This window comes from Pseudomonas putida, assembly GCF_050990305.1.
Classification (GTDB): domain Bacteria; phylum Pseudomonadota; class Gammaproteobacteria; order Pseudomonadales; family Pseudomonadaceae; genus Aquipseudomonas; species Aquipseudomonas putida_AH.
In genome coordinates this window covers 4861497-4974378 of the sequence record NZ_CP158817.1, presented here as the reverse complement: position 1 = coordinate 4974378, position 112882 = coordinate 4861497, and the positions used below count along the sequence as shown (strand labels likewise).

114 protein-coding genes (2 of these 114 only partly in view) are annotated in these 112882 nt (G+C 59.3%); 94 read left to right on the top strand and 20 right to left on the bottom strand.

The genetic code is table 11. From position 1 onward, the window contains the following. From flgJ to ABTV22_RS22230, 45 genes are all read left to right on the top strand, one after another. Nucleotides 1–758 carry the 3' portion of a flagellar assembly peptidoglycan hydrolase FlgJ gene (flgJ, locus tag ABTV22_RS22450; RefSeq protein ID WP_433736646.1) on the top strand. 538 nt of this gene lie to the left of the window's left edge, so 758 of the gene's 1296 nt are visible here — the last part of the coding sequence; the start codon falls outside the window, past its left edge; it ends in the stop codon at nt 756–758. 10 nt (nt 759–768) lie between these two features. Beyond that, nucleotides 769–2778 carry a flagellar hook-associated protein FlgK gene (gene flgK / locus ABTV22_RS22445; RefSeq protein ID WP_433736645.1) on the top strand — a complete coding sequence of 670 codons (2010 nt, stop codon included), beginning with the start codon at nt 769–771 and terminating at the stop codon, nt 2776–2778. Nucleotides 2779–2791: 13 nt separating this feature from the next. Beyond that, a complete protein-coding gene (locus tag ABTV22_RS22440; RefSeq protein WP_433736644.1) occupies nt 2792–4375 on the top strand; it encodes a flagellar hook-associated protein 3 in 1584 nt (527 codons plus the stop codon). Nucleotides 4376–4685: 310 nt separating this feature from the next. Next, nucleotides 4686–5615: a ketoacyl-ACP synthase III gene (locus ABTV22_RS22435; RefSeq protein ID WP_433736643.1), complete on the top strand. Its 930-nt coding sequence runs from the start codon at nt 4686–4688 to the stop codon at nt 5613–5615. 251 nt (nt 5616–5866) lie between these two features. Beyond that, nucleotides 5867–7324 carry a flagellin gene (locus ABTV22_RS22430; RefSeq protein WP_433736642.1) on the top strand — a complete coding sequence of 486 codons (1458 nt, stop codon included), beginning with the start codon at nt 5867–5869 and terminating at the stop codon, nt 7322–7324. A 73-nt stretch (nt 7325–7397) separates the two neighbouring features. Next, on the top strand, nt 7398–7748 hold the full coding sequence (locus tag ABTV22_RS22425) for a flagellar protein FlaG (RefSeq protein WP_433736641.1): 351 nt from the start codon (nt 7398–7400) through the stop codon (nt 7746–7748). An 81-nt stretch (nt 7749–7829) separates the two neighbouring features. Continuing rightward, nucleotides 7830–9212, top strand: a complete 1383-nt coding sequence (gene fliD / locus ABTV22_RS22420) for a flagellar filament capping protein FliD (RefSeq protein WP_433741478.1) — start codon at nt 7830–7832, stop codon at nt 9210–9212. Nucleotides 9213–9366: 154 nt separating this feature from the next. After that, entirely contained in the window at nt 9367–9756 is a 390-nt protein-coding gene (gene fliS / locus ABTV22_RS22415; RefSeq protein WP_433736640.1) for a flagellar export chaperone FliS, read from the top strand. Nucleotides 9757–9780: 24 nt separating this feature from the next. After that, complete coding sequence (fliT, locus tag ABTV22_RS22410; RefSeq protein ID WP_433736639.1) at nt 9781–10077, top strand: flagellar protein FliT; 297 nt, start codon at nt 9781–9783, stop codon at nt 10075–10077. A gap of 172 nt (nt 10078–10249) precedes the next feature. Further along, nucleotides 10250–11725 (top strand): sigma-54 dependent transcriptional regulator, encoded by a 1476-nt coding sequence (locus tag ABTV22_RS22405; protein ID WP_433736638.1) that lies wholly within the window; start codon nt 10250–10252, stop codon nt 11723–11725. A gap of 128 nt (nt 11726–11853) precedes the next feature. Then, complete coding sequence (locus ABTV22_RS22400; protein ID WP_433741476.1) at nt 11854–13080, top strand: sensor histidine kinase; 1227 nt, start codon at nt 11854–11856, stop codon at nt 13078–13080. Next, complete coding sequence (locus ABTV22_RS22395; protein ID WP_433736637.1) at nt 13077–14468, top strand: sigma-54-dependent transcriptional regulator; 1392 nt, start codon at nt 13077–13079, stop codon at nt 14466–14468. The genes ABTV22_RS22400 and ABTV22_RS22395 overlap by 4 nt, the downstream gene beginning before the upstream one ends. 239 nt (nt 14469–14707) lie before the next feature. After that, nucleotides 14708–15037, top strand: coding sequence for a flagellar hook-basal body complex protein FliE (fliE, locus tag ABTV22_RS22390; RefSeq protein ID WP_433736636.1), 330 nt, complete (start codon nt 14708–14710; stop codon nt 15035–15037). A 15-nt stretch (nt 15038–15052) separates the two neighbouring features. After that, on the top strand, nt 15053–16840 hold the full coding sequence (fliF, locus tag ABTV22_RS22385; protein WP_433736635.1) for a flagellar basal-body MS-ring/collar protein FliF: 1788 nt from the start codon (nt 15053–15055) through the stop codon (nt 16838–16840). After that, the gene (gene fliG, locus ABTV22_RS22380) at nt 16833–17852 is read left to right on the top strand and encodes a flagellar motor switch protein FliG (RefSeq protein WP_433736634.1); all 1020 of its coding nucleotides are present in this window, start codon (nt 16833–16835) and stop codon (nt 17850–17852) included. Before fliF ends, fliG begins: the two co-directional genes overlap by 8 nt. A 4-nt stretch (nt 17853–17856) precedes the next feature. Continuing rightward, nucleotides 17857–18645 (top strand): flagellar assembly protein FliH, encoded by a 789-nt coding sequence (fliH, locus tag ABTV22_RS22375; protein ID WP_433736633.1) that lies wholly within the window; start codon nt 17857–17859, stop codon nt 18643–18645. Next, nucleotides 18635–19993, top strand: a complete 1359-nt coding sequence (gene fliI / locus ABTV22_RS22370) for a flagellar protein export ATPase FliI (RefSeq protein ID WP_433736632.1) — start codon at nt 18635–18637, stop codon at nt 19991–19993. The genes fliH and fliI overlap by 11 nt, the downstream gene beginning before the upstream one ends. Before the next feature lie 6 nt (nt 19994–19999). Beyond that, nucleotides 20000–20449, top strand: coding sequence for a flagellar export protein FliJ (gene fliJ, locus ABTV22_RS22365; RefSeq protein WP_433736631.1), 450 nt, complete (start codon nt 20000–20002; stop codon nt 20447–20449). Nucleotides 20450–20872: 423 nt separating this feature from the next. Beyond that, nucleotides 20873–21169: an STAS domain-containing protein gene (locus tag ABTV22_RS22360; protein ID WP_433736630.1), complete on the top strand. Its 297-nt coding sequence runs from the start codon at nt 20873–20875 to the stop codon at nt 21167–21169. 65 nt (nt 21170–21234) lie between these two features. Then, a complete protein-coding gene (locus ABTV22_RS22355; protein WP_433741474.1) occupies nt 21235–22881 on the top strand; it encodes an ATP-binding SpoIIE family protein phosphatase in 1647 nt (548 codons plus the stop codon). A gap of 30 nt (nt 22882–22911) precedes the next feature. Further along, entirely contained in the window at nt 22912–23280 is a 369-nt protein-coding gene (locus ABTV22_RS22350; RefSeq protein WP_433736629.1) for an Hpt domain-containing protein, read from the top strand. Between the two features lie 97 nt (nt 23281–23377). Beyond that, the gene (locus ABTV22_RS22345; protein ID WP_433736628.1) at nt 23378–24727 is read left to right on the top strand and encodes a flagellar hook-length control protein FliK; all 1350 of its coding nucleotides are present in this window, start codon (nt 23378–23380) and stop codon (nt 24725–24727) included. Between the two features lie 206 nt (nt 24728–24933). Beyond that, on the top strand, nt 24934–25434 hold the full coding sequence (gene fliL / locus ABTV22_RS22340; RefSeq protein ID WP_433736627.1) for a flagellar basal body-associated protein FliL: 501 nt from the start codon (nt 24934–24936) through the stop codon (nt 25432–25434). 9 nt (nt 25435–25443) lie between these two features. Beyond that, nucleotides 25444–26412, top strand: a complete 969-nt coding sequence (gene fliM / locus ABTV22_RS22335; protein WP_110964387.1) for a flagellar motor switch protein FliM — start codon at nt 25444–25446, stop codon at nt 26410–26412. A gap of 66 nt (nt 26413–26478) precedes the next feature. Then, nucleotides 26479–26937, top strand: coding sequence for a flagellar motor switch protein FliN (fliN, locus tag ABTV22_RS22330; RefSeq protein ID WP_433736626.1), 459 nt, complete (start codon nt 26479–26481; stop codon nt 26935–26937). Beyond that, complete coding sequence (fliO, locus tag ABTV22_RS22325) at nt 26938–27378, top strand: flagellar biosynthetic protein FliO (RefSeq protein WP_433736625.1); 441 nt, start codon at nt 26938–26940, stop codon at nt 27376–27378. Beyond that, on the top strand, nt 27378–28136 hold the full coding sequence (fliP, locus tag ABTV22_RS22320; RefSeq protein WP_433736624.1) for a flagellar type III secretion system pore protein FliP: 759 nt from the start codon (nt 27378–27380) through the stop codon (nt 28134–28136). The genes fliO and fliP overlap by 1 nt, the downstream gene beginning before the upstream one ends. After that, on the top strand, nt 28133–28402 hold the full coding sequence (fliQ, locus tag ABTV22_RS22315) for a flagellar biosynthesis protein FliQ (protein ID WP_007938648.1): 270 nt from the start codon (nt 28133–28135) through the stop codon (nt 28400–28402). The genes fliP and fliQ overlap by 4 nt, the downstream gene beginning before the upstream one ends. A gap of 3 nt (nt 28403–28405) precedes the next feature. Further along, nucleotides 28406–29191 carry a flagellar biosynthetic protein FliR gene (gene fliR, locus ABTV22_RS22310; protein ID WP_433736623.1) on the top strand — a complete coding sequence of 262 codons (786 nt, stop codon included), beginning with the start codon at nt 28406–28408 and terminating at the stop codon, nt 29189–29191. 3 nt (nt 29192–29194) lie between these two features. Further along, nucleotides 29195–30334, top strand: a complete 1140-nt coding sequence (gene flhB / locus ABTV22_RS22305) for a flagellar biosynthesis protein FlhB (protein WP_433736622.1) — start codon at nt 29195–29197, stop codon at nt 30332–30334. A 295-nt stretch (nt 30335–30629) separates the two neighbouring features. Next, the gene (gene flhA / locus ABTV22_RS22300) at nt 30630–32720 is read left to right on the top strand and encodes a flagellar biosynthesis protein FlhA (RefSeq protein WP_433736621.1); all 2091 of its coding nucleotides are present in this window, start codon (nt 30630–30632) and stop codon (nt 32718–32720) included. Nucleotides 32721–32731: 11 nt separating this feature from the next. Beyond that, nucleotides 32732–34057, top strand: a complete 1326-nt coding sequence (gene flhF, locus ABTV22_RS22295) for a flagellar biosynthesis protein FlhF (protein ID WP_433736620.1) — start codon at nt 32732–32734, stop codon at nt 34055–34057. A gap of 116 nt (nt 34058–34173) precedes the next feature. Next, entirely contained in the window at nt 34174–35004 is an 831-nt protein-coding gene (gene fleN, locus ABTV22_RS22290; RefSeq protein ID WP_008001746.1) for a flagellar synthesis regulator FleN, read from the top strand. Beyond that, on the top strand, nt 35001–35741 hold the full coding sequence (gene fliA, locus ABTV22_RS22285) for an RNA polymerase sigma factor FliA (protein WP_007894214.1): 741 nt from the start codon (nt 35001–35003) through the stop codon (nt 35739–35741). The genes fleN and fliA overlap by 4 nt, the downstream gene beginning before the upstream one ends. Nucleotides 35742–35907: 166 nt before the next feature. After that, complete coding sequence (locus tag ABTV22_RS22280; protein ID WP_003183998.1) at nt 35908–36279, top strand: chemotaxis response regulator CheY; 372 nt, start codon at nt 35908–35910, stop codon at nt 36277–36279. Nucleotides 36280–36298: 19 nt separating this feature from the next. Beyond that, a complete protein-coding gene (locus tag ABTV22_RS22275; RefSeq protein WP_433736619.1) occupies nt 36299–37087 on the top strand; it encodes a protein phosphatase CheZ in 789 nt (262 codons plus the stop codon). Between the two features lie 80 nt (nt 37088–37167). Continuing rightward, a complete protein-coding gene (locus ABTV22_RS22270) occupies nt 37168–39447 on the top strand; it encodes a chemotaxis protein CheA (RefSeq protein WP_433736618.1) in 2280 nt (759 codons plus the stop codon). A gap of 49 nt (nt 39448–39496) precedes the next feature. After that, entirely contained in the window at nt 39497–40633 is a 1137-nt protein-coding gene (locus ABTV22_RS22265; protein ID WP_433736616.1) for a protein-glutamate methylesterase/protein-glutamine glutaminase, read from the top strand. Further along, entirely contained in the window at nt 40633–41373 is a 741-nt protein-coding gene (locus ABTV22_RS22260) for a flagellar motor protein (RefSeq protein WP_433736615.1), read from the top strand. Before ABTV22_RS22265 ends, ABTV22_RS22260 begins: the two co-directional genes overlap by 1 nt. A gap of 6 nt (nt 41374–41379) precedes the next feature. Further along, nucleotides 41380–42270 carry a flagellar motor protein MotD gene (gene motD / locus ABTV22_RS22255; RefSeq protein ID WP_433736614.1) on the top strand — a complete coding sequence of 297 codons (891 nt, stop codon included), beginning with the start codon at nt 41380–41382 and terminating at the stop codon, nt 42268–42270. Nucleotides 42271–42309: 39 nt separating this feature from the next. Beyond that, nucleotides 42310–43098, top strand: a complete 789-nt coding sequence (locus ABTV22_RS22250) for a ParA family protein (RefSeq protein ID WP_433736613.1) — start codon at nt 42310–42312, stop codon at nt 43096–43098. A 118-nt stretch (nt 43099–43216) separates the two neighbouring features. Continuing rightward, nucleotides 43217–44149: a CheW domain-containing protein gene (locus tag ABTV22_RS22245; protein WP_433736612.1), complete on the top strand. Its 933-nt coding sequence runs from the start codon at nt 43217–43219 to the stop codon at nt 44147–44149. 85 nt (nt 44150–44234) lie between these two features. After that, nucleotides 44235–44720 carry a chemotaxis protein CheW gene (locus ABTV22_RS22240; RefSeq protein WP_007980742.1) on the top strand — a complete coding sequence of 162 codons (486 nt, stop codon included), beginning with the start codon at nt 44235–44237 and terminating at the stop codon, nt 44718–44720. Then, on the top strand, nt 44721–45113 hold the full coding sequence (locus ABTV22_RS22235) for a DUF2802 domain-containing protein (RefSeq protein ID WP_433736611.1): 393 nt from the start codon (nt 44721–44723) through the stop codon (nt 45111–45113). It begins immediately after the preceding gene. Between the two features lie 163 nt (nt 45114–45276). Continuing rightward, nucleotides 45277–46623 (top strand): hypothetical protein, encoded by a 1347-nt coding sequence (locus ABTV22_RS22230; RefSeq protein WP_433736610.1) that lies wholly within the window; start codon nt 45277–45279, stop codon nt 46621–46623. A 48-nt stretch (nt 46624–46671) separates the two neighbouring features. Here ABTV22_RS22230 and ABTV22_RS22225 read toward each other — a convergent pair whose 3' ends face one another. Further along, nucleotides 46672–47016 carry an EscU/YscU/HrcU family type III secretion system export apparatus switch protein gene (locus tag ABTV22_RS22225; protein ID WP_433741472.1) on the bottom strand — a complete coding sequence of 115 codons (345 nt, stop codon included), beginning with the start codon at nt 47014–47016 and terminating at the stop codon, nt 46672–46674. 265 nt (nt 47017–47281) lie between these two features. Between ABTV22_RS22225 and ABTV22_RS22220 the strand changes: the two genes are divergently transcribed. Beyond that, nucleotides 47282–47536, top strand: coding sequence for a hypothetical protein (locus tag ABTV22_RS22220; protein WP_433736609.1), 255 nt, complete (start codon nt 47282–47284; stop codon nt 47534–47536). 132 nt (nt 47537–47668) lie between these two features. On the opposite strand, the gene ABTV22_RS22215 is transcribed toward ABTV22_RS22220, so the two are convergent. Both ABTV22_RS22215 and ABTV22_RS22210 read right to left on the bottom strand, forming a co-directional pair. Further along, complete coding sequence (locus tag ABTV22_RS22215) at nt 47669–47998, bottom strand: EscU/YscU/HrcU family type III secretion system export apparatus switch protein (protein ID WP_433736608.1); 330 nt, start codon at nt 47996–47998, stop codon at nt 47669–47671. Then, nucleotides 47995–49566 (bottom strand): flagellar hook-length control protein FliK, encoded by a 1572-nt coding sequence (locus tag ABTV22_RS22210; protein WP_433736607.1) that lies wholly within the window; start codon nt 49564–49566, stop codon nt 47995–47997. Before ABTV22_RS22210 ends, ABTV22_RS22215 begins: the two co-directional genes overlap by 4 nt. A 198-nt stretch (nt 49567–49764) precedes the next feature. Here ABTV22_RS22210 and ccmA point away from each other — a divergent pair, with 198 nt between their 5' ends. The 23 genes from ccmA (at nt 49765) to phnP (ending at nt 68014) form a co-directional block, all read left to right on the top strand. After that, nucleotides 49765–50400, top strand: a complete 636-nt coding sequence (gene ccmA, locus ABTV22_RS22205) for a cytochrome c biogenesis heme-transporting ATPase CcmA (protein WP_433736606.1) — start codon at nt 49765–49767, stop codon at nt 50398–50400. Next, nucleotides 50397–51065: a heme exporter protein CcmB gene (ccmB, locus tag ABTV22_RS22200; RefSeq protein WP_007983326.1), complete on the top strand. Its 669-nt coding sequence runs from the start codon at nt 50397–50399 to the stop codon at nt 51063–51065. The genes ccmA and ccmB overlap by 4 nt, the downstream gene beginning before the upstream one ends. A 73-nt stretch (nt 51066–51138) precedes the next feature. After that, nucleotides 51139–51894, top strand: coding sequence for a heme ABC transporter permease (locus tag ABTV22_RS22195; protein WP_433736605.1), 756 nt, complete (start codon nt 51139–51141; stop codon nt 51892–51894). Next, complete coding sequence (gene ccmD / locus ABTV22_RS22190; protein ID WP_110964356.1) at nt 51891–52067, top strand: heme exporter protein CcmD; 177 nt, start codon at nt 51891–51893, stop codon at nt 52065–52067. The genes ABTV22_RS22195 and ccmD overlap by 4 nt, the downstream gene beginning before the upstream one ends. After that, nucleotides 52064–52519, top strand: coding sequence for a cytochrome c maturation protein CcmE (gene ccmE, locus ABTV22_RS22185; RefSeq protein ID WP_433736604.1), 456 nt, complete (start codon nt 52064–52066; stop codon nt 52517–52519). Before ccmD ends, ccmE begins: the two co-directional genes overlap by 4 nt. A 3-nt stretch (nt 52520–52522) precedes the next feature. Then, entirely contained in the window at nt 52523–54511 is a 1989-nt protein-coding gene (locus ABTV22_RS22180; protein ID WP_433736603.1) for a heme lyase CcmF/NrfE family subunit, read from the top strand. Continuing rightward, nucleotides 54508–55044 (top strand): DsbE family thiol:disulfide interchange protein, encoded by a 537-nt coding sequence (locus ABTV22_RS22175; RefSeq protein ID WP_433736602.1) that lies wholly within the window; start codon nt 54508–54510, stop codon nt 55042–55044. Before ABTV22_RS22180 ends, ABTV22_RS22175 begins: the two co-directional genes overlap by 4 nt. Beyond that, entirely contained in the window at nt 55041–55511 is a 471-nt protein-coding gene (locus ABTV22_RS22170; RefSeq protein ID WP_433736601.1) for a cytochrome c-type biogenesis protein, read from the top strand. Before ABTV22_RS22175 ends, ABTV22_RS22170 begins: the two co-directional genes overlap by 4 nt. Next, on the top strand, nt 55508–56722 hold the full coding sequence (gene ccmI, locus ABTV22_RS22165; RefSeq protein WP_433736600.1) for a c-type cytochrome biogenesis protein CcmI: 1215 nt from the start codon (nt 55508–55510) through the stop codon (nt 56720–56722). Before ABTV22_RS22170 ends, ccmI begins: the two co-directional genes overlap by 4 nt. Before the next feature lie 14 nt (nt 56723–56736). Then, a complete protein-coding gene (locus tag ABTV22_RS22160; RefSeq protein WP_433736599.1) occupies nt 56737–57141 on the top strand; it encodes a hypothetical protein in 405 nt (134 codons plus the stop codon). Nucleotides 57142–57501: 360 nt separating this feature from the next. After that, nucleotides 57502–58335, top strand: coding sequence for a phosphonate ABC transporter ATP-binding protein (gene phnC / locus ABTV22_RS22155; protein WP_433736598.1), 834 nt, complete (start codon nt 57502–57504; stop codon nt 58333–58335). A gap of 42 nt (nt 58336–58377) precedes the next feature. Next, complete coding sequence (gene phnD, locus ABTV22_RS22150) at nt 58378–59388, top strand: phosphonate ABC transporter substrate-binding protein (protein WP_433736597.1); 1011 nt, start codon at nt 58378–58380, stop codon at nt 59386–59388. Nucleotides 59389–59533: 145 nt separating this feature from the next. Beyond that, nucleotides 59534–60316, top strand: coding sequence for a phosphonate ABC transporter, permease protein PhnE (phnE, locus tag ABTV22_RS22145; RefSeq protein ID WP_110964344.1), 783 nt, complete (start codon nt 59534–59536; stop codon nt 60314–60316). Between the two features lie 38 nt (nt 60317–60354). Beyond that, nucleotides 60355–61059 (top strand): phosphonate metabolism transcriptional regulator PhnF, encoded by a 705-nt coding sequence (gene phnF / locus ABTV22_RS22140; protein ID WP_433736596.1) that lies wholly within the window; start codon nt 60355–60357, stop codon nt 61057–61059. Between the two features lie 14 nt (nt 61060–61073). After that, complete coding sequence (gene phnG, locus ABTV22_RS22135) at nt 61074–61520, top strand: phosphonate C-P lyase system protein PhnG (protein WP_433736595.1); 447 nt, start codon at nt 61074–61076, stop codon at nt 61518–61520. Then, nucleotides 61520–62110 carry a phosphonate C-P lyase system protein PhnH gene (gene phnH, locus ABTV22_RS22130; protein ID WP_433736594.1) on the top strand — a complete coding sequence of 197 codons (591 nt, stop codon included), beginning with the start codon at nt 61520–61522 and terminating at the stop codon, nt 62108–62110. Before phnG ends, phnH begins: the two co-directional genes overlap by 1 nt. Further along, the gene (locus ABTV22_RS22125; RefSeq protein ID WP_433736593.1) at nt 62110–63186 is read left to right on the top strand and encodes a carbon-phosphorus lyase complex subunit PhnI; all 1077 of its coding nucleotides are present in this window, start codon (nt 62110–62112) and stop codon (nt 63184–63186) included. Before phnH ends, ABTV22_RS22125 begins: the two co-directional genes overlap by 1 nt. Beyond that, on the top strand, nt 63179–64051 hold the full coding sequence (locus tag ABTV22_RS22120) for an alpha-D-ribose 1-methylphosphonate 5-phosphate C-P-lyase PhnJ (RefSeq protein WP_433736592.1): 873 nt from the start codon (nt 63179–63181) through the stop codon (nt 64049–64051). Before ABTV22_RS22125 ends, ABTV22_RS22120 begins: the two co-directional genes overlap by 8 nt. Further along, a complete protein-coding gene (gene phnK / locus ABTV22_RS22115; RefSeq protein WP_433736591.1) occupies nt 64048–64854 on the top strand; it encodes a phosphonate C-P lyase system protein PhnK in 807 nt (268 codons plus the stop codon). The genes ABTV22_RS22120 and phnK overlap by 4 nt, the downstream gene beginning before the upstream one ends. After that, nucleotides 64854–65573 carry a phosphonate C-P lyase system protein PhnL gene (gene phnL / locus ABTV22_RS22110; RefSeq protein ID WP_433741470.1) on the top strand — a complete coding sequence of 240 codons (720 nt, stop codon included), beginning with the start codon at nt 64854–64856 and terminating at the stop codon, nt 65571–65573. Before phnK ends, phnL begins: the two co-directional genes overlap by 1 nt. After that, nucleotides 65563–66708, top strand: coding sequence for an alpha-D-ribose 1-methylphosphonate 5-triphosphate diphosphatase (locus ABTV22_RS22105; protein WP_433736590.1), 1146 nt, complete (start codon nt 65563–65565; stop codon nt 66706–66708). Before phnL ends, ABTV22_RS22105 begins: the two co-directional genes overlap by 11 nt. Beyond that, on the top strand, nt 66708–67274 hold the full coding sequence (gene phnN / locus ABTV22_RS22100) for a phosphonate metabolism protein/1,5-bisphosphokinase (PRPP-forming) PhnN (RefSeq protein WP_433736589.1): 567 nt from the start codon (nt 66708–66710) through the stop codon (nt 67272–67274). The genes ABTV22_RS22105 and phnN overlap by 1 nt, the downstream gene beginning before the upstream one ends. Beyond that, on the top strand, nt 67265–68014 hold the full coding sequence (gene phnP / locus ABTV22_RS22095; protein ID WP_433736588.1) for a phosphonate metabolism protein PhnP: 750 nt from the start codon (nt 67265–67267) through the stop codon (nt 68012–68014). The genes phnN and phnP overlap by 10 nt, the downstream gene beginning before the upstream one ends. Nucleotides 68015–68116: 102 nt before the next feature. Here phnP and ABTV22_RS22090 read toward each other — a convergent pair whose 3' ends face one another. The 3 genes from ABTV22_RS22090 to ABTV22_RS22080 all read right to left on the bottom strand — a co-directional run bounded on the left by ABTV22_RS22090 (nt 68117) and on the right by ABTV22_RS22080 (nt 70679). Then, nucleotides 68117–69001 carry a LysR family transcriptional regulator gene (locus ABTV22_RS22090; RefSeq protein WP_433736587.1) on the bottom strand — a complete coding sequence of 295 codons (885 nt, stop codon included), beginning with the start codon at nt 68999–69001 and terminating at the stop codon, nt 68117–68119. 184 nt (nt 69002–69185) lie between these two features. Continuing rightward, nucleotides 69186–69308: a hypothetical protein gene (locus ABTV22_RS22085; protein ID WP_433736586.1), complete on the bottom strand. Its 123-nt coding sequence runs from the start codon at nt 69306–69308 to the stop codon at nt 69186–69188. 165 nt (nt 69309–69473) lie between these two features. Next, a complete protein-coding gene (locus tag ABTV22_RS22080; protein ID WP_433736585.1) occupies nt 69474–70679 on the bottom strand; it encodes an MFS transporter in 1206 nt (401 codons plus the stop codon). Between the two features lie 235 nt (nt 70680–70914). On the opposite strand from ABTV22_RS22080, the gene ABTV22_RS22075 reads away from it, so the two are divergent. Further along, nucleotides 70915–71544, top strand: a complete 630-nt coding sequence (locus tag ABTV22_RS22075) for a hypothetical protein (protein ID WP_433736584.1) — start codon at nt 70915–70917, stop codon at nt 71542–71544. Between the two features lie 197 nt (nt 71545–71741). Then, a complete protein-coding gene (locus ABTV22_RS22070) occupies nt 71742–72185 on the top strand; it encodes a hypothetical protein (protein ID WP_433736583.1) in 444 nt (147 codons plus the stop codon). A gap of 157 nt (nt 72186–72342) precedes the next feature. Here the strand turns inward: ABTV22_RS22070 and ABTV22_RS22065 are convergent, their stop codons facing one another. The 8 genes from ABTV22_RS22065 to gcl form a co-directional block, all read right to left on the bottom strand. Continuing rightward, on the bottom strand, nt 72343–73338 hold the full coding sequence (locus ABTV22_RS22065; protein WP_433736582.1) for a sulfate ABC transporter substrate-binding protein: 996 nt from the start codon (nt 73336–73338) through the stop codon (nt 72343–72345). Between the two features lie 244 nt (nt 73339–73582). Next, a complete protein-coding gene (locus ABTV22_RS22060; protein WP_433736581.1) occupies nt 73583–74407 on the bottom strand; it encodes an ion transporter in 825 nt (274 codons plus the stop codon). 21 nt (nt 74408–74428) lie between these two features. Further along, nucleotides 74429–75343 (bottom strand): urea transporter, encoded by a 915-nt coding sequence (locus ABTV22_RS22055; protein ID WP_433736580.1) that lies wholly within the window; start codon nt 75341–75343, stop codon nt 74429–74431. Between the two features lie 219 nt (nt 75344–75562). Continuing rightward, the gene (pyk, locus tag ABTV22_RS22050) at nt 75563–76978 is read right to left on the bottom strand and encodes a pyruvate kinase (protein WP_433736579.1); all 1416 of its coding nucleotides are present in this window, start codon (nt 76976–76978) and stop codon (nt 75563–75565) included. Then, nucleotides 76975–78249 carry a glycerate kinase type-2 family protein gene (locus ABTV22_RS22045; RefSeq protein WP_433736578.1) on the bottom strand — a complete coding sequence of 425 codons (1275 nt, stop codon included), beginning with the start codon at nt 78247–78249 and terminating at the stop codon, nt 76975–76977. Before ABTV22_RS22045 ends, pyk begins: the two co-directional genes overlap by 4 nt. Before the next feature lie 133 nt (nt 78250–78382). Beyond that, nucleotides 78383–79273, bottom strand: a complete 891-nt coding sequence (locus tag ABTV22_RS22040) for a 2-hydroxy-3-oxopropionate reductase (RefSeq protein ID WP_433736577.1) — start codon at nt 79271–79273, stop codon at nt 78383–78385. A 145-nt stretch (nt 79274–79418) separates the two neighbouring features. Then, nucleotides 79419–80201 (bottom strand): hydroxypyruvate isomerase, encoded by a 783-nt coding sequence (gene hyi, locus ABTV22_RS22035; RefSeq protein WP_433736576.1) that lies wholly within the window; start codon nt 80199–80201, stop codon nt 79419–79421. Between the two features lie 138 nt (nt 80202–80339). After that, on the bottom strand, nt 80340–82115 hold the full coding sequence (gcl, locus tag ABTV22_RS22030; RefSeq protein WP_433736575.1) for a glyoxylate carboligase: 1776 nt from the start codon (nt 82113–82115) through the stop codon (nt 80340–80342). A 268-nt stretch (nt 82116–82383) separates the two neighbouring features. Between gcl and ABTV22_RS22025 the strand changes: the two genes are divergently transcribed. Both ABTV22_RS22025 and ABTV22_RS22020 read left to right on the top strand, forming a co-directional pair. Beyond that, nucleotides 82384–82824 carry a GlcG/HbpS family heme-binding protein gene (locus tag ABTV22_RS22025; protein WP_110964324.1) on the top strand — a complete coding sequence of 147 codons (441 nt, stop codon included), beginning with the start codon at nt 82384–82386 and terminating at the stop codon, nt 82822–82824. Nucleotides 82825–83006: 182 nt separating this feature from the next. Next, entirely contained in the window at nt 83007–83465 is a 459-nt protein-coding gene (locus ABTV22_RS22020) for an REP-associated tyrosine transposase (RefSeq protein WP_433736574.1), read from the top strand. A gap of 97 nt (nt 83466–83562) precedes the next feature. On the opposite strand, the gene ABTV22_RS22015 is transcribed toward ABTV22_RS22020, so the two are convergent. Beyond that, nucleotides 83563–84168, bottom strand: coding sequence for a TetR/AcrR family transcriptional regulator (locus ABTV22_RS22015; protein WP_433736573.1), 606 nt, complete (start codon nt 84166–84168; stop codon nt 83563–83565). Between the two features lie 134 nt (nt 84169–84302). On the opposite strand from ABTV22_RS22015, the gene ABTV22_RS22010 reads away from it, so the two are divergent. Further along, complete coding sequence (locus ABTV22_RS22010; protein ID WP_433736572.1) at nt 84303–85217, top strand: DUF808 domain-containing protein; 915 nt, start codon at nt 84303–84305, stop codon at nt 85215–85217. Nucleotides 85218–85345: 128 nt separating this feature from the next. On the opposite strand, the gene ABTV22_RS22005 is transcribed toward ABTV22_RS22010, so the two are convergent. Both ABTV22_RS22005 and ABTV22_RS22000 read right to left on the bottom strand, forming a co-directional pair. Next, nucleotides 85346–86134 (bottom strand): MlaA family lipoprotein, encoded by a 789-nt coding sequence (locus ABTV22_RS22005; protein ID WP_433736571.1) that lies wholly within the window; start codon nt 86132–86134, stop codon nt 85346–85348. Continuing rightward, nucleotides 86127–87425, bottom strand: coding sequence for a serine/threonine protein kinase (locus tag ABTV22_RS22000; protein WP_433736570.1), 1299 nt, complete (start codon nt 87423–87425; stop codon nt 86127–86129). The genes ABTV22_RS22005 and ABTV22_RS22000 overlap by 8 nt, the downstream gene beginning before the upstream one ends. A gap of 222 nt (nt 87426–87647) precedes the next feature. Here ABTV22_RS22000 and ABTV22_RS21995 point away from each other — a divergent pair, with 222 nt between their 5' ends. Continuing rightward, nucleotides 87648–88016, top strand: coding sequence for a hypothetical protein (locus tag ABTV22_RS21995; protein ID WP_433736569.1), 369 nt, complete (start codon nt 87648–87650; stop codon nt 88014–88016). A 101-nt stretch (nt 88017–88117) separates the two neighbouring features. Here the strand turns inward: ABTV22_RS21995 and ABTV22_RS21990 are convergent, their stop codons facing one another. Then, complete coding sequence (locus ABTV22_RS21990) at nt 88118–89713, bottom strand: beta (1-6) glucans synthase (protein WP_433736568.1); 1596 nt, start codon at nt 89711–89713, stop codon at nt 88118–88120. A 34-nt stretch (nt 89714–89747) separates the two neighbouring features. Between ABTV22_RS21990 and ABTV22_RS21985 the strand changes: the two genes are divergently transcribed. From ABTV22_RS21985 to ABTV22_RS21970, 4 genes are all read left to right on the top strand, one after another. Next, entirely contained in the window at nt 89748–89909 is a 162-nt protein-coding gene (locus ABTV22_RS21985) for a hypothetical protein (RefSeq protein ID WP_433736567.1), read from the top strand. Between the two features lie 105 nt (nt 89910–90014). Then, entirely contained in the window at nt 90015–90860 is an 846-nt protein-coding gene (locus ABTV22_RS21980; RefSeq protein ID WP_433736566.1) for a glycine betaine ABC transporter substrate-binding protein, read from the top strand. Between the two features lie 240 nt (nt 90861–91100). Next, nucleotides 91101–91412 carry a DUF485 domain-containing protein gene (locus tag ABTV22_RS21975; RefSeq protein ID WP_008052644.1) on the top strand — a complete coding sequence of 104 codons (312 nt, stop codon included), beginning with the start codon at nt 91101–91103 and terminating at the stop codon, nt 91410–91412. Further along, nucleotides 91409–93067, top strand: a complete 1659-nt coding sequence (locus ABTV22_RS21970; protein ID WP_433736565.1) for a cation acetate symporter — start codon at nt 91409–91411, stop codon at nt 93065–93067. The genes ABTV22_RS21975 and ABTV22_RS21970 overlap by 4 nt, the downstream gene beginning before the upstream one ends. A 300-nt stretch (nt 93068–93367) precedes the next feature. Here the strand turns inward: ABTV22_RS21970 and gltA are convergent, their stop codons facing one another. Further along, entirely contained in the window at nt 93368–94657 is a 1290-nt protein-coding gene (gltA, locus tag ABTV22_RS21965; RefSeq protein WP_007977501.1) for a citrate synthase, read from the bottom strand. Nucleotides 94658–95020: 363 nt separating this feature from the next. On the opposite strand from gltA, the gene sdhC reads away from it, so the two are divergent. From sdhC to ABTV22_RS21905, 12 genes are all read left to right on the top strand, one after another. Then, nucleotides 95021–95395, top strand: a complete 375-nt coding sequence (gene sdhC / locus ABTV22_RS21960; RefSeq protein WP_056852964.1) for a succinate dehydrogenase, cytochrome b556 subunit — start codon at nt 95021–95023, stop codon at nt 95393–95395. Beyond that, on the top strand, nt 95389–95757 hold the full coding sequence (gene sdhD / locus ABTV22_RS21955) for a succinate dehydrogenase, hydrophobic membrane anchor protein (protein ID WP_045057756.1): 369 nt from the start codon (nt 95389–95391) through the stop codon (nt 95755–95757). The genes sdhC and sdhD overlap by 7 nt, the downstream gene beginning before the upstream one ends. A 3-nt stretch (nt 95758–95760) precedes the next feature. Continuing rightward, a complete protein-coding gene (gene sdhA, locus ABTV22_RS21950) occupies nt 95761–97533 on the top strand; it encodes a succinate dehydrogenase flavoprotein subunit (RefSeq protein WP_433736564.1) in 1773 nt (590 codons plus the stop codon). An 11-nt stretch (nt 97534–97544) separates the two neighbouring features. Then, a complete protein-coding gene (locus ABTV22_RS21945; protein WP_007959035.1) occupies nt 97545–98249 on the top strand; it encodes a succinate dehydrogenase iron-sulfur subunit in 705 nt (234 codons plus the stop codon). 261 nt (nt 98250–98510) lie between these two features. Beyond that, entirely contained in the window at nt 98511–101342 is a 2832-nt protein-coding gene (locus tag ABTV22_RS21940) for a 2-oxoglutarate dehydrogenase E1 component (protein ID WP_433736563.1), read from the top strand. A 42-nt stretch (nt 101343–101384) separates the two neighbouring features. Further along, nucleotides 101385–102605 (top strand): 2-oxoglutarate dehydrogenase complex dihydrolipoyllysine-residue succinyltransferase, encoded by a 1221-nt coding sequence (odhB, locus tag ABTV22_RS21935; RefSeq protein ID WP_433736562.1) that lies wholly within the window; start codon nt 101385–101387, stop codon nt 102603–102605. A 97-nt stretch (nt 102606–102702) separates the two neighbouring features. After that, entirely contained in the window at nt 102703–104139 is a 1437-nt protein-coding gene (lpdA, locus tag ABTV22_RS21930) for a dihydrolipoyl dehydrogenase (RefSeq protein WP_433736561.1), read from the top strand. Nucleotides 104140–104336: 197 nt separating this feature from the next. Continuing rightward, complete coding sequence (gene sucC / locus ABTV22_RS21925) at nt 104337–105503, top strand: ADP-forming succinate--CoA ligase subunit beta (protein WP_433736560.1); 1167 nt, start codon at nt 104337–104339, stop codon at nt 105501–105503. Further along, complete coding sequence (gene sucD / locus ABTV22_RS21920; RefSeq protein WP_007931513.1) at nt 105503–106384, top strand: succinate--CoA ligase subunit alpha; 882 nt, start codon at nt 105503–105505, stop codon at nt 106382–106384. Before sucC ends, sucD begins: the two co-directional genes overlap by 1 nt. 415 nt (nt 106385–106799) lie before the next feature. After that, entirely contained in the window at nt 106800–108113 is a 1314-nt protein-coding gene (brnQ, locus tag ABTV22_RS21915; RefSeq protein ID WP_433736559.1) for a branched-chain amino acid transport system II carrier protein, read from the top strand. A 245-nt stretch (nt 108114–108358) separates the two neighbouring features. Beyond that, nucleotides 108359–109096 carry a DUF599 domain-containing protein gene (locus ABTV22_RS21910; protein WP_433736558.1) on the top strand — a complete coding sequence of 246 codons (738 nt, stop codon included), beginning with the start codon at nt 108359–108361 and terminating at the stop codon, nt 109094–109096. Next, complete coding sequence (locus ABTV22_RS21905; RefSeq protein WP_433736557.1) at nt 109096–109497, top strand: MAPEG family protein; 402 nt, start codon at nt 109096–109098, stop codon at nt 109495–109497. The genes ABTV22_RS21910 and ABTV22_RS21905 overlap by 1 nt, the downstream gene beginning before the upstream one ends. A 79-nt stretch (nt 109498–109576) precedes the next feature. Here the strand turns inward: ABTV22_RS21905 and ABTV22_RS21900 are convergent, their stop codons facing one another. Continuing rightward, the gene (locus tag ABTV22_RS21900) at nt 109577–109822 is read right to left on the bottom strand and encodes a hypothetical protein (RefSeq protein WP_433736556.1); all 246 of its coding nucleotides are present in this window, start codon (nt 109820–109822) and stop codon (nt 109577–109579) included. 160 nt (nt 109823–109982) lie between these two features. Here ABTV22_RS21900 and ABTV22_RS21895 point away from each other — a divergent pair, with 160 nt between their 5' ends. From ABTV22_RS21895 to htpG, 3 genes are all read left to right on the top strand, one after another. Continuing rightward, nucleotides 109983–110459 carry a PaaI family thioesterase gene (locus tag ABTV22_RS21895; RefSeq protein ID WP_433736555.1) on the top strand — a complete coding sequence of 159 codons (477 nt, stop codon included), beginning with the start codon at nt 109983–109985 and terminating at the stop codon, nt 110457–110459. Beyond that, entirely contained in the window at nt 110456–110908 is a 453-nt protein-coding gene (locus tag ABTV22_RS21890; RefSeq protein ID WP_433736554.1) for a PaaI family thioesterase, read from the top strand. The genes ABTV22_RS21895 and ABTV22_RS21890 overlap by 4 nt, the downstream gene beginning before the upstream one ends. 81 nt (nt 110909–110989) lie before the next feature. Next, nucleotides 110990–112882: the 5' portion of a molecular chaperone HtpG gene (gene htpG, locus ABTV22_RS21885; protein WP_433736553.1), read on the top strand. 12 nt of this gene lie beyond the right edge of the window; only the first 1893 of its 1905 coding nucleotides appear in the window; its start codon is at nt 110990–110992; the stop codon falls past the right edge of the window.

Genomic DNA, 112882 nt, shown 5'->3' with positions numbered 1-112882 from the left:
AGCGTCGGCTGGCGTTGCCGCCAAAACTGGCCGATCGCCTGCTGGCAGGCCTGGTGCCGTCCGCCACGACGACTAACGCGACCGCTGCCTTGGCCGCCAACAAAACTCAATTGCCAGAGCGCGCCACATCGGCCTCTACCGGTTCAGGCCCGCTGTTCAATGGCGACTGGCTGGCCAATGCACAGTCCTCTGGCAACGCAGGGCTGCAAATTCATGGCCGTGCCATCGCGCAGATTCCCCTGGCACCGGCGAAGAAGGCGTTCAGTTCCGCCGACGAATTCATCAACACCATGCTGCCGATGGCCAAGGAAGCCGCTGACCGCATCGGTGTCGACCCACGGTATCTGGTGGCCCAGGCGGCCCTGGAAACCGGATGGGGCAAATCGGTCATGCGCGCCCAGGATGGCAGCAGCAGTCACAACCTGTTCGGCATCAAGGCAGGCAGCACTTGGAAGGGCGATTCGGCGCGGGCGATCACCAGCGAATTCAGAAATGGCGAGATGGTCAAGGAGACGGCCGAGTTCCGTTCCTATGCCTCTTACAAGGACAGCTTCCACGATCTGGTGACGCTGCTGCAATCCAACGATCGCTATCAAGATGTCGTGAAGTCGGCCGATAACCCAGAACAGTTTGTACGTGAGTTGCAGAAGGCCGGTTACGCAACCGATCCGCACTACGCCAGCAAGATTTCGCAGATAGCCCGGCAGATGACGAGTTACCAAAACTACGCCGCGGCGGGCTCTACCACGAATATTTAAGGACTGAACCATGAGTTTGCTAAACATCGGAATGTCGGGATTGTCCGCCAGTCATGCGTCGTTGGTGACGACCGGTAATAACATTTCCAACGTCGATACCGCGGGATACTCGCGTCAGCAAACTGTGCAGAGCAGCAAAAACTCTATTCAGTACGGCAATGTGTTCATCGGCACCGGCACGACGCTGGCCGATGTGCGTCGGGTGTACAACAGCTACCTCGATGCGCAGTTGCAGACCACCACTTCGCTCAATAGCGATGCGCAGGCTTATCTGGGTCAGGCCACTCAGGTGGACAAGCTGTTGTCCGACAGCGGCACCGGTGTCACCAAGTCGCTGCAGGCATTTTTCTCGTCCCTGCAAACCCTGGCCGGCAACTCCAACGACAATGCCGCGCGTCAGGCGCTGCTGACCAATGCCCAGGGCTTGAGCAGCCGCTTCAATGCCATCTCCCAGCAGTTGACCCAGCAAAACACCTACATCAACGATCAGTTGGGTTCGATGGCCGATCAGGTCAACAAGCTGGCGTCGACTGTTGCTGCGTACAACAAGAAAATTTCCGAAGTCAGTGGTTCGGGTGGCACGCCCAACGAATTGCTGGACCAGCGCAATGAAGCCATTCGCCAGCTCAATGAGCTGGTTGGTACCCAAGTCACGGAAACTGACGGCCGTCTGGATATCTATCTGGGCAGCGGCCAGCCTCTGGTAGTCGGCGATGTCGTCAATAAGTTGCGCGTGGCCCCCGATCCATCCGACCCGACCCGTTCCTCGATCATCATGGATCGCAGCGGTTCGTCGATCGACATCACCAGCATGACGAGCGGTGGCGAGATGGGTGGTCTGCTACGTTATCGCAACGAGGTGCTGACGCCTGCGGTCAATGGCCTGGGGCGCATCGCCATGGTGGTGGCCGATCAGGTCAACAAGCAGTTGGGCCAGGGCCTGGACCAGAACGGCAACTTCGGCGCGGCGCTGTTCAACAACATCAACAGTGCGGCGGCCATCAGTCAGCGCAGTATCGCCAACGCCGGCAACAATCCCGCTTCCGGCAACCTGAACGTCACCATCAATGACACGAGCAAGCTGGCAGCCAGCGATTACCAAGTGACGTTCACTAGCGCCACCGGTTATAGCGTGAAGCGCCTGTCAGATAACACCGACATGGGCTCTTTCACTTTGGGCGCGTCACCGGCTCCGGTCATCGACGGCTTCAGCTTGAGCCTGAACGCTGGTCCGGTAAATGCGGGCGACACCTTCAAGATTACCCCGACCCGCAGTTCCGCCGCGGACATGGCCACGGTCATGACCGATACCAAGACCCTGGCGACCGCTGCGCCACTGACCTCGACTATCGCCTCAGGTAACGACGGCACCGGTGCGGTCAGTCAGCCGAACCTCAGCACGGCGCTAGATATCTACGATCCGGCCCAGCGTCTGGAATTGCAGACGGCGGTCAAGGCATCGATGCCGATTCGCATGGTGATGACCAGCGCCAACGCCTATGAAGTTTTCGATTCCAAGGGCACCAGCATCGGCACCGGCAGCATCGTGCCTGGCCAGAACAACGACCTGAACATTGCCGTGCCTTACACCGATGCCGGTGGCAACGCCAAAAGCTTCAGCGTTGCAATGACTGTCAGTGGCAGTCCAGCGTCGGGCGACAGCTTCAATATTTCCATGACATCGGCTGGCAGCACCGACAACCGCAACGCCCAGGCGCTGCTCGGTTTGCAATCCAAGGCCACGGTTGGCGCCACGGCCACCAGTCCGGGCGTGAGTTTTACCGATGCCTATGGCGGGCTGGTGACAACCGTCGGCTCCCTGACCAAGCAAGGCCAGTTGGATGCCACGGCGACCGACACCATCATGACCGGAGCACGAAACGCCCGTGACTCGCTGTCGGGTGTCGACCTCGATGAAGAGGCGGGCAACCTGACTAAGTACCAGCAGTACTACACGGCCTCTTCGCAGATCATCAAGACTGCGCAGGAAATTTTCAGCACCCTGATCAATGCCCTTTAAGGAGCCGTAGAACATGCGCATTTCTACAGCACAGTATTACGCCACGACGGCTGCCAACTATTCTCGCAACCTCAACAATGTGATGAAGACGGCTGAGCAGGCCAGTAGCAACCTTAAAGTCACGACCGCCGCGGATGATCCTGTTGGCGCGGCCCGGTTGCTGCAACTTGACCAGCAAAAAGCGATGTTGGGTCAGTACACCACCAACATCAACGCGTTGAACACCGCCCAGGCGCAGGAAGAAAGCGTGCTGGACAGCATCAACAATACGCTGCAGAAAGTCAGCGAATTGGCGGTGCGGGCGGGTGGCGGTTCGTTGAACGACGATGACCGAAAATCCATTGCAGCCGAGCTCAAACAATCGGAAGAACAACTACTGAGCTTGATGAACAGTAAGGATGCCAACGGCAAGTACATCTTTTCTGGCGCCAGCAACAACACCCAGCCTTTCGTGAAAAACAGCGATGGCACCTACAGCTATCAGGGTGATCAGACTCAGCTGCAACTGAAGATTGGCGACTCGATGTCGTTGGGGTTGAACGATACGGGTTGGGACGTTTTCCAGCAGGCTATCAATGCGGCCCGTAGTTCGAGCACCATGCTGACGCCGTCCGTCGATGATGGGCGCGTCAAGGTGTCGCCAGGGTTGGTGAGCTCCGGGCCGGACTTCGATTCGACGTTCCGCAGTGGTGAACCCTACAAATTGCAATTCATCAGTAGCACCCAATATGTGATCACCGATGCGGCCGGCAATGACAAGACCGCCGAGGCAGCAGGGGGAGGCGTGTTCGACCCTAATGCCAAGGGCGGTTCCGATATCACTTTCCGCGGTGTGACATTCAAGCTGGACATCACCCAGCAGGCTGGCGATGACCCTACCAACATCGATGCTCGTATCGCCACGCACAGTTTCGAGTTGTCGGCCAAGCCTGACAGCTTCGTCAGCAACCGTGCCCCAGGTAATACGTCGACAGCGGTCATCAGTCAGACTTCGGTGACCAACGCTGCCGATTACCAGAGCTTTTTCCCGGAAGGCGGGGCCGTCCTGAAGTTCACCGGTCCTGGGGCCTTCGAACTGTACGCCCGTCCGTTGACCGCCGGCAGCACGCCAGTCACCACCGGCACCGTGACAGCGGGTGTGGCAACGGCAGCCGGTGTCAGCTTTACCCTTGGCGGCACACCGCCGACTCCGGCGGCAGGTGATCAGTTCGATATCGCCGTCAATACACACCAGACCCAGAATGTGCTCGACACCATCAGCCAACTGCGTTCGGCGCTTGATGCACCGACCGATGGCAATCCGACTGCACAGCGTTTTCTGTCAGATACGATCGCTTCGTCCATTGCCAACCTGAACAACGCCAAGAACCAGGTCGACCTGGCGCGTGGTGCGATCGGCGCTCGGGGGAATGTGATGGATATGCAGAACGAGCAGAATACAAGCGCCGGCCTGATCAATGAGTCGACCACGAGCGGGATCAGGGATATCGATCCGGCGGAAGTGCTGACGCGCCTCACCCTGCAGCAGACCATGCTGCAGGCCGCGCAACTGGCCTTCGCCAAGGTTTCCCAATTGAGCCTGTTCAACAAGCTTTGAGCCGGTCCTGACCGCTCGAGGCCAGTTCCCTTCATCGGGAACTGGCTTTTTTTTGCCTTTTTTTTGTATTAAACAACGCAGGGCGGGGCGCAATCCGGAGCACAAAATCAAAGAAAGCGCCTCTCCCTGAGTGACCCGTCAGTCAAAACGCGCATCTTCACTGTATCCTGTCTGCGGGCGGTGAAGGTGGCGGGTTGTTCAAGGCATCTGCTTGAATCCCGACGTTGCTCTTCTGGGGCCTGGCCCCGACTGTAGACGCCCTCGATTCAGCGAGCGGCGATGTTCAGCTGTTTATTATTGGGAAGCCATAATGATTGGCATAAAAAATATAGCGAGTTACGTGCCGACAGCCGGGGTTGATAACTACGCCCAGGGTGCAAAGTTCGACAAGGATGAAACCTTTATTCTTGGCAAGATCGGTTCGGCGTTTCTGCCGCGCATGGGTGCCGATCAGGAAACGTCCGATCTGTGTGTCGAAGCCGCCAATGCGCTGTTCGCCGCCAGTCCTGAGCTCAAACGTGAATCCATCGACTGCCTGATCGTCGTCACCCAGAACGGTGATGAAGAAGGCTTGCCGCACACCGCTGCGATCGTGCAGGACAAGCTGGGCCTGTCGACCCATGTCGCGGCGTTCGATATTTCCCTGGGCTGTTCCGGTTTCGTCTACGGCCTCTATGCGATTAAAGGCTTCATGGAAGCGGCGGGGCTGAAAAACGGCCTGCTGATCACTGCCGATCCTTATTCGAAGATCGTCGATCCCGAAGACCGCAACACCACCATGCTGTTCGGCGACGCCGCCACCGCGACCTGGATGGGCGAAAACGCCGTCTGGCAGCTGGGCAAGTCGAAGTTCGGTACCGACGGTTCCGGCGCACCGCATTTGAAGGTCACCGACGGCGTGTTCTTCATGAACGGCCGCCAGGTCTTCAACTTTGCCCTGCTCAAAGTCCCGGCGCATTTGCATGAGCTGCTGGACGAATCGAATCTTCAGGCCAGCGATATCAATGCCTTCTGCATTCACCAGGGCAGCGCGGCCATCGTCGATGCCGTGGCGCGCCGCTTTGAAGAAGGCGAGCCGGAGAAGTTCGTCAAGGACATGCTCGAAACCGGCAACACAGTATCGTCGAGCATTCCGCTGCTGCTGGAGAAACATGTGTTCGATTCGAAGTGGACGCGTGTGGCCATCAGCGGCTTTGGCGTAGGCCTTTCGTGGGGATCGGCGATTCTTTATCGCGGCTGATTAACACGATCGCAGTAGCAAAAAAAACGCCCGGAAATTTAGATTTCCGGGCGTTTTGCATTTTTCTGGCGCCGATTTTCTGGCTCTAAACCCTTGAAAATAAAGGGCTGGCACCCTGCCACTAAAAATTTCGAAAAAACCCCTCAAGCAAACGGGTCCCACGACGATAACTATTACGTAGGTTCTCTAGGCCACACCCGGCGGTTGCCAGGGCCGGAAGCCGCAGTATCCATCCAACGAGGATTTTCGTCATGGCTTTAACCGTAAACACCAACCTTGCTTCCTTGACCGTTCAGAACAACCTGAACAAGGCTTCCGGCAATCTGCAAACTTCGATGCAGCGCCTGTCCTCCGGCCTGCGTATCAACAGCGCTAAAGACGACGCTGCTGGCCTGCAAATTTCCAACCGTCTGACCAGCCAGATCAACGGCCTGCAGACCGCTATCAAGAACGCCGGTGACGGTATCTCCATCGCGCAAACGGCTGAAGGCGCGATGCAAGAGTCCACCAACATCCTGCAAAAAATGCGTACCCTGGCTCTGGCTTCCGCGAACGGCTCGCCAAGCGCTGAAGACCGCAAGTCGAACAACGCTGAGTACTCGGCTCTGACTGCTGAGCTGACCCGTATCGCTACCACCACTACTTTCGGTGGTCGTAACCTGCTGGACGGTTCTTTCGGTACTACCGCTTTCCAAGTGGGTGCAAATGCCAACCAGACCATCAACATGACTCTGGGTGACGTATCGGCCAGCAAAATTGGTTCGCAACAGCTTAAGAGTGCTGCTAATGCCCCAAGTCTTACTGGTGGTGTTGTTACCGGCGTGATCGGTGTAACGGGTGGCGGTCAGACCAACGCTACTCCTATCAATGTCACTGCTGGTGATTCGGCTAAGCAAATTGCCGCTCAGTTGAACGGCGCTGTGGGTGGTTTGTCGGCCACTGCCAGCACTGAAGCAAAATTCACTGTTACTGCTACGGCCTTGGCTCCAGCTAAATTCGACTTGACGGTAGGTAGTGGTGCAGGGGCGCCAACGGTCAGCTTTGTTGGTATTACCAGCACTGCCGATCTGGCTGATCAGCTGAAATCCAACGCTGCCAAATTGGGTATCAGTGTTAACTATGACGCCACGACTCAAAACCTGCAGGTGAAATCCGATACCGGTGAAAACCTGACTTTCACTAACGGTGATGCTGGTGCACTCGCAGGTGTCAAGGTCGCAGTAAAAGATGGTAGCGGCACCTACAGCGGTGCTGTTGCTGTACCGTCGGGTACTACGCTTATCGCTACTGGCGCGATTTCGCTGAACTCCACCAACGGCTACTCCCTGAGCGAAGTTGGTGCTGGTGGCGCGGTAAACTCTTTGTTTGGTGCCGCTGCTAAGAGCTCGACAATTGCTACCGTAAGCAACAGTAACGTTTCCACCGCAGCCGCTGCACAAGACGCTGTTGACGTGATCACCCAGGCAATCGCCAACATCGACTCCCAGCGTGCTGACCTCGGTGCCGTACAAAACCGTTTCGACAGCACCGTGTCGAACCTGCGTTCCATCTCGGACAACTCCACCGCTGCTCGTGGTGTGATCCAGGACGTTGACTTCGCGGCAGAAACCGCTCAGCTGACCAAGCAGCAAACCCTGCAACAGGCATCCACCGCGATCCTGTCTCAGGCTAACCAGCTGCCATCGGCTGTGCTGAAGCTGCTGGGTTAATTCCGGCGCTTGGTAACTGACGGAAGGGCGCGTTTACGCGCCCTTTTGTTTTTTCATGATGAGGAGATCAGGCATGGACATGAGCGTGAAGTTGAACCAGTCCTATCCCGCCGTTGCCCCTCAGGGCGTAACGCCGAATGAAACTGGTAAACCGGAACAGCCCAAGGTTGAAGCGGTGAAGCCTTTGAGTTCCGAGCCAAAGCGCGACGAACTGGAAAAAGCGGTTACCGACATTCAGGAGTTTGTCCAGGCTGCACAGCGCAATCTGGACTTTTCCATTGATGATTCCACTGGTCGCGTCGTGGTCAAGGTCATCGCCACCGAAACGGGTCTGGTGATTCGTCAGATACCCTCGGAAGCTGCACTAAAACTGGCCCAGAGCCTGTCGGACGCCAGTAGTTTGTTGTTTGACGACAAAGTCTGAACTGGCATGAATTTTGTTGCTGTCGCTGTTTAAGATGTTTGCGGTCAAGAAAACGGCAGCCACTGGATAAGGAGAGAAATGATGGCGGGTACATCGGTTAGCGGTATTGGTTCGAACATCGATACCCAGGCGATTGTGAAGTCTTTGGTGGACTCCGAAAGAGCGCCAAAACAGACGCAAATCAACAGCCAGACGCTGAAAGCAACCACCTCGCTGTCGTCGATCGGTAAAATCCAGGCGGCACTGGATGCCTTCCGTGGCGCGTTGGATAACATGAAGACCACTGCTAGCTTCAGCGGGTTGAGCGGCATGTCCTCCGATGAAAAAGTCGCTAGCGTGACCACTGGTAACGGTGCAGCGGCAGGTAGCTTCTCGCTGCTGGTCAGTCAGTTGGCAACAGCATCGAAAATTTCCACCAAGGTCTTTGCCGGTGGCGCTTCTTCGGTGGTCAACGCTAGTGCAGCGCCGACCACGCTGAAAATCAAACAGGGTAGTGACACCTTCGACGTTAGCATTCCTGCTGGCGCGACGTTGCAGCAGGTTCGCGACTCGATCAACTCTCAGTACGCAAACCAGGGTTTGAGTGCCAACATCCTGACCGACGCCAACGGTTCGCGGATGGTGCTGACGTCCAACAAAACTGGCGTTGGTTCGGATTTGAGCCTGCTGGGCAGCTCTGGTCTGGAAGCCGGCACTTCGATCCTCGCTACGCCACAGAACGCCAAGTACACGCTCGATGGTGTGGCGATGGAATCCAAATCCAATACAATTGCTGATGCAGTGAGCGGTATCACCGTCAAACTGACAGGGGTTTCTCCGGTTCCTTCCAGTGGTACGGCGACGCCAACCACTATCACGGTTTCCGCCGACACAGCGGCGCTGAAGTCAGCGGTCAAAGGTTTTGTCGATACCTATAACGCACTGATCGGTGCTGCCAACACCGAGACTAAAGTCACTACTAATGCTGATGGTTCGTTGACGGCTGGCGCCTTGACGGGCGACGCGTCTTTGCGCTCACTGCTGTCGTCGGTGCGTACCGAGTTGAATGCCATGGGCGGTACCGGTCAGATGAAGTCCCTCGCTCAGTTCGGTGTCGAAACCGACCAGAAGACCGGTTTGCTGTCGATCGACGACAAGGTCTTCAGTGATGCTGCACTCACCAATGCTGCCGATATCAACGGGATCTTTTCGGGTGATAACGGTTTGTTGGCGCGCATGAAGACCGCTACCGACAGCTTTGCGCAAAAAAATACCGGTGTTTTTGCAGCGCGCTCGACGAGCTTGAGCGACAGCCTGAATGATCTGAAGAAGCAGCAGGATGCCCTCGATGCACGGATGGCCAGCCTGCAAACGAGCCTGAGCGCCAAGTACACCGCCATGGACTCATTGGTAGCCAAACTGCGTGCGCAGAGCGACAGCATCATGACCACGCTCAATGCACTGAACAATCCGAAGTCGGACTGATTCGGGTCGCTCATAAAAAACCCAGGCCGCCTGTCACGACGGTGCCTGGGTTTTTTCATTGGTGGGGTACCGGCGTTAAAGTTATGTGTCGACCAGTCGACATAATGATCAGAGTCCACTTAATTCCAGCAGTTGTCTGTCACGAGGTAGAAACATGAACCCCATGAGAGCCCTTCGCCAATACCAGAAGGTCAATTCCCATGCCCAGATCTCTGAAGCCAACCCCCATCGTCTGGTGCAGATGCTGATGGAGGGCGGGCTGGACCGTATGGCCCAGGCTAAGGGTGCGCTGGAGCGCGGCGATATCGCACTCAAGGGGCTGATGATGGGCAAGGCCGTGGACATCATCATTGGCCTGCGCGATGGCTTGAACCCCGAAAAGACTGATGATCCGGCCTCGCTACAGCAGCTCGACAATCTGTATGCCTACATGATGACGCGCCTGATGGAAGCCAATCGCGATAACAAAGTCGAAATCATCGACGAAGTAGCGGGCTTGCTGGAAACCCTGAAAAGCGGTTGGGATGCTATCGCCAATCAATAGGCCCGAGGGTCTGAGGAAGACGTCATGAGCCAAGCACTGCGACGCATAGAAGAAACCCGCGAAGCCCTTCTCGACGCCCTGGCGGCGCGCAATTGGGATGCGATTGGTGAGCTGGACACGACGTGCCGTGAGTGCGTCGATGAGGTGCTCAGTGAGGCGCCCATCGACGAAGAAGCGGTGCGCAGTAATCTGGAAGGGTTGCTGGCGGTTTACAAAGAGTTGCTGACCGCGACGATGGGCGAACGTCAGGCCATAGTCGACGAGATGTCGCAGATCAACCAAGCACAAAAGGCATCAAAGGTTTACCATCTGTTTGGTTAATTGACGCCAGTTAATCCAAACGTAGTGCGCCATAAATTTGACTGTGCACGGTTTTTTGACTTAACTAGTGGCTGTTTGCAGATTTCAGTCGTCTTCAGGCATATCCTGCCTGCAAGCGTATAGCTTGCCCCCGCATTTTGGGCATTGAGTTGACTAGGGAAGTTGCTATTGCATGTGGCGTGAAACCAAAATTCTGCTGATTGATGACGATAGCGTCCGCCGCCGCGACTTGGCGGTGATTTTAAATTTTCTCGGCGAAGAAAATTTACCCTGCGGTAGCCACGACTGGCAGCAGGCTGTCGGCTCTTTGTCGTCTAGTCGCGAAGTGATCTGTGTCCTCATCGGGACGGTCAATGCTCCTGGTGCGCTTCTGGGCTTGCTAAAGACACTGTCCACATGGGATGAGTTCCTTCCTGTTTTGCTAATGGGCGATAATTCTTCTATCGACCTGCCGGAAGACCAGCGTCGCCGGGTGCTTTCGACCCTGGAAATGCCGCCCAGCTACAGCAAATTGCTCGATTCGCTGCACCGTGCCCAGGTCTACCGCGAGATGTACGACCAGGCCCGCGAGCGCGGTCGTCATCGCGAACCCAATCTTTTCCGCAGTCTTGTCGGCACCAGTCGGGCGATTCAGCACGTCCGTCAGATGATGCAGCAGGTCGCCGACACCGACGCCAGTGTATTGATCCTCGGCGAGTCCGGTACTGGCAAGGAAGTGGTCGCGCGCAACCTGCATTACCACTCCAAGCGCCGTGAGGCGCCGTTTGTGCCGGTCAACTGCGGGGCGATCCCGGCGGAGTTGCTGGAAAGCGAATTGTTTGGCCATGAGAAGGGCGCGTTCACCGGGGCGATTACCAGTCGTGCCGGGCGTTTTGAGTTGGCCAATGGCGGCACCCTGTTCCTTGATGAAATCGGCGATATGCCGCTGCCGATGCAGGTCAAATTGCTGCGTGTGCTGCAAGAGCGCACCTTCGAGCGCGTGGGCAGCAACAAGACCCAGAGCGTCGACGTGCGCATCATCGCGGCGACCCACAAGAATCTCGAAAGCATGATCGAGATCGGCACGTTCCGCGAAGACCTGTACTACCGCCTGAACGTGTTCCCGATCGAGATGGCGCCGTTGCGCGAGCGCGTCGAAGACATTCCGTTGCTGATGAACGAGTTGATCTCGCGCATGGAGCACGAGAAGCGTGGATCGATCCGCTTCAACTCTGCGGCGATCATGTCCCTGTGCCGTCACGGCTGGCCGGGTAACGTCCGTGAGCTGGCGAACCTGGTGGAGCGCATGGCGATCATGCATCCGTACGGCGTGATTGGCGTGGTCGAGCTGCCGAAAAAATTCCGCTACGTCGATGATGAAGACGAGCAAATGGTCGACAGCCTGCGCAGCGATCTGGAAGAGCGCGTGGCCATCAATGGCCATGCCCCGGATTTCACCAGCGGCGCCTTGCTGCCGCCCGAAGGCCTCGACCTGAAGGACTACCTCGGTGGTCTGGAGCAGGGGTTGATCCAGCAGGCGCTGGACGATGCCAACGGCATTGTGGCGCGCGCTGCCGAACGGCTGCGTATCCGTCGCACCACGCTGGTGGAGAAGATGCGCAAGTACGGCATGAGCCGTCGTGACGGAGATGAACAGGCGGATGATTGACGCCTGTTTTTCAACTTCTTCATTTATAAGCAGTTTTTTTTAGGCACGGGTATTGCTACATCCCTCGCAACGTTCCGTTTCACTGACGGTCAGCCAAGCGAGAGAGCACGATGCCCCAAGCCGCCCAGATGTCTCCTGCTCCAGATACCTTCGGGGATGCCCTGGCGCAATCGTCGTCCGTAGAGCAGGCAAGCCGGCTTGGCCTCGAGCAGGCTTTCGCTCTGTTCAACCAGATGTCGAGTCAGTTGACCAGTTCCTACAGCATGCTCGAAGCCCGGGTCACTGAACTCAAGGGTGAGCTGGCCGTGGTCAGCGCCCAGCGCATGCAAGAGCTGGCGGAAAAAGAGCGCCTGGCCAACCGTCTGCAAAATCTCCTCGATCTGTTGCCCGGTGGCGTCATCGTCATCGACGCTCAAGGCATCGTGCGCGAAGCCAATCCAGCAGCCTGCGAGTTGCTGGGTCTGCCTCTCGAAGGCGAGTTGTGGCGTCACGTCATTACCCGCTGTTTTGCGCCTCGCGAAGACGACGGTCATGAAATCTCCCTCAAGGATGGTCGGCGCCTGTCGATTGCCACGCGTTCGCTGGATGCCGAGCCGGGTCAGCTTGTGCTGTTGAATGACCTGACTGAAACCCGTCACCTGCAAGATCAGTTGGCCCGTCACGAGCGTTTGTCGTCCCTTGGTCGCATGGTGGCCTCGCTGGCTCATCAGATTCGTACGCCCTTGTCCGCCGCGTTGCTCTACGCCAGTCATTTGACTGAGCAGCCATTGCCGGTCGAAACCCAGCAGCGTTTTGCCGGGCGCTTGAAGGAACGCTTGCACGAGCTGGAGCATCAGGTGCGCGACATGCTGGTGTTCGCCCGTGGCGAGTTGCCATTGACCGATCGTGTCACCCCTAAACAACTGATGCAGTCGCTGCAGGCGGCAGCGCTGACCCATGTGCAAGACCTGCCAATCCGCTGGCAGTGCGACAGCCATGTCGGCGAGCTGCTGTGCAGTCGCGACACCCTGGTCGGCGCCATCCTCAACCTCATCGAGAACGCCATTCAGGCCAGTGCCGGTGATGTGCGTTTGAAGGTGCATCTGTATACCCGTGACAGCCATTTGCGTGTGTGCGTCAGCGATAGCGGCAGCGGTATCGACGACGTCGTACTGGCACGCCTGGGCGAGCCGTTTTTCACCACCAAGGCCACCGGAACCGGGCTCGGTCTGACAGTGGTGAAGGCCGTTGCCCGTGCCCATCAGGGGGAATTGCAACTGCGCTCACGACTCGGGCGCGGTACCTGTGCGCAGGTGATTCTGCCGCTTTTTTCTGATGAAAAACGCAGCGCTCAGGGAGTGGAGTCAACGTCATGAACATCAAGGTTTTACTGGTCGAGGATGACCGCGCTTTACGCGAAGCACTGGCTGACACGTTGTTGCTCGCCGGTCATGACTACAAGGCCGTGGGGTCGGCAGAAGAGGCGCTGGCGCTGGTCGGTACCGAGGCGTTCAATCTGGTGGTCAGTGACGTCAACATGCCGGGCATGGATGGCCATCAATTGCTCGGTTTGCTACGGGCGCGACAGCCGCAATTGCCGGTGTTGCTGATGACAGCGCACGGTGCCGTGGAGCGGGCGGTGGATGCGATGCGCCAGGGTGCGGCGGATTATCTGGTCAAGCCGTTCGAGCCCAAGGCATTGCTCGATCTGGTGGCGCGACACGCCTTGGGCAGTCTCGGTGCCGCCGACAGCGAAGGGCCAGTGGCCGTCGAGCTGGCCAGCGCGCAATTGCTGGAGCTGGCCGCGCGGGTGGCTCGCAGTGATTCTACGGTGCTGATCTCCGGCGAATCCGGGACCGGCAAGGAGGTGCTGGCGCGCTACATTCACCAGCATTCCCATCGCGCGCGTCAGCCGTTCATCGCGATCAACTGTGCGGCAATCCCTGACAACATGCTGGAAGCCACGTTGTTCGGTCACGAAAAAGGCTCGTTCACCGGCGCCATTGCGGCACAGGCCGGCAAGTTCGAGCAGGCCGATGGCGGGACTCTCCTGCTCGACGAAATTTCCGAAATGCCCCTTGGTCTGCAAGCCAAGCTGCTGCGTGTGCTGCAAGAGCGCGAGGTTGAGCGGGTGGGTGCACGCAAGCCGATCAGCCTGGATATCCGCGTGATCGCAACCACCAACCGTGATCTGGCCGGGGAAGTGGCGGCGGGGCGTTTCCGTGAGGACCTCTACTATCGCCTGTCGGTGTTTCCGCTGGCGTGGCGTCCGCTGCGCGAGCGTACCGCCGATATCCTGCCGCTGGCCGAGCGCCTGCTGGCCAAACACGTCAATAAAATGAAGCATGCCACGGCGCGATTATCGCCCGAGGCCCAGGCGTGCCTGATTGGTTACCCCTGGCCAGGTAATGTGCGTGAGCTGGATAACGCGATTCAGCGTGCGTTGATTCTGCAGCAGGGTGGCCTGATACAGCCTCAGGACTTCTGTCTGGCCGGGCCGGTCGTCTGTGCGCCATTGCCGGTATCGGCGCCAGCAACCGCGCCCGTGCGAGCGGTGGAGGTCGATTCCGAATCCGCCGGGGCACTGGGCGATGACCTGCGTCGCCGCGAGTTCCAGATGATCATCGATACCCTGCGCACCGAGCGCGGCCGCCGCAAAGAGGCCGCCGAGCGCTTGGGCATCAGCCCGCGCACCCTGCGCTACAAGCTGGCGCAGATGCGCGATGCGGGCATGGACGTGGAAGCCTTTCTGTTCGCCACGTAATCCCCCCCCCTGTAGGAGCGAGCCCTGCTCGCGATGGTCGTCAACGATGACGCGGGGTTTCAGTATTAACGCGGTGTTCTTGAGTTCATCGCGAGCAGCGCTCGCTCCTACAGGGATCCAGATATAGCCATGGGAAGCTTTTGTAGGACGCAGCCACAGAGCTGGCACCCTTGTTGCTAACACCCCAGTACCCGCCGAGTGAGTGTCAAAAAATTGCGGGCCGCCAATGAGAGCAGAACATGAGCCAAGGTATTGAATTCAACCGGTTGATGCTGGACATGCGCGCCATGCAAATGGACGCCATGTCTGCGCCGAAATCGACTGCCGCCGTCCCTGAACTGAGTGGCAGCAGCTTTTCCGACATGCTCGGTCAGGCTGTCAATAAAGTGAACGATACCCAGCAGGCCTCCAATCAGTTGGCCAGCGCCTTCGAGATTGGCAAGAGCGGCGTCGACTTGACGGACGTAATGATTTCCTCACAGAAGGCCAGCGTGTCTTTCCAGGCATTGACCCAAGTGCGTAACAAGCTGGTTCAAGCCTACCAAGACATCATGCAGATGCCGGTTTAAGGACGAGATTGAGTCATGGCAGAAGCAGTCGCCAATAACGTTCCGGCCAAGGCCACTCCCGCAGACGGCAAGCCGCCGCTGTTCGGATTGTCCTTCCTGGAGAATCTTTCCGAGATGACCATGTTGCGTCAGGTGGGCCTGTTGGTCGGCCTGGCAGCGAGCGTGGCGATTGGTTTTGCCGTGGTGTTGTGGTCCCAGCAGCCGGACTACCGTCCGCTGTACGGCAGCCTTGCCGGCATGGACGCCAAGCAGGTCATGGATACCCTGGCCTCTGCCGATATTCCCTACAGTGTCGAGCCCAACTCCGGTGCCTTGCTGGTCAAGGCCGATGACCTGTCCCGTGCGCGCCTGAAACTGGCGGCCGCTGGTGTCACTCCCAGCGACGGCAACATCGGTTTCGAGATCCTCGACAAGGAACAAGGCCTGGGCACCAGCCAGTTCATGGAAGCCACCCGCTACCGCCGTGGCCTCGAAGGTGAGCTGGCCCGGACCATTTCCAGCCTGAACAACGTCAAGGGTGCCCGCGTGCACCTGGCCATTCCAAAGAGTTCGGTGTTCGTGCGCGATGAGCGCAAGCCAAGTGCCTCGGTTCTGGTCGAGCTGTATTCCGGTCGCTCGCTAGAGCCTGGCCAGGTCGTGGCCATCATCAACCTGGTGGCGACCAGCGTTCCTGAACTGAGCAAATCGCAAATCACCGTGGTTGACCAGAAGGGCAACCTGCTCTCCGATCAGGCGGAAAACTCCGAACTGACCATGGCCGGCAAGCAGTTTGACTACAGCCGTCGTATGGAAAGCATGCTCACCCAGCGTGTGCACAACATCCTGCAACCGGTGCTGGGCAACGATCGCTACAAGGCTGAAGTTTCGGCCGACGTCGACTTCAGTGCCGTCGAGTCGACCTCCGAACAATTCAACCCGGATCAACCGGCATTGCGCAGCGAACAGTCGGTCAACGAACAACGTACTGCCAGCAACGGCCCGCAAGGTGTGCCGGGTGCCTTGAGCAACCAGCCACCGACGCCAGCTTCGGCGCCGCAGACCACCGGCGGTTCCACCGCTTCGGCGGGCATGGTGCAGCCCGGCCAGCCATTGATCGATGCCAACGGCCAGCAAATCATGGACCCGGCCACCGGTCAGCCGATGCTGGCGCCATACCCGGCGGACAAGCGTCAACAATCGACCAAGAACTTCGAGCTTGACCGCTCTATCAGCCACACCAAACAGCAACAGGGTCGGCTCAATCGCCTGTCGGTGTCGGTGGTGGTGGACGATCAGGTCAAGGTCAACCCGGCCAATGGCGAAACCACCCGAGCGCCGTGGAGTGCCGATGAATTGGCGCGCTTTACCCGCCTGGTGCAGGACGCGGTCGGTTTCGACGCCAGCCGTGGCGACAGCGTCAGCGTGATCAACATGCCGTTCTCCACCGACCGTGGCGAAGTGATTGCCGACATTCCGTTCTACTCCCAGCCGTGGTTCTGGGACATCGTCAAGCAAGTGCTGGGTGTCTTGTTCATTCTGGTGCTGGTGTTCGGTGTGTTGCGTCCGGTGCTCAACAACATCACCGGTGGCGGCAAAGGCAAGGATCTGGCTGGCATCGGCAGCGACGTCGAGCTGGGTGGCATGGGCGGCCTGGACGGCGAACTGGGCAACGACCGCGTCAGCCTCGGTGGCCCGACCAGCATCCTGTTGCCGAGCCCGAGCGAAGGCTATGACGCACAGTTGAACGCAATCAAGAGTCTGGTGGCAGAAGACCCGGGTCGTGTGGCTCAGGTCGTGAAAGAGTGGATTAACGCAGATGAGTGATAACCGAGCCGTTGCCGCCAAACTGACCAAGGTCGACAAAGCCGCGATCCTGCTGCTGTCCCTGGGGTCCACCGATGCCGCCCAGGTACTGCGCCACATGGGACCCAAAGAGGTTCAGCGTGTCGGCGTGGCGATGGCCCAGATGGGCAACGTACACCGCGAGCAGGTCGAGCAGGTGATGAGCGAGTTCGTCGATATCGTCGGCGACCAGACCAGCCTGGGTGTCGGCTCCGATGACTACGTGCGCAAAATGCTCACCCAGGCCCTGGGTGAAGACAAGGCCAACGGCCTGATCGACCGCATCTTGCTGGGAGGCAACACAAGCGGCCTGGACAGCCTGAAGTGGATGGAGCCGCGCGCCGTCGCTGATGTGATCCGTTACGAGCACCCGCAGATCCAGGCGATCGTGGTGGCGTACCTCGACCCGGACCAGGCCGGCGAAGTACTGGGCAACTTCGACCACAAGGTGCGACTGGACATCATTCTGCGGGTTTCCTCGCTGAACACGGTGCAGCCAGCGGCCTTGAAAGAACTCAACCAGATTCTCGAGAAGCAGTTCTCCGGCAACTCCAATGCCTCGCGCACCAACTTGGGTGGCATCAAGCGCGCGGCGGATATCATGAACTTCCTCGACAGCTCGATCGAAGGCCAGCTCATGGACTCGATCCGCGAAGTCGACGAAGACCTGTCCGGTCAGATCGAAGACCTCATGTTCGTGTTCAACAACCTGGCCGATGTCGACGACCGCGGTATCCAGGCGCTGCTGCGCGAAGTGTCCTCCGACGTGCTGGTGCTGGCCCTCAAGGGTTCGGACGAAAACGTCAAAGAAAAAATCTTCAAGAACATGTCCAAGCGTGCCGCCGAACTGCTGCGCGACGACCTCGAAGCCAAGGGGCCGGTGCGCGTCAGCGACGTGGAAACCGCGCAGAAGGAAATCCTCACCATCGCCCGCCGCATGGCCGAAGCCGGAGAGATCGTGCTCGGTGGCAAGGGCGGCGAGGAAATGATCTAACACCATGGCCAAGCATGATGAGGAACACACTGACCTGATCCGGGCCGGGGAAGTCAGTGGTTTCGATACCTGGGCGCTGCCCAGTTTCGACCCGCCGGAACCTGAGCCTGAACCGGAGCCGGAACCTGAACCACCGGAAATGGAAGAAGTGCCGCTGGAGGAAGTCCAGCCACTGACCCTGGAAGAACTCGAAAGTATTCGCCAGGAGGCCTACAACGAAGGCTTCGCGGTGGGGGAGCGAGAGGGTTTCCACAGCACCACGCTCAAGGTTCGTCAGGAAGCGGAAGCGGCGCTGGCCCCCAAGATCGCCGGGCTGGAACAACTGATGACGCACCTGTTCGAGCCCATCGCCGAGCAGGACACGCTGATTGAAAAGTCCCTGGTCGACCTGGTGCAGCACATCACTCGCCAGGTGATCCAGCGCGAACTGACCATCGACTCGACGCAGATCGAGCACGTCATGCGTGATGCCCTCAAGCTGCTGCCGCTGGGCGTGAACAACGTGCGCCTGTACATCAACCCGCAGGATTTCGCCCAGGTCAAAGCCCTGCGCGAACGCCATGAAGAAGCCTGGCGCATCGTCGAGGACGAGTCGCTATTGCCGGGCGGTTGCCGGGTCGAGACAGAGCACAGTCGTATCGATGCCACGGTCGAAACCCGCGTCAAGCGGGTCATGGACAAGCTGCTCGATCAGCTCCACGAGCAAGCCTTGCACCCGGCTGCGCCGGACTTGAGCCTTGAGCTGCCGATCGAAGACAAACCCGCGATGGCGGATGTTCCCGATGCGCCTTGAACGCACCAGTTTCGCCAAGCGCCTGGGCAGCTATGCCGAGGCCACGAAGCTGGAAGGCGCGCCGATCCTCGAAGGCCGCCTGCTGCGCATGGTCGGCCTGACGCTCGAAGCCGAAGGTTTGCGCGCCGCCATGGGCAGCCGCTGCATGGTCATCAACGATGACAGCTATCACCCGGTACAGGTCGAAGCCGAAGTCATGGGCTTCTCCGGCAGCAAGGTTTTTCTCATGCCGGTCGGCAGCGTTGCCGGTATTGCGCCGGGCGCCCGCGTCGTTCCCCTGTCCGATTCCGGACGCTTGCCGATGGGCATGAGCATGCTCGGGCGGGTCCTCGATGGCGCCGGTCGCGCGCTGGATGGCAAGGGCGGCATGAAGGCCGAGGACTGGGTGCCGATGGACGGCCCGACCATCAACCCGCTCAAGCGCGAGCCGATCAGCGAGCCGCTGGACGTGGGCATTCGCAGCATCAACGGCATGTTGACGGTCGGTCGCGGCCAGCGGCTCGGGCTGTTTGCCGGCACCGGTGTGGGTAAATCCGTGTTGCTGGGCATGATGACCCGCTTCACCGAGGCCGACATCATCGTCGTCGGGCTGATCGGCGAGCGGGGTCGTGAAGTTAAGGAGTTCATTGAGCACATCCTCGGTGAAGAAGGGCTCAAGCGTTCCGTGGTGGTCGCATCGCCAGCGGACGACGCGCCACTGATGCGTCTGCGCGCGGCCATGTACTGCACGCGCATTGCCGAATATTTCCGTGACAAGGGCAAGAATGTCCTGTTGCTGATGGATTCGCTGACCCGCTTCGCTCAGGCCCAGCGGGAAATCGCCCTGGCCATTGGTGAGCCACCGGCCACCAAGGGTTATCCGCCGTCGGTGTTCGCCAAGTTGCCGAAGCTGGTGGAGCGGGCCGGTAACGCCGAGAAGGGCGGCGGTTCGATCACCGCGTTCTACACCGTGCTGTCCGAAGGCGATGACCAGCAGGATCCGATTGCCGACTCCGCGCGAGGCGTGCTCGACGGGCACATCGTGCTGTCGCGGCGACTGGCCGAGGAAGGTCACTACCCGGCCATCGATATCGAGGCGTCCATCAGCCGGGTCATGCCGGCGGTGGTATCGCCGGAGCACATGACCCGTGCGCAGTACTTCAAGCAGTTGTGGTCGCGCTATCAACAGAGCCGGGACCTGATCAGCGTCGGTGCCTACGTGGCCGGCGGCGATCGCGAAACCGACCTGGCGATTTCTCTGCAACCGCAGTTGGTCAAGTACCTGCGTCAGGGCCTCAATGACAGCATCAGCCTGGGCGAAAGCGAAGCGTACCTCGCGTCGATCTTCGCGCCTGCGGCGGGCGGCTAACCGATCATGGCGCAGAGTCGGGCAGGGCGCCTGGCCCCCGTGGTGGAAATGGCCGAGAAGGCCGAAAAGACCGCGGTCCAGCGCCTGGGGCATTTTCAGGGGCAGGTGCGGCTGGCACAGAGCAAGCTCGACGACCTCGAAGCCTTTCGTCTCGATTACCAGGAGCAGTGGATCGTGCGCGGCAGCGGTGGCGTGTCGGGCCAATGGTTGCTGGGTTATCAAGGCTTCCTGGCGCAATTGGGCACGGCCATCGATCAACAGCGGCAAAGCCTGGCCTGGCACCAGAACAACCTGAACAAGGCGCGGGACACCTGGCAGCAGGCGTTCGCCCGGGTCGAAGGTTTGCGCAAACTGGTGCAGCGTTATATGGATGAAGCGCGTGCGCTGGAGGACAAGCGCGAGCAGAAGCTATTGGATGAGTTGTCCCAGCGTTTGCCGCGGCAGGAACAATATTGAATCCGTTGAACCGCGTTATCGTGCTTCGCGGGCAAGCCTCGCTCCTACAGGATTGGCGTCGTTTGCGAAATCATGACCTACACGAAACCTGTAGGAGCGCGGCATGCCCGCGAAGGCGGTCTGTCAGACGCCACAAAGTCCAACCTTTGCCAAGTTTCCCGCGGGCAAGTCTCACTCCTACGGCTCACTCAATTTGTAGGAGCGCGGCATGCCCGCGAAGGCGGTCTGTCAGACGCCACAAAGTCCAACCTTTACCAAGCTTCCCGCGGGCAAGTCTTACTCCTACGGCTCACTCAATTTGTAGGAGCGAGGCTTGCCCGCGAAGGCGGTCTGTCAGGCACCACAATGTCCAACCTTGCCGCAACCTTTACCAAATGCTACACCTTGTACAAGCCGGCTCATCAATGACAAGGAAGCCATGAAATGTCAGTCCTCACCGAAGTCTCCCTCGATGGCCAAAAGCTGACAATCTCGGTCAAGGGACGATTCGATTTCGCCAAGCACCAGGAATTTCGCGAATCCTACGAGGGTAGAGACCTCAGTGAGGTGGTGATCGACCTCAAAGAGGCGACCTATCTCGACAGTTCCGCGTTGGGCATGCTGCTGTTGCGCGATCACGCCGGAGGCGACGACGCCGATATCCGCGTGGTCAACAGCAGTTGCGACGTGAGGAAAATCCTCGCCATCTCCAATTTCGACAAGCTGTTCGAAATCAGTTGAACGCCGTACAGGCTCCACTGGAATCACTGACGATCCTCATCGCCGAAGACAGCGCGGCCGATCGCATGCTGTTGTCCAGTATCGTCCGGCGCCAGGGGCATCAAGTGCTGACGGCGGCCAACGGTGCAGAAGCGGTTGAGGCGTTTCGCCTGGAACGGCCGCACTTGGTGCTGATGGACGCCATGATGCCGGTGATGGATGGTTTCGAGGCGGCCAGTCAGATCAAGGCGTTGGCCGGGGAAACCCTGGTCCCGATCATCTTCCTGACCTCCTTGTCTGAAAACGAAGCTTTGGCCCGCTGCCTGGAGGTCGGGGGTGACGATTTTCTGGCGAAACCCTACAACCAGGTGATCCTCGGCGCCAAGATCAAGGCGATGGACCGTTTGCGGCGGCTGCAGGCCACTGTGTTGCAGCAACGTGACCAGATCGCCCGGCATCACGACTATCTGCTCAACGAGCAGCGTGTGGCCAAGGCTGTTTTCGACAAGGTAGCCCATTCCGGCTGCCTGAATGCCCCCAACATCCGCTACCTGCAATCGCCTTACGCACTGTTCAACGGTGATTTGTTGCTGGCGGCGTTCACGCCCTCCGGCGACATGCACGTGCTACTCGGTGATTTCACCGGCCACGGGTTGCCGGCCGCAGTCGGGGCGATGCCACTGGCCGAAGTCTTCTACGGCATGACTGCCAAGGGCTATGGCCTGGCGGAAACCCTTCGGGAGATGAATGCCAAGCTCAAACGCATCCTCCCGGTCGACATGTTCTGTTGTGCGACGCTGCTGTGCCTGAGTTTTCAGCGTCGTTCGGTAGAGGTCTGGAACGGCGGCATGCCGGATGGCTACCTGCACAGCATGGCCACGGGGGAGCGCACACCGCTGACGGCCCGGCACTTGCCGCTCGGTGTGTTGAGTCCGACAACTTTCGATGACCGCACTGAAGTGTTTCCGATGGCGCTCGGGGATCGGGTGTTTCTGCTGTCTGACGGGGTGATCGATACCTGCGATGCCAACGAGCAACTGTTCGGTGTGCAACGATTGCAGCAGGTGTTCGCAGCCAATCGTCAGCCTGATGCATTGTTCGAGGAAATCGACCGGGCGTTGCGGGATTTTCGCGGCGAAGCCCGGGACGATGTCAGCATGGTCGAAATCAGCCTGCTGGACTCTGTTCAACTGAATCCACCCGCTCCGGTCTATTCCGACAGTGGCCAGTCCTGCCCGCTGGACTGGTCGGTGAGTTTCGAGTTTCGCGCCGCCACCCTCAAACGTTTCAATCCGCTGCCGTACCTGCTGCAGCTGCTGCTTGAGGTTCACGGCCTCAGGGCCCAGAGCGGGGCGCTATATAGCGTGCTGGCCGAGCTGTACTCCAATGCTCTGGAGCATGGCGTGCTGGGGCTCGATTCCAGCCTCAAGCGCGACGTCGCGGGATTTGCCCGGTATTACAAGCAGCGAAACAAGCGTCTGGACGAGCTGCAGGATGGCTACGTTCGAGTGCATTTGCAGGTCACGCCGCAAGGCGAGGGTGGTCGCCTGGTGATTCGCGTCGAGGACAGCGGCAAGGGTTTTGATGTTGAACGAGTAATGGAGCGCCCCCTCGATCCTGTCCGTTTGTCGGGTCGCGGCGTCAGTTTGATCCGCCAATTGGGGCGTAACGCCAATTGGAGCGACGATGGTCGCAGCGCCCGCGTGGAGTTTTTCTGGGAGGCTCTGGCATAATCCGCGCATTCTTGATCAAGGAGTGAGCAAGTGGCTGACATACATCTGGACCCGGACGTGCTCTGCGCATTGCGAGATGTCATGGAGGATGAATTTTCGACACTGATCGATACCTTCCTCGCAGACTCCGAAGAGCGGTTGCAGCAATTGTCCGTGGCTACCGACCCCACGGCGATTCTCGAGACCGCGCACAGTTTCAAGGGCAGTAGCAGCAACATGGGCGCGATTCGCCTGGCCGGGCTGTGTCATGACCTTGAGTTGCGCGCCAAAGAGCGAAACCTTTCAGGCATTGAATCGCTGGTGGCTGAAATCACCCGCGAATTCGCGTGTGTCCGGCCACTCTATGAAGAGGAGCGACAGCGCGCGCTCTCGACCATCGCCACCGCTCGCCGCTATTAATCACCGGCGGGTAATCACGATCGGGCAAAACTGGCGCGACCTTTGCAGTCAACTCTCCCAACTGTACCTACGATCCCAGTGCAGCGGAGACCGTGCAATGCCCGTTACCCCCAATACGCTTCTTCAAGCTGCCGCTCAGGCCAAGGCTCAAGCCGCCTCCGCCAAATCCACGGCGCTGACCGCTGAGCCCGGGGATAAGGCCGCGAGCTTCTCTCAGGTGTATGCCAAACAGGCGCAGAGCAAGCCTGCCGAGACGACCGATAGTTCTGTCAAGCCGTTGCGCGACAAGACTCAGGATGACGCCGGCAAGCAGGATGTCGCCGACGATCATTCTGCCACCCCGGAGCCGGCCGTTGCCGATAGCGGCAAATCCTTGCCCGCCGATCAACCGGCACCGGCTGATGACAAGGCCGCCAGCGACGATGCGGCGGATTGCGCGCAAACACCCGTCGCCGATACCGCGCCGGTCGATCCGACGCTCGATCCTGCCTTGCTGCAGGCCGTGCAACCGGCGGTCACTGTCCCCGTTCCGTCCACGCCACCCGTGACCGAGCCCGTCGAGGCGCCAGTGGCTGCCGCTGTCACGGCTGCAGCGGCAACAACCGTTACTACCGACACCGATTTCGATCCCGAAGCCGACCCGCTCGACGCACTGCCCGCCGTGCGCATGGCCATGGAGCAGAGCGGTCACATTTCGGCATCCAGCCAGGCACAACCTAAATCCGCGCCGACGCCAGCCCAGGCTCAGGCCGATGGTGAACAGACGTCGGCGCAGAATTTTGCCGCCGGCATGGCCAACATGCTTGATGTGCAAGCCAGCAAGGACAGCACCAGCCAGGGGGGCGACAAGGCGTTTAGCGGCCTGATCGATGAAGGACTAAAGGACATAAAGTCGGCCAGCAGTGACACCCGGGTCGACGATTTCGCCAACCGCCTGGCGGCACTGACGCAAGCGGCCACACCGAAAACCGCCAATGCCATACCGGTTAACCAGCCAATCGCCATGCACCAGAGCGGTTGGACCGAGGAGGTGGTGAATCGGGTCATGTACCTGTCCAGTGCCAATCTCAAGGCGGCTGACATTCAGCTGCAACCGGCTGAACTGGGGCGCCTGGACATCCGGGTAAACATGGTGCCGGACCAGCAGACCCAAGTGACGTTCATGAGTGCTCACCCCAGTGTTCGTGAGGCACTGGATGGGCAGATGCATCGCTTGCGTGACATGTTCGCGCAGCAGGGCATGGGGCAGGTGGATGTCAACGTGTCCGACCAGTCCCGGGGTTCGCAACAGGGGCAGGACCAGGCTCATCAGAGTCAGAGCGGGCGCACCCGTGCCAGTGGTGGTCGCGTCGATTCAATGGATGACGAACTCACCCCGGCCATTGCCGAAGTTGCCGCGCCGGTGACCAGCGTGATCGGCACAAGCGCCGTCGACTACTACGCCTGATCAAACACAAAACCCTTGTAGGAGCGAGGCTTACCCGCGAAAAACGATAACGTGGTTTTACTGATGGACCGCATTATCGTTTTTCGCGGGCAAGCCTCGCTCCTACGGTTGATCCCCGCCCATCTCCCTCCCAACACTTCTGGCATAACACTTGCTCTTGCCTATCCGTGCGACTGTGAAACCCCGAATAGTGACGGATTATTGGCATGGCGAAGAGCGACGCAGCAGTAAAAGACCCCGCAACCAAAGGCAAACTCAAGCTGATTATCCTGATCGTAGTGGCCCTGCTGCTGGCGATCGGATTGTCCGTGGGGGCGACCTGGTACTTCATGCACAGCGCTCAGAGCAAGCCTGCCCCGGCCGCCGAAGTGGCGCCGCTGGGCAAGCAACCGGCGATTTTCGAGTCGATGGCGCCGGCGTTTGTCGCCAACTACAACCAGAACGGCCGTCAGCGCTACATGCAGGTGAGCATCACCATGCTCGGGCGCAACCAGGCCGATCTGGATGCGCTCAAAATTCACATGCCGGTCATCCGCAATAACCTGGTCATGCTCTTCTCCGGGCAGGACTTCGCCACCCTCGCGTCGCCGGTTGGCCAGGAAATGTTGCGTCAGAAAGCCACGGCCAGCGTCCAGGAAGTGGCGCAGAAAGAGCTCGGCAAAGTGGTCGTCGAACAGTTGCTTTTCACTAATTTTGTACTGCAGTAGGAACACGACATGGCCGTGCAAGACCTGCTGTCCCAGGACGAGATCGACGCGCTGTTGCATGGCGTGGACGATGGTCTGGTACAGACCGATACCGTTGCCGAACCGGGCAGCGTCAAAAGCTACGACCTGACCAGCCAGGACCGCATCGTCCGCGGACGCATGCCGACCCTGGAGATGATCAACGAGCGTTTCGCCCGTTACACACGCATCAGTATGTTCAACATGCTGCGCCGTTCGGCGGACGTGGCGGTCGGCGGCGTGCAGGTGATGAAGTTCGGTGAGTACGTGCACTCGCTGTACGTGCCGACCAGTCTCAACCTGGTCAAGATCAAGCCGCTGCGCGGCACCGCGCTGTTCATTCTCGACGCCAAGCTGGTGTTCAAGCTGGTGGACAACTTCTTCGGCGGCGACGGCCGTCACGCGAAGATCGAAGGGCGCGAATTCACTCCCACCGAACTGCGCGTGGTGCGCATGGTGCTGGAGCAGGCCTTCATCGACTTGAAAGAAGCCTGGCAGGCGATCATGGAAGTGAACTTCGAGTACATCAACTCGGAAGTGAACCCGGCCATGGCCAACATCGTCGGCCCAAGCGAAGCCATTGTGGTGTCGACCTTCCACATCGAACTCGATGGCGGTGGCGGCGACCTGCACGTGACCATGCCTTACTCGATGATCGAACCGGTGCGCGAAATGCTCGACGCCGGTTTCCAGTCCGACCTCGACGACCAGGACGAGCGCTGGGTCAATGCCCTGCGCCAGGACGTCATGGATGTCGACGTGCCGATTGGCGCGACCGTCGCCCGTCGCCAGTTGAAATTGCGCGACATCCTGCACATGCAGCCGGGGGACATCATCCCGGTGGAAATGCCGGAAGACATGATCATGCGCGCCAACGGCGTGCCGGCCTTCAAGGTCAAGATGGGCTCGCACAAAGGCAACCTCGCGTTGCAAGTGATCGAGCCGATTGAGCGCCGCTGACCGGCGTTCCAACCCTATTTGAAATGACTGCTTCTGATCGAGCGGTTGCTCGCCGAGGACAAATTGATGGCTAACGATATGAATAACCAGGACGACCAGGCGCTGGCGGATGAGTGGGCTGCGGCCTTGGAAGAATCCGGCGATGGCGGACAGGCCGACATCGACGCGCTGCTGGCCGCCGATGCGGGTATTTCGGGTTCGAACCGGGTGCCCATGGAAGAATTCGGCAGCCAGCCGAGAAACAATGAACCCGTCAGCCTGGAAGGCCCGAACCTGGATGTGATCCTCGATATCCCAGTGTCGATTTCCATGGAAGTGGGCAGCACCGACATCAACATCCGCAACCTGCTGCAACTCAACCAGGGTTCGGTGATCGAGCTCGATCGCCTGGCCGGTGAGCCGCTGGACGTGCTGGTCAACGGTACGCTGATCGCCCATGGCGAGGTGGTGGTGGTCAACGAGAAGTTCGGCATCCGCCTGACCGACGTGATCAGCCCAAGCGAACGCATCAAGAAGTTGCGCTGAGTGAAAAAGCTTCTTTGGAGCCTGTTGGCGCTACCGTTCTGTGTGCTGGCGGCCGAGCCTGTTGCGACGACCGCCGGGGCACCGGTAGCCAGCAGCGGTGTGGCTGGGCAACTGACGCAATTGGTGCTGGGTTTGTTGCTGGTACTCGGGCTGATCTTCTTCCTCGCCTGGCTGTTGCGACGGGTGCAGCAGGCAGGTCCCGCCGGCAAGGGGCAGGTGATCGAGCTGATCGGTTCCCGCGCCCTCGGCCCGCGCGACCGCCTGATGCTGGTGCAGGTCGGCAACGAACAGATTCTGCTGGGTCTGAGCCCTGGCACGATCACCGCGTTGCATGTGCTCAAAGAGCCGGTTGAAGTGCCAACCACCGCCGAGAAAGCGACTCCGGAGTTTGCCCAGCAGCTGTTGAAGATGCTCGGCAAGGATCAGAAGGATAAGAAGTAATGGGTGCGTTTCGCATCGTCTTGACGCTGGCCCTGATGCTGGCCACGCCGCTGGCGTTCGCCGCCGATCCGTTATCGATCCCGGCGATCACTCTGGGTACCAATGCCCAGGGTGCCCAGGAATATTCGGTCAGCCTGCAAATCCTGCTGATCATGACCGCGCTGAGTTTCATCCCGGCGTTCGTCATGCTGATGACCAGTTTCACCCGGATCATCATCGTCTTCTCGATCCTGCGTCAGGCCCTGGGCCTGCAGCAGACCCCATCGAACCAGATCCTCACGGGCATGGCGCTGTTTCTCACAATGTTCATCATGGCCCCGGTGTTCGACCGGGTTAACCAGGATGCCTTGCAACCGTATCTGGCGGAAAAGATGACCGCTCAAGACGCAGTGGCCAAGGCCCAGGTGCCGATCAAGGACTTCATGCTCGCCCAGACCCGCACCAGCGATCTGGAGCTGTTCATGCGCCTGTCCAAGCGCACCGACATTGCCTCGCCGGATCAGGCGCCGCTGACCATTCTGGTGCCGGCGTTCGTGACTTCGGAGCTTAAGACCGCGTTCCAGATCGGCTTCATGATCTTCATTCCGTTCCTGATCATCGACCTGGTGGTGGCCAGTGTGCTGATGGCGATGGGGATGATGATGCTGTCGCCGTTGATCATTTCCCTGCCATTCAAAATCATGCTGTTCGTGCTGGTCGATGGCTGGGCGCTCATCATCGGCACCCTGGCCAGCAGTTTCGGCGGTGTATCGCCATGACCCCTGAAGTCGCCGTCGACATCTTCCGCGAAGCCCTGTGGCTGACCACCATGATGGTTGCGGTACTGGTGATCCCGAGTCTGCTGGTCGGCCTGTTGGTGGCGATGTTCCAGGCCGCGACCCAGATCAACGAACAGACCTTGAGCTTCTTGCCGCGTCTGCTGGTGATGCTGGTGACCCTGATCGTGGCCGGCCCGTGGCTGGTGCAGACGTTCATGGAGTACATCCTGCAGCTGTACCACAGCATTCCGCAGGTCATCGGCTAAGCCATGTCGTCGCTACTCCAGCTGACGGATACCCAGATCAGCACTTGGGTAGCGAGCTTCATGCTGCCGCTGTTTCGCGTCGGCGCCTTGCTGATGGTCATGCCGGTGTTCGGCACAACCCTGGTCCCCAAACGCATTCGCCTGTATTTCGCCTTGGCTATCACGGTGGCCATCGCCCCCAACCTACCCCCCATGCCGCCGGTCAATGCGTTGGACTTGAGTGGGCTGCTGCTGATTGCCGAGCAGATCCTCGTCGGCGCGATCCTGGGTTTCTCCCTGCAACTGTTTTTTCAGGCGTTCGTGGTAGCGGGGCAAATCATTTCTATTCAAATGGGCATGGGCTTCGCCTCGATGGTCGACCCTACCAATGGCGTGTCGGCGGCAGTGATCGGGCAGTTCTTCACCATGCTGGTGACGCTGATGTTCCTGGCCATGAACGGTCATCTGGTGGTGTTCGAAGTGCTGGCCGAGAGCTTCACCACGCTGCCGGTGGGCAACGCCTTGATGGTCAATCACTTCTGGGAGCTGGCCGGCAAGCTCGGCTGGGTGTTGGGCGCAGCGTTGATGCTGGTGTTGCCGGCGATCACTGCGCTGTTGGTGGTCAACATTGCGTTTGGCGTGATGACACGCGCGGCGCCGCAACTGAATATTTTCTCCATCGGCTTCCCGCTGACCCTGGTGCTCGGGATGTTCATCATGTGGGTCGGGCTGGCGGACATTCTCAATCAGTATCAACCGCTGGCCTCCGAGGCGTTGCAGTTTTTACGCGAACTGGCAAAGGCGCACTGAGTCATGGCTGAGAGTGAAAGCGGTCAGGACAAAACAGAAGACCCCACGGAGAAAAAGAAAAAGGACGCCCGGGAGAAGGGCGAGATTGCGCGATCCAAGGAGCTCAATACCCTGGCGATCATGCTCGCCGGTGCCGGTGCGCTGCTGATATTCGGTGGAGCCCTGGCTCAGGAACTGATGGAACTGATGCGTCTGAATTTTTCCCTGTCCCGGGACGTGGTGCTCGACCAGCGCTCGATGGGCATCTTTCTGCTGCACTCCGGGAAAATCGCTTTGCTGGCGATTCAGCCGGTAATGATCACCTTGTTGCTGGCCGCGCTGATCGGCCCGATTTCCCTCGGTGGCTGGTTGTTCTCCGCCGGCACCATGGCGCCCAAGTTCAGCCGCATGAACCCCGGCGCGGGCATCAAACGCATGTTTTCGGCCAAGTCCGTGGCGGAGTTGCTCAAGGCCCTGGCGAAATTCTTCATCATCCTGTTCGTGGCCCTGGTGGTGCTGATGTCGGACATCGACGACCTCCTGCGCATTGCCCATGAGCCGATGGATCGAGCCATCATCCACAGCCTGCAAGTGGTCGGTTGGAGCACCCTGTGGATGGCCTGTGGCCTGATCATCATCGCTGCCGTCGACGTGCCGATTCAGATCTGGGAAAGCATCCAGAAATTGAAAATGACCAAACAGGAAGTGCGCGACGAGCACAAGGACCAGGAAGGTCGACCGGAGGTCAAACAACGGATCCGTCAGGTCCAGCGCGAAATTTCCCAGCGGCGGATGATGGCGGCGGTGCCCGAGGCCGACGTGGTCATCACCAACCCGACCCACTACGCCGTGGCCCTCAAGTACGACCCCGACAAGAGCGGCGCGCCGATGCTCATCGCCAAGGGCAGCGACTTCCTCGCTCTGAAAATCCGTGAAATTGCGGCGGCTAACGAAATTCTGCTGCTCGAATCGCCGGCGTTGGCGAGGTCGATTTACTACTCCACGGAGCTGGAACAGGAAATTCCGGGCGGGTTGTATTTGGCGGTCGCGCAGGTGCTGGCGTATGTCTATCAGATTCGCCAGTACAAGGCGGGCAAGGGCAAGCGGCCGGATCCGTTGAAAGATGATTTGCCAATTCCGCCGGATCTGCGGCGCGATTCCTGATTTTTTGAGTGGGCAGTTCTGGCCCTTTCGCGGGCTTGCCCGCTCCCACAGGTTTTTTGTCGATCACAAAGTCAGCGGACAACCTCGATCACTGTGGGAGCGGGCTTGCCCGCGATGAGGCCGGTCCAGACAACGCAAATCCTTCTCTAACCCCCTCTATTTCAACCCCTCGCAAAAGTTGGAAAGCTTCTTGCAGTAGCCCCGCTGCGCCCGCTTCTGGCGTCAAAAGTTTGCTTTGAAAACACGGGGATTACCGGTGGATCGCTCTCAGTTACTCAACACGACACGCACGCACATGGCAGACCTCAGCCGAGGCAATCTGGGCGTGCCGCTGTTGCTGCTGGTCATGCTGGCGATGATGATGTTGCCGGTCCCGCCGTTTCTGCTGGACGTGTTTTTCACCTTCAACATCGCGCTGTCGATTGTCGTGCTGCTGGTCTGCGTGTATGCCTTGAGGCCGCTGGATTTTGCGGTGTTCCCGACCATCCTGCTGGTAGCGACGCTGTTGCGCCTTGCGCTGAACGTGGCGTCGACACGGGTGGTGATGCTCCATGGCCAGGACGGTCACGCCGCCGCCGGTAAGGTGATCCAGGCCTTCGGTGAAGTGGTGATTGGCGGTAACTACGTGGTCGGTATCGTGGTGTTCGCGATCCTGATGATCATCAACTTCGTTGTGGTGACCAAGGGTGCCGGGCGGATTTCCGAGGTGAGCGCGCGTTTCACCCTCGATGCGATGCCCGGCAAGCAAATGGCGATCGACGCCGACCTCAATGCCGGTCTGATCGATCAAAACCAAGCCAAGGCCCGCCGTGCGGAAGTCGCTCAGGAAGCCGAGTTCTACGGTTCCATGGACGGTGCCAGTAAGTTCGTGCGCGGTGACGCTATCGCCGGCCTGCTGATTCTGTTCATCAACCTGATCGGCGGCATGGCGGTCGGTATTTTCCAGCACAACATGAGCTTCGCCGATGCCGGTAAGGTTTACGCATTGCTGACCATCGGTGACGGTTTGGTGGCGCAATTGCCATCACTGTTGTTATCTACAGCCGCCGCCATCATGGTAACCCGTGCCTCTGGTTCGGAAGACATGGGCAAGCAGATCAATCGCCAGATGTTCGCCTCGCCCAAGGCCCTGGCCGTGTCGGCTGGCTTGATGGCAGTGATGGGCTTGGTGCCAGGCATGCCGCACTTTTCCTTTTTGAGCATGGCGGCCCTGGCGGCTGGCGGTGCTTATCTGTTCTGGAAGAAACAGAACGTTGCCAAGGTCCAGGCGCTGCAAGAGGTCAAGCGCCAGCAGGAGCTGCTGCCATCGCCGGCCCGCGCTCAGGAAACCAAGGAGCTGGGCTGGGATGACGTGACGCCGATCGACATGATCGGCCTGGAAGTGGGCTATCGCTTGATTCCGCTGGTGGACCGTAACCAGGGCGGTCAATTGCTTGCTCGGATCAAGGGCGTGCGCAAGAAGCTGTCCCAGGACTTGGGCTTCCTGATGCCGACCGTGCACATCCGCGACAACCTCGACTTGGCGCCGAGCGCCTATCGCCTGACCCTGATGGGGGTGATCTTGGCCGAAGCGGAGATTTACCCGGACCGCGAGCTGGCGATCAACCCAGGGCAGGTGTACGGCACGCTCAACGGCATCACCGCCAAAGATCCGGCTTTCGGCCTGGAGGCGGTGTGGATCGAAATCAGCCAGCGCGCCCAGGCGCAATCGCTTGGCTACACCGTTGTGGACGCCAGCACGGTGGTGGCGACCCACTTGAACCAGATTCTGTACAAGCACTCCAGCGAACTGATCGGTCACGAAGAAGTGCAGCAGCTGATGCAACTGCTGGCGAAAAACTCGCCGAAGCTCGCCGAAGAACTGGTGCCGGGTGTGCTGTCGCTGTCGCAGTTGCTCAAGGTGCTGCAAGCGTTGTTGGCCGAACAAGTTCCAGTACGCGACATCCGCAGCATTGCCGAGGCCATCGCGAACAACGCTTCCAAGAGTCAAGATACCGCCGCCTTGGTGGCCGCGGTGCGCGTCGGTGTATCCCGCGCCATCGTGCAAAGCATTGTAGGGACTGACTCGGAGCTGCCAGTTATCACGCTGGAGCCAAGGTTGGAACAAATATTGCTCAATAGTCTGCAGAAGGCAGGACAAGGCTCGGAAGAGGGCGTTCTGCTGGAGCCAAGCATGGCCGAGAAACTGCAACGTTCGTTGATCGAAGCGGCGCAGCGTCAGGAGATGCAAGGTCAACCGGTGATTCTGCTGGTGGCCGGTCCGGTTCGCGCGATGCTCTCGCGGTTTGGCCGACTGGCAGTACCGGGTTTGCACGTGTTGGCTTACCAGGAAATCCCTGACAACAAGCAAGTGACCATCGTTGCGACAGTAGGGCCCAACGGCTGAGGTAGTGGGTTATGCAAGTTAAGCGTTTTTTCGCCGCCGATATGCGTCAGGCCATGAAACTGGTTCGTGATGAGCTGGGCGCCGATGCCGCCATCATTGGCAACCGCCGGATCGCCGGTGGTGTCGAGCTGACGGCTGCCCTGGATTACAAGCTGTCGGCGCTGGCTCCGCGTGTTCCGAACATGGAGCTCGAAGACGAGCTGCGCAAGACCCAGTCGCGGATCGTCACCGCCCAGGCCGAATTGAGCCTGCGCAGCGAAGGCGAGAGCGACAATGCGACCAATCGCCAATTGTTCGCCGGCCTGCCGCTGACTGCTGCCGAGCCGCTGATCGAGCCGACCTACACCGAACCGCATCGCCCTGCGCCAGCGCCTGCCGCTGCGCCTGCCATCGACCAGCGTGTGTTCGACTCGATGCGTTTCGAGCTCAACGGCCTGCGTGAATTGCTCGAAGTGCAACTGGGTTCCCTGGCCTGGAATCAGCTGCAAGGCCGCCGTCCGGACCAGGCAAACCTGTGGCGTCGCCTGCAGCGCATCGGTCTGTCTGGCCCGTTGTCGCGAGATCTGCTGGCGCTGACTACCGAAATTGAAGAGCCCCGTCAGGCTTGGCGCATGTTGCTGGCCCACTTGGCGCGGATGATCGTTACGCCGGAACTCGAACCACTGGAAGAGGGCGGTGTGATTGCCATGGTCGGCCCTGCCGGCATGGGCAAAACCACCACCCTGGCCAAGCTGGCGGCGCGCTACGTGTTGAAATACGGCGCGCAAAACATCGCGCTGGTGAGCATGGACAGCTACCGTATTGGTGCCCAGGAACAACTCAAGACCCTCGGTCGGATTCTCAACGTGTCGGTGACCCACGTCGATCCGGGGCAATCGCTGGTGCAGGCGCTGGATCCACTGCTGCGCAAGCGTGTAGTGCTGGTCGATACCGCGGGCCTTCAGGCCAGCGATCCGGCGTTGCGCATGCAGCTTGAAAGCCTGGCCGGACGTGGCATCAAATCAAAAAATTACCTGGTCCTGGCAACCACCAGCCAGAAACAGGTTCTAACCGCCGCTTATCACAGTTACAAGCGTTGCGGCCTGGCTGGCTGCATCCTGACTAAACTGGATGAGACGGCAAGCCTGGGCGAAGTATTGAGCCTGGCCATCGGCCATGAATTGCCGGTGGCGTACCTGACCGACGGCCCGCGGATTCCGGATGATTTGCATCTGCCGCGTCGTCATCAACTGGTCAGTCGCGCCGTCAGCGTGCAAATGCAGGAAGAGCCCAGCGATGAAGCCATGGCCGACATGTTCGCTGACATCTACCACAGCCCCACCAAGCAGGTAGGTTGAGGTAATAATGAATCGTTTTTGTACCTACATCGATGGTCTGCCATGCATTGTTCCGTTTGCGAACGCGCAGCCAGTAATGTGGCCTCCGTCTATGCAAGACAAGGTAATGAAATAACATGGGCAGCATGCATCCCGTACAGGTGATCGCGGTGACCGGCGGCAAAGGTGGCGTCGGGAAAACTAACGTGTCAGTGAACTTGTCCCTGGCTTTGGCTGAGCTTGGCCGGCGCGTCATGTTGCTCGACGCCGACCTGGGGTTGGCGAACGTCGACGTTTTGCTGGGCCTGACACCCAAACGAACCCTGGCCGACGTGATCGAAGGCCGCTGTGAATTGCGCGACGTCCTGTTGCAGGGCCCTGGCGGCATCCGCATCGTTCCGGCTGCATCCGGCACCCAGAGCATGGTCCATCTGAGCCCGGCGCAACACGCCGGCCTGATCCAGGCATTCAGCGACATCGGCGACAACCTCGACGTACTGGTGATCGACACCGCTGCGGGCATTGGTGACTCGGTAGTCAGTTTCGTGCGCGCGGCGCAGGAAGTGTTGCTGGTGGTGTGCGATGAGCCCACCTCGATCACCGACGCCTACGCATTGATCAAACTGCTGAACCGCGATTACGGCATGAATCGCTTCCGCGTCCTGGCCAACATGGCACAAAGCCCACAGGAAGGTCGCAACCTGTTCGCCAAGTTGACCAAGGTCACCGATCGCTTCCTCGACGTTGCCCTGCAATACGTCGGTGCCGTGCCGTACGACGAAAGCGTGCGCAAGGCCGTGCAGAAGCAGCGCGCCGTCTACGAAGCCTTTCCGCGCTCCAAATGCTCGCTGGCGTTCAAGGCGATCGCACAGAAGGTCGACACTTGGCCACTGCCCGCCAACCCGCGCGGGCACCTGGAATTTTTTGTCGAGCGCCTTGTGCAACAAACGGCGGGACCTGTGCTATGACGGCCAGCGGCTACAACCTCTACAAGAAGTCGGCGCGTGACGCGCAGTACGAGCTGATCGAGCGTTACGCGCCACTGGTCAAACGCATTGCCTATCACTTACTGGCGCGTCTGCCGGCCAGCGTCCAGGTCGAAGACCTGATCCAGGCCGGGATGATCGGCCTGCTGGAAGTCTCCACCAAATACGATGCCAGCAAAGGTGCGAGTTTCGAGACCTACGCGGGCATTCGCATCCGCGGCGCGATGCTCGATGAAGTGCGCAAGGGGGACTGGGCGCCACGTTCGGTCCACCGCAATACCCGGATGGTCAGTGACGCCATTCGCTCGATTGAAGCTAAAACCGGCCGTGACGCTAAAGATCATGAGGTTGCGGCCGAACTCCAATTGAGTCTCGACGATTACTACGGGATTTTGAACGACACCCTGGGCAGCCGGTTATTCAGTTTCGACGATCTGTTGCAGGACGGCGAACACGAAGGGCTGCATGAGGATGGTGCCAGTGCTCATCTCGAACCGTCACGCGATCTGGAGGATGAACGCTTCCAGGCGGCGCTGGCGGACGCGATTGCCAATTTGCCGGAGCGCGAGCGACTGGTGTTGGCGCTGTACTACGACGAAGAGTTGAATCTCAAGGAAATCGGCGAGGTCCTGGGGGTCAGCGAATCTCGGGTCAGCCAGTTACACAGCCAGTGCGCGGCCCGTTTGCGGGGGCGTTTGGGAGAGTGGCGAGCGCGCTGAAGGCAGTGTGGGGACACTGCGATGTGGCTGGTGGGGTGATGAGCCTTGCCGGTCGCGATCCGCTGTACCTCGCACAGTCATCGAGTGCTTTGCCAAATTGATTGAAATGGCGCGTCCAGGTGCTGGGCGCGTTTTAGTCTGCTTGGAGGTCGAATTGGACAAGAACATGAAAATCCTCATCGTTGATGACTTCTCAACGATGCGGCGGATCATAAAAAACCTGTTGCGTGACCTTGGGTTCACCAACACGGTCGAGGCCGACGATGGCACCACCGCCATTCCGGTCCTCAACAGCGGGAGCATCGACTTTCTGGTGACGGACTGGAACATGCCTGGCATGACCGGTATCGATCTGCTGCGCCACGTGCGTGCCGATGAAAAGCTCAAGCACTTGCCAGTGCTGATGGTGACCGCCGAAGCCAAGCGCGAGCAGATCATCGAAGCGGCCCAGGCCGGTGTAAACGGTTATGTGGTCAAACCCTTCACGGCCCAGGCGTTGAAAGAAAAAATCGAAAAGATTTTCGAACGCATCGGTTGAACTGCGCCACGGGGGAGCTATGGGGCATAACGAATCTTCGCAGGGCGATTTTGAATCCACCCTGAAAAAACACGCCGTCGAACTGGTCGCAAGCCTTGAAAAGGGCAGGTTTGGCGATGCTGTGCAATTGATCCATGAGCTCAATCAGACCCGTGACCGCGGCCTGTATCAGGAAGTGGGCAAGCTCACCCGCGAGCTGCATAGCGCGATTGTCAATTTCCAGATTGACCCGCACATGCCACAAGCCGAGGAAGTGTCACAGATCACCGATGCCACCGAGCGTCTGGGGTATGTTGTGACGCTGACTGAGGCCGCCGCCAACCGCACCATGGACCTGGTGGAAAACGCCACGCCGCTGGTCAGCCGCCTGAGCGATGAGGCTCAGGCCCTGAGCACCGACTGGGGACGCTTCATGCGCCGCGAAGTCGGGGCTGAGGAGTTTCGCGAGCTGGCCCGGCGGGTTGACGGTTTCCTGGCGCGCAGCGCCGAAGACGGCCGCACGGTGTCGGGCAACCTCAACGACATCTTGCTGGCCCAGGATTATCAGGACCTCACAGGTCAAGTGATCAAGCGCGTGACCCAATTGGTCACCGAAGTTGAAAGCAACCTGCTCAAGCTCGTGCTCATGGCCAGCCAGGTAGACCGCTTTGCGGGTATCGAGCATGACCGTGCGGCGATGCTTGCCGAAAAAGATCCACAAAAACATCTCTCTCAGGGTGAAGGTCCGCAGATTCATGCCGATAAAAGAGAAGACGTTGTATCCGGTCAGGATGATGTGGACGACTTGTTATCCAGCCTAGGATTTTAGAGTTTTAGCTTTCTAGAATTTTCAGCATTTTGGAATTTTAGGTTTTTTGGGTTTTTAAACCTGTTAGGAGCACACCCTTAATGAGCTTCGGCGCCGATGAAGAGATCCTTCAGGATTTCCTGGTTGAGGCCGGCGAGATTCTAGAGCAACTGTCCGAGCAACTGGTCGAGCTGGAAAGCCGGCCGGATGATGCGGACTTGCTCAATGCAATTTTTCGCGGTTTTCACACTGTAAAAGGGGGCGCCGGCTTCCTCCAGCTCAACGAGCTGGTGGAGTGCTGTCACATCGCCGAGAACGTGTTCGACATCCTGCGCAAGGGTGAGCGTCGCGTCGACTCGGAACTGATGGACGTGGTTCTCGAAGCACTGGACGCGGTGAACAGCATGTTCAGCGAAGTCCGCGAGCGCAGCCCGATCACCGCTGCCACACCTGAACTGCTCGCGGCCCTGGCCCGTTTGGCCGAGCCGCAAACGGCTGACGAAGCCGCACCCGCCCCGGTCGCCGAAGTGGTTGAAGAGCCGGTTGCTGAAAGTGAATCGGGTGACATCACCGACAATGAATTCGAACAACTGCTGGACTCGCTGAACGCCGTCAAGGCCCAGGCTGAGGCACCGGCGGCTGCACAGGCTCCGGTCAGCGATGACGCAGCCAGTGATGAAATCACAGATGCCGAGTTCGAGTCTCTGCTCGATCAATTGCACGGTAAAGGCCAATTCGCCGTCGATGCGTTGGCCCAGACGCCCGCCGCACCTGAAGCGCCGAAAGCCGAGAGCGATAGCGCCGATATTACCGACGACGAATTCGAAGCGTTGCTCGACCAGTTGCACGGCAAGGGTAACTTTGCCGTGGAAGCGCTGGAGTCGGCCATTGCCTCGGCAACCCCGGCCGCGCCGGCTGCCGCGGCCGGTAGCGACCTGATCACCGATCACGAATTCGAATCGCTGCTCGACGAACTGCACGGTAAAGGCAAGTTCACCGACGTCGGTGCTGCAAAGGCATCGGCAACAGGCGTTGCAACGGCTAACGGCGCCAGCACCCCGCTTGCCGCCCCTGTGGCCAAGGCTGCCACGCCTGCACCTGCGGCCAAGGCACCGGAACCAAAGGCCGAAACTCCAGCTCCAGCCGCCGCAGCTGCACCCGCTCCGACCCGTGCCCCGGTTTCTGCACCTGTGGAAAAACCGGTCAGCGAAGCCGAGACCACTGTGCGGGTCGATACCGCGCGTCTCGACGAGATCATGAACATGGTCGGCGAGTTGGTGTTGGTACGTAACCGTCTGGTCCGCCTGGGCCTTAACAGCGGCGACGAAGCCATGTCCAAGGCCGTGTCGAACCTCGACGTGGTCACGGCCGACCTGCAGACCGCGGTCATGAAGACCCGGATGCAACCGATCAAGAAAGTTTTCGGCCGCTTCCCGCGTCTGGTTCGTGACCTGGCTCGCCAGCTCAAGAAAGAGATCAACCTGGAACTGGTCGGCGAAGACACCGACCTCGACAAGAACCTCGTCGAGGCCCTGGCCGATCCGTTGGTCCACTTGGTGCGCAACGCGGTCGACCACGGTATCGAATCGCCACAAGAGCGCGAAGACTCGGGCAAGGCCCGCAGCGGCAAGGTGATCCTGGCCGCAGAGCAGGAAGGTGATCACATCCTGTTGTCGATCTCCGATGACGGCAAAGGGATGGACCCTAACGTCCTGCGCTCCATTGCGGTGAAACGCGGTGTGATGGACAAGGATGCGGCCGATCGTCTGAGCGACACCGAGTGCTACAACCTGATTTTCGCCCCGGGTTTCTCGACCAAGACCGAGATCTCCGATGTGTCGGGTCGCGGCGTGGGCATGGACGTGGTGAAAACCAAGATTTCCCAGCTCAACGGCTCGATCAACATCTACTCGGCCAAAGGCCAGGGATCGAAGATCGTCATCAAGGTGCCGTTGACCCTGGCGATCATGCCGACGCTGATGGTCATGCTCGGCAACCAGGCGTTCGCGTTCCCGCTGGTGAACGTCAACGAGATCTTCCACCTCGACCTGTCGACCACCAACGTGGTGGATGGCCAGGAAGTGGTGATCGTGCGGGACAAGGCACTGCCATTGTTCTACCTCAAGCGCTGGCTGGTCAGCTCCGCTGCTCACGAAGAGCAGCGCGAAGGCCATGTGGTGATCCTTTCGGTGGGCACCCAGCGGATCGGCTTCGTTGTCGATCAGTTGGTGGGCCAGGAAGAAGTGGTCATCAAGCCATTGGGCAAAATGCTCCAGGGAACCCCGGGCATGTCGGGCGCCACCATCACCGGTGACGGTCGCATTGCGCTGATTCTCGATGTTCCGAGCATGCTCAAGCGTTACGCCGCACGGCGTATTTGATTCTGGTGGAGCGGGGCGACTGGGCCTGGCTCCATCTAACGGAGTGTTTATGGCAGTCAAAGTCCTGGTGGTGGACGATTCGGGGTTTTTCCGCCGCCGCGTCTCGGAAATTCTTTCAGCGGATTCGAATATCCAGGTCGTCGGGACGGCGACCAACGGAAAAGAGGCGATTGATCAGGCGCTGGCGCTCAAGCCGGACGTGATCACCATGGACTACGAGATGCCAATGATGGACGGCATCACGGCGGTGCGGCACATCATGCAGCGCTGCCCGACCCCGGTCTTGATGTTCTCCTCGCTGACCCACGAAGGCGCCCGGGTAACCCTCGATGCACTGGACGCCGGCGCGGTGGACTTTCTGCCGAAAAATTTCGAAGACATCTCGCGCAATCCCGAGAAGGTCAAGCAATTGCTGTGCGAGAAGATTCTCAGCATTTCGCGCAGCAATCGCCGGGTCAGCGCCTACAGTGCGCCGGCTCCCGCGGTCGCTCCTGCTCCGGCCCCCACACCTTCGAGCATCGGCAGCTACGGCAGCAGTGCGCCGGTGCGCCCGGCTCCAGCACCGATCCCGGCCCCGGTGCGTACACATGCCCCCGCTCCGTCGTCGCCCGCCCCAAAGCGCAAGGCGTACAAACTGGTGGCGATTGGTACTTCTACCGGTGGCCCGGTTGCGCTGCAGCGGGTCTTGACCCAGTTGCCGGCCAACTTCCCCGCGCCGATCGTGCTGGTCCAGCACATGCCGGCGGCCTTTACCAAGGCCTTTGCCGAACGCCTGGACAAACTTTGCCGTATCAGCGTCAAGGAAGCCGAGGATGGCGACATCCTGCGTCCGGGTCTGGCGTTATTGGCACCGGGTGGCAAGCAAATGATGATCGACGGCCGTGGCGCGGTGAAAATCCTGCCAGGTGACGAGCGCTTGAACTACAAGCCTTGCGTGGACATCACTTTCGGTTCGGCGGCCAAATCCTACGGTGACAAAGTTCTGGCGGTCGTATTGACCGGCATGGGCGCTGACGGTCGTGAAGGCGCGCGCCTGCTCAAGCAGGGGGGCAGTTCGATCTGGGCCCAGGATGAAGCCAGCTGCGTGATCTACGGCATGCCGATGGCCATCGTCAAAGCGGAACTCGCCGACGCGGTGTACAGCCTGGACGACATTGGCAAACACCTGGTCGAGGCGTGCATCTGATGGACGTTCTCAGCCTTATCGGCATCATCATGGCGTTCGTCGCCATCATCGGCGGCAATTTCCTCGAAGGTGGCCACCTCGGCGCGCTGGCCAATGGCCCGGCGGCGTTGATCGTACTCGGCGGGACCATCGGCGCGGCCTTGCTGCAATCGCCGATGAGCGCGTTCAAGCGGGCCATGCAGATACTGGCATGGATTCTGTTTCCGCCCCGTGTCGACCTGGCTGGCGGTATCGACCGCGTCGTCAACTGGAGCCTGACCGCGCGCAAGGAAGGCTTGCTCGGCCTGGAAGGCGTGGCCGATACCGAGCCGGACAGCTACTCGCGCAAAGGCTTGCAACTGCTGGTCGACGGCGCCGAACCCGAAGCCATCCGCAGCATCCTGGAAGTGGATTTCTACACTCAGGAAAGCCGTGACATCGAGGCGGCCAAGGTCTTTGAAAGCATGGGCGGCTACGCGCCGACCATCGGCATCATCGGCGCGGTGATGGGCCTGATTCACGTCATGGGCAATCTCGGCGATCCGTCGCAACTGGGCAATGGCATCGCCGTCGCTTTCGTTGCCACCATCTACGGTGTGGCCAGTGCCAACCTGGTGCTGCTGCCGATTGCTGCCAAACTCAAGTCCATCGCAATGCGTCAGTCACGTTATCGCGAAATGTTGCTGGAAGGCATCCTGTCGATCGCCGAAGGTGAAAACCCTCGTTCGATCGAGCTGAAGCTTCAAGGCTTCATGGAGTAATGGACTATGGCTCGCCGCCGACAGCATGACGAACACGTCAACCACGAACGCTGGCTGGTGTCCTACGCGGACTTCATCACCTTGCTGTTCGCGTTTTTCGTGGTGATGTACTCGATCTCTTCGGTCAACGAAGGTAAGTACAAGATCATTTCCGAAGCGCTGATTGGGGTCTTCAGCGACACCGAACGCGCCCTCAAGCCGATCCCCATCGGCGATGAGCGGCCCAAGACCGTGACCCCGGCCAAGCCGCTGGTCAAGGACAGCGATCAGGTCGATGCCGGGGTAGCCGGTGCGAGCGATCCGCTCAAAAGCATTGCCGATGACATCAGCGCAGCGTTTGGCGACTTGATCAGCTCCAACCAGATGACCGTGCGTGGCAACGAATTGTGGGTCGAGATCGAACTCAACTCCAGCCTGTTGTTCGGCAGCGGCGACGCCATGCCCAGCGACATCGCCTTCAACATCATCGACAAGGTCGCAGCGATTCTGAAACCGTTCGACAACCCGATTCACGTCGAAGGTTTCACCGACGATCAACCCATTCGCACCGCGCAGTACCCAACCAACTGGGAACTGTCGTCCGCCCGTTCGGCGAGTATCGTGCGCATGCTGGCCATGCAGGGCGTAAACCCCGGCCGATTGGCGTCGGTGGGGTACGGGGAGTTCCAGCCGGTGGCCAACAACGCCACGGCCGAGGGCCGGGCGCGCAACCGTCGCGTGGTGTTGGTGGTGTCGCGCAATCTTGACGTGCGACGCAGCCTCACCGGCACCGGAACCGCTCATGCCACGCCCGATGCGGCATTGAAGCGTGCTGGCACACAAACTGCACCGACCCCGGTCAAGTCGCCGGTACGAGAGAGCGCCGTCAATTCTCCGTCGCCCGCATTAACACGTTGAGCTATTTCCCGGTCGATCTGGCCGGGAGGAACAATCCGAATGAGAGTCTGGGCAGTCGCCAATCAAAAGGGTGGTGTCGGTAAAACCACTTCCTCCATCGCACTAGCCGGTTTGCTGGCTGAGGCGGGCAAGCGCGTGGTTGTCGTCGACTTAGACCCCCACGGCTCGATGACCAGCTATTTCGGCTACGACCCCGACAGCCTGGAACACAGCAACTACGACCTGTTTCTGCACAAGGGCAGCGTGCCCCAGGGCCTGCCCGGGCAGTTGCTGCTGTCCACCAGTGACGAACGTATTTCTTTGCTGCCGTCGAGCACCGCGCTGGCGACCCTTGAACGTCAATCGCCGGGCCAGAGCGGCCTGGGCCTGGTGATCGCCAAGAGCCTGGCGCAGCTGTGGCAGGACTTCGATTACGCGATTATCGACAGCCCGCCGTTGCTCGGCGTGCTGATGGTCAATGCCCTGGCGGCGAGCCAACAATTGGTGATCCCGGTGCAAACCGAGCACCTGGCGGTCAAGGGCCTGGAGCGCATGGTCAATACGTTGGCGATGATCAACCGATCCCGTAAGCAGTCACTGCCGTTCACCATCGTGCCGACCCTGTTCGATCGCCGCACACAGGCGTCCCTGGGCACGCTGCGTGTATTGCGCGACAAGTTTCCGCAAGACATCTGGCAAGGCTATATCCCAGTGGACACACGCTTGCGCGATGCCAGCCGCGCCGGGCTGACGCCATCGCAATTTGACGGCAAGAGCCGCGGTGTTCTTGCTTACCGCGCGCTGCTCAAGCACCTGCTGGCGGCACAACTCGTTGCGCAGGTGGCCTGAAGATGAACACCGTACCTGTAGGAGCGAGGCTTGCCCGCGAACCAGACGCCGCAGTTTTGGCAGGCATACCGCGTAATCGTTATTCGCGGGCAAGCCTCGCTCCTACGGGTGAGCACTCATGAACCGGCTGTTGAAGACCACCTCCCGTCCGCAACTGGCGCTGCAGTCTTACTTGGACAGCTTGCTGCAAGACATCACCGAGGAACTGGTGCCGGAAGTGGAAGCGCTTCCCGCATTTGCCGAGGTTGACGGCGCACTGGACGAATTCCAGGCCGCAGTGCTTGAAGAGCAGGCTCGCGATGCACAGAAAGTCGTAGTCGCAACGGCACCGGTGGTAGCGCCGATGGCGAAGCCTCCCGTTGCCGTGGTTGAAGCGCCAGCGCCCGTACTGGCGTCGGTCTCGACCATCGCACCGTTGCTGCAAGCCTTGGAGCCACCGGTCGTCGAAGAGCTGCAGACTGAGGTGCTGCCGGTACTCGAAACGCCGCAGGCCCTGGTGCCGCCAGTGGTCGAAGTCCACCTGCCGCCGAACAACACGCCACCCCCGGTAGAGACCGACGGGCGTCCGGCCTGGGCGGCCGAACCTTTCGAGTGTCTGTTGTTCGATGTCGCCGGGCTGACCCTGGCGGTTCCGTTGGTGTGCCTGGGGTCGATTTACCCCTTGGCCGGCCACGAGTTGACGCCTTTGTTCGGTCAACCGGAGTGGTTCCTCGGCATCCTGCCGAGCCAGGCCGGCAACTTGAAGGTGCTCGACACGGCGCGTTGGGTCATGCCTGACCGTTATCGCGACGACTTCAAGCAGGGCCTGCAATACGTGATTTCGGTTCAAGGCTACGAATGGGGGCTGGCGGTGCATCAGGTCAGCCGCTCGTTGCGCCTGGACCCGAACGAAATCAAATGGCGCAGCCACCGTGGTCAGCGGCCATGGCTGGCCGGCACCGTGATTGAACACATGTGTGCCTTGCTCGACGTGTCCGAACTGGCCGAATTGATCGCCAGTGGCGGGGCAAAGCACATGGGCGGCAGCAAGCCGGTCCAAAAGTTGAAATGAAATCTGCACAACACACACGCGACGGCATTCAAATTCCGCAGCACAGAACACACACCGCCACGGCGGTTTTTCGAGGGGTCAGGGTATGAATGATAAGGCGACGGCGGCAAAAGGGTCCGAAGATCCGATCCTGCAATGGGTGACCTTCAAGCTGGACAATGAAACCTACGGCATCAACGTGATGCGCGTTCAGGAAGTCCTGCGTTACACCGAAATCGCCCCGGTGCCGGGTGCCCCAAGCTACGTGCTGGGCATCATCAACCTGCGTGGCAACGTGGTCACCGTGATCGACACCCGCCAGCGCTTCGGCCTGATGAATGCCGAAATCAGCGACAATACCCGCATCGTCATCATCGAAGCCGACAAACAAGTTGTCGGGATCATGGTCGACAGCGTGGCCGAAGTGGTTTACCTGCGTCAGTCGGAAATCGAAACCGCGCCAAACGTCGGTAACGAAGAATCCGCCAAGTTCATCCAGGGCGTGTGCAACAAGAACAACGAACTGCTGATCCTCGTCGAGCTGGACAAGATGATGAGCGAAGAAGAATGGTCGGAACTGGAGAGTATCTGATTGATTCTTGAGGTGGCGGTCATTGTCCTGTTCCTGTTCTGGGCAGGCACACTGGCGATGTTTCTGGCGTACATTCGCGATCAACGCAAGATCGCCGCGCAACAGGCCCAAGGCGATGCGCTGCGTGACCAGCGCATCAAGGACCTGGCCAAAAGCGTCGAAGACTATCAGAACGGCAATGTGCGCATGGGTGAAGCGCTGCACGAATTACGTGCCATCGTAGCCCCCTTGCCAGACAAACTCGCCCAGCTGGAACAACGCGACCCTACCAGCCTGTCGTTTGCCCAGGCGGCGCGACTGGTGGGCATGGGCGCCAGCGTCGACGAACTGACCCAGTCCTGCGGCTTGACCCAGGCTGAGGCGGAATTGATGAGTAAGTTGCACAAGAACTGAAAGATCAAAAGATCGCAGCCTTCGGCAGCTCCTACAGGTGTACGTAGATCCATGTAGGAGCTGCCGAAGGCTGCGATCTTTTCGCTTGTCCTGAGCGCTTTCTGGAAGAGTGATTTTCCAGCATCGATATTCTGCAGAACACTGAACTCTCCGAGGGTGTTTTATGCCGACTGTCGTTCCCCATCAGACTGTTGCCGGGAGCTATACAAGCTCAAGACTCGACAGCGAAACCAAAAGCCCGGCGCTAAACGTTTACAGCAAAGTAAAAAGTGTATCGAACTCACCCTCTAGCCTGGGTAGCGTGGGTGCGAACAGTGAGGCACTGCATTCCAAGCCAGGCATCTTGGTTGGAAAGACGGGTGCAGGCATGGGGATAAATAAACATACGGCCAAATCGGTTTTGAGTGAGTTAGTTAAACTTCCATGCTCGGAAAATACTTACTCCGCTCGACTGGAATGCTTGAAGGCGGACCGTTCCATTCCGACCTGGCATGCACTGACTCGTCACCCTGAAAAGCTGAAGGAGCTTGAGCAGACAGATCTTCCCAAGCTGGAAGCATGTTTGAAGGAGGCAGGAACATGGCTGCCAGAAGTGGAGGCTATCAATGTCAACGTAATGATGAATTTGACGGCCAAACTGGCTGCTGAATATGAAGCGTCCTTTCAGTCCCTGATGTTGGAGGAAGGGATTGTCGAAAAAAAGGACGTTTTAATTGTTCGGGGGGCTCCAGGTGCTGGGAAAACGTCTTATTTGAGTGGTGGTTTTTCCCTCTGTACGGATGAAGTAAAAAACTATCTACAAAATCGAATGCCTGGCGTCACGATGCCGCAGCTCTATATGCACGCTTATACATTGCTGGGTCGATTCATGAGCGAAATGGAAAGCAAATTCGCACAAAGTTTGACGCAGGATGCGTTGTACCTATATCCAGAATTGATCGATAAAAAAATACAAGTAGTTGAGTTGCAAAGGGGGGAGCAAAAAGCCTTGCTTCACGACATACAAGTGGATCTGACGACGTTGTGTTGTCGAATGCTCAAACGTTCTACTTATGAGGCTTTGATGAGCTTTGATTTCTTGAGTCAGCGTTTCCGTTCCTCCTTGGATAGGAGGCAGGAAACAATTCAGTTGGTGATAGAAAAACCTGAAATCATCAGCGAGTACTCTCTCTCGGTCTGGGACGGCACCAAGAGCGTCAAAGTTGCAGAGCGTTCAGCTGATTCGCAGGACATCATCATTCATGACCAGGCTTTATTCGATCTGCAGGTGTCTCGAGATCCGGTTGCAATCGAAGCAGAAATAACCCGCGTTCGCGACACGGTTATCAATGAGGCATTTATCTCCAGCTTCACGGTGGGATTCGAACCTGCCATTGCAACAGTCTTTAAAGATGCATTGAGCAAGTACGACGGAAAAACCATGGCCGAGGCTCTTGAACTGCATCGCGATCGGGACCATGTAGCAACGTCGGTGGCTTCACGCGTTCTCGCCGACGTAATTCCCTCGTAAAGAAAAATATCAGGCGCGCCATAGTCGTAATGAGCATGGCGCACTGTTTCAGTAATCATCCCCGCGATCCGTCACGTCCTTCTCCAAAACCGCTACATCCGGATCCCGCCCCGCCGGATACTTTCCCTTCAAATTCCACGCAAACGCAATAATCTCCGCGATCGTCCGGTACAGCTCCTCGGGAATACTGTCCCCCAGCTCCATGCGCGCCAGCAGTCTCACCAGCTCGGGGTTTTCGTAGATCGGCACTTCGTAGTCGTGGGCAATCCGCAGGATTTCTTCGGCCAGTTCTTCGTCACCCTTGGCGGTGAGGGTAGGGGCGTGGGTGTCGTCGTACTTGAGGGCAATGTGTTGGGTTTTTTCATGTGTTTTCGTCGAGCCAGCGTTGTTCAAGACGGGTTTCGGACCTTGGGGCGGCTTGCTGCGAATACTCGTCACCTGCTCTTTCCCTCAGGATTATTTGGGGAACCCTGTGTTACGTTAATGTCCAGATGAATTTACAGAGTTTAATATTCAATTATGAGATAGTTTCTATGGGGTGGGTACTATCAGTTCTGATAGTTGAATTGGGTAGGGCTCGCATTTATGATTGTTTTTCTTCGAAATTTTGATGTTTGTGCACTTTTATTGTTTGTAAGTGGGTGATGGAGGAATTGGTATGGGTAGCGAATCTAACCAGACTACTGGAGTAATTGTTTCGGCTAAGCTGTACGATGATACCGATAGTTGGGACTGGCCATTGAGCCGAATAATAGGTGAGGTCAATGATGATCAGGGGTTTGGAATATTCAAATTTACTCACAGGAGTTTTGAAGGGTGGTTTGAGGCAAGGCCGCTAGTTGGCAAGCGAGTCCGTTTTCTTAGGTATAAAGGCCAGCAAGGTCAAACGGCCGAAGAAGTTGAGCTTGAATGATAGTCAGGCTGTTAAATTGGTTGAGGTAGTTGCTCTAAAGTCCGCTCTTAAGAATTGGCAGCTTTTAGACTTTTTATGTTTGCTGCTAAATCGCTTGAGAGCGAGCTTTTTCTCAATGGAAGTATCGATCTCTCAATAATCTTCTCCGCGTTCGCTAATATTCTTTTCGACTATCGGCGTATCCGGATCCCGCCCCGCCGGATACTTGCCCTTCAAATTCCACGCAAACGCAATAATCTCCGCAATCGTGCGGTACAGCTCCTCGGGAATACTGTCCCCCAGCTCCATCCGCGCCAGCAGTCTCACCAGCTCGGCGTTTTCGTAGATCGGCACTTCGTAGTCGCGGGCGATCCGCAGGATTTCTTCGGCCAGTTCTTCGTTACCCTTGGCGGTGAGGGTAGGGGCGTGGGTGCCGTCGTACTTGAGGGCGATGGCCTGGCGTGGGGCGTTGGGATTATTCATGCGGTTTCGTCGACCCAGCGTTGTTCGAGACGGGTTTGTGGGCCCTGGGGTGGTTTGCCCTGATGGCAATCGAGGTCGCCGACGTTCAGGCCCGAGGCCAGCAGGCGTTGGCGCAGGATGGCCAGATTGCTTTCGATCAGGTTGGCGGTGTAGGGGCGTTCGGCCCATAGCTGGCTGGACAGGCTGCCCTTGATCAGTTGCGCCTGAATTTGCATCGGGCCCAAGGGATCCATGTCGAAGGCCAGTTCGACACGCCACAATTGTTGTTTGGGCTCTCGTTCGTCACGGCGTTCATGTTGTTCTTTCTCTGGTGCTTCCTCACGCTGGAACTTGATCTGCAAGGGCACGATGTCCTGCAAATTGCGCATGGGCACTTCCAGCTGCCAGGTGCTCATCAGGCGACCGTCGCTGGTCACGCCGGTCTGCTCCAGGCTCGACAGCTGATGGCTTTGCAGGCGGGACACTGCGGCTGCAGCCAGGCGCAGCAGGTGTTCGAGATCGTCCTCACCTTCGGCGCTCTGTAACAGACGCTCGGGCAGAGGGAAGCCGATCGGCGACGGTTTGGCACTGACTTGCCCGAGCATGCCCAGGGCGTTGCGCACAAAGCTTGGCATGGCTTGGGCCAGGGTGTTGGCGGCGATGATTGCGCTGAGGTTGGTGCTTGCCGGCAACCCCGGCGTCAGTTGCGCGATCAGTTTGAGCAGGTCGGCTTTCATGTCGGGGGCGAGCGCGGGGTTCTGCCCGGTCAGCAGTTTCGATTCGAGGAACGCACCGCTGCTCGCCAATGCCAGGGCCAGACCTTTGGGGGTACTCAGTTGCTGCACGTCCGGCAGACCGGTGAGTAACTTGTCGACAGCGGCGCGCAGGTCGCTGGAGGTCTGATCAGAAGGCGGCAGGTTTTGCAGTAGCTTGAGCAGGCCGTCCAGCGAGCCCTGGCGGCTGGATTGGCTGACCAGTTGCTGCGTCACCGCCAGTTGCTCCTGGCGGGTATTGAGGGGCACGAACTTCAACGTCTGGGCGTCCTGCACCTGAGCGCTGAGCAAAGTGCCGATACGCAACGGCTGGGGGCTGTCGATGCTCAAGGTGCTGCCGGAAAGCGCCGTGTTGAGCAGGCTGACCATCGAGCGGAACACCGTCGGCTGCCCCGGCACTTGCGGCAACACCTGGGACGTCAGCACTTTACCTTGCAACAGAGTGCCGACCGGCAGTTGCGCGGTGTCGAGGCGAGTGAGGGTGGCGACGCTGGAAGCGATAGCCTGTTGCACGGTGATGGCCAGGTTGCCCGCCGAAGGTTGGGTGACGGCGATGCGGGTGCCCTGAGCCAAGGGTTGGTTGCTGGTGGCCTGAACCGTGGTCTGGCGTCCGCTGTCCAGAGTGACCTTAAGCAACAGCTCAAAGGTCTGATCCGCCTGCTTGAGCGACAGCACTTCAGCCTTGGCGGTTTGACCGGCGGTGATCAATCCTTCGATGGGCGTCAGCAGCTTGAGCAACTCGCCACTGACAGCCAGCGGACGCGTGGTCGCCGGGGCGAGCTGCGGTATCGGGAGGATGTTCATTTCGCCTGTCATACGCGGTCACAACCTTGGGAAAATGCGCTCTTTAGAGTAAGAAATGGCATGTATAATGCCGCCGCGTTGTATACAGAGTGCGGGAAACCTTGCAATTATTTGACGCAGCTCGCTAATGCGGGCCGCCAATACATCTATTCTGCATCTCTTTAACGGCCGCGCCAGAGCCGACTTGAACCGTATAAGGCCCGTGAACCCTTGACCAGTCCTGTCCTGCAAACCGTTGCCCTTGCCTGCGAGCGAGACCTTCGGCTGCTTTTCGAAAATCTCGATTTGAGACTGGCCAGTGGCGAAATGGTACAGATCAGCGGCCCCAACGGCAGTGGCAAGACCAGCCTGTTGCGCCTGCTGTCGGGGCTGATGCACCCGACGGCCGGTCAAGTGCTGCTCAACGGCCAACCGCTCGACGAGCAGCGTACGGAGCTGGCGCGCAACCTGCTGTGGATCGGCCATGCGGCGGGGATCAAGGATTTGCTGACCCCGCAAGAGAACCTGAGCTGGCTGTGCGCCCTGCATCAACCCGCTTCCCACGAAGCGATCTGGCACGCTCTGGAAGCTGTGGGATTGCGCGGTTTCGAAGATGTTCCCTGCCATACCCTGTCCGCCGGCCAGCAGCGTCGCGTTGCTTTGGCGCGCCTGTACCTGGACAGCCCGCCGCTGTGGATTCTCGACGAGCCTTTCACCGCACTCGACAAGCAGGGCGTGGCCCAGTTGGAAGAGCACTTGGCCGGCCACTGCGAACGGGGCGGCATGGTGGTGTTGACCACCCACCACACACTGAGCCGGATGCCGGCCGGTTATCGCGACATCGATCTGGGGAAATGGGCCGTATGAGTGTGTTTGGCCTGTTGGTCGCCCGTGAGGCCCGTCTGTTGTTCCGCCGTCCGGCAGAGCTGGCCAATCCGTTGGTGTTCTTTGCCATCGTCGTTTCGCTGTTCCCGCTGGCCGTCGGCCCCGAGTCTCAATTGTTGCAAACCTTGTCTCCAGGGCTGGTCTGGGTGGCAGCCCTTTTATCGGTTTTGCTCTCGCTGGACGGGCTTTTCCGCAGTGATTTCGAAGATGGATCGCTTGAACAGTGGGTCCTTTCGCCGCACCCCCTGCCTCTGTTGGTACTCGCCAAGGTGCTGGCACACTGGGCTTTTTCCGGCCTGGCACTGGTTTTGCTCGCACCCTTGCTGGCGTTGATGCTCGGCTTGCCTGCCGCCTGTCTGCCAGTGTTGCTGCTTTCCTTATTGCTGGGTACACCGGTGCTGAGCCTGCTCGGTGCGGTGGGCGCGGCGTTGACCGTCGGTTTGAAACGCGGTGGCCTATTGCTGGCGCTGCTGATTCTGCCGTTGTACATCCCGGTGTTGATTCTCGGCAGTGGCGCCTTGCAGGCCGCCTTGCAGGGCATGCCGGCGACCGGTTATCTGTTATGGCTGGGTAGTCTGACCGCCCTGGCGATAACCCTGACACCCTTTGCAATAGCCGCTGGCCTGAAGATCAGCGTCGGCGAATAATGAGGTCTGGTTAATTTTTAATCAGTAAAGACCCTGGCTCTTCACAGTAAAGAGCAACCGTGATGGAAACAGTATGAACTGGACGTGGTTTCACAAGCTCGGCTCACCTAAGTGGTTCTACGGCATCAGTGGCAAAATGCTGCCGTGGCTGAGCATCGCGGCGTTGCTGCTGATCGGCATTGGCGTGATCTGGGGCCTGGCCTTCGCGCCGCCCGACTATCAGCAGGGCAACAGCTTTCGCATCATCTACATTCACGTGCCCGCCGCCATGCTGGCCCAATCCATCTATGTGATGGCGGCCGTGTGCGGCATCGTCGGGCTGGTCTGGAAAATGAAACTGGCCGACGTCGCCTTGCAATGCGCGGCGCCCATCGGTGCCTGGATGACCGCCGTGGCGCTGGTCACCGGCGCGATTTGGGGCAAACCGACCTGGGGCTCGTGGTGGGTTTGGGATGCACGACTGACGTCGATGCTGATCCTGCTGTTCCTGTACTTCGGTCTTATTGCGCTGGGCAATGCCATCAGTAATCGTGACAGCGCGGCCAAGGCTTGCGCGGTCCTGGCGATTGTCGGCGTGATCAACATCCCGATCATCAAGTACTCGGTGGAGTGGTGGAACACCCTGCACCAGGGCGCGACCTTTACCCTCACCGAAAAACCGGCGATGCCCGCCGAGATGTGGCTGCCGCTGCTACTGACGGCGCTGGGGTTCTACTGTTTCTTCGGCGCGGTATTGTTGCTGCGCATGCGCCTCGAAGTGCTCAAGCGCGAGTCGCGGGCCAGTTGGGTGAAAGCCGAAGTGGAAAACAGCCTGGAGGCCGTTCGATGAGTTTTGCGTCATTCGGCGACTTCCTCGCCATGGGCCATCATGGCCTGTATGTCTGGTCGGCCTATGGCATTTGCCTGGTGGTGCTGGCCCTCAACGTGGCGGCGCCGATCCTGGCCCGCAAGCGGTATCTGCAACAAGAGGCGCGTCGTCTGCGCCGGGAGAACGGCAAGTGAATCCGCTGCGTAAAAAGCGTCTTATCATCATTCTGGCGATTCTGGTCGGGGTCGGCGCTGCTGTCGGCCTGGCCTTGAGCGCCCTGCAGCAAAACATCAACCTCTTCTACACACCGACCCAAATCGCCAACGGCGAAGCGCCCCATGACACACGCATTCGCGCAGGCGGCATGGTCGAGGCCGGTTCGTTACAGCGCTCCAGCGACTCGCTGGACGTGAAGTTCGTCGTCACCGACTTCAACAAATCCGTGACCATCACCTATCGCGGCATCCTTCCGGATCTGTTCCGCGAAGGGCAGGGCATTGTCGCCCTGGGCAAGATCAATGCCGATGGCGTGGTGGTGGCCGATGAAGTACTGGCCAAGCACGACGAGAAGTACATGCCGCCGGAAGTGACCAAGGCGTTGAAAGACAGTGGTCAATCCGCTCCAACACCCGCGAAGGAGGGTTGATCCATGACTGCCGGCATTTTCATTCCAGAGCTTGGCCACCTGGCCATGATCCTGGCGCTGTGCTTCGCCTTGGCGCAGGCCGTGGTGCCATTGCTCGGCGCCTGGCGCGGTGACCGTTTGTGGATGAGCCTGGCCCAGCCGGCCGCGTGGGGACAGTTCACCTTCCTGGTGTTCGCCTTCGGTTGCCTGACCTACGCGTTCATGACCGATGATTTCTCCGTGGCCTACGTGGCCAACAACTCCAACAGCGCCTTGCCGTGGTACTACAAATTCAGCGCCGTGTGGGGTGCCCACGAAGGTTCGCTGCTGTTGTGGGCCTTGATTCTCGGTGGCTGGACCTTCGCCGTATCGGTGTTCTCCCGGCAGTTGCCGCAGGTCATGCTGGCCCGCGTCCTAGCGGTGATGGGCATGATCAGCACCGGTTTCCTGCTGTTCCTGATCGTGACCTCGAACCCGTTCAAACGCATCCTGCCGCAGGTGCCCAGTGACGGCGCCGACCTCAACCCGTTGCTGCAAGACATCGGCCTGATCGTTCACCCGCCGATGCTGTACATGGGCTATGTCGGTTTCTCGGTAGCGTTTGCATTTGCCATCGCGGCGCTGATGGGCGGTCGTCTGGATGCCGCATGGGCCCGCTGGTCGCGCCCGTGGACCATCGTCGCCTGGGCCTTCCTCGGTATCGGCATCACCCTCGGTTCGTGGTGGGCCTACTACGAACTCGGCTGGGGTGGCTGGTGGTTCTGGGACCCGGTAGAAAACGCTTCCTTCATGCCTTGGCTGGTGGGCACTGCGCTGATTCACTCTTTGGCCGTCACGGAAAAACGTGGTGTGTTCAAGAGCTGGACCGTGTTGCTGGCCATTGCCGCGTTTTCCTTGAGCCTGCTGGGCACCTTCCTTGTGCGTTCCGGCGTGCTGACCTCGGTGCACGCGTTTGCCTCCGATCCTGAGCGCGGCGTGTTCATCCTGATGTTCCTGTTGTTCGTGGTCGGCGGTTCGCTGACGTTGTTCGCCTTGCGGGCGCCGGTGGTCAAGAGCCAGGTCGGCTTCAACCTCTGGTCCCGGGAAACCCTGCTGCTGGGCAACAACCTGGTGCTGGTGGTGGCGGCTTCGATGATCCTGCTCGGCACCTTGTACCCGCTGATTCTCGATGCGATGACCGGTGCCAAGCTGTCGGTCGGCCCGCCGTACTTCAACGCGTTGTTCATCCCGCTGATGGCGTTGCTGATGGTGGTGATGGCGGTCGGCGTGATCGTGCGCTGGAAGGACACCCCGGTGAAGTGGCTGATGAACATGCTGACCCCGGTATTGCTAGGCAGTGTCGCCATGGCGGTAGTGGCCGGCGTCGCTTACGGCGATTTCAATTGGGCTGTGCTCGCCACCTTCCTGCTCGCGGCCTGGGTGCTGCTGGCCGGCGTGCGTGACATCTTCGACAAGACCCGCCACAAAGGCCTGATCAAAGGCCTGCCGACCCTGACCCGCAGCTACTGGGGCATGCAGTTGGCGCATCTGGGCATCGCGGTCTGCGCCTTGGGCGTGGTGCTGTCGAGCCAGAACAGTGCCGAGCGCGACCTGCGCCTGGCGCCTGGCGAATCCATGGACTTGGGCGGTTACCAGTTCGTGTTTGAGGGCGCCAAGCACTTCGAAGGCCCGAACTTCACCTCCGACAAGGGCACCATCCGCGTGATCAAGGGCGGCAAGGAAGTCAGCGTGTTGCACCCGGAAAAACGCCTCTACACCGTGCAGAAATCGGTGATGACCGAAGCCGGGATCGACGCCGGTTTCACCCGTGACCTCTACGTCGCCCTGGGCGAGCCACTGGGCGATGGCGCCTGGGCCGTTCGGGTTCACGTCAAACCGTTCGTGCGCTGGATCTGGTTCGGTGGCTTGCTCACAGGTCTAGGTGGGATGCTGGCAGCGCTGGACCGGCGTTATCGGGTCAAGGTGAAAAGCCGTGTGCGCGAAGCACTGGGCATGAGTGGAGCCACTGCATGAAACGTTGGTTGATGCTGTTGCCACTGGCGATTTTTCTGGTGGTTGCTGTTTTCCTGTATCGCGGTCTGTACCTGGACCCGGCCGAGCTACCCTCGGCGATGATCGGCAAACCCTTCCCGGAGTTTTCCCTGCCAGCGGTGCAGGACGACAAGACCCTGACCCGCGCCGATATCCTCGGTAAACCGGCGCTGGTCAACGTCTGGGGTACCTGGTGCATTTCCTGCCGGGTCGAGCACCCGGTGCTGAATAAACTGGCCGAGAAAGGCGTGCTGATCTACGGCATCAACTACAAGGACGTCAACGCCGATGCCTTGAAGTGGCTGGCGGACTTCCACAATCCCTATCAACTGAACATCCGCGACGATCAAGGCACCCTGGGTCTGAACCTCGGTGTATACGGCGCGCCGGAAACCTTCTTCATCGACGCCAAGGGCATCATCCGCGACAAATTCGTCGGGGTGATCGACGAGCAAGTCTGGCGGGAAAAACTGGCGGCCAAGTATCAGGCGCTGGTCGACGAGGCCAAGCCATGAAGCGCTGGCTCGCTGCTGTCGTGCTGGGCTTGAGCATGACCGGGGTGGCCCACGCCGCCATCGACACCTATGAGTTTGCCAAAGAAGGGGATCGCGAGCGTTTTCGCGAGCTGACCAAAGAACTGCGTTGCCCCAAATGCCAGAACCAGGACATTGCCGACTCCAACGCCCCGATCGCCGCCGACTTGCGCAAAGAGATTTACCGCATGCTCGGCGAGGGCAAGGACAACCAGCAGATCATCGACTTCATGGTCGATCGCTACGGTGATTTCGTCCGCTACAAACCGGCCCTGAACGCCAAGACCGCGCTGCTCTGGTTCGGTCCTGCCGGGTTGCTGCTGGGCGGTGTTGTGATCATCGCAGTGATTGTCCGTCGTCGTCGCGTACAACGCGCCGAAACCCCGGGCTCGCTTTCTGCCGAGGAACGCAAGCGCCTCGACCAACTGTTGGATAAAAACCAAGAATGATTGATTTCTGGCTCGCTGCAGGTCTGCTGCTTCTGGTAGCCCTGAGTTTTCTGCTGATCCCCGTTCTGCGTAGCCGTCGCGCCCAGCTCGAAGAGGATCGTACCGCCTTGAACGTGGCGCTCTATGAAGAACGCGTGGCTGAGTTGCAGGTTCAGCGCGAAGAGGGCGTTCTCGATGCCGCGCAAATGGACGCCGGACGCGCCGAAGCCGCCCGTGAATTGCTTGCCGACACCGAAGGCGTTGCCGCGCCACGGGTGTCGCGCCTGGGCAAACCGGCGCCATTGCTGGCGGCCATCCTGGTACCGGTGCTGGGCCTTGGCTTGTACCTGCATTTCGGCGCCAGCGACAAAGTCGAGCTGACCCGGGAATTTTCTCACGCGCCGCAGTCGATGGAAGAGATGACCCAGCGTCTGGAACGTGCGGTCGCGGCCCAGCCGGATTCCGCCGAAGCCCTGTACTTCCTTGGTCGCACTTACATGACCCTGGATCGTCCGGGCGATGCCGCGAAGATTTTCGAGCGCACCGTTAACCTGGCCGGACGTCAGCCTGAACTCCTGGGGCAATGGGCCCAGGCTCAGTACTTCGCCGATGGCAAGAAGTGGTCGGACAAGATTCAGGCGCTGACGGACGAAGCTTTGAAGGCCGATCCGAAAGAAGTTACCAGCCTTGGTCTGTTGGGCATCGCGGCGTTTGAAGCCCAGCGTTATCAGGAGGCGATCGATTACTGGAACCGTCTGTTGGAGCAACTGCCACCGGAGGACAAATCCCGTGTGGCGCTGGAAGGCGGTATTGCCCGCGCCACCGAAAAACTTGAGGCAAGCGGTGGCAAGGTTGCTCCAGCCCCGACCCAGGTAGCAGCGGCCAAGGCTGGCGCGTTGCTCAAGGTCCAAGTGGATCTGGCCGCTGACCTCAAAGCCAAGGTGCAACCGGGTGACAGCGTGTTCATTTTCGCCCGCGCCACCTCCGGGCCACCGGCTCCGCTGGCGGCCAAACGCCTGACCGTGGCCGACCTGCCCGCGACCGTCGAGCTGGGCGATGCCGACGCGATGATGCCGCAGTTGAAACTGTCGAACTTCCCTGAAGTCCAACTGGTTGCGCGCATTTCCCGTGCCGGCAAACCAACGGCCGGGGAGTGGATCGGTCGTAGCCAGCCATTGGCCAGCAGCACCACCGCGCCACAAAAACTGACCATCGACAGCCCGGACAAATGACAGGAAACGCCACCATGACCGCCATCGCTCGTATGACCTTGCTCAGTGTTGTTTTGGGGCTGAGTGCTTGTGCGGTCCAACAACCGGAGTCGACGCACCTGCCGCCGATTCCGCCTTCACAGCCCAAACCCACGCCGTCTACCTCGCCCAGCCCGAGCAAGCCGAGCATTCCGGCCAAACCCGCCAAGCCGCTGCCGCGCACGTCTGCCAGCTTTGCGCCGCCGCCGGGAGGCAACAGCCACTGGGATCCGAAACTGGGTGTGTATGTGTTGGAGGATCAGCCCAATACCTTTTATCGCCAGCGCACTTACTACCGTTGGGATAACGGCTGGAGCCGGTCGATCAGTCCGAAGGGGCCCTGGGAAGAGACGGATATTCATGGGGTGCCTGGGGGACTTGGGCGGCAGTTTGGGCAGTAACGCTAAAGGCGACCTACGGGTCGCCTTTTTCTTGGCTGCAGAAATGATTTCGCCGAACCAGCGCTGAACCCTGTAGGAGCTGCCGAAGGCTGCGATCTTTTGATTTTGCTTTCAAAGATCAAGAGATCGCAGCCTCGTTGCACTCGACAGCTCCTACAAATCCAACAGATCTTGAGGTACACACATACCCTCGCTCCTACAGGTGTTCCATCGCGGCCACCCGCTCAACCTTTCACAAAACCTTCATCAAATAGTTAATCCAGCGACATGTGCGAGTCATAGGGCTGACATGCCCCGTGCCTAAAGTCTGTTGAACTCAAATACGGCCACGGACGGCCGTTCAACCAGACAGAGAAGCCCATGAACGCAGCTATCCATGTCGATCATCTGAACAAGACCTTTGCGCGTAAAACCGCGCTGGTCGACCTCGAACTGACCATTGCGGCCGGTGAGATGGTCGCGCTGATCGGCGCGTCCGGCTCCGGCAAATCCACCCTGTTGCGCCACCTTGCGGGCCTGGCCTGTTGCGATCGCAACAATGGCGGCAGCGTCAAGGTACTGGGGCGGGAAGTACAGGCCAGCGGACGGCTCAATGGCAAGGTGCGGCGCCTGCGTGCCGACATCGGCTACATCTTCCAGCAATTCAACCTGGTCAATCGCCTGAGCGTGCTCGATAACGTGCTGCTCGGTTGCCTGGGGCGCATGCCGCGCTGGCGCGGCAACCTGAACCTGTTCAATGCCGAGGAAAAACAGTTCGCCCTGGAGTCCCTGGACCGCGTCGGTCTGGCGGATCTGGCGGCGCAGCGCGCCTCAACCCTGTCCGGCGGCCAGCAGCAGCGCGTGGCGATTGCCAGGGCACTGACCCAGCGGGCCGAGGTGATCCTGGCGGATGAACCGATTGCCTCCCTCGACCCCGAGTCGGCGCGCAAAGTCATGGAAATCCTCGCCGACATCAATCGCCGCGACGGCAAGACCGTGGTAGTCACCCTGCATCAAGTTGACTACGCCACCCGTTATTGCCCGCGTGCCGTGGCGCTCAAGGGCGGGCGCATTCATTTCGACGGCCACGCCGCCGAGCTGAGCAGCCAGTTCCTCAATGATTTGTACGGTGCCGACATCGACACCAGCCTGATGTGCTCCGACCACATACGCGCCGCCGAAGCCGTACCCCGACTGGTCATGGCGCGCGCGTAAACCACCTTCACTCCCAACCGTACACCCTCAGGAAACCCTTCCATGTTGAACCGTATCGGTCGCGTTTTTGCTGTTGCAGCCCTCGCTGCCAGCTGTGTGCTGGGCACCGCCCAGGCTGAAGAAAAAGCCATCAACTTCGGCATCATGTCCACCGAGTCGTCGCAAAACCTCAAGAGCATCTGGCAGCCGTTCCTCGATGACATGCAGAAGAAAACCGGGCTGAAGGTCAACGCCACCTTTGCCTCCGACTATGCCGGCCTGATCCAGGGTATGCGCTTTAACAAGGTCGACGTCGCCTGGCTGGGCAACAAGGCCGCCATCGAAGCGGTGGACCGTTCCAACGGCGAAATCTTCGCCCAGACCGCCGCTGCCAGTGGTGCCGCCGGCTACTGGAGCGTGTTGATCGCGCGCAAGGACAGCCCGATCAATTCTGTCGACGACATGCTGAAAAACGCCAAGACCCTGACCTTCGGCAACGGTGACCCGAACTCCACCTCGGGCTACCTGGTGCCGGGCTACTACGTGTTCGCCAAGAACAACGTCGACCCGGCCACCGCGTTCAAGCGCACCCTCAACTCCAGCCATGAAGTGAATGCGCTGAGCGTGGCCAAGGGGCAACTGGATGTGGCGACCTTCAACACCGAAAGCTGGGATCGCCTGGAAGTCACCCAGCCGGACAAGGCCGCCATGCTCAAGGTGATCTGGAAATCGCCGCTGATCCCCGCCGACCCGCTGGTATGGAGCAAGGCCCTGGGCGATAGCGAGAAGCAGAAGATTCGCGATTTCATCTTCAGCTACGGCGACACCGATTCCGAGAAAGCCGTGCTGGCGGGCATGCAGTTGGGCAAGTTCCTGAAATCCAGCGACGACCAGTTGCTGCCGATCCGCCAGCTGGAGCTGTTCAAGCAGCGCACCACGATCAGTGCCGACAGCAAGCTTGAAGCGGCGGACAAGGCTAAAAAACTGGCCGACATCGATGCCGAGCTTGCCAAGCTGCAAGAGCGCATCAGCCTGCTCGAAAAGACCGACAAAAAGACCGCCAACGCTGGTTGAAACCGGCTCAACGAATGATCCCTCGTAGGAGCCGGCTTGCTGGCGATGGCGGTGTATCGCGCGCCAACAATCTCGAATGTGAGATCGCAATCGCCAGCCAACCGGCTCCTACAGATCTGCGTCGAGAAATTTTTAGAGAACCCTTATGACCACTCTGCACGCTGAAGCTGTCGGCAAGCGCACCTGGCCGCAGTACGCCGGTTGGGGCCTGTTCCTGGTCCTGCTGGCCTGGGCCTGGCACGGCGCCGAAATGAATCCGATGGCGCTGTACCGCGACTCGGGAAACATGGCGACCTTCGCCGCGGATTTCTTTCCGCCGGATTTTCATGAATGGCGCATGTACCTCAAGGAAATGATCGTCACCGTACAAATCGCCCTCTGGGGCACGGTGCTGGCGATTGTCTGCTCGGTGCCGCTGGGAATCCTCTGCTCGGAAAACATCACCCCCTGGTGGATTCACCAGCCGCTGCGCCGGGTGATGGACGCCTTCCGTTCGATCAACGAAATGGTCTTCGCCATGTTGTTCGTCGTCGCGGTCGGACTCGGCCCGTTCGCCGGTGTCCTGGCGTTGTGGATCAGCACCACCGGTGTACTCGCCAAGCTGTTTGCCGAAGCGGTGGAAGCGATTGATCCGGGCCCCGTCGAAGGCGTTCGCGCCACCGGCGCCAGTGCCTTGCAGGAAGTGATCTGGGGCGTGATCCCGCAGGTGATGCCGCTGTGGGTGTCCTACGCGCTGTACCGCTTCGAGGCCAATGTGCGCTCGGCGACGGTGGTGGGGATGGTCGGGGCCGGCGGTATCGGCGTGATCCTCTGGGAAAACATCCGCGCCTTCCAGTTCGTCCAGACCTGCGCCGTGCTGCTGGTGATCATCGTCGTGGTCAGCCTGATCGACATCTTTTCGCAACGCCTGCGCAAGCAGTACATCTGATTTTTCGGAGGGGTGCCTGCGGGCGCTTTTTTTAAAGCATGCAGTTGTCTAGACAAGATGAGCCGGTGTACCGCGAACTCGCTGACATCCTGCGTCGGGAACTGGCGGATTACAGCGCCGGGGATTTCCTGCCGGCCGAGGTGCAACTGGCCGAACGCTTCGGCGTCAACCGCCACACCTTGCGCCGCGCCATCGATGAACTGGTGTTCGAAGGCAGCCTGCTGCGTCGCCAAGGCAAAGGCACCCAGGTGCTGGAACGCCCGTTGATTTACCCGATGGCCGCCGACAGTGCCTACAGCCAGTCGTTGTCGGCCCAGGGCCTGGGCGTCGAAGCGGTGCTGCTCAAGCGTCGTTACTGCTTCGCCAGCCGTGAAGAAGCGCAGCACTTGGGCCTTGCCGAGATGGCGCCGATGATCGAATTGCAGACCCTGCGCAAGCTCGACGGGCAACCGGTCAGCCTGATCCGTCATCGCTACTGTGCCAGCCATGCGCCGTTGCTGGCCGATTACACCGGCGGCTCCCTGCGCCAATACCTGGCCGAACGCGACCTGCCGCTGACCCGCACCCAGAGCCTGATCGGCGCCCGCCTGCCCAACCGCGAAGAAGCCACGCTGTTGATGATGCCCCGGCATTTGCCGGCGCTGAGTGTGTTCACCCTTTCCCGTGATCGCGATGGCCGTGCGGTGGAGCTCGCGCAGTCCACCAGCCGTTCCGATCGCTTCCAGTACCAGGTCGTCACCTGATGGAGAACCAACCGATGAACCCTGCTTCTCACACCGCTCGGCAGCACTGGATCGGCGTGTTGGCCCGCGCCCTACGCTGCGAATTGCAGCCCCATGAAGCCGCGCTGCGCGACGTCGAATACCAACTGATCCGCGCCCCGGAGATCGGCATGACCCTGGTCCGTGGCCGCATGGGCGGCAACGGCGCGCCGTTCAACGTCGGTGAAATGAGCGTGACCCGTTGCGTGGTGCGTCTGGCCGATGGCCGCACCGGCTACAGCTACCTGGCGGGTCGCGACAAGGTCCACGCCGAGCTGGCCGCACTGGCTGACGCCCATCTGCAAGGCACGCAGCAGCGTCATTGGCTCGAACAAATGATCACGCCGCTGGCCAACGCCCAGGCCGAACGCCGGGCGCAAAAAGAGGCGGACACCGCCGCTACCAAAGTCGAATTCTTCACCCTTGTGCGAGGAGAAAACTGATGAGCGCACAGCTGTTGCAACCGGCGTTCGCCGACCCGGTGCTGGATGCCCAGCACGGGTTTCGTGCAGCCCTCAAGGCGTTGGCTGGTCCGGGTGTGATCCAGACCTTGCAACCCTCGCCGAGCCTCGAAGGCCTGGCACCCGCGACTTACGCGCTGTGCCTGGCACTGCTGGATGTCGACACGCCGCTGTGGCTGGCGCCGTCCTTCGACACGCCGTTGATCAGCGCCAACTTGGCATTCCACTGCGGTTGCCCGCTGACCGGCAATCGTGAAGAAGCGCGCTTTGCCTTGCTCGCCGCCGACGACCTGCTCGACCTCGGCGGCTTCGACCACGGCAACGACCGCTACCCCGATCAGTCCTGCACCTTGCTGGTTCAACTGCCGAGCCTTGATGGCGGGGCGGGGCTGGCGTGGCGCGGCCCAGGCATTGAAACCGAACACGCCGTCGCATTGCCGGTGGCCGATGGCTTCTGGGGCGAACGTGAACGGCGCAATGAATTCCCCCGTGGACTGGACCTGTTTTTCACCGCAGGCCACGAGCTAATCGGCCTGCCGCGCAGTACTCGCATCACACAGGAGCGTGCCTGATGTACGTAGCCGTCAAGGGTGGCGAACAGGCCATCGACAATGCCCACCGTCTGCTGGCGAAAAAACGCCGGGGCGATACTTCGGTCAACGAATTGAGCGTCGAGCAGATCCGTCAGCAACTGCCGCTGGCGGTGGCGCGGGTGATGAGCGAAGGCTCGTTGTACGACGAAGAACTCGCGGCGCTGGCGATCAAGCAAGCGGCGGGGGACCTGGTTGAGGCGATTTTCCTGCTGCGCGCCTACCGCACCACGCTGCCGCGTTTCAGCCCAAGCCTGCCGATCGACACTGCAAAAATGCAGCTCAGCCGGCGCATCTCGGCGACCTTCAAGGACCTGCCCGGCGGGCAACTGCTGGGGCCGACCTTCGATTACACCCACCGTCTGCTCGACTTTGCGCTGCTGGCCGAGGGTGAGTATCCGGGGCCGCAAGCCACTGACAACGTCACCGTTGAAGACTGCCCGCGCGTACTCGGACTGCTCGCGCAAGAAGGCCTGATCAAGAACGAATCCGACAATGGCGACAGCGTCGCCGACATCACCCGTGACCCGCTGGAGCTGCCCGCCAGCCGCGCCGAGCGCCTTCAAGCCCTGGCCCGTGGCGATGAAGGATTTCTGCTGGCACTGGGTTATTCGACCCAGCGCGGTTATGGCCGCAACCATCCGTTCGCCGGGGAAATCCGCATCGGTGACGTCGAGGTATGGATCGATCCTGAGGAACTGGGTTTCCCGATCTGCCTGGGCAGCATAGAAGTGACCGAGTGCGAGATGGTCAACCAGTTCGTCGGCTCAGCCACGGAGCTGGCGCAGTTCACCCGCGGCTACGGCCTGGCTTTCGGACATGCCGAGCGCAAGGCCATGGGCATGGCGCTGGTCGACCGCGCACTGCGGGCCAAGGAGTACAACGAAGAAATCCAGTCACCGGCACAGCAGGAAGAGTTCGTGCTGATGCACTGCGACAACGTCGAGGCCTCCGGTTTCGTCTCGCACCTCAAGTTGCCTCACTACGTCGACTTCCAGGCTGAACTGGAGCTGATCCGCAAACTGCGCAAGCCTGCCGAGGGACAAAACAATGAATGATTTGAGCCAGGCACCGGTACGCGACGCGGCGTACAACTTCGCCTACCTCGATGAACAGACCAAGCGCATGATCCGCCGCGCCTTGCTCAAGGCCGTGGCGATCCCCGGTTATCAGGTGCCGTTCGGTGGCCGCGAAATGCCGTTGCCTTACGGCTGGGGCACCGGCGGCATGCAACTGACCGCCGCGATTCTCGGTGACGATGACGTGCTCAAGGTCATCGACCAGGGTGCCGACGACACCACCAACGCCGTGTCGATCCGCCGCTTCTTCGCCCGTACCGCAGGCGTCGCCACCACTGAGGCAACACCGGACGCCACGGTGATCCAGACCCGTCACCGCATCCCGGAAACCCCGCTGCACGCCGATCAGATCATGGTCTATCAGGTGCCGATCCCCGAGCCGTTGCGCTTTATCGAACCCTCGGAAACCGAGACCCGGACCATGCACGCCCTCAACGATTACGGGGTGATGCACGTCAAACTCTACGAGGACATCGCCACCTTCGGCCACATCGCCACGGCCTACGCCTACCCGGTGATGGTCGACGAGCGCTACGTGATGGACCCGTCGCCCATCCCCAAATTTGATAATCCGAAACTCGACATGAGCCCGGCGCTGATGCTGTTCGGCGCTGGCCGCGAGAAGCGCCTGTACGCGGTGCCGCCGTACACCCGCGTCACCAGTCTGGACTTCGAGGATTACCCCTTCGAAGTGCAGCAATGGGAAGAAAACTGCGCCATCTGTGGCAGCCATGATTCGTTCCTCGACGAGCTGATTCTCGACGACGCCGGCACCCAAAGCTTTGTCTGTTCCGACACCTATTACTGCGCCCAGCGCGTCAGCCAGCAGGAGCAGGGCCAATGAACCAGGCGCTGAAAAACGATCTGTCCGTATCAACTGAACCGTTGCTGAAAGTGCGTGACCTGTCGCTGTTGTACGGCCCGGAAAAGGGCTGCCAAGACGTCAGCTTCGACCTGTATCCCGGCGAAGTGCTGGGGATTGTCGGCGAGTCCGGCTCCGGAAAGTCGACCTTGCTCTCGCTGCTCAGCGGACGCTTGCCGCCGCAGAGCGGCTCCATCGGCTACCGCGACAAACAGGGCCACTGGCTGGACCTGTACAGCGCCAGCGAAGCCGAGCGCCGCACCTTGCTACGCACCGAATGGGGCTTCGTCGAGCAGAACCCCCGGGACGGTTTGCGCATGGGCGTTTCCGCCGGGGCCAACATTGGCGAACGGTTGATGGCTCAAGGTGTGCGCAATTACCAGCAACTGCGTGGTGCAGGTCTGGACTGGCTGAGCCAGGTGGAAATCGATCCGCAGCGCATCGACGACTTGCCCCGGACCTTTTCCGGCGGCATGCAGCAACGCCTGCAAATCGCCCGCAACCTGGTGTCGAGTCCGCGCCTGGTGTTCATGGACGAACCCACCGGCGGCCTCGATGTGTCGGTGCAGGCACGTTTGCTCGACCTGTTGCGCGGGCTGGTGCGGGAGCTGGATCTGGCGGTGGTGATCGTCACCCACGATCTGGCGGTGGCGCGGCTGTTGGCGGATCGCCTGATGGTGATGCGTCGTTCGCGTGTGGTGGAAACCGGGCTGACCGATCAGATCCTCGACGATCCGCAGCACCCTTACTCTCAACTGTTGGTGTCTTCGGTGTTGCAGCCATGATGAATACTTTGATCGAGGTCCGTGGCCTCTCGAAAACCTTCACCCTGCACCAGCAGAACGGCGTGATCCTCAATGTGCTGCGCGGGGTGGATTTCAGTGTGGCGGGCGGCGAATGCCTGGTGCTGCACGGCCAGTCCGGCGCGGGCAAGAGCACCTTGCTGCGCACCCTGTACGGCAACTACCTGCCGGCGGGCGGCAGCATCCGCGTGCAGCATGACGGCCAGTGGCTGGAACTGGTGGGTGCCGAACCCCGGGACATTCTTCAGGTGCGTCAGCGCACTTTGGGTTATGTCAGCCAGTTCCTGCGGGTGATCCCGCGAGTGGCTTGCCTGGATGTGGTGATGGAACCGGCGCTGGCCCGTGGCTGGTCGAAGCCACAGGCGCAATCGCGCGCCGAAGGGTTGCTCAGCCGCCTGAACATCCCGCAACGCCTGTGGCAACTGTCGCCCAATACCTTCTCCGGTGGCGAGCAGCAGCGGGTCAACATCGCGCGCGGGTTCATGGTGGCGTGGCCTGTGATGTTGCTCGACGAACCGACCGCCTCCCTCGACGACAGCAATCGCCAGGTGGTGCTGGAACTGATGAACGAAGCCAAGCAAGCCGGTGCCGCGCTGATCGGCATCTTCCACGACCGTGTCGCCCGCGAGGCTGTTGCCGATCGCCACCTGGACATGACGCCCAATGCTGTGAACGACAAGGAATACGCCGATGCCCGCTGAACAGATCCTCAGCAATGCCCAACTGGTCACCGCAGACCGTGTGTTCTACGGCACGGTGCTGCTGCGCGACGGCCTGATCGCCGACGTGGCCGAAGGCCTGAGCCGCTTGCCCCAGGCCCAGGACCTCAACGGCGATTACCTGCTGCCGGGGTTGGTGGAGTTGCACACCGACAACCTGGAAAAACACATGACCCCGCGCCCCGGCGTGGACTGGCCATCGCGTTCGGCGGTGCTCAGTCATGATGCGCAGATCGTCGCGGCGGGCATCACCACGGTGTTCGACGCGGTGTCCATCGGCGATGTGAACCCCAAGGGCAATCGCATGCAGAAACTGCCGGCGATGCTCGAAGCGATCTCCAGCGCCTCCGATGCCGGGCTGACTCGCGCCGAACACCGCCTGCACCTGCGCTGCGAGCTGTGCCACCCGGACACCCTCAGTGTGTTTCGCGATCTGGTGGAGCATCCGCTGGTGCAGCTGGTGTCGGTGATGGACCATTCGCCGGGTCAGCGCCAATTCGTGCTGGAGTCCAAGTACCGTGAGTACTACATGGGCAAGTACCACCTGACGACCACACAGATGGATGAATTCATCACCTTGCAGATGGCCAATTCCCGCCAGTACAGCGATCGTTATCGGGCAGCGATTGTCGAACACTGTCTGGCGCTTGGCCTGTCGGTGGCCAGCCATGACGACGCGACTCTGGCCCATGTCGAGGAGTCGGCGCGCTACGGCATGACCATCGCCGAATTCCCGACCACCGTCGAGGCGGCGCGTGGTTGCAAGGAACGCAACATGAAAGTGTTGATGGGCGCCCCGAACATCGTGCGTGGCGGTTCGCACTCGGGTAACGTGGCGGCCGCTGATCTGGCGGCTGAAGGATTGCTGGATATTCTGTCCAGTGATTACTACCCGGCGAGCCTGCTGCAAGCGGCGTTTGCCCTGGCGGCGCAAAGTGATCGGATCGACCTGGCGGCAGCGATGCGTATGGTCAGCCTGGCACCGGCCAGTGCAGCAGGATTGAACGATCGCGGTGAAATCGCCAAGGGTTTGCGTGCCGACCTGATACAGGCGCGCAGTCAGGACGGTTTGCCGGTGGTCCAGCAAGTATGGCGACAAGCGAAGAGGGTGTTTTGATGCCAGGCAGATTGATCTATCTCATCGGGCCTTCAGGTTCGGGCAAGGACAGCCTGCTGGATGCCGCACGCGCGCGGTTGGCCGAGCGCGGCTGCCGCATCGTGCGGCGGGTCATCACCCGGTCGGCCGAAGCGGTGGGCGAGGCGGCGCTGGGCGTGAGCCAGCAGGAATTCGCCGAGATGCAGGCTCGGGGCGCGTTTGCCCTGAGCTGGCAGGCCAATGGCCTGTCCTACGGCATCCCGAAAGAAATCGACGAGTGGCTGGCGGCGGGGCACGACGTGCTGGTCAATGGCTCGCGCGGGCATTTGCCGCAAACCCGCGAGCGCTATCCGCACTTGTTGGCGGTATTGCTGACCGTGGACCAGGCTGTGCTGCGACAGCGCCTGCTGGCGCGGGGGCGTGAGTCTGAGGCCGAGATCGATCAGCGGCTGGCGCGCAATGCGCGCTTCAGTGAACGCCTGTTGGCCGATGATCCGAACGTACTTGTCCTCGATAACTCCGGGCCGCTGGAGCGTACCGTCGAGCATCTGCTGGCCTGTCTCGACGAGCCTGCGGCATGCGCCTGACCTTGTTGGGCACCGGCGACGCCCGACAGCTGCCGGTCTACGGTTGCGAATGTCAGGTTTGCGTTCGCGCGCGGGGCGATGAGCGCTTACGTCGGCAACCCTGCTGCGCGCTGATCGAATGCGGCGATCAGCGCTGGTTGATCGACAGCGGCCTGCCGGACCTCACCGAACGCTTCCCGCCGCGCAGCTTCAACGGCATCTTCCAGACCCACTACCACGCCGACCATGCCCAGGGGTTGCTGCATCTGCGCTGGGGGCAGGGTCTGGTGATTCCGGTGCATGGGCCGGCGGACCCGGAAGGTCTGGCAGACCTCTACAAACATCCGGGTATTCTGGATTTCAGCCAGCCGTTCGAGGCGTTCGAAACTCGCCTCTTCGGCAGTTTGAGCGTTACGGCCTTACCACTGCAGCACTCAAAGCCCACCCTCGGCTACCTGCTGGAAGGTGAGGGACGGCGTATTGCCTACCTGACCGATACCGTGGGACTGCCCCCGGACACCACGGCGTTTTTGCAACGTCAGCGGCTGGATGTGCTTGTGCTGGACTGCTCGATACCGCCGCAGCCGCAGGCGCCGCGCAATCACAATGATCTGAATCTGGCGTTGCGGTGTATTGATGAACTGCAGCCGATTTCGGCGGTGCTGACCCATGTCGGGCATACGCTGGATGCGTGGTTGATGGAGCATCGCGGGGAGCTGCCGGGGAATGTCAGTGTGGGGTTTGATGGGTGTGTGTTGTAACGCTAACGGCAAAAGATCGCAGGCTTCGCCAGCTCCTACATTGATCGCGTCCACCTGCGATTCTGTAGGAGCTGGCGAAGCCTGCGATCTTTTGATCTTGATTCAAGACCGATTCAACAACCCCTGCACATACTCCACAAACGCCCGTGCCTTGGCGCTGACCATCCGGCCCGTGGGAAACACCGCCCACAGGTCTTGATTGGGCAGCGTCCAATCGGCCATCACTTCCCTGACCGAACCGTTGGCCAGTTCCGGCGCAAACATCCACTCGGACGCCATGGTCAAGCCCTGATGCGCTAGCACGGCTGCGCGCAGGCCCTCGGCGGCGTTGACGCGGATCCTGCCGCTGACGTTCACCGATTGTTCTTCGCCGGCCTTCTTGAATGACCAGGTGGCTCCGCCACCCAAGGAGTAGACGATTGCCTGATGTTCACTCAAATCGTTGGGGCAGGTGGGTTCACCATGTCTGTCAAAATAGGCAGGAGTGCCCAGCACCACGCGCCGGCATTCGGCAATCTTGCGAGCCGTGAGGCCGGAGTCGCTCAAGGTGCCCATGCGCAGTGCAACGTCGATGCCTTCTTCCACCAGATTGACGTGGCGGTCATCGAGCATCAGGTCAATGTTGAGTTGCGGATGCTGCTCTAGAAACGGTCCCAGGCGCGGGACGATGTGCTGCCGGCCAAACGTCACGGCAGCGCAGACGCGCAGGTTGCCGCTCAGGCCGCTGGCCGAACCGCGAGCAGCGCTGTCGGCCTCATCGGCTTCTTCGATGGCGCGTTTAGCCCGCTCGAAAAACGCCAGGCCGGCTTCAGTGGGCGTCAGGCCTCGGGTCGAGCGCAGCAACAGTCGGACGGCAAGCCGCGCCTCCAATTGAGCAATGGTTTTCGACACGGCGGGCTGACCGATATTCAGGCGCCTGGCTGCAGCGGAAAACGAGCCGGTTTCCACCACGTAGACGAAGGTTTCCATTGCGGCGAGACGGTCCATCGTGGGTCCTTTTGCAAATGAAATTGTGGGAGCGGGCTTGCTCGCGAAGGCGTCAGGTCAGCCAACAACTATGTTGAATGTTACGCCGCCTTCGCGAGCAAGCCCGCTCCCACAGGGTTGAGTGTCGTTCATGAGAATTACGGTCGACACAATAACCTGTGCAAGCGGGGCTCTGTGACTTGGGCTACTCAACGGGGTCGAGTATGTCCAGTGCACGGTTCACCGAGATTTCCGACATGCTCATGATCAGGTGAACGCCTAGCAAGGTGTTGCGGCCGGGCCCAGTCTCCCGGTCTGCCAGGTCCATGGTGATCACGCAGGCTGAGGCCAGTGTCGCTCGTCGTTTCTGGCGGATGCGGCGATGGAGAAGTTGGTTCGGTCGTAGGAGCCGGCTTGCTGGCGATAGCGATGTAGCAGGCGGCCCCATTATAGAAGGAGGCGCCGCCATCGCCAGCAAGCCGGCTCCTACCGATCAGGCCGCTGCCAGGGAAGGTGCTTTGGAAACACTCAAGAACCGCACCAACGCCACCAACGGAAACGCACTGCCCACCACCACAATCCACAACCAGCCACCCTGTTCGTACACCACACTGGCCACAGACGAGCCGAAGGCGCCACCGATGAAGATGCTGGTCATGTACAGCGCATTCAGGCGGCTGCGGCTTTTTGCATCCAAGGCGTAAACGGCGCGCTGGCCGAGGACCATGTTCATCTGCACGCAGAAATCCAGGACCACGCCGGTCACGGCCAGGCCGATGACGCTGTAGGCCGGATGAATGAAGGCCGGCAGGAAGCTCAGGCTGGCGAACAACAGCGCCAGCAAGGACGCGATGCGGGTGTGGCCGGCATCGGCCAGGCGACCGGCGATGGGCGCGGCGATGGCACCGATCGCCCCGACCAGCGCGAAAATCGCGATCTGTGATTGCGACAAGCCGTGATTGCGCGCCAACTCCAGCGGTACTGCGGTCCAGAACAGGCTGAAGGTGGCGAACATGCATCCCTGGTAGAACGCGCGCTGACGCAACACCGGTTGCTTGCGCAGCAGCGTCCACAGCGAGCCGAGCAGCTGCCCATAGGTCGCGCTGTGATCAGGCTTGTGTTTGGGAATGGTCACCGCCACCACGATACTGATCGCCACCATCAACAGCGCCGCGAAGATAAACATCGCCCGCCAGCCAAAGTGATCGGCGATGACGCTGGACACCGGTCGCGCCAACAGAATGCCCAACAGCAGCCCGCCCATGATCCCGCCGACCACTCGGCCACGAGACTCTTCCGGTGCCAGGTGCGCGGCCAGCGGAATCAGGATCTGCACCGACACTGAGCTGAAGCCCACCAGCAGGGAAACCAGCAAAAACACATTCGGCTGATCAGTGAATGCCGCGCCCAGCAGGCTGGCAATCGCCACCAGGTTGGTGATGATCATCAAGCGGCGGTTTTCCAGCAGATCGCCCAGCGGTACCAGGAAGAACAGGCCCAGTGCATAACCGATCTGGGTCAGCGAAACGATGAAGCTGGCCAGGCTGTTGCTCAGGCCGACATCCGGCGCGATCAGGCCGATGATCGGCTGCGCGTAATAGAGGTTGCCCACGATCGCACCGCAACAGAAGGCGAACAGCAGCACCATGCTTCGGGTCATTGTCACGGTGCCATGGGGCACCTGAGTCGCTGGATTCATAACGTGTCTCGCTGAGCAGAAGAGAATGCGTGCAGGCTAAAGGCCCGACCGGTACGGCAGAAGAGGGATTGAGGTGATAGCAGTCATTCCATTGCGGAATGAGTGACGAACGCGCGTGCCGTTTGCCGGTGAGCGTTGCGTCGAAAAATCATCGGCCGATGATACATTCACTTACATCTTGTTCGATAGCGTGCTTATGTTCTCTTTCCCGTTTCATCACAGGCAGGCATTTTCCATGAATGCGATGTTTCGTCTCCTCGTTCGCGGCGTTTCACTGGTCACGCTGGTTGGCTTGTTCAGCGCCGGGCTGGCCCAGGCTGAAGATGCACCGGGCATGCGTATTGGTGTGCGCGGCGAAATTACCGGTGTGAGTCCCGACGTGCTGAAAGTCCACGTCAACAGCGGCGAGAACGTGGTGGTCAACCTGACCAAAGACACCAAGGTCCGCGCCGTCACCCTGGCCAATATCGAAGACATCAAACCTGGCAGCTACATTGGTTCGGCCGCCATTCCTCAAGAGGATGGCAGCCTGAAGGCGCTTGAAGTCCATGTCTTCCCGCCTGAGCTTGCAGGCAGTGGCGATGGTCATCGGCCTTTTGACTTGGTCAAGGGCAGCAGCATGACCAACGGCAGCGTCGGCGATCTGGTGGTCAGCAATGGCCGGGTGTTGACCGTGAACTACAAGGGCGGCCAACAGAAGATTCTGGTGCCGGAAGACGTGCCCATCGTCAACCTGGTGCCGGGGGATCGCAGCTTGCTGAAGGTGGGCGTCAAGATCGTTACGTTCGTGACCCAGAGCGCTGACGGCACGCTCACTGCTCAATCGATTTCCGCAGGCAAGGACGGGGTAACGCCACCGATGTAATGGCGTGCCGAGATTCCTGTAGGAGCGAGCCTGCTCGCGATTGCGGTGTGTCAGTCGAAATTAATGTTCACTGATATACCGCCATCGCGAGCATGCTCGCTCCTACCAGTTATCCGAAGAAATGCCAGCATTTTGCTGGCGACTAAAATCTACTGGGGGATCACTTCAACGCGTCCTTACAAAGCGGGAGTATCACGATGAAAATCGTATCTTCGCTGGCGTTGGTGGTAGCGGTTGGGACGATCTCCGGGTGTTCGACAGTGCCTGATAGTCAGGTCACCAACGTTCCCCTGAACGCTACTTCCATCAATACCGGGAACATCGCCCGGCCAATCATGATGCCCGATGGTCATGGGACCATGTTCTGGTTTGCCATCAGTGGCGAGCCCATGGGCAGCGGATTACCCGGTCGATTGCAGGCCTACATCTATCCGGGAAGTTGTACAAGCCTGGGGGCGAAACCCGCCTATGACCTGAACGACGGCCCGAATGCACGGTTCTATTCAGGCGCGTCGCACCAGTACTTCTGGAAAAGTGCACCGGTCGCCGTCGAGACCCTTCGAGCGGGTGGCTATGCGTTGGTGGTGCGCGAAAGCCCGGCCGATGGGAACCAGGCTATTTTTTGCGGCAATCTAACCTGAACCCGAACCCTGTAGGAGCTGCCGAAGGCTGCGATCTTTTGATCTTCGCTTTTAACAAACAAAATCAAAAGATCGCAGCCTGCGGCAGCTCCTACAGTTGATCGGGGGCTCTACAAAAAAGGCGACCTCTTCAGGTCGCCTTTTTCATGCTGAGCGCTTACTGGGCGTAAATCTGATCGAAAACCCCGCCATCATTGAAGTGGGTTTTCTGCACGGTGCGCCAGTCGCCGAAGGTCTTCTCGACCGACAGGAAGTCGACTTTCGGGAAACGGTCGGTGTACTTGGCCAGCACGGCCGGGTCACGCGGACGCAGGTAGTTGGCGGCAGCGATTTCCTGGCCTTCCGGCGACCACAGGTACTTCAGGTATTCCTCGGCGGCAGCGCGAGTGCCTTTCTTGTCGACGGTTTTGTCGACAACCGATACCGGTGGCTCGGCTTCGGCGGAGACGCTTGGGTAGATCACTTCGAACTGGTCGCGTCCGAACTCGCGGGCAATCATTTCCGCTTCGTTCTCGAAGGTCACCAGCACGTCGCCGATCTGGTTGGTCATGAAGGTGGTGGTGGCGGCGCGGCCACCGGTATCGAGCACCGGTGCCTGTTTGAACAGCTTGCCAACGAACTCCTTGGCCTTGTTCTCGTCGCCGCCGTTTTTCAACACGTAGCCCCAGGCCGACAGATAGGTGTAGCGGCCGTTACCCGAGGTTTTCGGGTTAGGCACGATCACTTGCACGCCATCCTTGAGCAGGTCCGGCCAGTCTTTCAGGGCTTTGGGGTTGCCCTTGCGCACGATGAACACGGTGGCCGAAGTGAACGGCGCGCTGTTGTTCGGCAGGCGCGTGACCCAATTGTCCGGAACCAGTTTGCCGTTGTCGGCCAGGGCGTTGATGTCGGTGGCCATGTTCATGGTGATCACGTCAGCCGGCAGGCCATCGATGACAGAACGTGCCTGTTTACTCGAACCGCCGAAAGACATCTGCAGGATGATGTTTTCATTGTGCTCGGCTTGCCAGTGCTTCTGGAACGCCGTGTTGTAGTCCTTGTAGAAATCGCGCATCACGTCGTAGGAAACGTTGAGCAGGGTCGGTGCGGCCTGGGCCATGCTGGTCAGGGCCAGGCCAGCGGCCAGGAGTGAGGCGCCAAAGAGTTTTTTCACTGCCAATTCCTTGTTCTTGCAGGCGCTGCCGCACCACCACTGTAGGAGCGAGCATGCTCGCGATGGACGTCAACGATGACGCGGGCTGTCTGAATGCACGCGTTGTCCAGACGGTTTTCGCGAGCATGCTCGCTCCTACAGGTGTTTCGGCAATTCCTACGGGTTTTGTGTAGGGGCGATACCAATTTGCCAGCGACTATAACTGGGCTCTCATAGTCCTTTTAAAGACTAAAAAGCTCTTTGCTTATTCCAGTTTTTTAAACAATGCATTGCCGCAACGAGAGCAGAACGCAGCGCCATGTTCGTGGCTGTTTTTTCGGCACACCGGGCAGTCGTGTAGCAGTTGCTCGCCACGCATGGTGTTGGCCAGTTCGGCGGTGAAGATCCCGGTCGGCACGGCAATGATGGAGTAACCGGTGATCATCACCAGCGACGAAATCACCTGACCCAGTGGGGTCTTGGGCACGATGTCGCCATAACCCACGGTGGTCAGCGTGACGATGGCCCAATAGATGCTTTTGGGGATGCTGGTGTAACCGTGCTCAGGACCCTCGACCACGTACATCAGTGTGCCGAACACCGTCACCAGGGTGCAGACGCTGAGCAGGAACACGAGGATTTTCTGCTTGCTGCCGCGCAGGGCATCGAGCAGGTAATGGGCTTGTTTGAGGTACGGGCTGAGTTTGAGCACGCGGAAAATCCGCAGCATCCGGATGATCCGGATAATCAGCAGGTACTGGGCATCGGCGTAGTACAGCGCGAGGATGCCGGGCACGATGGCCAGTACATCCACCAATCCGTAGAAACTGAAGGCATAGCGCAAGGGCTTGGGCGAGCAATACAGCCGCAGGATGTATTCGCCAAGGAAGATCACCGTAAAGCCCCACTCGATGTACGCCAGCACATCGGCGTAGTTCTTGTGGATGGTGTCGATGCTGTCGAGCATCACGACCACCAGGCTGGCGAGGATGATCAACAGCAAAATGCCATCGAAACGCCTGCCAGCCTTGGTGTCGGTCTGGAAAATCACGACGTAAAGCTGTTCACGCCAATCTTTGCTTCTGTCCATGGATAACGCCTGACTCGATGATCAGCGCAGCCTAGGTTGATTCTCCCCTTGAGCGCAAGGCGCGGCGTCGACTGTGGTTTTGCCGAGCATCGCAATGCCGGCGCGGATCAGCCAGCAGGCGAGAATGAAGGGCGCGGTGAGCGTGGCCAGACCGGCAGCGGCAAACAGCGGAGTCAGCAACAGTGCCAGAACGATGCCCAGCAGTGGCAACCAGGGTTGCTGGCGCTGTGCACTGAAGGCGAGGGCGGCCAACACGGCGTTATAACCGCCCAGGCCGAGCAGAGCTGGGCCGGTTTCGTGGTGCAGCAGGCTGGAGCCGAGGCCGAGGATCGAGGCAATCAGCGCCCAGCAGAACGCACGGCGGTCGGCGATCAGCAAACCGGCGGCAATCATCGCACCGGCCAGCGGATGGTCGAGGAACATCACCTGGCCAATACCCTTGAGCAAAGCGGCCAACAGATTCGGGGTGTTCAATTCAATCAAGGGTGTTGCCACCGAGGGCGCGGCGAAACACAGCAGCAACCAGCTCAGACCCACGAAGGGCGCGGTGTAAGCGGGTACGTATTGATTGACGCGCACGCGCTTGAGCCACTGTTGAGTGATCATCGCACTCAAGCCGCCGACCGCCAGAATCAGCAGCGGCATCATCGCCGACCAGGGGAAATACAGGCTCATCAACAGGCCGAGCAGTACGCCGTTATAGCTGAACAGCCCGGCCTGGCGATCAGCCTTGGCGTAGTTGCGCCGTTGCGCGGTGAGCAAACCGGCGACGCCCCCCAGCAACGCACCGCCAAGCAAGGCGGGTGCGGTGAACAGGATGGCCGAGAGACATAGCAGTCCACACAGCGGATTGCGCTGGAGGAAAATTTGACTGAAACCGTTGAGCAAAGCCTCGGCCCAGTCGGGGCAGTGGGTGTTGAAGTGATTGGCAGGCATGATGAAATCTGGGGGCAGTGGAAAATCAAAGGTGTCGCACAAACCTGTGGTGAGGGGATTTAGCGAAACGTCGCACCGCCCCGTTGGGCTGCGAAGCAGCCCTTAAGTGGGTCAATGCGGTTTCTCTTTGGACCCCGTCATTCTCCAGCGACTGCTGCGCAGTCGAACGGGGATAAATCCCCTCGCCACAGGTGTTACTTCTCACATCCAGCGTGATTCTTAGATCAACGTCTCGATACGCAGAGAGTTAGTCGATCCCGGCTGCCCAAAGGGCACACCCGCGGTGATCAATAACGTATCGCCGCGTTCGGCCATGCCTTGGGCCTGGGCAATTTCCAGCGCGGTGGAACACACTTCATCCACCTGACGCAGACGATCATTGACCACCGAATGCACGCCCCAGGCCACGGTCAGGCGGCGAGCGGTCTGCAAATTCGGCGTCAGGTTGAGGATCGGCACCGTCGGCCGTTCCCGCGCGGCGCGCAAACTCGACGCGCCCGATTCGCTGTAGTTCACCAGCACCGCCACCGGCAGCACGTTACTGATACGGCGGATCGCGCAACTGATCGCATCGGAAACCGTGGCTTCGGCTTTCGGCCGGCTGACGTCCAGTTGTGTCTGATAGTCCGGGCCGTTTTCCACCTGGCGGATGATCTTGCTCATCATCTGCACGGCTTCGAGCGGGTATTCGCCGGACGCGGTTTCCGCCGACAGCATCACCGCATCGGCACCTTCGGCTACGGCGTTGGCGACATCGGTGACTTCGGCGCGGGTCGGCGCGGGAGAGAAACGCATCGATTCGAGCATTTGCGTCGCTACCACCACCGGTTTACCGAGCTGACGGCAGGTGCTGATGATGTTTTTCTGGATCTGCGGCACGCTTTCCGCTGGAACTTCCACACCCAGGTCACCGCGAGCGACCATGATCGCATCGCTCAATTCGGCGATTTCCTGCAGCTGAGTGACCGCCGAGGGCTTCTCGATCTTGGCCATCAGGAACGCTCTGTCGCCGATCAGTGCTCGGGCTTCGCGGATGTCGTCCGCGCGTTGCACAAACGACAGCGCCACCCAGTCCACGCCCAGTTCCAGGCCGAAGCTCAAGTCACGGCGATCCTTGGCGGTGAGCGGGCTCAGGTCGAGCACCGCTTGCGGCACGTTCACGCCTTTGCGGTCCGACAGTTCGCCGCCGTTGAGCACGGTGGTGTCGATGGCGTCGGCGTACTTGGTGACCACCCGCAGGCGCAGCTTGCCGTCGTCCAGCAACAGGTCCATGCCCGGCTCCAGGGCGGCGATGATTTCCGGGTGCGGCAGGTTGACCCGGCGCTCATCGCCCGGCGTGGCATCCAGGTCCAGACGCAACGCCTGACCGCGTACCAGTTGCACCTTGCCCTCGGCGAACTTGCCCACCCGCAGTTTCGGGCCTTGCAGGTCCATCAGAATGCCCAACGGATAATTCAATTGGTGTTCGACTTCACGGATCCACTGATAACGCTGGGCGTGGTCGGCATGATCGCCGTGGCTGAAATTCAGGCGGAAGATGTTGACCCCGGCCTGCACCAGCTCACGGATATCGTCGATCCCGTCGATGGCTGGGCCCAGGGTGGCGAGGATTTTGACCTTTTTGTTGGGCGTCATGGTGTTGGGCTCTCGAGAATCAGAATGGCGCGGAAGTCGTTGACGTTGGTGCGGGTCGGCTCGGTGACGATCAGTGCGTCCAGCGCCTCGAAGTAGCCATAGCCGTTGTTGTTGTCCAACTCGTCGCTGGCGCTCAGACCCAGGGCGGCGGCGCGGGCGTAGCTGTCTGGCGTCATGATGGCGCCAGCGTTGTCTTCGGAACCGTCGATGCCATCGGTGTCGCCGGCCAGGGCGTAGACGCCGGGCAAGCCCTTGAGGCTGTCGGTCAGGCTCAGCAGGAATTCGGCATTGCGTCCGCCCCGGCCATTGCCGCGTACGGTGACGGTGGTTTCGCCGCCCGACAGAATCACGCAAGGCGCCGCCAGCGGTTGACCATGCAGCACCACCTGACGGGCGATGCCGGCGTGGACTTTCGCCACCTCGCGGGATTCGCCTTCCAGGTCGCCGAGGATCAGCGGACTGAAACCGGCCTGACGGCATTTCACCGCCGCCGCTTCCAGTGACTGTTGTGGGCGGGCGATCAACTGGAAGTGACTGCGGGCCAAGCTTGTATCGCCGGGTTTGACGGTTTCCGATTCCGGGCTTTGCAGCCAGGTACGTACCGAGGCCGGCACTTCGATGTTGTAGCGCTTGAGGATCGCCAGCGCTTCGGTCGACGTACTTGGGTCGGCCACGGTGGGGCCGGACGCGATGACCGTGGCGAGGTCGCCCGGTACATCGGAAATCGCATAGGTGTACACAGTTGCAGGCCAGCAGGCTTTGCCCAGGCGTCCGCCCTTGATCGCCGAGAGGTGCTTGCGCACGCAGTTCATCTCGCCAATGGTGGCGCCGGATTTGAGCAGGGCCTTGTTGATCGTCTGCTTGTCGGCCAGGGTGATGCCGGCGGCTGGAAGGGCCAGCAGCGCTGAACCGCCACCGGACAGCAGGAAGATCACGCGGTCGGACTCGGTCAGGTTGCTGACCAGTTCGAATACGCGCTTGGCGACGGCTTGGCCAGCGGCGTCCGGTACCGGGTGCGCGGCTTCGACTACTTCGATTTTTTCGCAGGGGGCGCCGTGACCGTAACGCGTCACCACCAGACCGGACACTTCACCCTGCCAGCAACGCTCGACCACCTGAGCCATGGCGGCCGCGGCCTTGCCGGCACCGATGACGATGACCCGACCGGTGCGATCGGCAGGCAGATGGGCTTCGAGGACTTGCTGCGGATGGGCCGCGTCGATGGCTGTGGCGAACAGCTCGCGCAGGAATTGTTGCGGATCGACCGACATGGCGGGCTCCCGGAATTCTTGTTATTGGAAAGGCTTGTAGGAGCCGGCTTGCTGGCGATCCGGGTCACGCGGTTTGCCATGCGCACCGCGGTGATGTCATCGCCAGCAAGCCGGCTCCTACGGGGACAGCGTGTTATTTATCGCGGATCGAGAAGTTCGCCATGTGCTCCAGGCCCTTGATCAGCGCCGAGTGGTCCCAGTTGCTGCCACCGATGGCCGCGCAGGTGCTGAACACTTGCTGGGCGTTGGCGGTGTTGGGCAGGTTGATGTTCAGTTCCTTGGCGCCTTGCAGGGCCAGGTTCAGGTCCTTCTGGTGCAGACTGATGCGGAAGCCTGGATCGAAGGTGCCCTTGATCATGCGCTCGCCGTGTACTTCCAGAATCTTCGACGACGCGAAGCCACCCATCAGCGCTTCACGCACCTTGGCCGGGTCGGCACCGTTTTTCGAAGCGAACAGCAGCGCTTCGGCTACGGCCTGGATGTTCAGCGCGACGATGATCTGGTTCGCCACTTTTGCGGTCTGACCGTCGCCATTGCCACCGACCAGGGTGATGTTCTTGCCCATGGCCTGGAACAGCGGCAGGGCGCGTTCGAAGGCATCGGCATCACCGCCGACCATGATGCTCAGGGTCGCGGCCTTGGCGCCGACTTCACCGCCGGACACTGGTGCGTCGAGGTACTGCGCGCCTTTTTCGTTGATCTTGGCGGCGAAGGCCTTGGTGGCGGTCGGCGAGATCGAGCTCATGTCGATCACCACTTTGCCCTTGCCGATGCCGGCAGCGACGCCATCGGCACGGAACAGCACGTCATCGACCTGCGGGGTATCCGGCACCATGACGATGATGAATTCGGCTTCCTGGGCGACTTCTTTCGGGTTGGCCAGGGCGACGGCGCCAGCGGCAACCAGATCGGCAGGCGCGGCGTCGTGGTGCGCGGACAGGAACAGGCTGTGACCGGCTTTCTGCAGGTTCGCCGCCATTGGGTGGCCCATGATGCCGGTGCCGATAAATCCGATTTTAGCCATGAGAAAATCCTCTTTTTATTGCTTTGATCGCAAAATTCGTGGGGTGTCAGCGAGGGCGCCTTCGCGGGCAAGCCTCGCTCCTACAGGCATCCCCGATCCCGTAGGAGCGAGGCTTGCCCGCGAAGAACGATGACGCGGTCTCGGGTCAGATCGCGTTATGGGTCTTGAGCCAGCCCAGGCCTGCTTCGGTGGTGGTCAGCGGCTTGTATTCGCAGCCAACCCAGCCCTGATAACCGATGCGGTCCAGGTGTTCGAACAGGAAGCGGTAGTTGATTTCACCGGTGCCTGGTTCGTTGCGCCCTGGGTTGTCGGCCAACTGGATGTGGTTGATCTCGCCCAGGTGCGATTGCATGGTGCGGGCCAGGTCGCCCTCCATGATTTGCATGTGATAGATGTCGTATTGCAGGAACAGGTTGGCGCTGCCGACCTGTTCGCGAATCGACAGGGCTTGCGCGGTGTTGTTCAGGTAGAAGCCCGGGATGTCGCGGGTGTTGATCGCTTCCATCACCAGTTTGATCCCCGCCGCCTGCAGCTTGTCGGCCGCGTACTTGAGGTTGGCGACGAAGGTCTTTTCCACGGTGGCATCGTCGACGCCTTGCGGGCGAATACCGGCCAGGCAGTTGACCTGGGTGTTGCCCAGCACTTGTGCGTAGGCGATGGCCAGATCGACACCGGCGCGGAACTCTTCAACACGGTCCGGCAGGCAGGCGATACCACGCTCACCCTTGGCCCAGTCACCGGCCGGCAGGTTGAACAGCACTTGGGTCAGACCATTGGCATCAAGCTTGGCCTTGATTTCCGCGGAGCTGAAATCGTAGGGGAACAGGTATTCGACACCACTGAAGCCGGCCTTGGCGGCCGCTTCGAAACGGGCGAGGAAGTCCTGTTCGGTGAACAGCATGGACAGGTTGGCGGCGAAACGCGGCATGGTGGTCTCCTGTAAATCTTTTGTAGGTCCCTTGTAGGAGCCGGCTTGCTGGCGATTGCAATCTGTCAGTGAGATCAATGTTGATTGATTCACCGCCATCGCCAGCAAGCCGGCTCCTACAGGTGGAGCGATCGGCTGTTAATCGAGCAACGAAATCGCAGTTGGTGCGTCGTTGCCGACCAGCGCCAGGTCTTCGAATTCGTTGACGGCGTTGATCTCGGTGCCCATGGAAATGTTGGTCACGCGCTCCAGGATAATCTCGACGATCACCGGCACCTTGAACTCTTCGATCATTTCTTCGGCCTTGCGCAGGGCAGGGGCGATGTCAGCCGGTTCGAACACGCGCAGCGCCTTGCAACCCAAGCCTTCGGCCACCGCGACGTGGTCGACACCATAACCGTTGAGTTCCGGTGCGTTGAGGTTATCGAAGGACAACTGCACGCAGTAGTCCATCTCGAAACCACGCTGCGCCTGACGGATCAGGCCCAGGTAGGAGTTGTTCACCACGACGTGGATGTACGGCAGCTTGAACTGCGCGCCCACCGCCAATTCTTCGATCATGAACTGGAAGTCGTAGTCGCCCGACAGCGCCACAACCTTGCGGCTCGGATCAGCCTTGACCACGCCCAGCGCTGCCGGGATGGTCCAGCCCAATGGGCCTGCCTGACCGCAGTTGATCCAGTGACGCGGTTTGTAGACGTGCAGGAACTGCGCGCCGGCAATCTGCGACAGACCGATGGTGCTGACGTAGCAAGTGTCCTTGCCGAACACCTGGTTCATCTCTTCGTAAACGCGCTGCGGCTTGACCGGCACGTTGTCGAAGTGAGTCTTGCGTTGCAGGCTGGATTTGCGCTGCTGGCAGTCTTGCAACCAGGCGCTGCGGTTTTTCAGCTTGCCGGCGGCTTGCCATTCGCGAGCGACTTCGATGAACACGGTCAGCGCGGCAGCGGCGTCGGAAACGATGCCCAGGTCCGGGGTGAACACGCGGCCGATCTGGGTCGGTTCGATATCCACATGAATGAACTTGCGGCCTTCGGTGTACACGTCGACCGAACCGGTGTGACGGTTGGCCCAACGGTTACCGACGCCCAGAACCACGTCAGATTTGAGCAGGGTGGCGTTGCCGTAGCGGTGCGACGTCTGCAAGCCAACCATGCCGACCATCAGCGGGTGATCGTCTGGAATGGTGCCCCAGCCCATCAGGGTCGGGATGACCGGGATGCCGGTCAGCTCGGCGAACTCCACGAGCAGGTCGCTGGCATCGGCGTTGATGATGCCACCACCGGCCACCAACAGCGGACGCTCAGCCTGGTCCAGCATCGCCAGGGCTTTTTCCACCTGAACGCGGGTCGCGCTTGGCTTGGCCAGTGGCAGCGGCTGGTAAGCGTCGATATCGAATTCGATTTCCGCCATTTGTACGTCGAACGGCAGGTCGATCAGCACCGGGCCTGGACGGCCGGAGCGCATTTCATAGAAGGCTTTCTGGAACGCGTAAGGCACCTGGCCCGGTTCCAGAACGGTGGTCGCCCACTTGGTCACCGGCTTGACGATGCTGGTGATGTCGACAGCCTGGAAGTCTTCCTTGTGCATACGGGCGCGGGGGGCCTGGCCGGTAATGCAGAGGATCGGGATCGAGTCGGCCGAGGCGCTGTAGAGCCCGGTGACCATGTCGGTGCCGGCAGGGCCGGAGGTGCCGATGCACACGCCGATGTTGCCGGCCTTGGTGCGGGTGTAGCCCTCGGCCATGTGCGACGCGCCTTCAACGTGGCGAGCGAGGACGTGATCGATGCCGCCGACTTTTTGCAAGGCAGAGTACAGCGGGTTGATGGCGGCACCGGGGATGCCAAAAGCGGTATCGACCCCTTCACGGCGCATCACCAGAACGGCGGCTTCGATTGCTCTCATTTTGCTCATGGTTTTGTGCCTCTTTACGTTTTGTAATTGTATACAAGTGGCTTTGCGCTGAGTGTATTCACGGTGGACGGCGCAGGTCAATCCATTTTCTCAAGCGGTCGTTTCATTCGTCTTAAGCCCGATTCACTGTGGCTTTTCGTCGCATGTGGCGCTTTTCCATAATTATTGTATACAAAAAAATAATCCATTGTGTTCTATTTGTTGCATGTGGCTGCGACACAAAGAAGCAGCCCAACGGCTTTCCGAAAAACAAAATGAGGACGGCACCATGAGCGCTTTAACCTTGAAAGTCGCAGTCAAACTGGTCGATGAGGCCATCAACGCTGGGCGGGCCATTTCGGCTGCGCCCCTGACCATCGCGGTTCTGGATGCCGGCGGGCATCTGGTCACCTTGCAACGTGAGGACGGCGCCAGCCTGCTGCGCCCGCAAGTCGCCATCGGCAAGGCTTGGGGCGCCATCGCCCTGGGCAAGGGCTCACGCCTGCTGGCGCTGGACGCACAACAACGCCCGGCCTTCATCGCCGCGCTCAATAGCATGGGGCAAGGCAGTGTCGTGCCGGCACCGGGCGGCGTGCTGATTCGCGATCAGGCGGGGATTGTGCTGGGGGCGGTGGGGATCAGCGGGGATCTGTCGGATGTGGATGAGCAGTGTGCGATCAATGCGATCGAGGCACTGGGGTTGAGGGCGGATGCTGGGGTAGTGGCTTGATTAATAGTTGATTGATCCACCGCTTTCGCGAGCAGGGATTGACTTGTACTGTAGATCCACTGTGGGAGCGAGCTTGCTCGCGAAGGCATTCTTTCAGACATATCAAGCTATAAAGTCTGGATGACCGTCTGGAAGTTCCAGGACTAGCCTTTTCATGTTTTATTCATGAGAGAGGCAAAGGAATGCCTGATTCAGCCGCTTCACATCGATTGAGAACGGGTCGCTATGCGGAGCCCAATCGAATCTATCTACTGACCACCAACACACTTCATCGAGAGCCAATTTTTGCGGATCTCAATTTGGGTCGGTTGGTTGTTCATCAATTTCGCCAAGCACAACACTCGGGGCTAGTAGGCTCTCTGGCGTGGGTAGTTATGCCCGATCACTTTCACTGGCTAATCGAATTGCAGCGGGGATCACTCAGTGAGTTGATGCAAAGGACAAAATCCTTAAGCACCAAGGCGATCAATCTGTCCACTGGTCGACAGATCAGTGTGTGGCAGCAAGGCTTTCATGACCGAGCGCTGCGTCGTGATGAAGATTTGGTAAAAATGGCTCGATACATTGTGGCCAACCCGCTAAGGGCTGGGTTGGTTGAGCGCTTGGGCGACTATCCGCTGTGGGATGCCATATGGGTTTGAACTGATACCGAGTTGCCTTCTTCGCGAGCAGGCTCGCTCCCACAATAGATCTGCAGTGCAAGCCAATCCCTGCTCGCGAAGGCTGCACCGCGGTCTTTCAGTCCGGCTCACACCCCTTGAGCACCAACCGAATGATCGTCTGCGCCGCCGCTTCATAATCCGCCTCGTCCAGCTTCTCTTTGCCGGTGATCGCAGTGATTTGCCAGTCGAAGTCGGCATAGGTCTGGGTTGCGGCCCAGATGCTGAACATCAGGTGGTTGGGGTCGACGCGCGCGATCTGCCCTTTGTCGATCCAGGTCTGGATGCAGTCGATGTTGTGCTTGGCCTGGCTGTTGAGCTGTTCGACCAGGTCGGCGCTCAGGTGCGGGGCGCCGTGCATGATTTCGCTGGCGAACACCTTGGAAGCAAACGGCAGGTCACGGGAAATGCGGATCTTGGAGCGGATATAGCCACTCAAGACTTCGCTGGGCACGCCATCGGGATTGAAAGGCGTCGAGGCCTGCAGAATCGGCTCGATGATGCTTTCCAGGACCTCTCGGTAGAGGTTTTCCTTGGACTTGAAGTAATAGTAGACGTTGGGCTTGGGCAATCCCGCCTTGGCTGCGATGTCGCTGGTTTTGGTCGCAGCGAAGCCCTTGTCGGCAAATTCTTCACTGGCGGCACGCAGGATCAGTTGTTTGTTGCGCTCGCGGATGGTGCTCATAAACCAGGTGGTTCCTTGCCTGTACTGGCGGTTGCGCATGGTAGCACCGGCCTTCGGCGGCGCTCAAGAATGCTCCGTGCGGCGCACGGCCGCGCTATGCTTCACGGCATTCATTCCAGAAGGAAACAAGGTTCATGGCAGGAAGCAGTTTGCTGGTGCTGATCGACGACATCGCAGCCGTGCTGGACGATGTGGCGTTGATGACCAAAATGGCCGCCAAGAAGACCGCAGGCGTATTGGGCGATGATCTGGCGCTCAATGCCCAGCAGGTCAGCGGCGTGCGCGCCGAACGGGAAATCCCCGTGGTCTGGGCGGTGGCCAAGGGTTCGTTTATCAACAAATTGATCCTGGTGCCTTCGGCATTGGCCATCAGCGCGTTCATTCCCTGGCTGGTCACGCCATTGTTGATGCTCGGCGGCGCCTATTTGTGCTTCGAAGGCTTCGAGAAACTCGCCCACAAGTTTCTGCACGGCAAGGCTGAAGATCACGCCGAACATGCCGAGCGGGTCGAGGCGGTGGCGGACCCGGCGGTGGATCTGGTGGCGTTCGAGAAGGACAAGATCAAGGGCGCGATCCGTACAGACTTCATTCTTTCGGCGGAAATCATCGCCATCACCCTCGGTGTCGTGGCTGAGTCGGCTTTGGCTCAACAAGTCGTCGTGCTTTCGGGGATCGCCATCGTCATGACCGTCGGGGTTTATGGGTTGGTGGCGGGTATCGTCAAGCTCGATGATCTGGGATTGTGGCTGACCCAGAAGCCCGGACAGATGGCCAAAAACATCGGCAACGGGATTTTGCGTGCCGCACCCTACCTGATGAAAAGCCTGTCGGTGATTGGCACGGCGGCTATGTTTCTGGTGGGCGGTGGCATCCTCACCCACGGTGTGCCGGTGGTGCATCACTGGATTGAACGTGTCAGTGCAGGAGCGGGCGGTGCCGGGTTTGTCGTGCCGACATTACTGAACGGGCTGGCGGGGATTGTGGCGGGGGCGGTGGTGTTGGTTGCGGTAATGGCAGCCAGCAAAATCTGGAAAGCGCTAAAGGATTAATTGCGGCACATTACAAACTGTAGGAGCGAGCCTGCTCGCGTAGACGGAGTGTCAGTCGACATCAAAATTGACTGACGGACCGCTTTCGCGAGCAGGCTCGCTCCTACAGCGTTTTGTGATTGCCGTAATTACTCGGCGATCTGCAATTTGCGTGACTCGGTGTACACGTAGCGCACTTTCTCGTATTCGAACGGCGAGTTCAGCTGACCATAGCGGAAGCTGGTCTGGTAGCGCTTGTCGATGCCACGCAGTATCCAGACCTCCGGATGGTTGGAGCTGACTTCGGCTACGTTCAGGAAGTTGATTGCATTCTCGGCGCTGAAGTCGACCACCAAGCCACCCGTATCACGCAGGTTCGAAGGACCGAGGATTGGCAACACGAAGTAGGCGCCGGCCGGTACACCATAGAAGCCCAGCGTTTGGCCGAAGTCTTCGTTCTGGCGCGGCAGGCCCATGGCGGTGGCCGGGTCCCACAGACCGGCAATACCGATGGTGGTGTTGAGCAACAGCCGGCCGGTGATTTCCATCGAGCGTTCGCCCTTGAACTGCAGCAGGCTGTTGAGCAGGTTCGGTACGTCACCCAGGTTGTTGAAGAAGTTGCTGACACCCGTGCGCAAGAAACTTGGGGTGACATAGCGATAGCCGTTGACCACTGGCAGGAATACCCATTGGTCGAACCGGTAGTTGAAGTGGTAAACACGGCGGTTCCACTCTTCCAGCGGGTCGTAGACGTTCAGTGCGCTTAGGGTCGAGCGCTCGAACTCGCGCTGATCCAGCCCTGGGTTGAACTTCAGTTTGCTCAAAGGCTCCTTGAAACCGTCACTGTCGACGACCACGGGGGCGTCGGCTTTGCTGTTGTCGGCATTGGCAGCGCTTGCACAGAGTAACGCGGCGATAAGCAGGAGGTATTTAGCCACGGAAGAACTCCAGCATGGCGTCGCTGTTGACGCGGTAGTTAAGGTTGCCGCAGTGGCCACCCAGCGGGTAAACGGTCAGGCGATCGCCAAAGGTCTTGCGCAGGAAACCCAGGTCGCCCGGGCCGAGGATCACATCGTCGGCGTTGTGCATGACGGCAATTTTCGGGCTATTGCGCAGGTAATCCTCCAATGCATACAGACTCACCTGGTCGACCAGTTGCAGCAGACTGCCGCCGTCGGTACGAGCACGCCACATCGGGATGACCTGTTCGGTGATGTAGCAGTCGAAATCGCACTGCAGCGCACGCTTGAGGAACGGCGTGAGGCTGCTGCCTTCGGTGATAGGGGTTTTCGGCGGAGTGATGAGGCCGCGACGGTTGATCAAGTCCGAGGTGAAGGCGATGTCGGCGGCCGAGAAGCGGAACGAAGTGCCGATCAGCATGGCCATCTGTTCGTTGCTCAGGTGTTGCTTGGACTGCTGGAAGTCGTAGAGCAGTGCATCGTTGAGGTCGATGTAACCCTTTTGCTGGAAGTAGCGGGTCAGCTTGTTCAGCACCAGTTCATAGAAGGTGGTGGTGTTAGTGATGCCCTTTACTTCGGTCTGGACCAGCCTGTCCAGATTGGTGATCGAGGTGTACAGGTTGACCGGCGGATTGAGCAGCAGGACTTTCTTGAAGTTGAAGCTGCGGCGGGTTTCATCCAGGTGCGCAACGAATGCCGCGTCCAGGCCGCCGAGGCTGTAGCCCGTCAGGTAAAAATCGGTGACCGGCAGTTTGGGGTTCTGTGCCCGCACGGCTTGCATCACCCGATACATATCTTCGGCGTCGTCCTTGCTGATGCCGGGTGTGGCAAAGCGCGATGCGGCACTCATGAAGTCGAAACTGGTGGGCGATGACAACTGCACCACATGGTAGCCAGCCTTGTAGTAAAGCTTTTTCAGGTATTCGTTAAGACTGCTGTCGTAGCGCGCGCCTGTGCCGGCGATCAGGAAGATCAACGGTGCGGCTTTATCCTGGGTGGCGATGCGATAGGTGAGTTTTTTTACTGGCCAGAAGTTGTCGGGCAAATCGAACTGACGCTCTGGCCGCAAGGTGACGCTGCGATCCGATTGATTGATGTCGTCATCCAGCGGCAGGTCCGGACGCAAATCCGGTGGCGTGGTGGCGATAGTCGCCTCGAACGGGTTGGTCAGGGGATAGCCATAACTGGCGGCGTCGATGTCGACTGCCAGTGCGGACGCACTCAAGATAAGGCCGCTGAACAGCGCGGCGAAGCGCAAGGATCGGAGCATGACTAAATCCCTTAGAAAAGGTGCCGAATGAAGTTCGCAGGCTATGACCAGTGGATTTGCGCCAAAGTGCCACGCATCGGCACCAAACAGGCTTAATTCTGAGTAATAGTAGCTGGACGATACACTTTGCAGCGATTGAATGGCCAGTTAACTGTTGTTAGTGCTTGCGTAAGGATGTCGGGCGATTAAGCTGGCCGCCGTTTTTGTTTATTGGAGTGCTCCATGTCCCGTCGTCTGCCCGTGATTCTGCTGCTCGTATTAGTGCCGTTATGGCTAGCCGCCAGTTATGGTGCACGTTATGGCTTCATGGAAGATGCAAAGTGGGTGGGCATCTGCGTGGACGACGCGAGCCGCTGGGAGTGCCAGGTCCGTTCGAACCTGGGGCTGATGATTCACTTCGCAGTACTTGGCTGGGCGGCATTGGCTGCTGCAGTAATCGGTTTTGTGATACCGGGGCGGGGAGGGTGGTGGCTGGCGGCATTGGCGCTGGCTTTCGGGTTGCCGGCGCTGGCGTTGTACAACACGACACTGGCGGTGTTTGCGGTGGTGATTGCGGGGTTGCGTTTGGTCCGGGCGCCCTGCCGTGCCTGACAATACGATTCGCGGGCCAGCCTCGCTCCTACGGTGAACGCCGCAATATCACCGTAGGAGCGAGGCTGGCCCGCGAAGAGGTCGGAAATATCCCTGAAAGCTTAAGCCTTGCGAACCCGCAAACTGCGCCACAACGCTGCCACCATCAACACGCTCACCAGCGCCCAGCCCCAGGCCTGCTGGTTCTGTAGCCCTTCACGGTAGAGCTGCGGTGCTATGCCGGCACCGATGATGAAGGTCAGCAGAGCAATCTCCCGGCTTGGCACACTCACCGGACGGCACAGATAAACCAACGCCGGCACGATGAACGCCACGCTCGGAAAGCTGCGATAGCGCGGGTCGAACACCAGCTCCAGCATCGTGACCGCTGCCGCAAATCCGGTCGCCGCCAACAACCAGCCAGCTCGACGTTCAAATGCATTGAACGCCCATCCTCGCCAACCGGTGCGAGGGCTCAACGTCAACGCGGCGTGGGCCAATACCAACAGATTCAACACTGTCAGCAGCGCGACCCATAACCACTCGCTGGTAAACCGGGTGGTGACTCGCGCCAGATCTCCCCAGGCGCCAATCGAGCAGGCAGCCAGTGCGCCCAGCAATGGCAGCACCAGCGCCGCGCGAATGCTGCGCACACGACCACCGAGAATCAGCGTGCCAAGGAAGATCAATCCACCCACCACTAGCCACTGCGACCAGTACGGCACGTTTGTTACGGGGCCGGCCAGAACACCCTTGTCCTGGCGATCCGCATCGAACAGCCCCCAGTAACCTCCGACGGCACCTTCGCTGGCGCGCTTCCACGGCTGGTCGAAGGCTTCTATCAGGTTGTAGTGCCAGCCATGTTCTTCAGCCATGGCGACAAAGCCGCGAATGAATTTGGCTTCGTTGACCCGGCTGGGCACACCGAGTCGTCGTTGACGGCCTTCGCTGGGCCAACCGGTTTCTCCAATGAACACGTCCTTGGGGGCGAACATTCTGCCAAACATCTCGCGTACGCCGGCAAGTTGCAACAGGGAAACGTCGACATCCCAAGGATAGTCACCCCAATAAGGCAGCAAATGGATGGTCACGAAATCTACCGCCGGGGCGATCTCGGGGTGTTTTTGCCAGAACTCCCAGACATCGGCGTAGGTGACAGGTTGCTTGACCTGACTCTTTACCTTGTCGATCAGCTTGATCAACTGTGCGCTGGTGACCTCTTTGCGCAATAGCGCTTCGTTGCCGACGATGACCGAAGTCACCACATCCGCGTTGGCGTTCGCCGATGCGATCAACAGCTCAACTTCCTTGGCCGTGTCCACCGGATTGGCATTGACCCAAGCCCCGATCATCATCTTCAACCCATGCTTGCGCGCCAGGTCGGGCAGGGCTTCCAGGCCGGTCATGGAGTAGGTGCGAATGCATTGAAAGTTTTTGGCCAGCAGCGCCAGGTCGGCATCCATGCGCTCGGGGCGCAAATTGAACGGTACATCGAACGGCGACTGGTCCTTGTCGAAGGGGGTGTAGGAAGCGCATTGCAACTTGTGCGTCGGGGTGGCGGCATCCGGCAGGATCACCGGTTGGCCGAGGCCGTACCAGAAGCCGCCCAGGGCAAACAACCCCAACAGGCAGGCGAAGCAATAAGCAAAAAAAGGAAAGCGAGATATCGCAGGCATGGTCAGGCCGTCTGGGAGCAAAGCGGCGCATGTTACCCGCATTTACCGCGTGCTTGGGCCCTTGCATGATTTTGACATGCAAAGTTCGGGCGGATTGCCCGATGCGTTTGCCAGGCCTGAAATTAATGGCGTTCTGATGTCGTTTCTCGATGCCTTGAGGTCGCTGGCAGAGCAGGTCGCGTCGGGCGTCAGGTTGATGATCGAAGGCGTCAGTACCCTGGTTGATCAATCACGCTGATGTTCGAACGAGTTTGCAGTGGGCGTGATGGGGGCGCTGTGCACCAGAACAATACGTTGAAGCGGCTCGACACCCGTCGGGCGCAGCACTTTCGGGGAAGTAACGATGAAGATGCGACGACTTTTAGGCGCAGGTGCCGCTCTGGCACTTGCGATAGGTTCTACATTCGCCAGCGCCAAGGAAGTGACCATCGGTTACGTAGATGGTTGGTCTGACAGTGTCGCCACCACCCATGTGGCCGCCGAAGTGATCAAGCAGAAGCTTAATTACGACGTGAAACTGCAAGCCGTTGCGACCGGGATCATGTGGCAGGGTGTCGCCACTGGAAAACTCGACGCCATGCTGTCTGCCTGGCTGCCGGTGACCCACGGTGATTATTGGGCCAAGAACAAGGATCAAGTCGTCGACTATGGCCCGAACTTCAAGGACGCGAAGATCGGCCTGATCGTGCCGGAGTACGTCAAGGCCAAGTCCATTGAGGACCTGAAAACCGACGACAGCTTCAAGAAACGCATCGTCGGCATCGACGCCGGTTCCGGTGTGATGATCAAGACCGATCAGGCGATCAAGGACTATGACCTGACCGGGTATCAAAACAAGGCCAGTTCTGGCGCCGGCATGATTGCCGAGCTGACCCGTGCCGAGAAGAAAAACGAGTCCATTGCCGTGACTGGCTGGGTGCCGCACTGGATGTTCGCCAAATGGAAGCTGCGTTTCCTCGAAGACCCGAAAGGTGTGTACGGCGCGGCTGAGACGGTGAACAGCATCGGCAGCAAAGAGCTGGCAACCAAGGCACCGGAAGTGGCCAAGTTCCTGAAAAACTTCCAGTGGGCTTCGAAGGATGAAATCGGCGAAGTCATGCTGGCGATTCAGGAAGGCGCCAAGCCTGAAGCCGCAGCGAAGGATTGGGTAGCCAAGCACCCTGAGCGCGTGGCTGACTGGACCAAGTAACACACACACCGCTATACCCTGTAGGAGCGAGCCTGCTCGCGATAGCAGTCTGTCAGTTAACTGAGACGTTGCCTGACATGACGCCATCGCGAGCAGGCTCGCTCCTACAGTTGTTTATGGTGTGCTGGTAAATGGCGATTCTGTCATGGCGTTCTAAGACTAAGGTCGTCTGGAAGCCGGCTCGCAGCCGCATAGAGTGGATAGCGTTCCAACTCAATCTGTGCTGCGAGGATAAAAACAATGAACGACAGCATTTACCTCTCGATTCAAAACAGCCCGCGATTCAAGGAGCTGGTGAGCAAGAGGGAGCGTTTCGCCTGGATTCTTTCGGCGATCATGCTAGGGCTTTACTCCGGCTTCATCCTTTTGATTGCTTACGGACCGCAGGTGCTGGGGGCGAAAATCAGCCCTGAGTCCTCGATCACCTGGGGCATTCCGATCGGTGTCGGGCTGATTGTCTCGGCCTTCATCCTGACCGGTATCTACGTGCGACGCGCCAATGGCGAATTCGACGACCTGAACAATGCGATTCTCAAGGAGGCTCAGCAATGATCCGGCGTCTAATGGCTCTTTTGAGCATCGCAGCCTTCGCACCGGGCGCCTGGGCGGCTGACGCCCTGACCGGTGCCGTGCAGAAACAACCGCTCAACATGTCTGCGATTCTGATGTTCGTGGCCTTTGTCGGTGCGACCCTGTGCATCACCTATTGGGCATCCAAACGCAACAACTCCGCGGCCGATTACTATGCGGCGGGCGGCAAGATCACCGGTTTCCAGAACGGTCTGGCGATTGCTGGCGACTACATGTCGGCGGCGTCTTTCCTGGGGATTTCCGCGCTGGTGTTCACCTCCGGCTACGACGGCCTGATCTATTCGATCGGCTTCCTGGTGGGTTGGCCGATCATTCTGTTCCTGATCGCCGAGCGCCTGCGTAACCTGGGTAAATACACCTTTGCCGACGTGGCGTCCTATCGCCTCGGGCAAACCCAGATCCGCTCGCTGTCGGCTTGCGGTTCGCTGGTGGTAGTGGCGTTCTACCTGATCGCGCAAATGGTCGGTGCCGGCAAGCTGATCCAGTTGCTGTTCGGCCTCGATTACCATGTAGCGGTGATTCTGGTGGGCATCCTGATGTGCCTGTATGTGTTGTTCGGCGGCATGCTGGCAACCACCTGGGTACAAATCATCAAGGCAGTCCTGTTGTTGTCCGGTGCCTCGTTCATGGCGCTGATGGTGATGAAGCACGTCAACTTCGACTTCAACATGCTGTTCTCCGAAGCCATCAAGGTTCACCCGAAAGCTGAAGCCATCATGAGCCCGGGCGGCCTGGTGAAAGATCCGATTTCGGCATTCTCTCTCGGTCTGGCACTGATGTTCGGTACCGCTGGCCTGCCGCACATCCTGATGCGCTTCTTCACCGTGAGTGACGCAAAAGAAGCTCGCAAGAGCGTGCTGTACGCAACCGGCTTCATTGGTTACTTCTACATCCTGACCTTCATCATCGGCTTCGGCGCGATTCTGCTGGTCAGCACCAACCCAGCGTTCAAAGATGCTGCCGGCGCGTTGCTCGGTGGTAACAACATGGCGGCGGTGCACCTGGCCAATGCGGTCGGCGGCAGTATCTTCCTGGGCTTCATCTCGGCGGTAGCGTTCGCGACCATTCTGGCAGTGGTTGCCGGTCTGACCCTGGCCGGTGCCTCGGCGGTGTCTCATGACCTGTATGCCAGCGTGATCAAGAAGGGCAAGGCCAACGAGAAAGATGAAATCCGCGTCTCGAAAATCACCACCATTGCTCTGGCAGTGCTGGCGATCGGCTTGGGTATCCTGTTCGAAAGCCAGAACATCGCGTTCATGGTGGGCTTGGCGTTCTCCATCGCGGCCAGCTGCAACTTCCCGGTGCTGCTGCTTTCCATGTACTGGAAAAAACTGACCACCCGCGGTGCGATGATCGGCGGCTGGATGGGGTTGGTGAGTGCTGTAGGCCTGATGATCCTTGGTCCAACCATCTGGGTGCAGATCCTGCATCACGAGAAAGCCATCTTCCCGTATGAGTACCCGGCGCTGTTCTCGATGATCATTGCCTTTATCGGGATCTGGTTCTTCTCGATCACCGACAAGTCGACTGCGGCTGACAATGAGCGGGCGCTGTTCTTCCCGCAATTCGTTCGCTCGCAGACGGGGTTGGGGGCGAGTGGGGCGGTTTCGCACTAAGGGTTGATGCTTTTATATAGATAGCACTGTTTAAAAAGATGCCCCGGTCGAGAGATCGGGGCATTTTTTATTGGGCGGTTATCGAACCGAATTTATGGAGAGGGAGATATGTAGATGCATCGCGGACAAATGTAGGAGCTGCCGAAGGCTGCGATCTTTTGATCTTGCCTCTTAAAGTCAAAAGATCGCAGCCTTCGGCAGCTCCTACAGGGGGGGGAGTGGCTCGCGGCACAAACAAAAACGGCCTCTATATATAGAGGCCGTTTTCGGCAGTGCTAAGACGCTATCGCAAGACAGGTCTTATTTGCGGTCTTCCAGCTTGGTGATGTCACGCGACTCGTAGCCGGTGTACAGCTGGCGCGGGCGGCCGATCTTGTACGGGCTGGAGAGCATTTCTTTCCAGTGGGAGATCCAGCCGACGGTCCGCGCCAGGGCGAAGATCACGGTGAACATGCTGGTTGGAATGCCGATCGCCTTGAGGATGATCCCCGAGTAGAAGTCGACGTTCGGGTACAGCGAGCGTTCGATGAAGTACGGGTCGGTCAGGGCGATCTCTTCCAGGCGCATGGCCAGTTCGAGTTGCGGATCGTTCTGGATGCCCAGTTCCTTCAGCACTTCGTCGCAGGTCTGCTTCATGACGGTAGCGCGCGGGTCGCGGTTTTTGTAAACGCGGTGACCGAAGCCCATCAACTTGAACGGGTCGTTCTTGTCCTTGGCCTTGGCGATGAACTTGTCGATGTTCGAAACATCGCCGATTTCATCGAGCATGGTCAGTACGGCTTCGTTGGCGCCGCCGTGGGCAGGGCCCCACAGTGCAGCGATACCGGCGGCGATACAGGCGAACGGGTTGGCACCCGAAGAGCCTGCCAGGCGCACGGTGGAGGTCGATGCGTTCTGCTCGTGGTCGGCGTGGAGGATGAAGATCCGGTCCATGGCCTTGGCGAGTACCGGGCTGATCGGTTTGATCTCGCACGGTGTGTTGAACATCATGTGCAGGAAGTTTTCCGCGTACGACAGGTCGTTGCGCGGGTACATCATGGGTTGACCCATGGAGTACTTGTAAACCATCGCGGCCAGGGTTGGCATCTTGGCAACCAGGCGGATCGCGGAGATTTCGCGATGCTGCGGGTTATTGATGTCCAGGGAGTCGTGGTAGAAGGCCGAGAGGGCACCGACTACACCGCACATGACGGCCATCGGGTGGGCGTCGCGACGGAAACCGTTGAAGAAGGTTTTCAGCTGCTCGTGAACCATGGTGTGGTTCTTGACGGTGCTGACGAACTGGGCCTTCTGTTCTGCGGTCGGCAATTCGCCGTTGAGCAGCAGATAGCAGGTTTCCAGGTAGTCCGACTTTTCAGCCAGCTGTTCGATCGGGTAGCCGCGGTGCAACAGAATGCCGTTGTCGCCGTCGATATAGGTGATCTTCGACTCGCAGGAGGCGGTCGACATGAAACCAGGGTCAAAGGTGAAGCGGCCCGTGGCCGTCAGGCCCCGAACATCGATAACATCGGGACCAACGGTGCCGGTTAAAATGGGCAGCTCGACGGGGGCTGCGCCCTCGATGATCAACTGCGCTTTTTTGTCAGCCATGTGGCCTCCTATTTATGCTTGAAATCATCAGACAGACCCCCCACGCAGGGCCCGCACCACTATAGTGAGATAAATTCGAATGTCAATTTGCCTAAAGTCTTGCTCCAGAAGGCTTTAACCCGACTTTTTTCTCGAAATTGCCTGCCATTTACGCCTTTTATGCGCGTTACGCAATCCGCTATTTGGGGTAGGTGTTTGCGTTGTCATTAGTAGCCTAACTGTCTATACTCGGCCACCGACCGCCAAGGGCTTTTGGGCCTGCTTTATTGGGGGTCGCATCCCTGGGTGGTGGTTACCTGACCAGTGCACTCCCCAACAACTTTGCCCTGATTGTTAGGGGCTCTTCAGTGTGAAAAAAAAGCCGTGAAAAGCCAACGACCTGTAAACCTAGACCTAAGGACCATCAAACTCCCCATCACCGGCGTTACGTCGTTTCTTCACCGTGTTTCCGGCATCATCCTCTTCCTGGGCCTTGGCTTCATGCTTTATGCATTGGGCAAATCCCTGGGTTCCGAGGAAGGTTTTGCCGACGTGAAGGCATGCTTGACCAGTCCTCTGGCCAAGTTCGTAGCATGGGGCCTCCTGTCCGCTCTTCTGTATCACCTGGTAGCCGGTGTGCGCCACTTGATTATGGATATGGGCATCGGTGAGACGCTGGAAGGCGGCCGCCTGGGCTCGAAAATTATCATCGCCGTTTCCGTGGTGTTGATCGTTCTGGCAGGAGTTTGGATATGGTAACCAGCGTTACGAACCTTTCGCGTTCGGGCCTCTATGACTGGATGGCGCAACGTGTGTCTGCGGTTGTTCTCGCGGCTTATTTCATTTTCCTGATCGGATACCTCGCAGCGAATCCGGGCATCGGCTACGAGCAGTGGCACGGCCTGTTCGCTCACAACGGAATGCGTATCTTCAGTCTGCTGGCCCTTGTAGCCCTGGGCGCTCACGCCTGGGTCGGCATGTGGACCATCGCGACCGACTACCTGACGCCAATGGCGCTGGGCAAGTCCGCGACTGCAGTACGTTTCCTTTTCCAGGCAGTATGCGGCGTTGCGATGTTCGCTTACTTCGTCTGGGGTGTGCAGATTCTCTGGGGTATCTGATTCATGGCTAACATTCCAACGATTTCTTTCGACGCCATCATTATTGGTGGCGGCGGTGCAGGCATGCGCGCAGCGCTGCAACTGGCACAAGGCGGTCACAAGACTGCCGTGATCACCAAGGTGTTCCCGACCCGTTCGCACACTGTGTCGGCACAGGGCGGCATCACCTGCGCCATCGCGTCGGCCGACCCGAACGATGACTGGCGCTGGCACATGTACGATACCGTCAAGGGTTCCGACTACATCGGTGACCAGGACGCTATCGAATATATGTGTCAAGAAGGCCCGGCCGCCGTTTTCGAGCTGGACCACATGGGTCTGCCGTTCTCGCGTACCGAAACCGGCCGTATCTACCAGCGTCCGTTCGGCGGTCAGTCCAAGGACTACGGCAAGGGCGGCCAGGCTGCTCGCACTTGCGCAGCGTCCGACCGTACCGGTCACGCACTGCTGCACACCCTTTATCAGGGCAACCTGAAAGCCGGTACCACGTTCCTGAACGAGTACTACGCTGTCGACCTGGTGAAGAATGGTCAAGGCGAGTTCGTCGGTGTGATCGCGATCTGCATCGAAACCGGTGAAACCACCTACATCCGCGCCAAGGCAACTGTTCTGGCAACCGGCGGTGCAGGCCGTATCTACGCTTCGACCACCAACGCCCTGATCAACACCGGTGACGGCGTCGGCATGGCTCTGCGTGCAGGTGTTCCGGTACAAGACATTGAAATGTGGCAGTTCCACCCGACCGGTATTGCCGGCGCCGGTGTACTGGTGACCGAAGGTTGCCGTGGTGAAGGTGGTTACCTGATCAACAAGCACGGCGAGCGTTTCATGGAGCGTTATGCTCCGAACGCCAAAGACCTCGCAGGTCGTGACGTGGTTGCCCGCTCGATGGTTAAAGAGATCATCGCCGGCAACGGTTGCGGTCCGAATGGCGATCACGTAATGCTCAAACTCGACCACTTGGGCGAGGAAGTGCTGCACAGCCGTCTGCCAGGCATCTGCGAACTGTCGAAAACATTTGCTCACGTCGATCCGGTTGTTGCTCCGGTTCCGGTTGTTCCGACTTGCCACTATATGATGGGCGGCGTTGCCACCAACATTCATGGTCAGGCGATCACCCAGGACGCCGATGGCGTCGACACCATCATCCCAGGCCTGTTCGCTGTAGGCGAAGTGGCTTGCGTATCGGTTCACGGTGCCAACCGTCTGGGCGGCAACTCGTTGCTCGACCTGGTGGTCTTCGGCCGTGCTGCCGGCCTGCACCTGGAGAAGGCGCTGACCGACGGTATCGAGTACGACGACGCCACCGAAGCCGACATTGAAGCTGCCCTGTCGCGCCTGAATGCACTGAACACCCGTACCGATGGCGAAGACGTAGCCACCCTGCGTCGCGAGCTGCAAAGCTGCATGCAGAACTACTTCGGTGTATTCCGTACTGGCGAATACATGCAGAAGGGTATTGCCCAGCTGGCCGATCTGCGCAAGCGCATCGCCAACGTCAAGATCAACGATAAGTCGCAGGCGTTCAACACTGCGCGTATCGAAGCGCTTGAACTGCAAAACCTGTTGGAAGTGGCTGAAGCTACCGCCATCGCTGCCGAAGTACGTAAAGAGTCCCGCGGTGCTCACGCCCGTGAAGACTTCGAAGACCGTGACGACGAAAACTGGCTGTGCCACACCCTGTACTTCCCGGGTGAGAAGCGTGTTGCCAAGCGTGCCGTGAACTTCTCGCCGAAGACTGTTCCGACTTTCGAACCTAAAGTCCGGACTTATTAAGGGTGACCGCCATGTTGCAAGTCAGTGTTTATCGTTACAACCCTGATCAGGACGCTGCGCCGTTCATGCAGGAATTCCAGGTCGATACCGGTGGTAAAGACCTGATGGTGCTGGACGTGCTCGCGCTGATCAAAGAGCAGGACGAAGGTTTTTCCTATCGTCGTTCCTGCCGTGAAGGCGTTTGCGGCTCCGACGGCATGAACATCAACGGCAAGAACGGCCTGGCGTGCATCACGCCGCTGTCTGCTGTTGTAAAAGGTAACAAGTTGATCGTTCGTCCTCTGCCAGGTTTGCCGGTGATCCGTGACCTGGTCGTCGATATGAGCATCTTCTACAAGCAATACGAGAAGGTTAAGCCATTCCTGCAGAACGACACGCCGGCTCCGGCCATCGAGCGTCTGCAGTCCCCTGAAGAGCGTGAAAAGCTCGACGGTCTGTACGAGTGCATCCTGTGCGCTTGCTGCTCGACCTCTTGCCCGTCCTTCTGGTGGAACCCGGACAAGTTCCTGGGTCCAGCTGCCCTGCTGCAAGCGTACCGCTTCCTGGCAGACAGCCGCGACACCAAGACGTCCGAGCGTCTGGCTTCGCTGGATGACCCGTTCAGCGTATTCCGCTGCCGCGGGATCATGAACTGCGTCAACGTATGTCCGAAAGGCCTGAACCCGACTAAGGCCATCGGTCACATCCGTAACATGCTGCTTTCCAGCGGCGTGTGATTCAGCTGTTGTAAATGTAGTACCGCTGTACCCGTAAGAGACCAAGGCGCGGGCTTCAACCCGCGTCATGGTTATAACCAGAGTCGCAGCCAAAAGCTGCAGCTCTTCTTTTGAAGAAATGAGACAAGCAGGGGCATCCGGGCTGGTACCCGGACTATCAGCGTGATCCTAAGTGGCTTGTTTTGGTCGCTGCATTCGGACTTCTGCAAGTTTGCTCGGTGTCTTCGCCGATGGTGTTCCCCTAACCGAGGGTGACCAAGCATGCAAGAAAGCGTGATGCAGCGCATGTGGAACAGCGCCCACCTTTCAGGTGGAAACGCTGCCTATGTGGAAGAGCTTTATGAGCTCTACCTGCACGACCCTAACGCTGTGCCAGAAGAGTGGCGCACCTACTTTCAGAAGTTGCCTACCGATGGCAACTCTGCCACCGATGTTTCGCACTCCACAATTCGCGATCATTTCGTCTTGCTGGCAAAGAACCAGCGCCGCGCCCAACCGGTTTCCGCCGGCAGCGTGAGCAGTGAGCACGAGAAGAAGCAAGTTGAAGTGCTGCGATTGATCCAGGCCTACCGTATGCGTGGCCACCAGGCAGCCCAGCTTGACCCGCTGGGACTGTGGCAGCGCACTGCACCTGCAGACCTGTCGATCAATCATTACGGCTTGACCAATGCCGATCTTGATACGACCTTCCGTGCCGGCGACCTGTTCATCGGCAAAGAGGAAGCGAGCCTACGCGAAATTCACGAAGCGTTGCAGCAGACATATTGCCGCACCATCGGCGCTGAATTCACGCACATCACCGATTCCCAGCAACGCCAGTGGTTCCAGCAGCGTCTGGAAAGCGTGCGTGGTCGTCCGACGTACTCCGCCGACATCAAGAGCCACCTGCTCGAGCGCGTGACTGCCGGTGAAGGCCTGGAAAAATACCTGGGTACCAAATACCCGGGCACCAAGCGTTTCGGCCTGGAAGGCGGCGAAAGCCTGATTCCGATGCTCGACGAGCTGATCCAGCGTTCCGGTTCGTACGGCACCAAGGAAATCGTTATCGGCATGGCCCACCGTGGCCGTCTGAACGTGCTGGTCAACACCTTCGGCAAGAACCCGCGCGAGCTGTTCGACGAATTCGAAGGCAAGAAGAAGGTCGAGCTGGGTTCCGGTGACGTTAAATACCACCAGGGCTTCTCGTCCAACGTGATGACCACTGGCGGTGAAGTTCACCTGGCCATGGCGTTCAACCCGTCCCACCTGGAAATCGTTTCGCCAGTGGTCGAGGGTTCGGTTCGCGCCCGTCAGGATCGTCGTAACGACCCTACTGGTGAGAAAGTTCTGCCGATCTCCATCCACGGTGACGCGGCATTCGCCGGTCAAGGCGTGGTGATGGAAACCTTCCAGATGTCGCAGACCCGCGGTTTCAAGACCGGCGGTACCGTGCACATCGTGATCAACAACCAGGTCGGTTTCACCATCAGCAACCCGCTGGACTCGCGTTCCACCGAGTACGCTACCGACGTCGCGAAAATGATCCAGGCGCCGATCCTCCATGTAAATGGTGATGATCCGGAAGCCGTATTGTTCGTGACCCAGCTGGCCATCGACTACCGCATGCAGTTCAAGCGTGATGTGGTGATCGACCTGGTCTGCTACCGTCGTCGCGGCCACAACGAGGCCGACGAGCCAAGCGGCACCCAGCCTCTGATGTATCAGCAGATCACCAAGCAGCGCACCACACGTGAGCTGTATGCCGATCGTCTGACCCAGAGCGGTGTGATGGACGCAGCGCGTGTTCAGGCGAAAGTCGACGAATACCGCAACGCGCTGGACAACGGTCTGCACGTGGTCAAGAGCCTGGTCAAAGAGCCGAACAAAGAGTTGTTCGTGGACTGGCGTCCATACCTGGGCCACGCCTGGACCGCGCGTCACGACACTCGCTTCGACCTCAAGACCTTGCAGGAACTGTCCGCCAAGCTGCTGGAAATTCCGGAAGGCTTCGTGGTTCAGCGCCAGGTCGCCAAGATCTACGAAGACCGTCAGAAGATGCAAGCCGGCGGCCTGCCGATCAACTGGGGTTACGCCGAAACCATGGCGTACGCGACCCTGGCGTTCGAAGGTCACCCGATCCGCATGACCGGCCAGGACATCGGCCGCGGTACGTTCTCGCACCGTCATGCCGTGCTACACAACCAGAAGGACGCGGGCACTTACGTTCCGCTGCAGAACCTGTACGACGGTCAGCCACGCTTCGACCTGTACGACTCGTTCCTGTCCGAAGAAGCGGTGCTGGCGTTCGAGTACGGTTACTCGACCACCACGCCAAACGCCCTGGTTATCTGGGAAGCCCAGTTCGGCGACTTCGCCAACGGTGCCCAGGTGGTTATCGATCAGTTCATCACCAGTGGCGAGCACAAGTGGGGCCGTCTGTGCGGTCTGACCATGCTGCTGCCGCACGGTTATGAAGGTCAGGGGCCGGAGCACTCCTCGGCTCGTCTGGAGCGTTACCTGCAGCTGTGCGCCGAGCACAACATTCAGGTGTGCATGCCGACGACGCCGTCGCAGATCTACCACTTGCTGCGCCGTCAGGTGATTCGCCCGCTGCGCAAGCCACTGGTAGTCCTGACTCCTAAGTCGCTGTTGCGTCACAAGCTGGCCATCTCGACGCTGGAAGATCTGGCCGAAGGTTCGTTCCAGACCGTTATCCCGGAAATCGATGCCTTGGACCCGAAAAAGGTCGAGCGCATTGTTCTGTGTAGCGGCAAGGTCTACTACGACTTGCTGGAAAAACGCCGTGCCGAAGGCCGTGACGATATCGCCATCGTGCGTATCGAGCAGTTGTACCCATTCCCTGAGGACGACTTGAACGAAGTCCTGGCGCCTTACACCAACGCCAAGCATGCCGTCTGGTGTCAGGAAGAGCCGATGAACCAGGGCGCTTGGTACAGCAGCCAGCACCACATGCGCCGTAGCATCAGCAACCTCAACAAGTCTCTCGTACTTGAGTACGCGGGCCGTGAGGCTTCTGCTGCACCAGCATGCGGTTACGCATCGATGCACGCCGAGCAGCAGGAACAACTGCTGCAAGACGCCTTTACCGTTTAATGCCTTCGCGCACCTGAAACCGAATTTAAGGAACCACAGATAATGGCTATCGAGATCAAAGCCCCCACTTTCCCGGAATCGGTTGCCGATGGCACCGTTGCCACCTGGCACAAACAACCGGGCGATGCCGTCAAGCGTGATGAACTGATCGTCGACATCGAAACCGACAAAGTCGTACTGGAAGTTCTGGCCACTGCTGACGGCGTGCTGGGCGCTATCGTCAAGAACGAAGGCGACACCGTTCTGTCCGACGAAGTACTGGGCTCGATCGTAGAAGGCGGCGCTGCTGCCGCGGCGCCTGCCGCTGCCGCTCCGGCTGCTGCTCAAGCGGCTGCTCCAGCCGCCGAAGGTGAAGACGATCCGGTTGCTGCACCGGCTGCTCGTAAGCTGGCTGAAGAAAACGGCATCAACATCGCTTCCGTTGCCGGTACTGGCAAAGGCGGTCGCGTGACCAAGGAAGACGTGGTTGCAGCCGTTGCCGCCAAGAAAGCCGCTCCAGCTGCCGCGCCTGCCAAGGCTGCTGCACCTGCCGCTGCTGCTCCGGTATTCGCTGCCGGTGATCGCGTTGAAAAACGCGTTCCGATGACCCGTCTGCGTGCCAAGGTTGCCGAGCGTCTGGTTGAAGCTCAATCGAACATGGCGATGCTGACCACTTTCAACGAAGTCGACATGACCGAAGTCATGGCACTGCGTTCGAAGTACAAGGATCTGTTCGAGAAGTCCCACAATGGCGTACGCCTGGGCTTCATGTCGTTCTTCGTGAAAGCGGCCACCGAAGCGCTGAAACGCTTCCCGGCAGTCAACGCATCGATCGACGGTTCGGACATCGTTTACCACGGCTACGCCGACATCGGTGTTGCCGTTTCCAGCGACCGTGGCCTGGTGGTACCGGTTCTGCGTAACGCCGAGCTGATGAGCCTGGCTGAAATCGAAGGTGGCATCGCTACTTTCGGCAAGAAAGCCCGTGACGGCAAACTGTCGATCGAAGAGATGACTGGCGGTACCTTCACCATCACCAACGGCGGTACCTTCGGTTCGATGATGTCGACCCCGATCGTCAACCCGCCGCAGGCTGCGATTCTGGGCATGCACAACATCATCCAGCGTCCTATGGCGATCAATGGCCAGGTTGTCATCCGTCCGATGATGTACCTGGCGCTGTCCTACGATCACCGTCTGATCGATGGCAAAGAAGCTGTAACCTTCCTGGTGACCATCAAGAACCTGCTGGAAGATCCGGCTCGTCTGTTGCTGGATATCTGATAGAAGCAGCCCCGAGCTGCAAGCTTCAAGCTGCAAGAAAAGGCAGCTTGGCTTGCAGCGCGCGGCTTGAAGCTTTTCGCTAAAGAGGATTTTTTGAATGTCGCAGAAATTTGACGTTGTAGTGATCGGCGCGGGCCCTGGCGGTTACGTAGCTGCCATCAAGGCTGCACAGCTGGGTCTTTCCACTGCCTGCATCGAGAAGTACACCGATGGCGAAGGCAAATTGGCCCTGGGCGGCACTTGCCTGAACGTAGGCTGCATTCCTTCCAAGGCGCTGCTGGACAGCTCCTGGAAATACAAGGAAGCGAAAGAGAGCTTCAACGTCCACGGTATCTCCACCGGCGAAGTCAAAATGGACGTCGCTGCGATGGTTGGCCGCAAGGCTGGCATCGTCAAGAACCTGACCGGTGGTGTCGCCACCCTGTTCAAGGCCAATGGCGTTACTTCGATCCAGGGCCACGGCAAGCTGCTGGCCGGCAAGAAAGTCGAAGTCACCAAGCCGGACGGTTCGGTTGAAGTCATCGAAGCTGAGAACGTCATTCTGGCCCCAGGTTCGCGCCCGATCGACATTCCACCGGCTCCGGTTGATCAGAAAGTCATTGTTGATTCGACTGGCGCACTGGAATTCCAAACCGTACCTAAACGTCTGGGCGTGATCGGCGCTGGCGTGATCGGTCTGGAACTGGGTTCGGTATGGTCGCGTCTGGGCTCCGAAGTGGTTGTCCTGGAAGCTCTGGACACCTTCCTGATGGCCGCGGACACCGCTGTGTCCAAGGAAGCACTGAAAACCCTGACCAAACAGGGCCTGGACATCAAGCTGGGCGCTCGCGTGACCGGTTCGAAAGTGAACGGCGACGAAGTCGTTGTGAACTACACCGATGCCAACGGCGAACAGTCCATCACTTTCGACAAGCTGATCGTAGCCGTTGGTCGCCGCCCGGTGACCACTGATCTGCTGGCTGCCGACAGTGGCGTGACCCTGGACGAGCGCGGTTTTGTGCACGTTGACGATCACTGCGCTACCACCGTACCGGGCGTTTACGCCATCGGTGACGTGGTTCGCGGCATGATGCTGGCACACAAGGCCTCGGAAGAGGGCATCATGGTTGTCGAGCGCATCAAGGGCCACAAGGCTCAGATGAACTATGACCTGATCCCTTCGGTTATTTATACTCACCCGGAAATCGCGTGGGTCGGTAAAACCGAGCAGGCCTTGAAAGCTGAAGGCGTAGAAGTTAACGTCGGCACCTTCCCGTTCGCAGCCTCTGGCCGTGCCATGGCTGCCAACGATACCGGTGGTTTCGTCAAGGTCATCGCAGATGCCAAGACAGACCGCGTATTGGGCGTCCACGTGATTGGTCCAAGCGCTGCCGAACTGGTTCAGCAGGGCGCGATCGGTATGGAATTCGGCACCAGCGCTGAAGACCTGGGCATGATGGTTTTCTCCCATCCGACCCTGTCTGAAGCCTTGCACGAAGCTGCTTTGGCAGTGAATGGCGGCGCCATCCACATCGCCAACCGCAAGAAGCGTTAAGACAATAAGAAACCACGGCGGTATCGGCCCGTCGTGAGCCTTGCGTGCAAGACTCACCGCGGAATGTCCGCTGGACGCAGCCTTGCGTAGCTGCACCGGGTATCCGGAAAGGCTACGCAAGCAGCAGTCACAGGTGGTGCGGCACTTGAACAAGTGCAGCACCGAATGCGCAGTACCTAACGAAGACGGTAAAAAGCATGAATCTTCACGAGTATCAGGGTAAGCAGCTGTTCGCTGAGTACGGCCTGCCAGTATCCAAAGGCTACGCGGTAGACACCCCGGAAGAAGCAGCAGCAGCTTGCGACAAGATCGGCGGCACTGAGTGGGTTGTCAAAGCCCAGGTCCACGCCGGTGGTCGCGGTAAAGCGGGCGGCGTTAAGCTGGTTCGCAACAAAGAAGACGCCAAAGCCTTCGCACAGCAGTGGCTGGGCAAGCGTCTGGTGACTTACCAGACTGACGCCAATGGTCAGCCAGTCACCAAGATCCTGGTTGAATCGTGCACTGATATCGCTAAAGAGCTGTACCTGGGCGCTGTCGTTGACCGTTCGAGCCGTCGCATCGTGTTCATGGCTTCCACCGAAGGTGGCGTGGACATCGAGAAAATCGCTCACGACACTCCAGAAAAAATTCTGAAAGCCACTATCGATCCACTGGTTGGCGCTCAGCCATTCCAGGGTCGCGAGCTGGCATTCCAGCTGGGTCTGGAAGGCAAGCAAGTTGCTCAGTTCGCCAAGATCTTCGTTGGTCTGGCCAAACTGTTCCAGGATCACGATCTGGCCCTGCTGGAAGTGAACCCGCTGGTGATCAAGGCTGACGGCGATCTGCACTGCCTGGACGCCAAGATCAACATCGACGCCAACGCCATGTACCGTCAGCCTAAGCTGAAGACTTTCCACGATCCGTCGCAAGACGATCCGCGCGAAGCGCACGCTGCCAAGTTCGAACTGAACTACGTAGCGCTGGAAGGCAACATCGGTTGCATGGTCAACGGTGCTGGCCTGGCCATGGGTACCATGGACATCGTCAACCTGCACGGCGGCAAGCCAGCCAACTTCCTCGACGTAGGCGGCGGTGCTACCAAAGAACGCGTTACCGAAGCATTCAAAATCATTCTGTCCGACACCAACGTCGCTGCAGTACTGGTTAACATCTTCGGCGGCATCGTTCGTTGCGACATGATTGCCGAAGGCATCATCGGTGCAGTGAAAGAAGTCGGCGTTAAAATCCCGGTTGTTGTTCGCCTTGAAGGTAACAACGCTGAGCTGGGCGCTAAAGTACTGGCAGAAAGCGGTTTGAACATCATCGCTGCTACCAGCCTGACCGACGCTGCTCAACAAGTTGTCAAAGCTGCGGAGGGCAAATAATGAGCGTCCTGATCAATAAAGACACCAAAGTTATCTGCCAGGGTATTACCGGTTCGCAAGGTAGTTTCCACACCCAGCAAGCCATCGAGTACGGCACCAAGATGGTTGGTGGTGTAACTCCAGGCAAAGGCGGCACCGAGCACCTGGGTCTGCCAGTGTTCAACACCGTGAAAGACGCTGTAGCTGCCACTGGCGCCACCGCCAGCGTGATCTACGTTCCAGCTCCTTTCTGCAAGGACTCGATCCTGGAAGCTGCTTTCGGCGGCATCAAGCTGATCGTCTGCATCACCGAAGGCATTCCTACCCTGGACATGCTGGACGCGAAAGTTAAGTGCGACGAGCTGGGTGTTACCCTGATCGGCCCTAACTGCCCAGGCGTGATCACTCCAGGCGAATGCAAGATCGGCATCATGCCAGGTCACATTCACTTGCCAGGCAAGGTCGGTATCGTTTCCCGTTCCGGCACCCTGACCTACGAAGCTGTTAAGCAGACTACTGACGCCGGTTTTGGTCAGTCGACTTGCGTCGGCATCGGTGGTGACCCGATTCCGGGTTCGAACTTCATCGACATCCTGAAGCTGTTCCAGGAAGACCCGAAGACCGAAGCGATCGTGATGATCGGTGAGATCGGCGGTTCGGCTGAAGAAGAAGCGGCTGCCTACATCAAGGCAAACGTGACCAAGCCGGTTGTCTCCTACATCGCTGGTGTGACTGCTCCTCCGGGCAAGCGCATGGGCCATGCTGGCGCAATCATCTCTGGCGGCAAAGGCACTGCAGACGAGAAATTCGCTGCTCTGCAAGACGCAGGCGTAAAAACCGTGCGTTCGCTGGCAGACATCGGCAAGGCCCTGGCCGAGCTGACTGGTTGGGCTGTCAAGTAAGCTTCGCGCTTAGCTGACGCTTCACCAAACAAAGGCCACCTTCAGGTGGCCTTTGTCGTTTCCGGGATTGATGTAGTCAATGACGGCCTCTTCGCGGGCAAGCCTCGCTCCTACAGGATGAGGCGTTTGCAGGATTTATATCTGTAGGAGCGAGGCTTGCCCGCGAAGACGTACTTACAGGCTCACACCATTTACATGCGAAAACGCGACACGAAAGTGTCGTGTATCGGAATGTTCGCCCTCTAACAGTGCGTTTATCGGCCAAATTCGTTAGGCTACTCGCCATTTTTGCGTCCGCCGCCCACAAGGCAGCTGCGCGCTTAACGGGTCAGTCCCATACGGACCGACTGCATTTCCCTCAACCATAAGGGAAACCCCTCTCTAAATTCCGATTCAGTAGTGTGGTATTTCCTTAATGAAAGTGTTGAAAGGTCAGGACATCCTGGCACTTGGTTTTATGACGTTTGCCCTGTTCGTCGGGGCCGGCAACATCATCTTCCCGCCTATCGTCGGTTTGCAGTCCGGGCCTAATGTCTGGATGGCGGCGCTGGGCTTTCTGGTCACGGCGGTAGGGTTGCCGGTCATCACCGTAGTTGCGCTGGCCAAGGTCGGTGGCGCCATGGATGCGCTGAGCAGCCCGATCGGCAAAGTTGCCGGTGGCCTGCTGGCTGCCGCTTGCTATCTTGCCGTCGGCCCTCTGTTTGCCACGCCACGTACCGCAACCGTGTCTTTCGAAGTGGGGCTGGCGCCCCTGACCGGCGAAAGCCCACTGGCGCTCTTTCTCTACAGTTCGGTGTATTTCCTGCTGGTGTTCTTCATCTCGCTGTATCCGGGTCGCCTGTTGGATACCGTAGGACGTTTCCTCGCACCGCTGAAGATTATTGCCCTGGCTGTGCTCGGCATCGCCGCATTCGCCTTGCCGGCGGGTGATATTGGCCAGGCCACGCCTGAATACGTTGCGGCACCGTTTTCCCAGGGGTTCATCAATGGTTACCTGACCATGGACACCCTCGGCGCGCTGGTATTCGGTATCGTGATCGTCAACGCCATTCGTTCGCGCGGTGTCGAATCACCGGCGCTGATCACCCGTTACGCGATCATTGCCGGTCTAATTGCCGGCGTCGGTCTGGCACTGGTGTACATCAGCCTGTTCCGTCTGGGTTCGGGCAGCCATGAAGTGGCTGTCGGCGCGACCAACGGTGCGGCAGTGCTGCATGCCTACGTACAGCACACCTTCGGTTCCCTGGGCAGCGGATTCCTAGCCGTGCTGATCTCCCTGGCGTGCCTGGTAACGGCTGTAGGCCTGACCTGTGCCTGCGCCGAGTACTTCAGTCGCGTACTGCCACTGTCTTACAAGACTCTGGTGATCATCCTCGCGGCGTTCTCCCTGCTGGTGTCCAACCTGGGCCTGACCAAACTGATCGCGTTTTCGATCCCGGTCCTGACCGCGATCTACCCGCCGTGCATCGCCCTGGTTGCCCTGAGCTTCTGCAAGGATTTCTGGCATGAGCAGGGCCGTATCGTAGGTCCGGTGATGCTGGTGTCGTTCATCTTCGGTCTGATCGATGCCCTCAAGGGTGCGGGCCTGGCGGACTGGATGCCGACGCAAATGGCTCACTTGCCGCTCAGTGAGCAGGGCCTGGCGTGGTTGGTACCTTCGGTGATGACCCTGGTGGTCGCCGTGGTCTGTGATCGCCTGCTGGGCAAGCGCGAAGAAGCACTGGCTTAAAAGCTTGCGCGGCCTGTCACAAGCGGGCCTGCGAGTAAAATAGAAATGCCCCGTATCAATCGATACGGGGCATTTTTTATGGGCGTGAGGCAGTGTCTTTTTCCTTAAGCTAACGTCGAAGCTCTACCTGTAGGAGCGATGCTTGCTCGCGATGGCGCACTAACATTCAACGCATCTGTTGATTGATACACCGCAATCGCGAGCAAGCATCGCTCCTACACAGCCTACGTCTCACAGGGAATTGCATGTCATTCATCCAAGCCAACCTGATCCACCTTCTTGCCGCGCTTTGGTTTGTTATTTGTTGGGGCGGTTACACCCGTTATGCGACATGGAAAGGTCGAGATACCGCGTGCCTTGCCAGCGTTTTGCACCTTTATCGGGAAGACTGGATGCGCCGCATGCTGCTGCGTGACAACCGCATCGCCGACGCCAGCGTGATCGGTAATCTGGAGCGCAATGCATCCTTCTTTGCTTCCAGCACGCTAATTATTCTTGCGGGCATTCTTACGGTGTTGGGGGCTTCCGAAAGAGCGGTGTCGTTGCTGGCGGATATTCCGATGGTGCAGCAGGCTTCCCAAGGCATGTCGGAAATCAAGTTGTTGTGCCTGGCGCTGGTGTTCGTCTATGCGTTCTTTACGTTCAGTTGGTGTATGCGTCAGTACAACTTTGCCGCCATTCTGGTGGGCTCGGCACCGATGATCGGCGAACGCCAGGTGTCTGAGCAGGAGCGTAAGGCCTTTGCCTCTCGGGCAGCCCGTGTCATCTCCATGGCCGCCAACCAATTCAACTTTGGCCTGCGCTCTTATTACTTTGGCATGTCCATGCTTGCATGGTTCGTCAGCCCCTGGTTGTTCATGTTGATGAGTGCCGGGGTGGTGTTTGTGTTGTATCGCCGGGAGTTTCACTCAGACGTTCTCGACGTGATGGTCTATACCCCTACAGAGGCGCCGTTGCCCGAGGTGAGTAAAGAGGCTGCTTGATGAGTATTCCCTTCTGGTGTGTGTTTATCAGTGCCGTACTGATCTACGTGGCGCGCATGCCCGTTACCACGGCCATGAAAGAGCAGGGTGGCTATAACAATCATTTGCCGCGCCAACAACAGGCGCAACTCACCGGCTTGGGCGCACGAGCGGTGGCGGCACACCAGAATAGTTTCGAAGCGTTCATATTGTTTGCGGTCGGTGTGTTGATGGCGCATACCAGACAGACGTCGGGATGGCTCATCGATTGGCTGGCAATCATCTTCGTGATTACGCGTGTTATCTACTTGGTCTGTTACTGGAAAGATCTCGCCTGGCAGCGCAGCCTGGTTTGGCTGGTGGGTTTAATCTGTTCGCTGTTGCTGATGATTAGTCCGACTTTTCGAACGATTTTGCTCTAACGCTGAACGGGCAAACAAATTCGCAGATAAAAGAAAACCCGCACTTGGCGGGTTTTCTTTTGTCACGCTAAAAACCGTATTAGTTCTTAGGTGCTTCCGGCGCGGCTTCTTTTGCCGCTGCTTCGTTCGATTCAGCCTGATCTTTGGCGGCTTCGGCGTTTTCTTTCGCCGCTTCGTTCACTTTATCCTGAGCTTCGTTCATTTTTTGCTGGGCTTGTTCAGCATGTTGGTTTGCGTCTTGAGCTTTGTCCTCGGATTTTTTATCGCAGGCGGCGAGACCGAGGGAAGCGGTCAACATCAAGGCAATAGCTAAAGTCTTACGCATGGGGTGTTTCTCCTGATGAAAAATATCTTACTGGCCTTTCGAGCGCCGCCATCAGGGTTAAGTTCCACCTATCATTCAGATATATAAGTTTGTTCTAACGTGGAACTTTTTCAATTGTCATTACTGCGCTGTCAGCCAATAAATCAAGAGTTCTTATCAAATGGCCGAAAACCCCGTTTTTGAGCGCGCAACGCGATTTCTATCCGCGCTGCGACATTGTCAGGTCCTGGGGCTGCGCATTCACAGTGCCAGCAACGAAGGGCTCACCTTGATTCTGCCATATAGCCCGCAAATCATCGGTAACCCGCAAACCGGTGTGATTCACGGCGGGGCACTGACCACGCTGATGGACACCGCCTGCGGCATGTCCACGCTCTGCGTGCTGCCGGAATTCGAAGTCTGCCCGACCCTGGACCTGCGGATCGACTACATGCATGCCGCCGAACCGCATAAAGATGTCTACGGTTTCGCCCAATGCTACCGGGTGACCACTGACGTGATCTTTGCACGCGGCTTTGCCTATCAGGACGATCCCGAGCAACCGATTGCTCATGTGGTGGGGACCTTCATGCGCATGGGCAAGGGCATCAAGGGCACTAAAGGCTTTGGTGGCGCTATCGCCGGAGGTGCGCAATGACTGACGGACTCCAGGAGCAACTCCAGAAAGCCCATGAGCAGGGTGACTATGCCTCGTTGCTGCAGCTGATTCCCTACGCCGCGCTGATTGGCGTCGAATGTTCGCGTGTGGGGGATGAATTGTTGTTTCGCCTGCCGGCCAACAAGGACAACATTGGCAACCCGTTGTTGCCCGCTATCCATGGTGGCGTGATTGCCGGCTTCATGGAGTTGTCCGCCGCGCTGCACCTGTTGATTGCTACCGGTTCGCCGGGCGTCCCGAAAATTATCGACTTTTCCCTCGATTACCTACGCGCCGGGCAGTTCCGCGATACCTGGGCCTGTTGCCAGGTGTGCCGTCAGGGGCGTCGAGTGGCCAACGTGGCGATTACGGCGTGGCAAACCACCGAAGGTGAACCCATTGCCACCGCACGGGCGCATTTCAAGCTCGAGGAGCCCTTGAAATCCTGAACGGTGCCCCCAACTCTGATGACAACCCGCCGCAGACCCTCTTGGTCGCGGCTTATGCCATCTGATTGGAGTTTGATGACCATGAGTGTGGAAACTCAAAAGGAAACCCTGGGCTTCCAGACCGAGGTAAAGCAGCTGCTGCACCTCATGATCCATTCGCTGTATTCCAACAAGGAAATTTTCCTTCGCGAACTGATCTCGAACGCCTCTGACGCTGTAGACAAATTACGTTTCGAAGCCCTCGCCAAACCAGAATTGCTGGAAGGTGGCGCCGAGCTGAAAATCCGTGTGAGCTTCGACAAGGACGCCAAGACCGTCACCCTCGAAGACAACGGTATCGGCATGAGCCGTGAAGATGTGATCACCCACCTGGGGACCATCGCCAAATCCGGCACCGCCGACTTCATGAAGAACCTGTCGGGCGACCAGAAGAAAGATTCGCACCTGATCGGTCAGTTCGGTGTCGGTTTCTACTCTGCATTCATCGTTGCCGACAAAGTCGACGTGTTCAGCCGTCGTGCAGGCAGCCCTGCCAGCGAAGGCGTGCACTGGTCGTCCAAGGGTGAGGGCGAATTCGAAGTCGCCACCATCGACAAGGCCGAACGTGGCACCCGCATTGTTCTGCACCTGAAATCCGGTGAAGACGAGTTCGCGGATGGCTGGCGCCTGCGCAACATTATCAAGAAGTACTCCGACCACATCGCCTTGCCGATCGAGTTGCCAAAAGAAGTGGCAGCCACTGAAGGTGAAGAAAAGCCGGCCGTTGAATGGGAAACCGTCAACCGCGCCAGTGCCCTGTGGACCCGTCCTCGCACTGAAGTGAAGGATGAGGAATACCAGGAGTTCTACAAGCACATCGCCCACGACTTCGAGAATCCGCTGAGCTGGAGCCACAACAAGGTCGAAGGCAAGCTGGAATACAGCTCGCTGCTGTACGTGCCGGCTCGTGCGCCGTTCGACCTGTATCAGCGTGAAGCGCCCAAAGGCCTGAAGCTGTACGTGCAGCGCGTGTTCGTGATGGACCAGGCTGAGTCGTTCCTGCCGCTGTACCTGCGCTTCATCAAGGGCGTGGTCGACTCCAATGACCTGTCGCTGAACGTGTCGCGGGAAATCCTGCAGAAAGACCCGATCATCGACTCCATGAAGTCGGCGCTGACCAAGCGTGTGCTGGATATGCTGGAAAAACTGGCGAAGAACGAGCCTGAACAGTACAAGGGCTTCTGGAAGAACTTCGGTCAGGTCATGAAAGAAGGCCCGGCAGAAGACTTCGCCAATAAAGAGAAAATCGCCGGCCTGCTGCGTTTCGCCTCCACTAACGGTGATGACGGTGAGCAAGTGGTCGGTCTGGCCGAATACCTGGCTCGTGCCAAGGAAGGTCAGGACAAGATCTACTACCTGACCGGTGAAACCTACGCGCAGGTCAAAAACAGCCCGCACCTGGAAGTCTTCCGCAAGAAAGGCATCGAAGTGCTGCTGCTGACCGACCGCATCGATGAGTGGCTGATGAGCTACCTCAGCGATTTCGACGGCAAGAGCTTCGTTGACGTGGCGCGCGGTGACCTGGACTTGGGCAACCTGGACTCGGAAGAGGACAAGAAGGCTGCCGAGGAAGTCGCCAAGTCCAAGGAAGGTCTGGTGGAGCGTCTTAAGACGGCACTGGGCGAATCCGTTGCTGAAGTACGGGTTTCCCATCGTCTGACCGACTCCCCGGCGATCCTGGCCATCGGCGAGCAGGATCTGGGGCTGCAAATGCGTCAGATCCTGGAAGCCAGCGGTCAGAAGGTGCCGGATTCGAAGCCGATCTTCGAATTCAACCCGGCTCACCCGCTGATCGAGAAGCTGGACAGCGAGCAGAGTGACGAGCGCTTCGGCGACCTGTCGCACATCCTCTTCGATCAGGCCGCCCTGGCGGCCGGTGACAGCTTGAAGGACCCGGCGGCCTATGTGCGCCGACTGAACAAGCTGTTGGTCGAG

What these genes read in the sequence shown, in the direction of transcription:
- ABTV22_RS22105 (WP_433736590.1), top strand. Translation starts at nt 65,563, where the DNA reads ATGCCCGCTGAACAGATCCTCAGCAATGCCCAACTGGTCACCGCAGAC.
- ABTV22_RS22425 (WP_433736641.1), top strand. Translation starts at nt 7,398, where the DNA reads ATGGACATGAGCGTGAAGTTGAACCAGTCCTATCCCGCCGTTGCCCCT.
- brnQ (WP_433736559.1), top strand. Translation starts at nt 106,800, where the DNA reads ATGAAAGTGTTGAAAGGTCAGGACATCCTGGCACTTGGTTTTATGACG.
- ABTV22_RS22015 (WP_433736573.1), bottom strand. Translation starts at nt 84,168, where the DNA reads ATGAGCACCATCCGCGAGCGCAACAAACAACTGATCCTGCGTGCCGCC.
- ABTV22_RS22060 (WP_433736581.1), bottom strand. Translation starts at nt 74,407, where the DNA reads ATGGACAGAAGCAAAGATTGGCGTGAACAGCTTTACGTCGTGATTTTC.
- ABTV22_RS22160 (WP_433736599.1), top strand. Translation starts at nt 56,737, where the DNA reads ATGACCGCCATCGCTCGTATGACCTTGCTCAGTGTTGTTTTGGGGCTG.
- ABTV22_RS22040 (WP_433736577.1), bottom strand. Translation starts at nt 79,273, where the DNA reads ATGGCTAAAATCGGATTTATCGGCACCGGCATCATGGGCCACCCAATG.
- phnK (WP_433736591.1), top strand. Translation starts at nt 64,048, where the DNA reads ATGAACCAGGCGCTGAAAAACGATCTGTCCGTATCAACTGAACCGTTG.
- motD (WP_433736614.1), top strand. Translation starts at nt 41,380, where the DNA reads ATGGCTCGCCGCCGACAGCATGACGAACACGTCAACCACGAACGCTGG.
- ABTV22_RS22220 (WP_433736609.1), top strand. Translation starts at nt 47,282, where the DNA reads ATGGGTAGCGAATCTAACCAGACTACTGGAGTAATTGTTTCGGCTAAG.
- pyk (WP_433736579.1), bottom strand. Translation starts at nt 76,978, where the DNA reads ATGACGCCCAACAAAAAGGTCAAAATCCTCGCCACCCTGGGCCCAGCC.
- ABTV22_RS22265 (WP_433736616.1), top strand. Translation starts at nt 39,497, where the DNA reads ATGGCAGTCAAAGTCCTGGTGGTGGACGATTCGGGGTTTTTCCGCCGC.
- ABTV22_RS21910 (WP_433736558.1), top strand. Translation starts at nt 108,359, where the DNA reads ATGTCATTCATCCAAGCCAACCTGATCCACCTTCTTGCCGCGCTTTGG.
- ABTV22_RS22440 (WP_433736644.1), top strand. Translation starts at nt 2,792, where the DNA reads ATGCGCATTTCTACAGCACAGTATTACGCCACGACGGCTGCCAACTAT.
- ccmD (WP_110964356.1), top strand. Translation starts at nt 51,891, where the DNA reads ATGAGTTTTGCGTCATTCGGCGACTTCCTCGCCATGGGCCATCATGGC.
- phnE (WP_110964344.1), top strand. Translation starts at nt 59,534, where the DNA reads ATGACCACTCTGCACGCTGAAGCTGTCGGCAAGCGCACCTGGCCGCAG.
- ABTV22_RS22010 (WP_433736572.1), top strand. Translation starts at nt 84,303, where the DNA reads ATGGCAGGAAGCAGTTTGCTGGTGCTGATCGACGACATCGCAGCCGTG.
- ABTV22_RS22430 (WP_433736642.1), top strand. Translation starts at nt 5,867, where the DNA reads ATGGCTTTAACCGTAAACACCAACCTTGCTTCCTTGACCGTTCAGAAC.
- ABTV22_RS21940 (WP_433736563.1), top strand. Translation starts at nt 98,511, where the DNA reads ATGCAAGAAAGCGTGATGCAGCGCATGTGGAACAGCGCCCACCTTTCA.
- ABTV22_RS22360 (WP_433736630.1), top strand. Translation starts at nt 20,873, where the DNA reads ATGTCAGTCCTCACCGAAGTCTCCCTCGATGGCCAAAAGCTGACAATC.
- ABTV22_RS22125 (WP_433736593.1), top strand. Translation starts at nt 62,110, where the DNA reads ATGTACGTAGCCGTCAAGGGTGGCGAACAGGCCATCGACAATGCCCAC.
- ABTV22_RS22240 (WP_007980742.1), top strand. Translation starts at nt 44,235, where the DNA reads ATGAATGATAAGGCGACGGCGGCAAAAGGGTCCGAAGATCCGATCCTG.
- fliL (WP_433736627.1), top strand. Translation starts at nt 24,934, where the DNA reads ATGGCGAAGAGCGACGCAGCAGTAAAAGACCCCGCAACCAAAGGCAAA.
- sucD (WP_007931513.1), top strand. Translation starts at nt 105,503, where the DNA reads ATGAGCGTCCTGATCAATAAAGACACCAAAGTTATCTGCCAGGGTATT.
- ABTV22_RS21900 (WP_433736556.1), bottom strand. Translation starts at nt 109,822, where the DNA reads ATGCGTAAGACTTTAGCTATTGCCTTGATGTTGACCGCTTCCCTCGGT.
- ABTV22_RS21975 (WP_008052644.1), top strand. Translation starts at nt 91,101, where the DNA reads ATGAACGACAGCATTTACCTCTCGATTCAAAACAGCCCGCGATTCAAG.
- ABTV22_RS22070 (WP_433736583.1), top strand. Translation starts at nt 71,742, where the DNA reads ATGAAAATCGTATCTTCGCTGGCGTTGGTGGTAGCGGTTGGGACGATC.
- ABTV22_RS22275 (WP_433736619.1), top strand. Translation starts at nt 36,299, where the DNA reads ATGGGGCATAACGAATCTTCGCAGGGCGATTTTGAATCCACCCTGAAA.
- ABTV22_RS22085 (WP_433736586.1), bottom strand. Translation starts at nt 69,308, where the DNA reads ATGGACCTGGCAGACCGGGAGACTGGGCCCGGCCGCAACACCTTGCTA.
- fliD (WP_433741478.1), top strand. Translation starts at nt 7,830, where the DNA reads ATGGCGGGTACATCGGTTAGCGGTATTGGTTCGAACATCGATACCCAG.
- ABTV22_RS22230 (WP_433736610.1), top strand. Translation starts at nt 45,277, where the DNA reads ATGCCGACTGTCGTTCCCCATCAGACTGTTGCCGGGAGCTATACAAGC.
- ABTV22_RS22080 (WP_433736585.1), bottom strand. Translation starts at nt 70,679, where the DNA reads ATGAATCCAGCGACTCAGGTGCCCCATGGCACCGTGACAATGACCCGA.
- flgK (WP_433736645.1), top strand. Translation starts at nt 769, where the DNA reads ATGAGTTTGCTAAACATCGGAATGTCGGGATTGTCCGCCAGTCATGCG.
- ABTV22_RS22195 (WP_433736605.1), top strand. Translation starts at nt 51,139, where the DNA reads ATGAACTGGACGTGGTTTCACAAGCTCGGCTCACCTAAGTGGTTCTAC.
- ABTV22_RS22020 (WP_433736574.1), top strand. Translation starts at nt 83,007, where the DNA reads ATGCCTGATTCAGCCGCTTCACATCGATTGAGAACGGGTCGCTATGCG.
- ABTV22_RS21995 (WP_433736569.1), top strand. Translation starts at nt 87,648, where the DNA reads ATGTCCCGTCGTCTGCCCGTGATTCTGCTGCTCGTATTAGTGCCGTTA.
- ABTV22_RS22055 (WP_433736580.1), bottom strand. Translation starts at nt 75,343, where the DNA reads ATGCCTGCCAATCACTTCAACACCCACTGCCCCGACTGGGCCGAGGCT.
- ABTV22_RS22435 (WP_433736643.1), top strand. Translation starts at nt 4,686, where the DNA reads ATGATTGGCATAAAAAATATAGCGAGTTACGTGCCGACAGCCGGGGTT.
- ABTV22_RS22075 (WP_433736584.1), top strand. Translation starts at nt 70,915, where the DNA reads ATGAATGCGATGTTTCGTCTCCTCGTTCGCGGCGTTTCACTGGTCACG.
- phnC (WP_433736598.1), top strand. Translation starts at nt 57,502, where the DNA reads ATGAACGCAGCTATCCATGTCGATCATCTGAACAAGACCTTTGCGCGT.
- ABTV22_RS22210 (WP_433736607.1), bottom strand. Translation starts at nt 49,566, where the DNA reads ATGACAGGCGAAATGAACATCCTCCCGATACCGCAGCTCGCCCCGGCG.
- ABTV22_RS22090 (WP_433736587.1), bottom strand. Translation starts at nt 69,001, where the DNA reads ATGGACCGTCTCGCCGCAATGGAAACCTTCGTCTACGTGGTGGAAACC.
- odhB (WP_433736562.1), top strand. Translation starts at nt 101,385, where the DNA reads ATGGCTATCGAGATCAAAGCCCCCACTTTCCCGGAATCGGTTGCCGAT.
- ABTV22_RS22250 (WP_433736613.1), top strand. Translation starts at nt 42,310, where the DNA reads ATGAGAGTCTGGGCAGTCGCCAATCAAAAGGGTGGTGTCGGTAAAACC.
- fliA (WP_007894214.1), top strand. Translation starts at nt 35,001, where the DNA reads ATGACGGCCAGCGGCTACAACCTCTACAAGAAGTCGGCGCGTGACGCG.
- phnP (WP_433736588.1), top strand. Translation starts at nt 67,265, where the DNA reads ATGCGCCTGACCTTGTTGGGCACCGGCGACGCCCGACAGCTGCCGGTC.
- phnF (WP_433736596.1), top strand. Translation starts at nt 60,355, where the DNA reads ATGCAGTTGTCTAGACAAGATGAGCCGGTGTACCGCGAACTCGCTGAC.
- gcl (WP_433736575.1), bottom strand. Translation starts at nt 82,115, where the DNA reads ATGAGCAAAATGAGAGCAATCGAAGCCGCCGTTCTGGTGATGCGCCGT.
- ABTV22_RS22120 (WP_433736592.1), top strand. Translation starts at nt 63,179, where the DNA reads ATGAATGATTTGAGCCAGGCACCGGTACGCGACGCGGCGTACAACTTC.
- ABTV22_RS22245 (WP_433736612.1), top strand. Translation starts at nt 43,217, where the DNA reads ATGAACCGGCTGTTGAAGACCACCTCCCGTCCGCAACTGGCGCTGCAG.
- phnN (WP_433736589.1), top strand. Translation starts at nt 66,708, where the DNA reads ATGCCAGGCAGATTGATCTATCTCATCGGGCCTTCAGGTTCGGGCAAG.
- sdhA (WP_433736564.1), top strand. Translation starts at nt 95,761, where the DNA reads ATGGCTAACATTCCAACGATTTCTTTCGACGCCATCATTATTGGTGGC.
- fliE (WP_433736636.1), top strand. Translation starts at nt 14,708, where the DNA reads ATGAGCCAAGGTATTGAATTCAACCGGTTGATGCTGGACATGCGCGCC.
- ABTV22_RS21945 (WP_007959035.1), top strand. Translation starts at nt 97,545, where the DNA reads ATGTTGCAAGTCAGTGTTTATCGTTACAACCCTGATCAGGACGCTGCG.
- ABTV22_RS21990 (WP_433736568.1), bottom strand. Translation starts at nt 89,713, where the DNA reads ATGCGGGTAACATGCGCCGCTTTGCTCCCAGACGGCCTGACCATGCCT.
- sucC (WP_433736560.1), top strand. Translation starts at nt 104,337, where the DNA reads ATGAATCTTCACGAGTATCAGGGTAAGCAGCTGTTCGCTGAGTACGGC.
- ABTV22_RS22175 (WP_433736602.1), top strand. Translation starts at nt 54,508, where the DNA reads ATGAAACGTTGGTTGATGCTGTTGCCACTGGCGATTTTTCTGGTGGTT.
- fliG (WP_433736634.1), top strand. Translation starts at nt 16,833, where the DNA reads ATGAGTGATAACCGAGCCGTTGCCGCCAAACTGACCAAGGTCGACAAA.
- ABTV22_RS21890 (WP_433736554.1), top strand. Translation starts at nt 110,456, where the DNA reads ATGACTGACGGACTCCAGGAGCAACTCCAGAAAGCCCATGAGCAGGGT.
- fliF (WP_433736635.1), top strand. Translation starts at nt 15,053, where the DNA reads ATGGCAGAAGCAGTCGCCAATAACGTTCCGGCCAAGGCCACTCCCGCA.
- fleN (WP_008001746.1), top strand. Translation starts at nt 34,174, where the DNA reads ATGGGCAGCATGCATCCCGTACAGGTGATCGCGGTGACCGGCGGCAAA.
- ccmI (WP_433736600.1), top strand. Translation starts at nt 55,508, where the DNA reads ATGATTGATTTCTGGCTCGCTGCAGGTCTGCTGCTTCTGGTAGCCCTG.
- fliM (WP_110964387.1), top strand. Translation starts at nt 25,444, where the DNA reads ATGGCCGTGCAAGACCTGCTGTCCCAGGACGAGATCGACGCGCTGTTG.
- ccmB (WP_007983326.1), top strand. Translation starts at nt 50,397, where the DNA reads ATGAGTGTGTTTGGCCTGTTGGTCGCCCGTGAGGCCCGTCTGTTGTTC.
- ABTV22_RS22180 (WP_433736603.1), top strand. Translation starts at nt 52,523, where the DNA reads ATGACTGCCGGCATTTTCATTCCAGAGCTTGGCCACCTGGCCATGATC.
- fliJ (WP_433736631.1), top strand. Translation starts at nt 20,000, where the DNA reads ATGGCGCAGAGTCGGGCAGGGCGCCTGGCCCCCGTGGTGGAAATGGCC.
- fliH (WP_433736633.1), top strand. Translation starts at nt 17,857, where the DNA reads ATGGCCAAGCATGATGAGGAACACACTGACCTGATCCGGGCCGGGGAA.
- phnD (WP_433736597.1), top strand. Translation starts at nt 58,378, where the DNA reads ATGTTGAACCGTATCGGTCGCGTTTTTGCTGTTGCAGCCCTCGCTGCC.
- ABTV22_RS22395 (WP_433736637.1), top strand. Translation starts at nt 13,077, where the DNA reads ATGAACATCAAGGTTTTACTGGTCGAGGATGACCGCGCTTTACGCGAA.
- hyi (WP_433736576.1), bottom strand. Translation starts at nt 80,201, where the DNA reads ATGCCGCGTTTCGCCGCCAACCTGTCCATGCTGTTCACCGAACAGGAC.
- fliT (WP_433736639.1), top strand. Translation starts at nt 9,781, where the DNA reads ATGAGCCAAGCACTGCGACGCATAGAAGAAACCCGCGAAGCCCTTCTC.
- ABTV22_RS22215 (WP_433736608.1), bottom strand. Translation starts at nt 47,998, where the DNA reads ATGAATAATCCCAACGCCCCACGCCAGGCCATCGCCCTCAAGTACGAC.
- phnL (WP_433741470.1), top strand. Translation starts at nt 64,854, where the DNA reads ATGAATACTTTGATCGAGGTCCGTGGCCTCTCGAAAACCTTCACCCTG.
- lpdA (WP_433736561.1), top strand. Translation starts at nt 102,703, where the DNA reads ATGTCGCAGAAATTTGACGTTGTAGTGATCGGCGCGGGCCCTGGCGGT.
- ABTV22_RS22280 (WP_003183998.1), top strand. Translation starts at nt 35,908, where the DNA reads ATGAAAATCCTCATCGTTGATGACTTCTCAACGATGCGGCGGATCATA.
- ABTV22_RS21985 (WP_433736567.1), top strand. Translation starts at nt 89,748, where the DNA reads ATGCAAAGTTCGGGCGGATTGCCCGATGCGTTTGCCAGGCCTGAAATT.
- ABTV22_RS22345 (WP_433736628.1), top strand. Translation starts at nt 23,378, where the DNA reads ATGCCCGTTACCCCCAATACGCTTCTTCAAGCTGCCGCTCAGGCCAAG.
- flhB (WP_433736622.1), top strand. Translation starts at nt 29,195, where the DNA reads ATGGCTGAGAGTGAAAGCGGTCAGGACAAAACAGAAGACCCCACGGAG.
- ABTV22_RS22000 (WP_433736570.1), bottom strand. Translation starts at nt 87,425, where the DNA reads ATGCTCCGATCCTTGCGCTTCGCCGCGCTGTTCAGCGGCCTTATCTTG.
- ABTV22_RS22170 (WP_433736601.1), top strand. Translation starts at nt 55,041, where the DNA reads ATGAAGCGCTGGCTCGCTGCTGTCGTGCTGGGCTTGAGCATGACCGGG.
- fliS (WP_433736640.1), top strand. Translation starts at nt 9,367, where the DNA reads ATGAACCCCATGAGAGCCCTTCGCCAATACCAGAAGGTCAATTCCCAT.
- fliR (WP_433736623.1), top strand. Translation starts at nt 28,406, where the DNA reads ATGTCGTCGCTACTCCAGCTGACGGATACCCAGATCAGCACTTGGGTA.
- ABTV22_RS22400 (WP_433741476.1), top strand. Translation starts at nt 11,854, where the DNA reads ATGTCTCCTGCTCCAGATACCTTCGGGGATGCCCTGGCGCAATCGTCG.
- gltA (WP_007977501.1), bottom strand. Translation starts at nt 94,657, where the DNA reads ATGGCTGACAAAAAAGCGCAGTTGATCATCGAGGGCGCAGCCCCCGTC.
- fliI (WP_433736632.1), top strand. Translation starts at nt 18,635, where the DNA reads ATGCGCCTTGAACGCACCAGTTTCGCCAAGCGCCTGGGCAGCTATGCC.
- ABTV22_RS22045 (WP_433736578.1), bottom strand. Translation starts at nt 78,249, where the DNA reads ATGTCGGTCGATCCGCAACAATTCCTGCGCGAGCTGTTCGCCACAGCC.
- ABTV22_RS21895 (WP_433736555.1), top strand. Translation starts at nt 109,983, where the DNA reads ATGGCCGAAAACCCCGTTTTTGAGCGCGCAACGCGATTTCTATCCGCG.
- phnH (WP_433736594.1), top strand. Translation starts at nt 61,520, where the DNA reads ATGAGCGCACAGCTGTTGCAACCGGCGTTCGCCGACCCGGTGCTGGAT.
- fliN (WP_433736626.1), top strand. Translation starts at nt 26,479, where the DNA reads ATGGCTAACGATATGAATAACCAGGACGACCAGGCGCTGGCGGATGAG.
- ABTV22_RS22260 (WP_433736615.1), top strand. Translation starts at nt 40,633, where the DNA reads ATGGACGTTCTCAGCCTTATCGGCATCATCATGGCGTTCGTCGCCATC.
- flhA (WP_433736621.1), top strand. Translation starts at nt 30,630, where the DNA reads ATGGCAGACCTCAGCCGAGGCAATCTGGGCGTGCCGCTGTTGCTGCTG.
- phnG (WP_433736595.1), top strand. Translation starts at nt 61,074, where the DNA reads ATGAACCCTGCTTCTCACACCGCTCGGCAGCACTGGATCGGCGTGTTG.
- fliP (WP_433736624.1), top strand. Translation starts at nt 27,378, where the DNA reads ATGGGTGCGTTTCGCATCGTCTTGACGCTGGCCCTGATGCTGGCCACG.
- ABTV22_RS22270 (WP_433736618.1), top strand. Translation starts at nt 37,168, where the DNA reads ATGAGCTTCGGCGCCGATGAAGAGATCCTTCAGGATTTCCTGGTTGAG.
- fliQ (WP_007938648.1), top strand. Translation starts at nt 28,133, where the DNA reads ATGACCCCTGAAGTCGCCGTCGACATCTTCCGCGAAGCCCTGTGGCTG.
- ABTV22_RS21980 (WP_433736566.1), top strand. Translation starts at nt 90,015, where the DNA reads ATGAAGATGCGACGACTTTTAGGCGCAGGTGCCGCTCTGGCACTTGCG.
- ABTV22_RS22405 (WP_433736638.1), top strand. Translation starts at nt 10,250, where the DNA reads ATGTGGCGTGAAACCAAAATTCTGCTGATTGATGACGATAGCGTCCGC.
- ABTV22_RS21905 (WP_433736557.1), top strand. Translation starts at nt 109,096, where the DNA reads ATGAGTATTCCCTTCTGGTGTGTGTTTATCAGTGCCGTACTGATCTAC.
- flhF (WP_433736620.1), top strand. Translation starts at nt 32,732, where the DNA reads ATGCAAGTTAAGCGTTTTTTCGCCGCCGATATGCGTCAGGCCATGAAA.
- ABTV22_RS21970 (WP_433736565.1), top strand. Translation starts at nt 91,409, where the DNA reads ATGATCCGGCGTCTAATGGCTCTTTTGAGCATCGCAGCCTTCGCACCG.
- ABTV22_RS22025 (WP_110964324.1), top strand. Translation starts at nt 82,384, where the DNA reads ATGAGCGCTTTAACCTTGAAAGTCGCAGTCAAACTGGTCGATGAGGCC.
- ABTV22_RS22355 (WP_433741474.1), top strand. Translation starts at nt 21,235, where the DNA reads ATGCTGTTGTCCAGTATCGTCCGGCGCCAGGGGCATCAAGTGCTGACG.
- sdhD (WP_045057756.1), top strand. Translation starts at nt 95,389, where the DNA reads ATGGTAACCAGCGTTACGAACCTTTCGCGTTCGGGCCTCTATGACTGG.